At 38.4% G+C, this 104,035-nt stretch carries 90 protein-coding genes and 1 pseudogene; 46 read left to right on the plus strand and 45 right to left on the minus strand.

Going from position 1 to position 104,035, the window contains the following annotated elements; translation table 11 throughout:
- Positions 1–202: 202 nt before the first annotated feature.
- Entirely contained in the window at positions 203–1,138 is a 936-nt protein-coding gene (locus KCG35_RS06835) for a hypothetical protein (RefSeq protein WP_215818935.1), read from the minus strand.
- Positions 1,139–1,573: 435 nt separating this feature from the next.
- On the opposite strand from KCG35_RS06835, the gene KCG35_RS06840 reads away from it, so the two are divergent.
- A complete protein-coding gene (locus KCG35_RS06840) occupies positions 1,574–1,993 on the plus strand; it encodes a hypothetical protein (protein WP_215818936.1) in 420 nt (139 codons plus the stop codon).
- Between the two features lie 410 nt (positions 1,994–2,403).
- Here the strand turns inward: KCG35_RS06840 and KCG35_RS06845 are convergent, their stop codons facing one another.
- Positions 2,404–2,718, minus strand: coding sequence for a hypothetical protein (locus KCG35_RS06845; protein WP_215818937.1), 315 nt, complete (start codon positions 2,716–2,718; stop codon positions 2,404–2,406).
- Between the two features lie 348 nt (positions 2,719–3,066).
- On the opposite strand from KCG35_RS06845, the pseudogene KCG35_RS27235 reads away from it, so the two are divergent.
- Positions 3,067–3,579: pseudogene (locus KCG35_RS27235) on the plus strand (hypothetical protein).
- Positions 3,580–3,619: 40 nt separating this feature from the next.
- Here the strand turns inward: KCG35_RS27235 and KCG35_RS06855 are convergent.
- From KCG35_RS06855 to KCG35_RS06870, 4 genes are all read right to left on the minus strand, one after another.
- Positions 3,620–4,228 (minus strand): glutathione S-transferase family protein, encoded by a 609-nt coding sequence (locus KCG35_RS06855; RefSeq protein ID WP_215818939.1) that lies wholly within the window; start codon positions 4,226–4,228, stop codon positions 3,620–3,622.
- A 120-nt stretch (positions 4,229–4,348) separates the two neighbouring features.
- A complete protein-coding gene (curA, locus tag KCG35_RS06860) occupies positions 4,349–5,401 on the minus strand; it encodes an NADPH-dependent curcumin/dihydrocurcumin reductase (RefSeq protein ID WP_215818940.1) in 1,053 nt (350 codons plus the stop codon).
- A 17-nt stretch (positions 5,402–5,418) separates the two neighbouring features.
- Positions 5,419–6,576, minus strand: coding sequence for an iron-containing alcohol dehydrogenase (locus KCG35_RS06865; RefSeq protein WP_215818941.1), 1,158 nt, complete (start codon positions 6,574–6,576; stop codon positions 5,419–5,421).
- Positions 6,577–6,591: 15 nt separating this feature from the next.
- Positions 6,592–7,260: a type 1 glutamine amidotransferase domain-containing protein gene (locus KCG35_RS06870; protein WP_215819020.1), complete on the minus strand. Its 669-nt coding sequence runs from the start codon at positions 7,258–7,260 to the stop codon at positions 6,592–6,594.
- 138 nt (positions 7,261–7,398) lie between these two features.
- Between KCG35_RS06870 and KCG35_RS06875 the strand changes: the two genes are divergently transcribed.
- A complete protein-coding gene (locus KCG35_RS06875; protein WP_215818942.1) occupies positions 7,399–8,310 on the plus strand; it encodes a LysR family transcriptional regulator in 912 nt (303 codons plus the stop codon).
- Positions 8,311–8,566: 256 nt separating this feature from the next.
- Complete coding sequence (locus KCG35_RS06880; protein WP_215818943.1) at positions 8,567–8,971, plus strand: hypothetical protein; 405 nt, start codon at positions 8,567–8,569, stop codon at positions 8,969–8,971.
- A gap of 695 nt (positions 8,972–9,666) precedes the next feature.
- Here KCG35_RS06880 and KCG35_RS06885 read toward each other — a convergent pair.
- The gene (locus KCG35_RS06885) at positions 9,667–10,668 is read right to left on the minus strand and encodes a threonine/serine dehydratase (protein WP_215818944.1); all 1,002 of its coding nucleotides are present in this window, start codon (positions 10,666–10,668) and stop codon (positions 9,667–9,669) included.
- A 560-nt stretch (positions 10,669–11,228) separates the two neighbouring features.
- On the opposite strand from KCG35_RS06885, the gene KCG35_RS06890 reads away from it, so the two are divergent.
- On the plus strand, positions 11,229–11,369 hold the full coding sequence (locus KCG35_RS06890) for a hypothetical protein (protein WP_215818945.1): 141 nt from the start codon (positions 11,229–11,231) through the stop codon (positions 11,367–11,369).
- A gap of 358 nt (positions 11,370–11,727) precedes the next feature.
- Here KCG35_RS06890 and cra read toward each other — a convergent pair whose 3' ends face one another.
- Positions 11,728–12,720 carry a catabolite repressor/activator gene (cra, locus tag KCG35_RS06895; RefSeq protein WP_215818946.1) on the minus strand — a complete coding sequence of 331 codons (993 nt, stop codon included), beginning with the start codon at positions 12,718–12,720 and terminating at the stop codon, positions 11,728–11,730.
- 290 nt (positions 12,721–13,010) lie between these two features.
- Between cra and ptsP the strand changes: the two genes are divergently transcribed.
- From ptsP to KCG35_RS06910, 3 genes are read left to right on the plus strand one after another with little or no spacing between them, the layout of a single operon-like run.
- The gene (gene ptsP / locus KCG35_RS06900; RefSeq protein ID WP_215818947.1) at positions 13,011–15,917 is read left to right on the plus strand and encodes a phosphoenolpyruvate--protein phosphotransferase; all 2,907 of its coding nucleotides are present in this window, start codon (positions 13,011–13,013) and stop codon (positions 15,915–15,917) included.
- A complete protein-coding gene (gene pfkB, locus KCG35_RS06905; RefSeq protein WP_215818948.1) occupies positions 15,914–16,849 on the plus strand; it encodes a 1-phosphofructokinase in 936 nt (311 codons plus the stop codon). The genes ptsP and pfkB overlap by 4 nt, the downstream gene beginning before the upstream one ends.
- Before the next feature lie 19 nt (positions 16,850–16,868).
- Positions 16,869–18,659 (plus strand): PTS fructose-like transporter subunit IIB, encoded by a 1,791-nt coding sequence (locus KCG35_RS06910; protein WP_215818949.1) that lies wholly within the window; start codon positions 16,869–16,871, stop codon positions 18,657–18,659.
- A gap of 144 nt (positions 18,660–18,803) precedes the next feature.
- Here the strand turns inward: KCG35_RS06910 and KCG35_RS06915 are convergent, their stop codons facing one another.
- On the minus strand, positions 18,804–19,232 hold the full coding sequence (locus tag KCG35_RS06915; RefSeq protein WP_215818950.1) for a GNAT family N-acetyltransferase: 429 nt from the start codon (positions 19,230–19,232) through the stop codon (positions 18,804–18,806).
- Between the two features lie 388 nt (positions 19,233–19,620).
- On the opposite strand from KCG35_RS06915, the gene KCG35_RS06920 reads away from it, so the two are divergent.
- Positions 19,621–20,199, plus strand: coding sequence for a hypothetical protein (locus tag KCG35_RS06920; protein WP_215818951.1), 579 nt, complete (start codon positions 19,621–19,623; stop codon positions 20,197–20,199).
- Between the two features lie 74 nt (positions 20,200–20,273).
- Here the strand turns inward: KCG35_RS06920 and KCG35_RS06925 are convergent, their stop codons facing one another.
- Complete coding sequence (locus KCG35_RS06925; protein ID WP_215818952.1) at positions 20,274–22,172, minus strand: TIGR00341 family protein; 1,899 nt, start codon at positions 22,170–22,172, stop codon at positions 20,274–20,276.
- 333 nt (positions 22,173–22,505) lie between these two features.
- Between KCG35_RS06925 and KCG35_RS06930 the strand changes: the two genes are divergently transcribed.
- Positions 22,506–23,126 (plus strand): hypothetical protein, encoded by a 621-nt coding sequence (locus KCG35_RS06930; RefSeq protein WP_215818953.1) that lies wholly within the window; start codon positions 22,506–22,508, stop codon positions 23,124–23,126.
- A 953-nt stretch (positions 23,127–24,079) separates the two neighbouring features.
- Here KCG35_RS06930 and KCG35_RS06935 read toward each other — a convergent pair.
- On the minus strand, positions 24,080–24,637 hold the full coding sequence (locus KCG35_RS06935) for a class I SAM-dependent methyltransferase (RefSeq protein ID WP_215818954.1): 558 nt from the start codon (positions 24,635–24,637) through the stop codon (positions 24,080–24,082).
- Between the two features lie 68 nt (positions 24,638–24,705).
- Positions 24,706–25,803: a glycosyl hydrolase family 18 protein gene (locus KCG35_RS06940; protein WP_215818955.1), complete on the minus strand. Its 1,098-nt coding sequence runs from the start codon at positions 25,801–25,803 to the stop codon at positions 24,706–24,708.
- A 307-nt stretch (positions 25,804–26,110) separates the two neighbouring features.
- Between KCG35_RS06940 and recQ the strand changes: the two genes are divergently transcribed.
- Together recQ and KCG35_RS06950 are read left to right on the plus strand one after the other, a co-directional pair.
- On the plus strand, positions 26,111–28,276 hold the full coding sequence (recQ, locus tag KCG35_RS06945) for a DNA helicase RecQ (protein ID WP_215818956.1): 2,166 nt from the start codon (positions 26,111–26,113) through the stop codon (positions 28,274–28,276).
- 512 nt (positions 28,277–28,788) lie between these two features.
- A complete protein-coding gene (locus KCG35_RS06950; RefSeq protein ID WP_215818957.1) occupies positions 28,789–29,253 on the plus strand; it encodes a hypothetical protein in 465 nt (154 codons plus the stop codon).
- Between the two features lie 37 nt (positions 29,254–29,290).
- Here the strand turns inward: KCG35_RS06950 and KCG35_RS06955 are convergent, their stop codons facing one another.
- From KCG35_RS06955 to KCG35_RS06965, 3 genes are all read right to left on the minus strand, one after another.
- On the minus strand, positions 29,291–29,848 hold the full coding sequence (locus tag KCG35_RS06955) for a hypothetical protein (protein ID WP_215818958.1): 558 nt from the start codon (positions 29,846–29,848) through the stop codon (positions 29,291–29,293).
- 100 nt (positions 29,849–29,948) lie between these two features.
- Positions 29,949–30,200 carry a DUF1294 domain-containing protein gene (locus KCG35_RS06960; RefSeq protein WP_309227319.1) on the minus strand — a complete coding sequence of 84 codons (252 nt, stop codon included), beginning with the start codon at positions 30,198–30,200 and terminating at the stop codon, positions 29,949–29,951.
- Between the two features lie 252 nt (positions 30,201–30,452).
- Positions 30,453–30,842, minus strand: coding sequence for an MmcQ/YjbR family DNA-binding protein (locus KCG35_RS06965; RefSeq protein WP_215818960.1), 390 nt, complete (start codon positions 30,840–30,842; stop codon positions 30,453–30,455).
- Between the two features lie 143 nt (positions 30,843–30,985).
- On the opposite strand from KCG35_RS06965, the gene KCG35_RS06970 reads away from it, so the two are divergent.
- Entirely contained in the window at positions 30,986–31,522 is a 537-nt protein-coding gene (locus tag KCG35_RS06970; protein ID WP_215818961.1) for a GNAT family N-acetyltransferase, read from the plus strand.
- Positions 31,523–31,585: 63 nt separating this feature from the next.
- Here KCG35_RS06970 and KCG35_RS06975 read toward each other — a convergent pair whose 3' ends face one another.
- Positions 31,586–31,810, minus strand: coding sequence for a hypothetical protein (locus tag KCG35_RS06975; RefSeq protein WP_215818962.1), 225 nt, complete (start codon positions 31,808–31,810; stop codon positions 31,586–31,588).
- A gap of 413 nt (positions 31,811–32,223) precedes the next feature.
- Between KCG35_RS06975 and KCG35_RS06980 the strand changes: the two genes are divergently transcribed.
- Positions 32,224–32,541 (plus strand): hypothetical protein, encoded by a 318-nt coding sequence (locus tag KCG35_RS06980; RefSeq protein WP_215818963.1) that lies wholly within the window; start codon positions 32,224–32,226, stop codon positions 32,539–32,541.
- Between the two features lie 8 nt (positions 32,542–32,549).
- On the opposite strand, the gene KCG35_RS06985 is transcribed toward KCG35_RS06980, so the two are convergent.
- Complete coding sequence (locus KCG35_RS06985) at positions 32,550–33,818, minus strand: Y-family DNA polymerase (RefSeq protein WP_215818964.1); 1,269 nt, start codon at positions 33,816–33,818, stop codon at positions 32,550–32,552.
- 131 nt (positions 33,819–33,949) lie between these two features.
- On the opposite strand from KCG35_RS06985, the gene KCG35_RS06990 reads away from it, so the two are divergent.
- On the plus strand, positions 33,950–34,651 hold the full coding sequence (locus KCG35_RS06990) for a phosphohydrolase (protein ID WP_215818965.1): 702 nt from the start codon (positions 33,950–33,952) through the stop codon (positions 34,649–34,651).
- 85 nt (positions 34,652–34,736) lie between these two features.
- Here KCG35_RS06990 and KCG35_RS06995 read toward each other — a convergent pair whose 3' ends face one another.
- Positions 34,737–35,729: a polysaccharide deacetylase family protein gene (locus tag KCG35_RS06995; protein WP_215818966.1), complete on the minus strand. Its 993-nt coding sequence runs from the start codon at positions 35,727–35,729 to the stop codon at positions 34,737–34,739.
- A 232-nt stretch (positions 35,730–35,961) separates the two neighbouring features.
- Here KCG35_RS06995 and KCG35_RS07000 point away from each other — a divergent pair, with 232 nt between their 5' ends.
- Both KCG35_RS07000 and KCG35_RS07005 read left to right on the plus strand, forming a co-directional pair.
- Complete coding sequence (locus tag KCG35_RS07000; RefSeq protein ID WP_215818967.1) at positions 35,962–37,152, plus strand: phage tail protein; 1,191 nt, start codon at positions 35,962–35,964, stop codon at positions 37,150–37,152.
- Between the two features lie 2 nt (positions 37,153–37,154).
- A complete protein-coding gene (locus KCG35_RS07005; protein WP_215818968.1) occupies positions 37,155–37,637 on the plus strand; it encodes a hypothetical protein in 483 nt (160 codons plus the stop codon).
- Positions 37,638–37,773: 136 nt separating this feature from the next.
- Here the strand turns inward: KCG35_RS07005 and KCG35_RS07010 are convergent, their stop codons facing one another.
- On the minus strand, positions 37,774–38,241 hold the full coding sequence (locus tag KCG35_RS07010) for an Hsp20 family protein (RefSeq protein ID WP_215818969.1): 468 nt from the start codon (positions 38,239–38,241) through the stop codon (positions 37,774–37,776).
- A 180-nt stretch (positions 38,242–38,421) separates the two neighbouring features.
- Between KCG35_RS07010 and KCG35_RS07015 the strand changes: the two genes are divergently transcribed.
- Together KCG35_RS07015 and KCG35_RS07020 are read left to right on the plus strand one after the other, a co-directional pair.
- Complete coding sequence (locus KCG35_RS07015) at positions 38,422–39,180, plus strand: M15 family metallopeptidase (protein WP_215818970.1); 759 nt, start codon at positions 38,422–38,424, stop codon at positions 39,178–39,180.
- 4 nt (positions 39,181–39,184) lie between these two features.
- Positions 39,185–39,907, plus strand: a complete 723-nt coding sequence (locus tag KCG35_RS07020; protein ID WP_215818971.1) for a helix-turn-helix transcriptional regulator — start codon at positions 39,185–39,187, stop codon at positions 39,905–39,907.
- A 177-nt stretch (positions 39,908–40,084) separates the two neighbouring features.
- Here KCG35_RS07020 and KCG35_RS07025 read toward each other — a convergent pair whose 3' ends face one another.
- Together KCG35_RS07025 and KCG35_RS07030 are read right to left on the minus strand one after the other, a co-directional pair.
- A complete protein-coding gene (locus KCG35_RS07025; RefSeq protein ID WP_215818972.1) occupies positions 40,085–40,450 on the minus strand; it encodes a VOC family protein in 366 nt (121 codons plus the stop codon).
- 569 nt (positions 40,451–41,019) lie between these two features.
- A complete protein-coding gene (locus tag KCG35_RS07030; protein WP_215818973.1) occupies positions 41,020–41,796 on the minus strand; it encodes an EAL domain-containing protein in 777 nt (258 codons plus the stop codon).
- A 465-nt stretch (positions 41,797–42,261) separates the two neighbouring features.
- On the opposite strand from KCG35_RS07030, the gene KCG35_RS07035 reads away from it, so the two are divergent.
- From KCG35_RS07035 to KCG35_RS07045, 3 genes are all read left to right on the plus strand, one after another.
- Complete coding sequence (locus tag KCG35_RS07035) at positions 42,262–42,846, plus strand: adenylyltransferase/cytidyltransferase family protein (protein WP_215818974.1); 585 nt, start codon at positions 42,262–42,264, stop codon at positions 42,844–42,846.
- A 136-nt stretch (positions 42,847–42,982) separates the two neighbouring features.
- Entirely contained in the window at positions 42,983–43,597 is a 615-nt protein-coding gene (locus tag KCG35_RS07040) for an NUDIX domain-containing protein (protein ID WP_215818975.1), read from the plus strand.
- A 45-nt stretch (positions 43,598–43,642) separates the two neighbouring features.
- Positions 43,643–44,197, plus strand: a complete 555-nt coding sequence (locus KCG35_RS07045; RefSeq protein ID WP_215818976.1) for a hypothetical protein — start codon at positions 43,643–43,645, stop codon at positions 44,195–44,197.
- Position 44,198: 1 nt separating this feature from the next.
- On the opposite strand, the gene KCG35_RS07050 is transcribed toward KCG35_RS07045, so the two are convergent.
- The 3 genes from KCG35_RS07050 to KCG35_RS07060 all read right to left on the minus strand — a co-directional run bounded on the left by KCG35_RS07050 (position 44,199) and on the right by KCG35_RS07060 (position 47,889).
- Positions 44,199–46,052 carry a GGDEF domain-containing protein gene (locus KCG35_RS07050; protein ID WP_215818977.1) on the minus strand — a complete coding sequence of 618 codons (1,854 nt, stop codon included), beginning with the start codon at positions 46,050–46,052 and terminating at the stop codon, positions 44,199–44,201.
- A 171-nt stretch (positions 46,053–46,223) separates the two neighbouring features.
- On the minus strand, positions 46,224–47,099 hold the full coding sequence (locus KCG35_RS07055) for an endonuclease/exonuclease/phosphatase family protein (protein ID WP_230409067.1): 876 nt from the start codon (positions 47,097–47,099) through the stop codon (positions 46,224–46,226).
- Between the two features lie 76 nt (positions 47,100–47,175).
- Complete coding sequence (locus tag KCG35_RS07060) at positions 47,176–47,889, minus strand: thiol:disulfide interchange protein DsbA/DsbL (RefSeq protein WP_215818978.1); 714 nt, start codon at positions 47,887–47,889, stop codon at positions 47,176–47,178.
- 813 nt (positions 47,890–48,702) lie between these two features.
- On the opposite strand from KCG35_RS07060, the gene speD reads away from it, so the two are divergent.
- From speD to aguB, 4 genes are all read left to right on the plus strand, one after another.
- Positions 48,703–49,170, plus strand: coding sequence for an adenosylmethionine decarboxylase (gene speD / locus KCG35_RS07065; RefSeq protein WP_215818979.1), 468 nt, complete (start codon positions 48,703–48,705; stop codon positions 49,168–49,170).
- Between the two features lie 22 nt (positions 49,171–49,192).
- Positions 49,193–50,074: a polyamine aminopropyltransferase gene (speE, locus tag KCG35_RS07070; RefSeq protein WP_230409068.1), complete on the plus strand. Its 882-nt coding sequence runs from the start codon at positions 49,193–49,195 to the stop codon at positions 50,072–50,074.
- A 106-nt stretch (positions 50,075–50,180) separates the two neighbouring features.
- The gene (speA, locus tag KCG35_RS07075; RefSeq protein ID WP_215818980.1) at positions 50,181–52,085 is read left to right on the plus strand and encodes a biosynthetic arginine decarboxylase; all 1,905 of its coding nucleotides are present in this window, start codon (positions 50,181–50,183) and stop codon (positions 52,083–52,085) included.
- A gap of 7 nt (positions 52,086–52,092) precedes the next feature.
- Entirely contained in the window at positions 52,093–52,962 is an 870-nt protein-coding gene (aguB, locus tag KCG35_RS07080) for an N-carbamoylputrescine amidase (RefSeq protein ID WP_215818981.1), read from the plus strand.
- 100 nt (positions 52,963–53,062) lie between these two features.
- Here aguB and KCG35_RS07085 read toward each other — a convergent pair whose 3' ends face one another.
- Positions 53,063–53,674, minus strand: coding sequence for a c-type cytochrome (locus KCG35_RS07085; protein ID WP_215818982.1), 612 nt, complete (start codon positions 53,672–53,674; stop codon positions 53,063–53,065).
- 477 nt (positions 53,675–54,151) lie between these two features.
- Here KCG35_RS07085 and yihA point away from each other — a divergent pair, with 477 nt between their 5' ends.
- Entirely contained in the window at positions 54,152–54,793 is a 642-nt protein-coding gene (gene yihA / locus KCG35_RS07090) for a ribosome biogenesis GTP-binding protein YihA/YsxC (protein ID WP_215818983.1), read from the plus strand.
- Positions 54,794–55,039: 246 nt separating this feature from the next.
- On the opposite strand, the gene polA is transcribed toward yihA, so the two are convergent.
- Positions 55,040–57,766 (minus strand): DNA polymerase I, encoded by a 2,727-nt coding sequence (gene polA, locus KCG35_RS07095; protein ID WP_215818984.1) that lies wholly within the window; start codon positions 57,764–57,766, stop codon positions 55,040–55,042.
- A 667-nt stretch (positions 57,767–58,433) separates the two neighbouring features.
- On the opposite strand from polA, the gene KCG35_RS07100 reads away from it, so the two are divergent.
- Both KCG35_RS07100 and KCG35_RS07105 read left to right on the plus strand, forming a co-directional pair.
- Complete coding sequence (locus tag KCG35_RS07100) at positions 58,434–58,724, plus strand: DUF2782 domain-containing protein (RefSeq protein ID WP_215818985.1); 291 nt, start codon at positions 58,434–58,436, stop codon at positions 58,722–58,724.
- A 23-nt stretch (positions 58,725–58,747) separates the two neighbouring features.
- On the plus strand, positions 58,748–59,734 hold the full coding sequence (locus tag KCG35_RS07105) for a homoserine kinase (RefSeq protein ID WP_215818986.1): 987 nt from the start codon (positions 58,748–58,750) through the stop codon (positions 59,732–59,734).
- A 53-nt stretch (positions 59,735–59,787) separates the two neighbouring features.
- On the opposite strand, the gene KCG35_RS07110 is transcribed toward KCG35_RS07105, so the two are convergent.
- Positions 59,788–60,633 carry a substrate-binding periplasmic protein gene (locus KCG35_RS07110; protein WP_215818987.1) on the minus strand — a complete coding sequence of 282 codons (846 nt, stop codon included), beginning with the start codon at positions 60,631–60,633 and terminating at the stop codon, positions 59,788–59,790.
- 922 nt (positions 60,634–61,555) lie between these two features.
- Here KCG35_RS07110 and KCG35_RS07115 point away from each other — a divergent pair.
- Both KCG35_RS07115 and KCG35_RS07120 read left to right on the plus strand, forming a co-directional pair.
- Entirely contained in the window at positions 61,556–62,416 is an 861-nt protein-coding gene (locus KCG35_RS07115) for a VPLPA-CTERM sorting domain-containing protein (protein ID WP_215818988.1), read from the plus strand.
- A gap of 531 nt (positions 62,417–62,947) precedes the next feature.
- Positions 62,948–63,853 carry an IS630 family transposase gene (locus tag KCG35_RS07120; protein WP_215819023.1) on the plus strand — a complete coding sequence of 302 codons (906 nt, stop codon included), beginning with the start codon at positions 62,948–62,950 and terminating at the stop codon, positions 63,851–63,853.
- Between the two features lie 64 nt (positions 63,854–63,917).
- On the opposite strand, the gene KCG35_RS07125 is transcribed toward KCG35_RS07120, so the two are convergent.
- From KCG35_RS07125 to creD, 6 genes are all read right to left on the minus strand, one after another.
- Positions 63,918–64,709: a tetratricopeptide repeat protein gene (locus KCG35_RS07125; RefSeq protein WP_215818989.1), complete on the minus strand. Its 792-nt coding sequence runs from the start codon at positions 64,707–64,709 to the stop codon at positions 63,918–63,920.
- A 71-nt stretch (positions 64,710–64,780) separates the two neighbouring features.
- Complete coding sequence (locus tag KCG35_RS07130) at positions 64,781–65,527, minus strand: hypothetical protein (protein WP_215818990.1); 747 nt, start codon at positions 65,525–65,527, stop codon at positions 64,781–64,783.
- Positions 65,528–65,609: 82 nt separating this feature from the next.
- The gene (locus KCG35_RS07135; RefSeq protein ID WP_215818991.1) at positions 65,610–66,626 is read right to left on the minus strand and encodes a hypothetical protein; all 1,017 of its coding nucleotides are present in this window, start codon (positions 66,624–66,626) and stop codon (positions 65,610–65,612) included.
- A 27-nt stretch (positions 66,627–66,653) separates the two neighbouring features.
- On the minus strand, positions 66,654–67,637 hold the full coding sequence (locus tag KCG35_RS07140) for a hypothetical protein (RefSeq protein ID WP_215818992.1): 984 nt from the start codon (positions 67,635–67,637) through the stop codon (positions 66,654–66,656).
- 98 nt (positions 67,638–67,735) lie between these two features.
- Positions 67,736–70,357, minus strand: a complete 2,622-nt coding sequence (tssI, locus tag KCG35_RS07145; protein ID WP_215818993.1) for a type VI secretion system tip protein TssI/VgrG — start codon at positions 70,355–70,357, stop codon at positions 67,736–67,738.
- Positions 70,358–70,653: 296 nt separating this feature from the next.
- Positions 70,654–71,982: a cell envelope integrity protein CreD gene (gene creD / locus KCG35_RS07150; protein ID WP_215818994.1), complete on the minus strand. Its 1,329-nt coding sequence runs from the start codon at positions 71,980–71,982 to the stop codon at positions 70,654–70,656.
- Between the two features lie 344 nt (positions 71,983–72,326).
- Here creD and KCG35_RS07155 point away from each other — a divergent pair, with 344 nt between their 5' ends.
- Positions 72,327–72,809 carry a DUF2846 domain-containing protein gene (locus tag KCG35_RS07155; protein WP_215818995.1) on the plus strand — a complete coding sequence of 161 codons (483 nt, stop codon included), beginning with the start codon at positions 72,327–72,329 and terminating at the stop codon, positions 72,807–72,809.
- Between the two features lie 52 nt (positions 72,810–72,861).
- On the opposite strand, the gene KCG35_RS07160 is transcribed toward KCG35_RS07155, so the two are convergent.
- On the minus strand, positions 72,862–73,131 hold the full coding sequence (locus KCG35_RS07160) for a hypothetical protein (protein WP_215818996.1): 270 nt from the start codon (positions 73,129–73,131) through the stop codon (positions 72,862–72,864).
- 4 nt (positions 73,132–73,135) lie between these two features.
- A complete protein-coding gene (locus KCG35_RS07165) occupies positions 73,136–73,360 on the minus strand; it encodes a hypothetical protein (RefSeq protein WP_215818997.1) in 225 nt (74 codons plus the stop codon).
- Positions 73,361–73,575: 215 nt separating this feature from the next.
- Between KCG35_RS07165 and KCG35_RS07170 the strand changes: the two genes are divergently transcribed.
- Both KCG35_RS07170 and KCG35_RS07175 read left to right on the plus strand, forming a co-directional pair.
- Positions 73,576–73,725: a hypothetical protein gene (locus tag KCG35_RS07170; protein WP_215818998.1), complete on the plus strand. Its 150-nt coding sequence runs from the start codon at positions 73,576–73,578 to the stop codon at positions 73,723–73,725.
- A gap of 277 nt (positions 73,726–74,002) precedes the next feature.
- Positions 74,003–75,283 (plus strand): aminotransferase class I/II-fold pyridoxal phosphate-dependent enzyme, encoded by a 1,281-nt coding sequence (locus KCG35_RS07175; RefSeq protein ID WP_215818999.1) that lies wholly within the window; start codon positions 74,003–74,005, stop codon positions 75,281–75,283.
- Positions 75,284–75,414: 131 nt separating this feature from the next.
- Here the strand turns inward: KCG35_RS07175 and KCG35_RS07180 are convergent, their stop codons facing one another.
- A complete protein-coding gene (locus tag KCG35_RS07180) occupies positions 75,415–76,251 on the minus strand; it encodes an SDR family NAD(P)-dependent oxidoreductase (RefSeq protein ID WP_215819000.1) in 837 nt (278 codons plus the stop codon).
- 725 nt (positions 76,252–76,976) lie between these two features.
- Here KCG35_RS07180 and KCG35_RS07185 point away from each other — a divergent pair.
- Positions 76,977–78,182, plus strand: coding sequence for an aminotransferase class I/II-fold pyridoxal phosphate-dependent enzyme (locus tag KCG35_RS07185; RefSeq protein WP_215819001.1), 1,206 nt, complete (start codon positions 76,977–76,979; stop codon positions 78,180–78,182).
- 89 nt (positions 78,183–78,271) lie between these two features.
- Here the strand turns inward: KCG35_RS07185 and KCG35_RS07190 are convergent, their stop codons facing one another.
- From KCG35_RS07190 to KCG35_RS07200, 3 genes are all read right to left on the minus strand, one after another.
- Positions 78,272–79,516, minus strand: coding sequence for an ABC transporter substrate-binding protein (locus KCG35_RS07190; RefSeq protein WP_230409071.1), 1,245 nt, complete (start codon positions 79,514–79,516; stop codon positions 78,272–78,274).
- A 241-nt stretch (positions 79,517–79,757) separates the two neighbouring features.
- Positions 79,758–80,624: a universal stress protein gene (locus KCG35_RS07195; protein WP_215819003.1), complete on the minus strand. Its 867-nt coding sequence runs from the start codon at positions 80,622–80,624 to the stop codon at positions 79,758–79,760.
- A gap of 3 nt (positions 80,625–80,627) precedes the next feature.
- Entirely contained in the window at positions 80,628–82,112 is a 1,485-nt protein-coding gene (locus KCG35_RS07200) for a SulP family inorganic anion transporter (RefSeq protein ID WP_215819004.1), read from the minus strand.
- Positions 82,113–82,412: 300 nt separating this feature from the next.
- On the opposite strand from KCG35_RS07200, the gene KCG35_RS07205 reads away from it, so the two are divergent.
- Positions 82,413–83,258, plus strand: a complete 846-nt coding sequence (locus KCG35_RS07205) for a substrate-binding periplasmic protein (protein WP_215819005.1) — start codon at positions 82,413–82,415, stop codon at positions 83,256–83,258.
- Between the two features lie 23 nt (positions 83,259–83,281).
- Here KCG35_RS07205 and KCG35_RS07210 read toward each other — a convergent pair whose 3' ends face one another.
- On the minus strand, positions 83,282–84,451 hold the full coding sequence (locus KCG35_RS07210) for an AAA family ATPase (protein WP_215819006.1): 1,170 nt from the start codon (positions 84,449–84,451) through the stop codon (positions 83,282–83,284).
- Between the two features lie 396 nt (positions 84,452–84,847).
- On the opposite strand from KCG35_RS07210, the gene KCG35_RS07215 reads away from it, so the two are divergent.
- The 3 genes from KCG35_RS07215 to KCG35_RS07225 all read left to right on the plus strand — a co-directional run bounded on the left by KCG35_RS07215 (position 84,848) and on the right by KCG35_RS07225 (position 88,998).
- Positions 84,848–86,875, plus strand: coding sequence for a methyl-accepting chemotaxis protein (locus KCG35_RS07215; protein ID WP_215819007.1), 2,028 nt, complete (start codon positions 84,848–84,850; stop codon positions 86,873–86,875).
- Between the two features lie 260 nt (positions 86,876–87,135).
- Positions 87,136–87,747, plus strand: coding sequence for a TetR/AcrR family transcriptional regulator (locus KCG35_RS07220; protein WP_215819008.1), 612 nt, complete (start codon positions 87,136–87,138; stop codon positions 87,745–87,747).
- Between the two features lie 138 nt (positions 87,748–87,885).
- Positions 87,886–88,998 (plus strand): alkene reductase, encoded by a 1,113-nt coding sequence (locus tag KCG35_RS07225; RefSeq protein ID WP_309227322.1) that lies wholly within the window; start codon positions 87,886–87,888, stop codon positions 88,996–88,998.
- Between the two features lie 222 nt (positions 88,999–89,220).
- Here KCG35_RS07225 and KCG35_RS07230 read toward each other — a convergent pair whose 3' ends face one another.
- The 3 genes from KCG35_RS07230 to KCG35_RS07240 form a co-directional block, all read right to left on the minus strand.
- Positions 89,221–89,622, minus strand: a complete 402-nt coding sequence (locus KCG35_RS07230) for a hypothetical protein (protein ID WP_215819009.1) — start codon at positions 89,620–89,622, stop codon at positions 89,221–89,223.
- Between the two features lie 813 nt (positions 89,623–90,435).
- Positions 90,436–90,876, minus strand: coding sequence for a BLUF domain-containing protein (locus KCG35_RS07235; RefSeq protein ID WP_255561876.1), 441 nt, complete (start codon positions 90,874–90,876; stop codon positions 90,436–90,438).
- 192 nt (positions 90,877–91,068) lie between these two features.
- Positions 91,069–92,121: a methyltransferase domain-containing protein gene (locus KCG35_RS07240; protein WP_215819011.1), complete on the minus strand. Its 1,053-nt coding sequence runs from the start codon at positions 92,119–92,121 to the stop codon at positions 91,069–91,071.
- A 162-nt stretch (positions 92,122–92,283) separates the two neighbouring features.
- Here KCG35_RS07240 and KCG35_RS07245 point away from each other — a divergent pair, with 162 nt between their 5' ends.
- Positions 92,284–93,441, plus strand: a complete 1,158-nt coding sequence (locus KCG35_RS07245) for a retropepsin-like aspartic protease (RefSeq protein WP_215819012.1) — start codon at positions 92,284–92,286, stop codon at positions 93,439–93,441.
- Positions 93,442–93,505: 64 nt separating this feature from the next.
- On the opposite strand, the gene KCG35_RS07250 is transcribed toward KCG35_RS07245, so the two are convergent.
- Both KCG35_RS07250 and KCG35_RS07255 read right to left on the minus strand, forming a co-directional pair.
- Positions 93,506–94,891 (minus strand): TRAP transporter large permease, encoded by a 1,386-nt coding sequence (locus KCG35_RS07250; RefSeq protein ID WP_215819013.1) that lies wholly within the window; start codon positions 94,889–94,891, stop codon positions 93,506–93,508.
- Positions 94,891–95,505, minus strand: a complete 615-nt coding sequence (locus KCG35_RS07255; RefSeq protein WP_215819014.1) for a TRAP transporter small permease subunit — start codon at positions 95,503–95,505, stop codon at positions 94,891–94,893. Before KCG35_RS07255 ends, KCG35_RS07250 begins: the two co-directional genes overlap by 1 nt.
- Positions 95,506–96,084: 579 nt before the next feature.
- On the opposite strand from KCG35_RS07255, the gene KCG35_RS07260 reads away from it, so the two are divergent.
- The 6 genes from KCG35_RS07260 to KCG35_RS07285 all read left to right on the plus strand — a co-directional run.
- Positions 96,085–97,065 carry a PstS family phosphate ABC transporter substrate-binding protein gene (locus KCG35_RS07260; RefSeq protein ID WP_215819015.1) on the plus strand — a complete coding sequence of 327 codons (981 nt, stop codon included), beginning with the start codon at positions 96,085–96,087 and terminating at the stop codon, positions 97,063–97,065.
- Positions 97,066–97,333: 268 nt separating this feature from the next.
- On the plus strand, positions 97,334–99,610 hold the full coding sequence (locus KCG35_RS07265; protein ID WP_215819016.1) for an ABC transporter permease subunit: 2,277 nt from the start codon (positions 97,334–97,336) through the stop codon (positions 99,608–99,610).
- 34 nt (positions 99,611–99,644) lie between these two features.
- A complete protein-coding gene (gene pstA, locus KCG35_RS07270) occupies positions 99,645–101,312 on the plus strand; it encodes a phosphate ABC transporter permease PstA (RefSeq protein WP_215819017.1) in 1,668 nt (555 codons plus the stop codon).
- A gap of 108 nt (positions 101,313–101,420) precedes the next feature.
- A complete protein-coding gene (gene pstB, locus KCG35_RS07275) occupies positions 101,421–102,221 on the plus strand; it encodes a phosphate ABC transporter ATP-binding protein PstB (protein ID WP_215819025.1) in 801 nt (266 codons plus the stop codon).
- Between the two features lie 235 nt (positions 102,222–102,456).
- On the plus strand, positions 102,457–103,182 hold the full coding sequence (gene phoU / locus KCG35_RS07280; protein ID WP_215819018.1) for a phosphate signaling complex protein PhoU: 726 nt from the start codon (positions 102,457–102,459) through the stop codon (positions 103,180–103,182).
- Between the two features lie 300 nt (positions 103,183–103,482).
- Positions 103,483–104,035: substrate-binding periplasmic protein (locus KCG35_RS07285; RefSeq protein ID WP_215819019.1), on the plus strand; the 553-nt coding region annotated here is incomplete at its 3' end.

The raw sequence follows: 104,035 nt of genomic DNA on the forward strand, positions 1-104,035 counted from the left end.
CATTCCGATCTAACAGGATCTCTTCAATATCACGGTAACTCAGAGCAAACCGAAGGTAATAGTAGACAGCTTGTAGTACGACACATTTGGGAAAGTGACACCCTTTGAAGCGTTGATCATAACTCATAGTGACTACAAAATAACCAGAGTGTTAGCAGGAGAGGGAAAGGCTATCACGACGGATCAAACTTTGCGACAGAACCTAAATTTCTACTTGTCGTTTAAACTTTTCTCTTTGATTTATCATACCTTCAATTTCTAATATATACCCTTTTTGATATGAAATACTTTCAGTTAGTCTAAGGTGAATAAAAAGTTTCTCTGATAAACCTTCTTTTGATGAAATGTCTTGGCATGCAAAAGCTTTTTTAGGAAATTTTTGGGGGTCAATAAGAATAATAAATAATTCTTCTCTTGATTTTACAGCTGAATCACATAGAGGAAGAGTAGATTCAACAATAGTTTTGGTGTCATTTTTATTTGATTTTAATAAGCGTACTTTATTAGCTTCTAGTTTAATATTATCATTATATATTTCAAATTCACCCGATATTGAGTAAAAAGGGTCTCCTATTTTTTGGGGCTCTTTTCCAAAGCTATGTCTTCCTTTTGGGTCAAGGATATATGCTTCTGCTTCTAGTTCAACGGTGCTCTTGATATAAACTTGCAAGCTCTTAGCATTACCTGATATTTTCCACAAGCCATGGGATACATCATCTTGATAGTAATTACACCCACTGGTCTCAGTCGTTTCAGTAATAATTTTATTTTCAATATCAGGAACTGAAATAGCCACTTGGTCTTTAACTCCACTTACTTTAATAAATAACTCGTCAATAAGAGAGTCTACGAAAAATTCGGTGCCTAAATCTACATTGAGGTTAATACTATGCCATAAGGCAAAACTTTCTTTAATATCGTCTTTTTTTTCAAGATAGAAAACCTTGTCTGCGTAAGCCTCAGGGTTTGATGAATCCATTTTTATGGTGGTTATATTGTACTGATCGTCGGTTTTAACTTCTAAATCAAATTTTATCTGTTTTGAACTATTTGAAAGACACTCGATGGGATAACAATAGTTACAATAGAATAAATTGAATAGTATAATATACACATATCGAGCTAAATAGTATTTCATTAATAGTTATCCTTTAAATATATTGAAAATTGTATTACTAACCTAACCTCTTTTTCTATCGAATCATTTATCATCTATATACCGATGTTGTTTTCGTTGTTTTGTTCGATCTATTTACAAGCCAGGTTTATAGCTCGGCAATGAGAGACATATTTTATTCTATGGTACATAAGTAAATTATAGTAGGTTTACCAGGACTTAACTAATTTAGCCTAGTCCTGGCAGGTCTGTAATGGTGTGGATTTTATTTGTATATGTTGTAATAAACTTAACCTCCTATACTTTTATATTGATCACCATTTATTATAGGATTTTTGTATGAAAGCTCATTATTTAGGGATGTTAGGGCTAATTCATGCAGGGCTATTTTCTTTGATTATTACTTACCATGAAGTAACTAATGCTAAAGTATAAAATTATTTAGTTGATTCTGACTTGATATTTGATGAGATACACGAAGCGTTTAGTTCTTTGTTAGCTAAATTTCAGAAAGAGTTGTCTATAGAGCTGTTTGAATATCATATAAGAACAGGAAGATTTCCGGACGTTAACTCTAAAGAAAATCAAGCTGAATCTGAGCTCATAAATAGTGCCCAACAAAAAATGCTAAATCATAAACTAGTTAAGGATGTAGTGATCACCAATGTTGGAGATAAGCTTAGTTTAGATATAACACTTACGGCTGATATAATAAAACCATCAGTGCACCTCTCGAATAAGTGGAAAATTGCCATTCAAAATAAGCATATAAAACTTCTTCTAGAACCAATAAATCACGGTTTCAACAGGTATTGTGTAAATATTAATGTAACGGATGTAAGATTATTACTTAATGTTTGTAAAGAGGATAACTAATAAGGAAGTCTGCGTTAACGATTTTTAATTTATAATACAAAAAAGGTTGTGAGTAAAAACTAGTGAGCAGTGTCACACGCTATTTTTTTAGATTGTGCTAATGCAGAGCATGAATTAATTTGCTCCTACCGCAGTAGAAGACCATCCCTGGTCACTACAGCTCACGGTGCTCCCAGCACCTGTTTCACAAACTAACTCAAGCACGGTAAACCCACTTTTGCTATACCTCAAACAATATTAAATGAACACCTGTGGTATTTCGATGTCCGTCAGTGGTAGACAAAGGCTGGATAATGCACATCGACCTGTTTGCCGCAAGGATGCGGCAAACAGGCCTCCAGGGATGAGGTTACAGGCAACGAGAACAGATATCGCCTACCCAACAAACGCCCTGCTTAGATACCTTGTTATTAAAGTGTTGAACAGCATGTTGCTACAGCTCTAACATAACGCTTACGATCACTTGTTACACATAACCAACTACTAAGAGTTCGAGGACGGTTAGTCGTTAAATCTTGATCTCCAGGCCCTCCTCCCCCTGCTATTTGGCATCCTCCATTTAACATAATGGGAGCAACACTGGGACAAGTTACTATGGCTTTTTGAGTATTGTTAAATACTTCATATAAAAAGCAATTACGAATAGTTGCATTTATACTAATTGAATCACTAATAACTTCTGAATTATCTATGGATATTTCATCTGCATTAGAGAATACTGCCACAAATAATACTCCATATAATATTTTTGGAATGTTCATTATTCTATTCCTTTAGACATAATATTTAATTTATGGATATAACAATAAACGCAACACGGTTGTAAGATAAAGGTCACGCTAATAATCAATCCAACAACAAAAATAATAGAATAAAAAAACAATATAAGGGAACTAGAAAAAAGAAGAGCTAAGCGTAAAAATTACCTTTATTTAACAATATAAACGAATAAGTTCGCACCGTCTCACTGCAAAATAAACTTTTAATAACGCGATGCTTGACTTTTATTAGTTTGAAATGACAACCCCTGCCCCAACCTTTGTTTTGCTGAAACAAGTTCAAGGGGATAGGGGATGTCAGTAGAAGAGTTTATCATAGCAGTTTTTTATTACTGAGTTGATGATACCTTTAATGATTTACTTAAAGGCCAGCGATTACGTGAACGAGGGACTATGCCCTCCCTATCTGATCCAGAAGCGATTGCAATGGAGCTCATCGGCGTATTTTTAGCATGGATGAAGATACTCATATCTGGCGGTATTTTGTTAGGTGATAAAGGTTATTTAGGTGTAGATTTTAAGGTGGAATTACTTCAGCTCAAAGCAGTACAGTTAGAAACACCTGTCAAAGAAAAAATGGTGGATCAACTCCTAGAGAAATGGAGGGGATAGTTAAACTGGCTTCGACGATAGGTTGAGACAACGATTGGTCAGCTAATGAAAACGTTTGATATCTAACAAACAAAAGGTAGAACCTTATGAAGCCTGACTAACTGAATAAGTCGTAAACTGTTATCGCACATATGCGTGTTACTCAATAGAAACGAAGGCAATGCTCCGCTTCAATTGGCCCAATTAATAGGTTAAAAAGTCGAGCATCGCGTTAATCTATATAAGTTAGGTCATCTTATCCGTAACTTAATGCTTTCTGATAAGCATGACGCTGCCTTATTTTGGTAAGATAGGCTAAAGTATTTTCGCGGCCTTCCAGTAAGCCACTTCTATTTGCAATCTCCAACATAATGGTCATCATAATATCTGCCGCGGTAAACTCATTACCAGCAAAGTACGCACGCTGGCTCAACGTAGATTCAATATAAGCAAAATCTACGTTAATTTCCTTGGCAATGTAGTTATCCATAGGCTGGTCACCATTGCGCTTTTCTCTCTGCATAAACAGGTGAGTAATAACGGGCAAACCCAAGGAACCCTCAGCAAAATGGGACCACTCAAGATATTGATAATATTCTGGTGTTTCTTGGGCTGGCCTAAAACGCTTTTGCTCATCTTTATCGAGGATGTAATCTATCACTGCACTGGACTCGCATAAAACCACATCCGCATCAACTACAATCGGGGCTTTACCTAACGGATGAACCTTTTTTAAGCTAGCTGGCGCCAGATGAGTTGTTTTATCGCGCTGGTGGTCAACACGCTGATAAGGCATGGCAAGCTCTTCCAATAACCATAGTACCCGTGTGGAACGGGATTGATTTAAATGATGTACTGTCAACATAGATAATGTATTCCTAGGGGACTTTTCAATAAGGGGTTTGTAAATAAGGAACCTTCAAATAATGCCTACACTAAAAAAGCATTTTCGATAGGTTCCTCTACGATGGGATTTCAGGCGTTTTTATAGCTCGTCTGGGCCAACTTTGATGACAAGCTTTCCAAAGTTTTTGCCATCCAATAATCCAATAAATGATTCAACAGCGTTTTCAAGTCCTTCTACAAGATCCTCACGATAAGTGATTTTTCCTTCCTGCAGCCACTGCATCATGTCCTGGCTGAACTCGTTGTAACGATGGCCATAGTCATCAAAGACAATAAAACCTTGCATTTTAATACGCTTCACTAGCAGGGTGCCCATCAGCATTGGCATACGATCAGGCCCTTTAGGTAACTCTGTTGCGTTGTACTGTGAAATCAGGCCACATAATGGCACGCGTGCACTTGGGTTGAGTAGTGGCAATACCGCATCGAAGACTTTACCGCCTACATTCTCGAAATACACATCAATGCCTTTGTCACACGTTTTGGCTAGTTGTTCAGCTAAATCAGGGGATTTATGATCGATACAGGCATCAAAACCTAAATCCTCAACAGCTGAGCGGCATTTTTCTTCGCCACCAGCGATACCAATAACTTTACAGCCTTTCAATTTAGCAATTTGCCCTACCAGACTACCAACAGCCCCAGTAGCCGCAGCGACAACAACCGTTTCACCTGCCTGCGGCTGCCCAATATCCAGCAACCCCATATAAGCAGTTAAGCCAGGCATTCCCATTACTCCCAATGCATAAGACGGTTTAGCGGGTGCTTTACCCAGCTTCAATAGGCCACTGCCATCGGAAATCGAGTAGTCTTGCCAACCAGAGTATGCAACCACCCACTCACCAATTTCATAATCTGGATGATGTGATGCTTCCACACGGCACACCGTACCACCAACCATAACCTCATTGATTCCAACAGGTTCAGCGTATGACTTGGCATCGCTCATACGGCCACGCATGTAGGGGTCAAGCGATAAATACACCGTCCGTAATAGAACCTCTCCTTGCTTAGGCGTTGGCTTTTCGCTTTCTAAAAAGTTGAAGTTACTAAGTGCTGGTGCACCTACAGGTCGAGATGCTAATACCCATTGACGGTTGATGGTTCCATTTTGTGGATTGAACGTTGTCATTTGCTGTTTTCCTATCATTACAAGGCGGCGGTTAAAATGTTACGGCTAACTTCAGGTGTAATTGCGCCGTGTTCACCTAACTGCGTCATTCCATGCAGGGTTAGTTGTTCGACGAGAGTGTCAATATCTGTTTCAGAGATGTCGATTTGCGATAAACGCACAGGCACTTGCATGGTTTCGAAAAACTGCTCTGTTAACTCGATGGCTCTGTTGATGCGGATATCATCATCGCCCTCTGTCAGATTCCATATGCGTTCAGCGTACTGCAATAGCTTTTCACGTTTAGAGTCTCTACAGATTTTCATTACAGCGGGTAAAACAATCGACAGGGTTCGTGCATGATCAACACCATATGTACTGGTGATTTCATGACCAATCATATGTGTTGACCAGTCTTGAGGTACTCCTGCACCTATCAAACCATTAAGTGCCATGGTGGCAGCCCACATAATGTTGCCACGGACTTCAAGATTATTTTTTGCCTCCGATGCCAAAGCTTTTGGCCCTTCTTCGATAAGGGTAAGCAATAGTCCCTCAGAAAAACGGTCCTGTACTTTTCCATTTACGCTGTAGGTTAAATATTGCTCCATCGTATGCACAAATGCATCGACGACGCCGTTGCTAATTTGTCGATCAGAAAGTGACAAAGTCACAGATGGGTCTAGTACTGCAAATAACGGACGTACTAAGGGGCTATGGAACGCTAGCTTAGCACCATCCCGCGTCACTACTGCGCCAACATTGGTTTCTGAACCTGTGGCTGGTAGAGTCAGTACACACCCTATTGGCAGAGCCTGCTCAATAACCTGCCCTTTGGCGACAAAATCCCAGGGGTCGTCACCTTTATACAACGCAGCACCCGCAATAAATTTGGTACCATCAATAACTGATCCTCCGCCAACGGCCAGCAGGAAGTCAATGTCATGCTGGCGGATTAAATCCAGCGCTTTCATCAGGGTGTCGTAACTTGGGTTTGGTTCAATACCAGAGAACTCGAACCAGGTATGTTCACTCAGTGCTTCAGCCACCTGCTCATAAACACCGTTTGTTTTGATCGAGCCGCCACCAAAAGTAACCAAAACTCTTGCTGACGTTGGTATTGCTTGTCCTATGGTCTTGATTTGACCTTCACCAAAATGGATTTGAGTCGTATTTTGAAAACTAAAATTCAACATCACGGGTTTCCCTGTTTATAAAGCAAGTGCGGTAAGTAATTTATCTGCCACGAGTTCCGAACTTGCTGGATTCTGACCGGTGATCAGCAAACCGTCTTGTACGGCAAAGGCATTCCAGTCAGCTACTTTTTGAAAATCGGCACCACGATTATTTAATTCGTCTTCCAGTAAAAAGGGAACAACAGTCGTTAATTGCACAGCTTCTTCTTCACTATTGGTAAAACCTGTCACCGCTTTTCCTTTAAGCACATAGCTACCTTGAGTATCCTTAACGTGCAAAAGTACTGCAGGTGCATGACATACGGCTGCGACAGGTTTTTTGGAGATTAAAAAGCCCTCTATTAATGCAATGGAATCGCTATCTTCAGTCAAGTCCCATAGAGGTCCGTGCCCTCCTGGATAAAACACAGCGTCATAATCACCTGATTTGGCATCGGCCAGTCTTATAGTGTTTGCTAGCAAAGCTTGTGTTTTCGTATCGTCGTTAAAGCGTTGTGTCGAAACTGTTTGGAAATCTGGTTGCTCACTCTTGGGGTCAATTGGAGGTTGTCCTCCTGCAGGAGACGCAAGGGTAACTTGTACTCCAGTATCAACCAAGGCGTAGTATGGTGCGGCAAACTCTTCCACCCAGAAGCCTGTTTTTTGGCCGGTATTTCCCAAGTCAGAATGAGAAGTTAGAACCATTAATACTTTTTTTACGTTTGAGTCAGTCACGCTTCTTTTCCCTCAATCAACAATTGAGGCTAGTGTATGAGTCCTATCTATTTCTAACAATATGAAAAAAATAGACTTCATTAGTCAAAAAATTGATACAATAAAACGATGACATTATCTTTCGAACAACTCAAAAGCATGGTGGTTTTTGCTCAAGTTGTTGAGCAGGGCAGCCTGACTGCGGCGGCTAAGCACATTGGCCTATCGCGAGCCGTTGTTAGTTATCACATCAAAAAACTGGAATCTCAGTTGGGTGTTAAGTTACTCAATCGTTCTACCCGCTCCATTGCATTGACTGAAGCAGGAAATGAGTATTATCAGTCCTGCCGAATCATTGCTGAACAGGCGGCCACTGCAAATCAGCAGATCGAGAACTTGAAAAATGAACCAGTAGGTTTATTGAAAATAACCTGTCCCGTGAATGTCGGATTACAGATGATCGTGCCAGCATTGAATGAATTTCGTCGTCTTTACCCCAAAATTGAACTGGATGTCATGCTGACGGATGAAGTTGTAAATATCATGCAAGAAGGCATCGATCTCGCTATTCGTGGGGCACCATTACCTGACTCAGGGCTTCAAGCAAGCAAGCTTTCTACATTAGCGACTTGTTTATGTGGGTCTCCCGACTACTTAAAAAAACGCGGACGACCAAGCACGCCTGCTGAATTGGAACAACATGATTGGGTAATCTACAAACTTACTTCCGGCGCAATTAAATTAAGCAAAGGCTGTAGGTCATACAGTATCGCAGTGAAAGGCAGTATTACCACTAATAATGCTGCAGCTCGTACTGCTTTTATTGAAGGTGGTCATGGATTAGGGCGTATTCCCGTTTATGATGCTTGGCCAAAAATCAAGGCAGGCTCACTAGAACTAGTGTTAGAGGACTATCAATTGAGTGATATTAATGTTTATGGCGTTTTTCCACCTGGCAGTGCCAAATCAAAAAAACTACGGCTTTTGATTGATTATCTAAAGGATTACTTTGTAAAGGTTGATCGACAGGTTTCGTTTTAACAGACAAAAAAACTCTCTGAAAGTCTTAATTTTGAAGGTGGTGTCGAAAAAATTAATTATTATAGATAGTACTATAGATTTTTCTTTTACTGGAATCTTATAAGTGTCTTATTTTTGCTTACAAGAGTTATAGGCTGAATGAAGTGCTTGAACTTCTTATTGTATCAGGACAAATCCTCTCATTCGTCAACTATATACATTTTTTGCTGTATATTAAAATCTAATAATCGATCATTGAGTTTAGGTGTTGTAAGTTATGAAAAAAGTACTGGCTACAGCCTTGTTGTTGCTTTCAATTCAGGGGTTCGCTGGGGGGATAAGCTATGAAGTTAAGTTGCTATCTTTAACTGAAACCAAAAAAGCTGAATACACTTTAAAATACAAAAGTATTAAGTCAGGTGAAACTTATACCATATATTTATCTTACAACAAATGGGGCTATATTTTTGACTCAATGTTTTCGCAAGATAAATATAATTCAGCAATAAATTTACTAAAAAAACAAATGAAACAAAAAACTTCTGTAAGATTTGGTTGGTGGGGGCCTTGTGCAATAGACAAGAGCAAAAATATATACCGCAGTGATGCACTTGTTATATTCAATGAAGGGGAATCTGATAAAAGATTAGAGGTTGTTTATCCTTTTTGTGAGTACGGCTAACAACCGTGTCCACTATCTTGGAAAGCGCAGTATGTAGCTACTAAATATATTTTTACTCATTACGCATTTCCCTAGGGTATATGATGATTGGAAAAAGCCCATAGGCTTTACACTTAAGCATGGTTATCGGCTATTTTGGTGGAGTGATTGATCATTCAAGTTTCAAGCAACACTTTGTTATGTGTAATGCATAGTGACAACCTTTGAAGTATTAATTTATGTTCATAATAATTACAAAATAATCAACAAGTTAGTAGTGCAGTAAAAGGCTATCGCTATAGGTATAAGTTTACGGTAGAGCAAAAAAACTACATTGAAATTAGCGTAATACAGAACATGGTATCTAAAAGACGCCGACAACTTTAGGCTAACTTGTATAATAATAAGCCTGATTTTTAATTAAAATTAAATTTTTGAAATAAAAATTATATGGGGGAATATAGCCCAGTTTATTTGTTAACTGAGTGTCGACTAGACTTAATATCACTTAAACCTAAATCATATGCAATGTGTTTGTTTTCTAGGTTTATTGCGTTATTCATATTTTTTTTGATTTTTTTGAGTATATATTTAATCGTTATAAATACTGCAAAAAACACCAATAGATACAACATTTTATTACCCTGATAAATATCAATAGTGTAGGTCAATAATGCTATCAAATCATCTGTAACTTTCTTTATAATCTTCTCCTATTATTTTACGCAATAATTTATTTTAATTTTTTTGTTAAAATGGTAAGGTTCGATAACCTCAATCCATTTATCGAATGAGATATTGTTTCCGCACAATACAACTACAACATCTTTTTTATGGTATTTTTTAGCTTGTTGTAAGATTGCTGCCAATGCAACACCGGCAGACCCTTCGACAATTTCACGCTCATAGGCTGCTAGTTTATGCATTGCATGGCTAATTTCTGACTCTACAACAGTGTAATACTGATCAATAACCTTTTGTGCTATAGGAAAAGTTATGCTATCTGCTTCAATGCCTCCTGCTGTTGAATCAGAAAGTGTAGGATACTCAGATACATCGTTTATTTTTCCTTGTTCAATACACTTCAAAAGTGCAGGTGCATTTACTGGCCAACAACCAACAATTTCTGTATCAATTCTATTTTCCTTATAAAAAGAGCCAATTCCACTTATTAATCCACCGCCTCCTACACTCATAAATACAGCTTTAGCTGAAGGTAATTGTTGGTGAATTTCTATCCCCAAAGTTGATTGACCTGCAATGACTAATGGATCATTGTATGGTGAAATATAATAGGAACCTGTTTCTTTCGCTAGAGATGATCCTGTAAGCTCGGCTGTTAAAACATCACCATCAACAAATTCAAGTTTTGCACCAAGGTTTTTGATTGCTTCCACTTTTATCTCGGAGGTGGTTTTTGGCACAAAAACAGTAACTTTTGTTCCTGTAATTTTACCTGCCATTGCCACACCCAAACCATGATTACCTGAGGAAGCAGTAATTACACCTAGTTGCTTTTGTTCATTGCTGAGATGACTAATACAATTTAGTGCTCCTCTTAATTTGAACGACCCTGTATATTGTTGATGTTCTTTTTTTAACCATATATTAACCCCAGTTATTTCACTTAAACCAATACTTAAGTCCAATGGAGTTGTTCTAATAAAAGGCTGTATAGCTTTATACGCTGAATCAATCATTGCTTGAGTTACTGGCATTTTTTGTACTCCAATTTTATTTTGGTCTATAACAAAATGATTTATAGATATTTTTAAAATAATTAAATAAGCGTTCGTCTAAAAATCAATAAGCTATTTTTGCACTTCTGTTCGATTTTATGGGTATATGAAATATACTAATAAATCTAATTTAGATTGTAAAGTATAAATATTGGTGTTAGATAAATGGTCAAAAACCAGTAGAGGCATAGCCTTGATATGGAGTTATGGATCTCTAAGATGTAGTGGGGGCATTTGAACAGTTTTTTACAGTTTCACAAACGAGGGTTTATGACACACTTTATTTATGCTGAAAAAAAGCCTATTTTCTGTTTCGTAAGGCTTTGTTGAATCGCTCATTAATCAATCAATATCAGGCGCTCACAATCTGCTAAAGTAGCTAGCTTTTCCTGGTTCAGCGATCGTCCCTATGCCGTATAAACTCAACAAATCCAAACGTCATCACATACCTAAGCAACGATATAAGCTGAGCAATTGGTCTGAGTATAACCAAGCCCTGAGAAACCGCGGTCGAATCGATTTGTGGATCCGAGACAGCTATGCAACGCTACAAGCGGACGTTTGGCAATCAGTTGCATGCTCGAGAAATGAGCAATCAGGAAATAGAAGTGATGATTGCCTGTGGCGTATTAAATCGTTTTACAGCACTAGGGATGCCTCAAAGCCATCAATCTGTCTAAACAATCTCAAAAGACCTGATGATTGAGTACTGCAACAAAGCCCTCCATCCCCCCAAATACCAAATCACCCCTCGAAAAAATTGCTGATAATCGCTGTTATTGGCTATTTTTATATCAAAAAATAATATAATACCAGATTTGGTAATACGTAATATGTGGTAGGTTGCTATATTGAAAACCAAGAGTAAGGATTTGTCAGTCTGTAGTGTTGGTGACTCTTGCCGTACAAATGAATGATATAGCTAAGGATAGTCGAAAGACGTTGTATATGCTTTAAATGTGTAATATTTGAAATGTTTTAAAGGCAATAAAACTTAAATATCTGCAGTTTCATTACCTTAAAATTTTATAATAACCACTAGCGTCGTACAATAAGTGAGCGAGGGATTACTTCACGTTGTGGTGCATATTCTCCATTGATTGCTTGCATGGCAAGTTGCCATGACTGTTCAGCAATCAAATCGTATTGCTGAGGTAGAGAATTAATTTTAATAGGTAATAGGTCCAAGGCTCTGCTGTTGCCAAAAGTGGCTAACTGACAGTGCTGACACTTTTCAAACCAAGTGCTATCAGCCAGTACAGCCAAAATACCTTCCATTAAGGTGTAAGAGGTGGTGATGATGGCGTCTGGGATACAGCCTAAGTTATCCACAGCTTGATGAAATAGTGACTTACCAACAGAACGGCTGTAGTGATCGCCATAAAAACAGTGAGGGGTAATATTTGGATAAGCCATCAGGGCTTTGCGAAAACCGGCTTCTCGCTGCTTGCTAATCGTTAATTCTGGCATTGCGCTTAGCATGACCACATTTTTGGCCTGGCTTAAGTCGAGTGAGCTTACCAGGGTTTCTGCGCCATGTTGGTCATCACTGATCACACTAATAAAGTCTGAGGAGGGGAGGGGACGGTCTAAGCCGATAATTAATAGCCCTTGCTTATTTAGCCTTTGGTAATAATCAACATCATCCCCCAGGCAAGATGACACCATCAATAAGTCGATATTGCGAGATGAAAGCATTTTGGCGACTTCAAGTTCAGTGGCGGGGTCATCATCTGAGCTTGCAATAATCAACTGGTAGCCAGCTGTTCTTGCTAACTGTTCAAGGCGCTTGGCAATGCGTAAATAACTTCGGTTTTCAAAATCGGGTGTGATAAAACCAAAGGTATTACTTTTGCCACGTCTTAATGCAGCTGCAGTATCATTCGGTCGAAAACCATATTGGTTAACGATTGAGAGTACTTTTTCCTGGGTGCGTTGACTTATCCGGTACTTATCTGCTTTGCCATTAATGACGTAGCTGACTGTGGATTTGGATACACCCGCGAGTTTGGCTATTTCTTCCAGTCGCATGAACCGGTTATCCTCACTAAAAATTGCGCTTGATCATACCATAATCAAATCAATTTACTAAGAGACTTGATTTTTTGACTGAATCGTTTAAGCATAGTAGCTGAAACGATAAAGCAAAAACAAGTTTACGATAACCGATGACTAAAACTTAGAGATTGTGAACCGATTCTATGACACTTATACAGGCTTATTAACAGTATACGCTTATAAACAAAGCATCAGTATAAATAGAGTCTTAGTAGCAAACTCATTAAGCGTGAAAATAATACGCTATAAATAGGATGGCTTCTATGTTGACCTTAACTTCGCAGGATATCACGTTACGTGCCTCCGCCAGTAGTAAGGAGCAAGCTTTACAGCTTGTTGCAGAAAAAATGGTTGACGGTGGTTTGGTTAAAGCGGGGTATTTAGCTGCGCTTTTGGCCCGAGAAAAGCAAATATCAACGTATTTAGGTCAAGGTATAGCCATACCTCATGGCACTGCTGGTAGTAAATCTGACGTATTAAATACAGGAATTTGTGTTGTTCAATTTCCCCAAGGAGTGGATTGGGGGGACGGGCAAATAGCCAACATTGTGGTAGGTATTGCTGCTAAATCAGAAGAGCACCTGACCATTTTACAACGATTAACCCATGTGATTAGTGATGAACAAGCAGCAGCTGAGCTGAAAGATACCACTGACGCTGGTTTAATAGCTGCCATTCTAAATGGACAACAGCCGAGCAAAAAACTGCAGTTTGATCGTGCTTTTGTGCACTTACAACAGCCACTCTCATCTGTAAAAAGTGCAGCCAGTATAGCTATGGCTAAACTGCTTGATACTGAGGTTATATCCTGGGAGTTTGCGAACCACTTGCCTGAGTTGCAACCTCGTTATTTGGCTGAAGGCGTTTGGCTCATGGGGGGATCGGCAGGTGTGAACCGTTCAGCGGTAGCGGCTGTTCAGCTTGCAGAGTCCAACACACTAAAGCAACAGCCCTTTAAATTTTTAGTTCTGTTTGCGGCGGTTGACCGTCAACATGAGCAAGTCATTCAGCGGTTATTGAAGTTACAGCAAAAAGGTGCATTGTCGCAGCTGACTAATGCTGTTGATACTCAGGAAGTAGTGCGTTTACTTAGTTGTGATGTGGTTGATGGTAAACATATAACAGTCACCGTATTAAATGCTGATGGATTACATGCTCGCCCTGCTGCTCAGCTCGTTAAATCACTGGAAAATTTTGATTGCCAGATATCGGTTGAGCCTGCTAACCATTCAGTATTACCCATCAATGCCAGAAGCTTAACTCAGTTATTAAGTTTAGGTGTCGTACACGGACAGGAACTGGTATTTACTGCGCAGGGGCCTCAAGCGGATGAAGCTTTAAAGACAGTTGAACAAGGCTTTAGAGAAGGTCTAGGGGAGCCTACTGTACCTGTTGTAGATAAAATAACTGAACAACCAAAAACACAGCATGAAGAAAAAACGGTACTAACAACAGGTATTTTACAAGGCGTGGGTGCAGCACAGGGCATTGCAATTGCCCCCATGCAATTACATATCCATCAACTTGCATCATCAGCCATTGATGATGCACAGCACTTTTCTCCAACGGAAGAAATACCTCGTTTACAGTATGCCATTGATGCAGCTAGGCAGCAGCTTGGTAAGCAGCTAGAACGATTAACACAAGAAGATCTGGTGGCCATACTGTCAGTGCACCGAGATATGCTTGAAGATCCTGAGCTGTCAGATCGAGCGGAGCAATTAATGAGAATGGGACATCAGGCAGAGTGGAGCTGGCAACAAAGCTTTACCAAACTTGCTGATGTTCAGGCCGCATTAGCAAACCCGCTATTGGCCCAACGGGCAGCTGATATTCGTGATGTAGGTGAACGTGTCTTACAGCTTTTGATTAAGCGTGGGGAAGCCTCTTCTTCTCAACAAGAGCCTCATATCTGGGTGACAGATGAGCTACTGCCATCAACACTAGTAGAAATGGATCCTACGCTAGTGAAAGGTATAGCGACAGCCTTTGGTGGGACAAACTCTCATGCAGCAATATTAGCCCGCAGTTTAGGTATTCCTTTGGTGGTTGGCTTAGGGGAGGCGCTGTTGACATTGGAAACTCCATGGATGGCAATTTTAGATGGTGATAAAGGTCTTTTAGAAATTGCCCCAGAAGAGTCGCGTATTCAACACGCTAGGCAATCAGCTGACTTACAAAAGAAATTAGAAGCTAAAGCGTTAGCATCATGTCAACAACAGGCTATTACGCAAGACCAACATATAATTGAGGTGGCAGGGAATATTGCTAACTTAGCTGAAGCAGAAAAAACCGTTGAAATGGGGGGGGAAGCGGTTGGGCTGCTGCGTACTGAATTTGTTTTTATGCATTACGCAACGGAACCCACAGAAGCACAACAGCAGCAGTATTATCAGCAGATTATACAAGCATTAGCGGGACGGCCACTGGTTGCACGTTGTCTTGATGTGGGAGGTGATAAGCCTTTGCCATTTTTACCCCAACCAAAAGAAGAAAACCCATTCTTAGGGGTTCGTGGTATTCGTTTAACTTTGCAATATCCACATATCTTAGAAAAGCAGCTAAGTGCATTAATGGCTGCAGCCGGAGATCAGCCATTACGTATAATGTTTCCGATGGTCACAGATATTGCAGAATGGTATGAAATCAAAGCGATCGCTAAGCGTATTCAGGCCAAATATAACTGCGCTGACCTGCAATTAGGTATTATGATTGAGGTTCCCGCTGCTGCATTACTTGCAGAGCACTTTGCATCAGAAGTGGACTTCTTTTCTATTGGCACCAATGATCTTTCACAATACACATTAGCCATGGATCGTGGACACCCTAAATTATCTGCACGTGTTGATCCACTTCATCCTGCCGTTTTACAGCTGATTAAACGTACCGTTGAGGGCGCTCGACACGGTAAGGCTTGGGTTGGGGTTTGTGGTGAAATGGCCGCTGACACTGCGGGTCTGGCACTTTTGCTTGGGCTTGGAGTGGATGAAGTTAGTGTGTCATCTAAAGCAATTCCTCGCACTAAATTATATCTACGACATATGTCCTTTAAAGATTGCCAGCAACTGGTTGAAAGAGCACTCAGCCAGTCAGACGCGAAGCAAGTTAGAAAGATTGCAGGTGACTATGTTGAATCTGTCATGGCAGTATTGAGTGGAGAGCAGAAATGATGAAGCAGGGTATTGCAACGATTACAATGAATCCTGCATTGGATTTAACAGGACAGTTGTCGAGTGTTCAACTAGGTGAGGTTAACTGTATTCGTGAAGCATCCTTACGTCCAGCAGGTAAAGGAGTCAATGTTAGTTGTGTACTAGCGGATATGAAGGTACCTGTAGCCGCAACGGGTATTTTAGGCGATGAAAATGCACAAGCATTTAATACGCTTTGTGCCAATCGCACTATTCAGGATGAATTTTTGGTCGCACCAGGAAGTACACGTATTAATGTAAAAATATCAGCTGATCAGGTAACAGAGTTTAATTTTCCTGGGCTGGAATTTAATCAGTCTGTGATTAGTCAGCTTGAAAGCACAATAGAACGGTTATTGCCTGATTTTTCTTTATGGGTAATGGCGGGTAGTCTACCTGCGTGTTTACCACGAGACTATTATTTTAAATTAATTAGTCATTTAAATGCGCATGGCAAAAAAGTGTTATTTGACAGTAGTGGAGTGCCATTTGCGGAAGGTATTAAGGCCAAACCGTGGCTAATAAAACCTAATGCCTCAGAACTTTCTGATTGGGCTGGTTTGACATTAGAATCACCTGAGTCACAAATGAAGGTAGCCAGAGAATTAATTCAAGATGGAATAACACATGTGGTTATCTCTAATGGTGCACAAGGCGTTTTGTGGGTTACAGCAACAGAATGTTGGCAGGCACAACCACCTAAAGTTGAAGTTATTAGTACTGTGGGGGCGGGAGATACGTTGGTAGCAGGTATTGCCTACGGTTTGATGAAGCAGGAAACACCTGAACAAATTTTAAGAAGAGCAACTGCATTATCTGCATGTGCGGTGACTCAAGTAGGTGTTGGTGTAAAGGACTATCAACAAGTAGAACAAATAAGCCATCTCATACAAATAAAACAGCACATCTAGCTGGCTGAGGAGTATAACGATGAAAATAGCAGTAATAACGTATTGCCCGGGTGGCGTTATTAATACCTTTCTAGCTGCAGATGCTATTCAGCAGGCCGCTAATAAATTAGGTTGGGAAGTATTACTGGAAAGTAGAAGTCATTTACGTCCATTTGAGCCATTACCTTTAGAGCAATTACAACAAGTAGATTGTGTTATTGTTGCTGGGACGGGTGAAATAGACTTGTCGTACTTGGAGGGTTTACCAGTTTATCAAGGGTCTATTGAGGGGGTGTTAGCCGCCCCAGATGCTTGGTTGAAGAATGCAGTGAAACAAGCTACCACTCAACAGAAATCCTCCATTGTTAATGAACAGCATCCTGATAGCAGTACAGTAGCTACTAGCAAAAAAACGAGCCAAAATAATTCTGCAGCCGCATCGGCACCGCTTAAAATCGTAGGTATAACGGCTTGTCCTACAGGTGTTGCCCATACTTTTATGGCGGCGGAAGCACTTACCAGTACAGGTAAATCTCTTGGTTATGAAGTAAAAATTGAAACAAGAGGTTCAGTCGGGGCGAAAAATACACTGACTGATGATGAAATTGCTGCTGCTGATTTAGTGATATTAGCCACTGACATTGAAGTCGATACCCAACGTTTTGCAGGAAAACGCGTTTACCACACTTCAACTGGTTTAGCGTTAAAACAGAGCAAGCAAGTTTTTGAAAAAGCACAAAAAGAAGCAACCATCTTAGGTGGTGAAGCAGCTGGTGGTAGTGAAGGCTCCATACCTCAAAAAGAAGATAAAAAGTCAGCTAAAGGTTTATATAAACACCTAATGACAGGTGTATCCTTTATGTTACCTGTGGTGGTCGCAGGTGGTTTAATTATCGCTCTGTCATTTGTATTTGGTATTGAAGCATTTAAAGAAGAAGGCACTTTAGCCGCTGCGCTGATGCAAATTGGTGGTGGTTCTGCTTTTGCCCTGATGATTCCCGTTCTTGCAGCTTATATTGCCTTTTCCATAGCCGATCGACCTGGGCTTGCACCTGGCTTGGTGGGAGGTATGTTGGCAAGCTCGTTAAATTCTGGATTTTTAGGCGGTATCGTTGCCGGTTTTATTGCTGGTTATCTTGCGCGTTGGATTAATGAAAAAGTAAAATTGCCCGATACATTATCTGCTTTAAAACCTATCTTGATAATTCCATTTTTAGCAACGCTAGCCACTGGATTAATTATGATCTATGTGGTGGGTACGCCTGTTGCGAGCATTATGGCTTTTATGACAGAGTTTCTGGCGAATATGGAAGCGGGTAATGCTGTATTATTAGGCGCGCTTTTAGGTGCCATGATGTGCTTTGATTTAGGTGGCCCGGTAAATAAAGCAGCATACACATTTGGTGTAGGTTTGTTAGCCAGTAAAACGTATTTACCCATGGCTGCAATAATGGCTGCAGGAATGGTGCCTGCTATTGGTATGGGTTTGGCCACCTTTATTTTCCGCAAACGTTTTTCTGATACTGAGCACGAAGCGGGTAAGGCTTCATTTGTTTTAGGACTCTGTTTTATATCCGAAGGTGCGATTCCATTTGCAGCGAAAGATCCACTGCGTGTTATTCCTAGTTGTATAGCGGGTGGTGTCGTTACAGGTGCCCTTTCAATGTGGATAGGGGCAACCCTTATGGCACCACATGGCGGTATCTTTGTGTTCTTTATTCCAAATGCTGTTAATAGTGTTTTAATGTACTCTGCGATAATTGGTCTTGGTTCATTAATTACTGCGTGTACCTATGGAATCTGGCTAATGAAGAAGCCAGTAAAAGCATAATTTTAGTCGTTAACCCTTACTGCCATAAACCATTATGGTAATTTGCCCTATCAATGATGGGGCTTTTTTATATCTGTATTTACAGTATTTTTATGGTTTTTAGTAGATAGAATAACAAGTAATAAATAAAAAATTGTAAATGATTTACTTGTTAGCCAAACTGGTAACTGTCTGATGGCGATCAAGTGTCCAACAATATTCATTCTGTGTGAAGCCAATGTGTTTGTAATACTCTCGGGCAGCCGGTGCCGCTAATAGAGTGATTTTACAGCGTGGTCCTAATTGTGCCTGTGTTAATGTGATAAGTTGTTTACCCATTCCAAATCGTTGATATTTTTCATCTATGGCTAAATCGGACAAATAACAAGCATAGTTAAAATCTGTCACTGAGCGAGCAATACCAACTAATTGATCCTGAACCCAGGCAGAGATAATTAAGTTACTGTTTTTAAGCATGCCCTGTATGCAATTATAATCATTGACAGGTCTTCTTTCGCCTAATGTTGTATTATTCAATAGGTTAATGAATTGTTCTACATCCACTATTTCATTTATTTTGTAAGTAATATTCATTGTTTTACCATAATTTATAAATATTAGTATGGCTCTATATATGTTGATTATTAGTAGAATATCTACGTTATGAATTTTGGTTTTTTGAGCACCCAAAAGAAATCTGCATGGTATGGTATCACACAAAATTGATTCACGAAGGGTGTATATTAGGTGGTACCTTTGTCCATACTAACTAAGTAAACTGAAGTAATACATATCTAACTACTTTCTGCAATGAATATAATTCGAATAGAGTATAAAAAATGTTCATAAGGTATTGAGCTGAAAGTTGCCTATTGATTTTTTTTATAAATACATTTCTAATAGTGACGTTTTGGTCATTCAGGATGAATCTGTTCAATAACGTTTCAATACTTAGTGAACGATATAAAAAAGGAATAATTTAATGTTCAAAAAATTAGCCACACTAACACTTTCAACTGCATTAGGTTTTTCTTCAGTAGTTTCTGCTGATAACAACCCGTTTTCACAATACTGTATAGCTGATGCACCTAGCACTATGTCTGCATGGCAAGCGAATCCTCTTTCAGTAATGATGGCCCTTGAACATGCTAATATTGCATTCATTGGTACAGTGAAATCTACTGAATTAGTTAAAGAAGGATATGACGATTCAGGTGTTTTTCGGAGGGAACAGAAGGTTCAATTTTTGGTAGAAAATACGCTCTATAATAATACCTCATTTGAAACGCAAATGGGTAAAAAGACAGGAAATTTAACCTTTACGTTAAAGTCCGAGTTTGGGGGAGACTTGTTTAAAAGTCAGTATCCTTTTGAAAAAGGTAAAACGTATATTGTGCATGCCAAAGTTGAGCAAACAGAAGCATTTGACAAGTATGTTGCCTCAGTATTTCCCTGTGGACCAACAACGTCTCTTAGCGAAGAAAAATCTCTCGAACATATACAAATCTTAGATGACTTAATGGCAGGTATCCTTATCGTTGAACCTCCAATGCCTCACTAATTATTAGTTAACTTCTGCACTCAGCTTTTGTTGTGCTTGCTGAGTGCAGTCAACATATGAAAAACTTTAATAAACTAGAATTTAATGACCACCGTCATTTCTATTTGTAATGGCTGCTGTATTTTTTCTTCCATTAATTTTTTTATTGATGCAAGCATTTCTTTTTTGGGAGGTTGATTGGTAACTAATTCAAAGTGTACTGATAAAGGTTCACTTCGATGTATAACTATATTTCGCACATCTGCATTACTAAGAGGAATTGTTGATAGCTCTATTTCCCATTGGTTTTTTTGAACAATCTTATAGAAACTTGTGGCGAGTGGAATAGCAACAAAACATGTTAATAAAATTGAAAAAAGCAATCCCTTTTTTGCCCGAGTGAAAGGTGAGAAGCCTAGCCAGAAAAAAGTAGCTGCTGCCGCAAGTACAATACCTGCAAGGTTGGTCATAAAAAGTAAAAATGATCCAGAAACGATAGTCCAATCGAGCCAGCCAATACCAATGCCTGTTGTGGAGATTGGTGGAATAAGTGCGACAGCGATAGCGACACCTGCAAGGCTTTTGGCAACTTCAGCCCTGGCATGTGCATAAGCACCTGCAATACCTGAAATAATTGCAACACCTAAGTCTAAAAGGGTCGGCGAAGTTCTAGCTGCCATTTCCGTGGTAATAAATTGCAATGGAATTATGAGTGTTAATAAAACACTGAAAAAAAGGGCAAGGGATAAACCTGCTAGCAAAGCCTTACAGCTGAGTGAAATTAAGCTAAAATCTTGGCGTACAACACCCATTGCGGCTGAAATAATAGGACCCATTAATGGTGCAAGCAACATGGCACCTATTAGTACTGCAGCTGCGTTTGCAAATAAACCCACCGTAGCAAGTAAAGTTGACAGAACCATTAGGGTTAAATAGTTAGCAGATAAAGTAGCATTGTCCTTAAGTGCACTATAAATATCGCGAAACTCATCTGTTCCGGCATGTAAATGCCAGGGGAGGTGTTTGGCTACTAACTCATTAACGGTATCGCCAGTAGGTAAGTGTTGAACTCGATAACTTTCTTTTTGGGTTGCAGATGAGTTATCAATTGTTAAGTATTTACCAGGAATCAGTTTGATGGCTCGCGGAATAATACCCAGTTGCAGAGCCTCGGCTTGAGCTGTTTGATTATCGATTCTGTAATTAATGTGACCATCACAGGTAATATTGAGTGCACCTGCTTTAATATGACCGATAAATTCAGGTAATTTACTGGAAGGCTTGATCGCTATACAGAACATGCCAAATATAAGTTCTTTTATACTGCGCGGTGAAAAAAGAAATGTGTGAAATAAACCATCATTGATATTTGTTTCACCTATCAGTTCTTGAATGTAACGAGTATTACGTGCATGTTCAACGATTGATATTGCTAATACAGCCGTGGAAATTGTTTTTTCTTTTTGTGTTACCAGTGTCACTTTGAAAGGTTGCTTAATTAAAAGCTTTCTCCACTGCTGGAAAAAAACTTTTAGACGATCAAAGAGTGAACCACTTCCAATATTAACAGGCTTGAGGCCTAAGAAGTCACCAATTTCAACAGAGTTGAGTACAACCTCATTATTACATATTAGTAAGTCTATGTGGTGTGGGTCTTGGTTAAAGATATCATGTACAGCATCTGCCATTTTACTTGATAAACCGTAGCCAACCACTGCATTCGCTGAGTCTGGATGAGGCAAGATACTAATAGTACAGTTGTTGCCATTTACCTGGGTAATCATTTGCTTTAATAGACTATCCGGTAAATATAATATTAATAGAGTATGAGCAGGACACTGTCCAAGCCATTCTTGATTTATATCTTGTGCATGAAGAATTTGAATTGTTGATTGAGGAGCATATGAAGCAATAAGCTTGACCACATCGTCAGGCGTTGTGTCCTCTGTTAATAGATATAACGTTTCTGGTATCTCTTGGGTATTGGTATCCATTACATTGACTCATCTTAGGGGAAAGCCGTCTCAATTTTCATCCTAGTATATATCTACAAAGGTAGTTGATGAGAGGTCTAGCAAGTGTGACGAAACTTCAATTGATACCCTGATTGTTTCATAAAATTATTTGGTTAAGTGATTAGTTTTAATGTAGGTCTAATAAAGACTGTAAGTCGTGTCGCGCAAATCCAAAAAAATTGCCTTAGAATGCACTTTCTCACCATGTTTGTACTCTAACAACTAGTTTTAATGTTTAAAGCAGTGTCATTATGTGGGGGGAGCTGTACATTGTACAGAAATAGCACGATGTTAAGATCTTTTGGTATAGTAATGGGTTTTATTCTGCACTGTTATGCATTGAGTGCAAAAGCAGGAGCATGTCCGGGATCAGACTTACACAAAGCAGGAATAGAGCCTTTTTTACAAGTAAATGCTTATATATTTTGTGGCAAAGGTACTGAAGTATCTTCTAAAGAGTATCGTGGTTCTAATTATGACGTTATAGACATTCAATCGAAAAAAAAGGTACTATCGTTTTCAAAACAGCAAACGACACATATCACATTGAATGATGAACAACTCAGAGTTGAAACATTCTTCCCGCTTCCCACTGACGAAAACTGGGGCCTGAAACAATACCCTCATTACCGATACACATTTGAAAATAATAAATTTAAAAAAAGTTACATATTTCAAATGCCCACGATTCCTAAGGAGTCACTACAAGCTGCGATTGATATGACCAAAGAAGTAGATAAAAGAGCTGATAGGGTACAACAATTATCATCAGTATTGCTCTTAGCTGCACTGAATAAATCAACTGAAGCGGAAGAAGCACTTCTTTCCTTAAATAAAAAAATTAATATGGATGTTTATCATTTGGCTGTGCATAAACAAAATGTTGATTTTTTAAAGGAATATAACTCTGAAAAACACACTGATGCCAAGTAAGAAAACTAATGGTATTGCTGATGCGTATTTTAATTGCTCATCACTCAATATATATTTTTTAACAATTGAATAGCTGTAAGTTTTTACCTAATTGTAGGTATTGTAATCTTATAAAATAAATTATTGTAAATGATGTTTGTGAGTCGATGGGCCTTGTAGAGAATGAAATCAAAAACGATTACCTTAAAATTTGGTGTTTTTAAAGCCTTGATTGATTGCCCATGTTTGAAAGTTTAACAGAAAAGATATTTCGCTAAGTGATTGATTTTTTGATTAATGAATGAGTGGGTTATTATTTCGTGTTATTTATGTGTATGTATTTCAAGTGAAAAATAATAATTTATATTCTTTGTGGTTTTAATTGTATTTTATGTTGAGTGCACGATATTTAATGATAATTTAAGATAAGGCTATTTTTATAAATTTGTTATGTTGGTAGAACATACATCGGATTAGCTATTTTAAAAATAATTTAACCCTTTTAAAGAGATTTAGCGTGTGGAATGGAATATGCACTCAGGGCAATTGCATATAACTTTACTTTTATAAAGGCCATTTTCTAAAGCGCCTTTGCCTAAAGTCTGCATAACGTCCTTCGAACACGCCGTGAATCCTTCCCTGGAGGCTTGGCTGCCACATCCTTGTGGCAAGCAGTTCGATGCGCATTATCCAGACTTTGTTTACTGGTTGTGTACATCGAAATACCACAGATATTCATTTAATCATGATTGAGGTATATCAAGATGTGGGTTTGCTGTGCTTGAGTTGGTTTGTGAAACAGGTGCTGGGAGCACCGTGAGCAGTAGAGACCATGGATGGTGGGAATGCAGTTTACGCAGGAGCATTTAACTGTTACCCCTAAAAACCCTTCGCTATGGGTTATGCTATTAAATAAAGCCGATAGCTATATATCGGCTTTTTATGTTTAGTATGGTTTAATTATTTAATGTCAATTATTCCTTTTCATATATCCACAAAGTGAATGATACTTCATCATCCTCAAGGGTTTGCTCTTCAACTATTTTAAATGCTGAACTTGCCAAAGTTTCTAAAAACGATTGCCGTGCTTCAGTACCATTAGGCAAACCCCCATCTTTTACCACAATAAAGCAGCCTTCAGGTTTAAGAACTCGATGGATTTCTTTTAAGCCTTGCTGTTGGTTCTCCCAATGATCAAAAGAATCAAATGCCAATATAAAGTCTGCTGAATTATTCTCTATAGGTATGTCTTCAGCGCTACCTACTTTAAATATAATGTTATTAGCCGTTGAGTCGCTTGTTGTTTTTTCGCGGGCAATCTCAATCATGCGAGGGACTGGATCAATGCCAATTAGTACGCCTTGAGTAACTTGTTTAGCGGCATGCCTTAAGGCGCAGCCGGTGCCACATCCGATATCAATCACAATTGAATTATCTGGTAGTTTTAGTGCTTCAATACCTAGTTTATTTGTAGGGTATTCACCATATTTGTGGGCATACCACTCAGCCGTTTCTGCGTTCCAATCACTCATAAGTTTTTAAACCTTTACTTCATGGTATTTGTTAAATAGGGTTAATGGTATTAAATTGTGTGTGAAGACTATTGACTAAAGCATTGTTGATCTGCTTTCACATTAGGCCAAATAGCTTGTAAGAATGTTTCAGAATTTCTATTAACATTGAAAACCATCATTCCACCGCCAAGTTGCCGAGCTTTTAAGCAAGCTGAGATTTGTTTAGCTGTTGATGAAGGTGTTATTACAGTAGAAACTCCGATACCAAGCTTTTGTTTTGACATACCTGAATTTAGATAGCCATCAACCCTATTACAGCCAGAAGACCAGTAACTCATTTCCCAACCATAAGACAGCTGTTCATGAAGTTTTTTATTTTGCCATTGTGCATTAAAATAGCTTTGATCATGAAAAAGCGCTTTAGAAATAATTTTGTTTGGCATAATTTCACGCAGTGCGCTGGTCACTTTTATTAGGGAGTTATCATACTCACGATTACACTTCGAGTATTCATCATCAATATCAATCCCATCTAGTTTATACTTATCAACAGCATTTTTAAGAACCTTGGCAAATGCACGTGCTTGCTGGATATTAGCGAAACAAGACCAACCAGCATTTTGGTGATTACCAAGTACATCCAATACTACTTTGATTCCTTTCGCTTGAAGTTCTCGGACTTGGTTAATATTGTTTTCTAATAAATCAGTCACCTGTGGATTAAGATTTAGTGAGGCTTTGTCTCCGTCGTAGTTAATATTGGCGGCAAAAATCACTGCTATATCAAATAGAGGTTTACCATTATCTTTGATGAAGCATCCTGCATCACGAACTGGATAATCATTTACCTCTACATAGGCGACTTTTAACATATCGTCTTTAGGTGATTGTGGCCCATCATGATCAATACGCTTACACAGCGAGGTTCCTAGGTGTCGAGAGTCATTTTTTATGACCTTACAGCCATAACCTGGGCCTGATAATGAAGCATGTTCATTCAAACGAGCAATATCCCAGTCATTAAGTAGAAGGCAATACTTTTCTCTTTCAATTGCTACATCTTGCAAGGAGATATGGGTATAGTTATTTGGGCAGTATTGGCTATCAATACGGGTAATATCTGATGCCATCGATAAAGCCGTCTGAGTGATTAGGTATGCTAATGGGATTAGTTTTTTTATCATGTCGCTATTCCATTTTTTTGTTATGTCCTTTATTTGCAGATATAGAAAATAGACAAGAAGATAATTTGTCAAGTCAAACCTTAAAAGAAAGTCAGAAGTATTAGTCGGGTTATTGATTGCTCGTCTAAGGCTAGAGTGGTATATCCCGAGAATTAGCTCTAAAACAGAGGTTGTATAAAAAATAATCACTTTGGCTTGATTAGAAAGGGGTGGCATAATAGTCAAATGAAAACGCTGCGTTGTGAGAAGATCTTCTACGTAGCCTGTGTAGCAATGTGTGCAATGAAGGATTTCTGTTGACAGTCTTATGATTGAGCAAGCCCAACATGTTTTGAAGCATGTATTCGGTTACGATAACTTTCGTCCATTACAACAGGAAGTGATTACCAATATCGTATCTGGTAAGGACACACTTGTTATCATGCCTACAGGGGGAGGTAAGTCTCTCTGTTATCAAATCCCTGCGTTGTTGTTTTCTGGCATTACGATTGTCGTATCCCCTTTGATCTCTTTGATGAAGGATCAGGTTGAGCAGTTAACACAACTGGGTGTAAGTGCTGTCTTTTTGAATAGTAGCTTGAGTGTTCAAGAGTATCAGCACAATATTGATATGATCTTGCGTAAGGAAGTGAAGCTCATTTACTTAGCGCCAGAAACACTCTTGCAAAGTAAAATTTTATCGCTGCTTTCTACTATTGAGATTGCTTGCGTCACGATTGATGAAGCGCATTGTATTTCCGAGTGGGGACATGAGTTTAGGCCTGAATATCGTCAGCTCCTTCAGTTAAGAAGCATATTCTCTCATGCGGTCTATGTTGCACTGACAGCTACCGCTACTCCTCAGGTTCAGAAAGATATATGTAATAACCTGAACTTAGATGACCAAAATACATTCATTGCTAGTTTCAATCGAACGAACCTATTTCTTCAAGTGTTACCTAAAAAAAATCCTTTGCAACAAACATCACAGTTTCTGCAAAATTTTAAGCAACAATCTGGCATTATTTACTGCTTAACCCGACGGCAAGTTGATGAACTAACAGCTCATCTACACTATCAAGGCTACTCTGTGTTGCCTTATCACGCAGGTCTTAGTGATGAAGAGCGAGCAAAAAACCAAGATAGATTTATTCGGGATGATGTCAGTATTATCGTTGCAACTGTAGCATTTGGCATGGGTATAAATAAGCCTAATATTCGCTTTATTTTGCATTATGACTTACCAAAGAACATAGAAGGCTATTATCAGCAGATTGGGCGAGCTGGGCGAGATGGTTTACCGGCCCAATGTTTGTTGTTATTTGGTTATAGTGATATTCAAAAACTCAGGTACTTTATTGAACGGATGACAGAGCATGAACAAACCCATGCAATTACACACCTTCAAGCAATCATAGGGTATGCTGAGACGGAAAACTGTAGACGCGAAATACTCATTAATTATTTTGGTGAAGATTATTCCACTGATAATTGTAAGCTATGTGATAACTGTCTTTCTGAAAAAACACCGAAGACTGATGTTACTGTGGCTGCTCAGAAGTTTTTATCTTGCGTAAAGCGAACAGGCGAAATTTTTGGTGCATCTTATATTGTGGATGTGCTTAGAGGTTCGAATTCAGCTAAAGTTATCAGCAATAACCACCATCAGTTATCGACTTACAACATTGGGCTAGAGTACAGCAAAGATACGTGGATGTTACTTGCGAGACAATTTATTCAGCAGGGTGTTCTTGTCCAAGACCTACGGCTAGGTGGTCTGAAGCTTAACGCCAACTCCTGGTTGGTTATGCGAGGACAGAAGGTTGTACGAGCACGGTTTACGTCTTCTGCTAATCGCAGTAATAAACTATTAGATGAGCTTAATTATGATCAGCTTCTTTTTAGCCAACTAAGACAATACCGAAAAGAATTAGCGGATAAAATGGATGTACCGCCATACACAATATTTTCTGATAAATCACTTCAGGAAATGTGTATATATTATCCACAAAACGAAACAAGTATGCTAGCAATCCATGGAGTTGGTGATGCTAAGTTTGAAAAATATGGTGAAGAATTTTTAGAAATTATTATCCATTACTGTGCTCAAAATAATATTCAAGAAAAGCAAAAAAATATATCGAAGTTAAGTAAAATAAAGAAGCGTAAAATAGACACTCGTAAGTATATTGTAGTGAGTGAGCGATATAATAACGGAGAGACAATTGACCAGTTGAAGAGTGAGTTAAATGTGACTCGAAATACTATTTTGAGTCACCTATATCACTTTATTATGGATGGTGGTAAATTGCGCCAGGATAACGAGTTACTTGCACTTTCTGGGCTTTCTAAAGCGCAAAAAGAGCAAGTAATCTCACTATTTGATGAATTAGGGTTTGAACGATTAAAGCCTATTTATCAAGCTTGTAGTGAAGACGTTAGTTACGATGAATTGCATATATTGCGTATTTACTACCTGATACAGGCTTCATGATTGTTAGTCAATATTTTGGACTAACTACAAACTCTAGAAATGATTCATGAAGGGTATAAAATCCATTTTCTAAAGTACCTTTGTTCTATGTCTGCATAACGCCCCTCGAACACGAAGTGAATCTTTCCTTGGAGGCCGCTGTTTGTAAAGATAGTGATTGCGACAAACCGTTCGATGCGCATTATCCAGACTTTGTCTACCCATTGCGCACATCGAAATACCACAGATGTTCATTCAATTGTGATTGAGGTATAGCAAGATGAGGGTTTGCAGTGCTTGAGTTGATTTGTGGAACAGGTGCTGGGAGCACAGTGAGTAGTAGAGACCAGGGATGGTCTTCTGCTGCGGGAGGAATAAATTAATTCATGCGCTGCATTGGCACAAATTCATCACGAATTATTTTTATATGCAATTGCCTTGGGTATACATCGAAGTATCACGGCTGTTCATTTAATAATGACTGAGGTATAGTAAAATTTTTTTACTTATATAAACTAACTAATGGATAGAGTATGAAAATTTATAAATTATTTTTAATAAGTACTGCCTTGTTGTCACAGATTGTATCAGCAGATGTATTGAGGTTTTATCAGGTCAATGAGAGTAGCGAAAAGCTTTGTGAAGAAGCTTTATTAGGTGATACTAATTTAATTGATCAAAAAATAAAAAATAACTTGGTGAGTATTGTTAATGTTGATCCTGATAAAAGTTTTAATGTTGATTCGACAACTAAAGATGAGAATAAATTGGTTATTACAGGGAAACTTTTTGCTGAACCTGAAGATCCTAATCAAAAATTATTAGGTGTTACATTGCATGCAATAAAGAAAAATTCAAGTGAAACACTGATTAAAACTGAAGTTAATTTAAAATATAATACTCCACAGTTAATTGCGGCGCTTTGTAATAGTAAGAATAGTGAATCGAAGGAAATGGAATCATCTGAGCTATGGTTTGCTACGTTAACTAAAAATTAAATATAGTGGGTCTTATGGCAAACTAGGGAAAGTGCGTTTAGCACTTTCCCTGAGTGTGGCAGGCAAGCTCGTAGTAGTCATTGTTGTTATAGGTAAATTCTTGAACAACATCAAGCCCAAGTTTTCTAGTATGAGCTTCGAAGGATCGAGTGTTGATTTTATTAATAAATGTGACCAGTATAGGATAACGTTTGGACATTTCCTTTTTGGCGAAATGAAATATATTTTCTAATGTACCACTGCCTCGAAGGTGTTTATCAATACATACAGGACCGTATTGGTATGAGTTTTCGATGCTAAGTGTTTGTCCAAAGTAGGTTAAATTTGGTAAATCCTTAATCATGTGTGCGAACATTGGCCAACTTGACCAAAATTTCCAAGATGCAGCCATCACGTAAGCAACCACTGTTTCTCCATCTTTTGCAATAAATAGCCCTTGCTCTTCTTGAATTAAGCTTGTTAACTGTTCCTTGGTAAAAGCTGTTGTCACAAATCCACTTTCTTTATCCTTTTCATTAATAGAATCAATTTGGTATTTATAATGAAGTGCTAAGGTACTATCAATATCTTCGGGCTTGGCTATCTTTAACTGCATATGTAATTCGCTTGATTAGTCTTAAGGTTTAGCTGCAGTATATCATAGTATATAAATCGTATACCATAATAGATAGAGTAAACTTTGCTCCGTTATTGTGTTAATAAAGTTGATTCAGCACGGAAGAAGCATAAATTCCAAGAAAAGTTAGTGTACCTATATTGAGTAATACGGAAAGCCAAAAGATGACCTGAAAGGATGTCTTTTTCGTCTTATGATTAAATACCTGCTGACCTAACATGGCGCCAGGCCAACCTCCAAGAACAGAAAGCAGGTGTAAAGTGTTTTCACTGATTCGCCAACGACCTTTTTCTGCTGCAGATTTATCTACTTTATAGATAAAGAAGGTCACTAAACTTATAATACCGTATAGTATACTAATGTAATAAGGAACTTTATTGGTAAGTGTTAGATATCCAATAAGTATACTAAATATAAAAATGCTAATGATTGAATGTCTGTATTTCTTCATGGTGCTGATAGATTATATTTTACTGCGTATTAAAACTATTTTATGAGCATAGTGTGGATAATACAGAGAATTCTCTGTTACTGCTGTCTATTAGAGCTCATAATGAAACGCAGTATACAAGTTATGATATTATCAAGTCTTATAAATGACTGCTTTGCCATGTCTGAGTTCCAGGCCTGTACGTGTTGTTTTATTTAGCCCTTTAACAACTAAACTGTACGAGTTATCAATCATTCTTTCTATTTCACCTTTTGGCAGTGAACCATCAATGATTATTGTATTCCAATGCTTCTTATTCATATGGTAACCAGGTTTAACGGCTTCAAAGAGATCTCGAAGTTGACTTGCTTCAATGGGATCGCATTTTAAATTAAGGTTAGTGATACCATCCTTCGATGAAAGGAGTGCGAACATTTTTCCTAATACTTTGAAAACGGCTACGTCAGATCCAAAAGGGTAATCTTCTACAGTTTCTGGTTTTGTTAAGATGTACTGTTTGAGTTTTGATGTCGTAAGCGTCATTTATTTTACCCCTAATTGTTAGTCTGTTCACTAAGTTGATCTATCATTTAAATTAGTTTTTAGCTGATGATGGTATCAGATAGAAGCGTTAATCTTTTAATAATATAATCTGTCCATGTTAATGTTCAAAGGACTTCAATAAGATGTATATTAGAGAGTCAAAAAATGAAGACATAGAAGACATTATACATATTCATACGGTGGCTTTTGGTCATGATAAAGAAGCTGAACTTGTTGTTAACTTACTTAATGATCAAAGTGCTCAACCTATCTTATCACTATTAGCCTTCGTTGAAGATTTAGTTGTTGGCCATATTTTATTTACGAACTGCTACTTACCTGGCACAGAGCGAGATGTGTCTTCTGTATTACTTGCTCCTCTTGCGGTAATTCCTTCACACCAAAAGCAAGGCGTTGGGGGACGGTTAATAAAGCAAGGGCTTGATACACTCAAGGGTAGAAAGACTGAGCTTGTATTTGTGCTAGGGCATCCAAGCTATTATCCACGTTATGGGTTTTCCCCTGCAGGCTGTCAAGGTCTCCAAGCTCCTTATCCACTACCTGACCAGCATGCTGATGCATGGATGGTTCAGTCATTGGTGCCTGAAGCTATAAACTCACTTGAAGCTAAAGTTGTATGTGCTGATGCGCTTGATAGACCTGAGTATTGGCGTGAGTAAAAGCTTACTTTAGCTTTTACCAAAAGTGTTAAGTAGATGCCATCCTGGCATCTGCTACATTGATTAGCTTAAGGGTTTGAATGTGGCTGCATCAATAATGCACCAGATGTGTAATGGGATAGCAATAACTAAAGGAATAAGTAGAAATGATAAGCCATAAGCGCCACCCGTAAAAATGAAGAATAAAAGGGCAGCTAACAAACGGCCTTGAACCAGCTGACCCAAGCCGGGAATGAAAAAGCTACATAATGCGGCTATGACATTACCGCCAGAACCCTGTCCTGACATACTTATACCTCTGTAAAAAGCAATTTACGTTATTTGTTTATTCTATCATGAAGGATTTACTTATAAAGTATGGTCTTTGTATATATTTGTATATTTCAGAATAGTTAATGATAGTCTATAGCCTTATGTTTTTCTTGTACTCGACCCTGTAAAGCTTGAACTTTGTTACAAAAACGATGAGAAATGTTTCTTGGTTGTCCGTTAATTGAAAGTAATCGGCAGAACGACTCATGATGTTTATTCTACTATTAATAGGATAAGGTTTTTGTAATTATTTCTATGGTTCTCTAATGTATGGACTTATCCTAATGAAAAAATTAACAGGTAATTGCTAGGTAATAAAAAATTGGAAAGTACTTTTAATGTTAAGAAATACCAGTAAGTACTATAAAACTATAGTTTATAGGTGATACATGATGAAATATTTATTAACAGGGTTGCTGGTGGTTTGTTTAAATTTAATGACTAGTTTAGCTACGGCTAAAAATGATAAGCATCATGATAACTATAATAGTTTACCTCCAGGGTTACAAAAGAATGTAAACCGTGGGAAGCCATTACCACCAGGGTGGCAAAAAAAATTCGCAAAAGGTGATACTTTAGATGATTCAATCTATATTCGAGGAAAAGTGGTTGTACCTTTAGGTAGAGATGGTGCGATTACTATTAATGTGGATGGCACATTTATTAAATTGTATGAACATACCCGAGAAATCATTGATATTTTTTAGGTTCGTATTTATTTAACTTGCACTCGTTTAATTTGGTTCCAGTTACTTAAATAGTTTGGTGATAATTGTGTGCGTGACATTCGCCACGCTTGTTGAATACCATTGCTTGCTAAAAAAAGGCCATTGGTAAATTGGTGATTAATCGCATCAACGGTATTCATAAGTTGTAATGCTGACGTGCTATCATATTGTGTTGAAAAAAAATCGTGCTGAACCAAACGCGAATCACTCAAATCGCAAAGCATGACACCTGCTTTAGCATAAGCAAACCCTGGTTGATAAATTGCCTTTAAGCCTTTTAGTGCGTTTTGGACCAGCAAGCGAGAGTCCATAGTGGGATAAGGTAATGGTATAAATACACTGCGTCTGTATTGGCCTTGACGATCAAAAGGACTGGTTCTGATGAAAATCATGATGGTTTTTGCTGTAGACCTTTGACTACGGAGCTTTTCAGCTGCTCGTGATGTGTAGCTGCTGATAGCCTCCTGAAGGTCTTCTAGGCTAAAAACACGCTTAGAAAATGATCTACTACAGATGATTTGTTGTTTATCGGGGGCTTGATGTATGAGCTCGATACAAGGCTCGCCATTGAGTTCTCTAACGGTGCGTTCTAATAGCACATTAAAACGTTTACGAATTTCTTTTGGTGGAATACACGCTAAGTCATAAGCGGTAGATAGGCCCATTGCTTGTAGTTTATGGCTTAATTGACGACCAACTCCCCATACCTCTCCCAAAGGCATTGCCTTGAGTAGCATGGTCTCCTGGCCAGGCTGGACTTCATACACGCCGTTATACTCAGGATGCTGTTTAGCATAATGATTGGCCAGCTTAGCCAGGGTTTTAGTAGGCGCGATGCCAATGCTCATGGGGAGGCCACAATATTGTGCTAAAGTGACTCGAATTTGTTGACCATAAAGTATGGCACTTGATGAACCTGCATAGAGGTTAGTTAAGTCCAGAAAGGCCTCATCAATGGAATAAACTTCTACATAAGGTATGAAGCTTTCCAATATACTCATCAGCCGTTGAGACATTGCTCCGTATAGACTGTAATTGGATGAGAATACAGCAACATTATGTTGCTGAATGATGTCACGAGCTTTGAATACAGGAACACCCATACCAATACTTAAAGCTTTAGCCTCTGCAGAGCGAGCGACAATACAGCCATCATTGTTGCTGAGAATAACAATAGGGTGATCTGCTAAATCAGGTCTGAATACCCGTTCACAACTGGCATAAAAATTATTAGCATCACAGAGTGCAATAGTCATAAGGGAGTTAGTTGTACTGTATGTAAGTACAGTATAGCTAGTATGGAAATATAGAACAATATTTGCGCATTGTTATGGTACTTTGATAACAAAGAGTTAAACACAGGATTGATTAGTAACAGGTAGCTCACTTGAATATTACAGATTGGGAAAACCGGTTCACCGCATACCTACAAAAACAGTTAAATGACGCTGAAGATAAGTCTCATGACCTGTGTCATGTAAAGCGGGTGTGGAACACAGCGAAAGGTATTATGAGTGAAGAAGGTGGGAATAAACTGGTAGTTATTGCGGCTTGTTATTTCCATGATATTGTTAATTTGCCTAAGAATAGTCCTGACAGGCATTTGTCATCAGCTTTAGCTGCCCAAAAAACACTTTCCATTTTAGTTGAAAGCTTTAGTGACTTTCCTAAAGCTTATTATGATGATGTTGAGCATGCAATTTGTGCCCATAGTTTTAGTGCGGGAATAAAACCAACAACGCTGGAAGCAAAGATTGTACAGGATGCTGATCGAATAGAGGCTTTAGGGGCCATTGGTTTGGCAAGAGTATTCTATGTTGGGGGGCTAATGGGGCAAGCATTATTCGATGGAAATGATTTATTTGCAGATACCCGTGAACTCAATGATCGTCAGTATGCGCTTGATCATTTTCAACAGAAACTATTGAAATTGCCTGAAACAATGCAAACAACAACAGGTCGGAAAATAGCGATTCATAATGCAAACTATTTAATTGATTTTATGGCGAAACTGTCCAGTGAAATTAAAGGAGAGCATCATACAAAAGATCCTGAGGTGATTACTCGCTTTGGATCGATGTTTCTGTAATTGAGATTAATTAAAAAACGCTAGCCTGATCAGAGAAAAAATGGCTAGCGAATTTTAAGTTTTATTGTAAAAGTGAGTGAGATGTTTAGAACGTGGCTGAACTTAGTGGGAGTTGAATCCACTCAAAAGGCACTTGCTGTTCTTCAGTATAATTTTCGAACAAATCGACTGCATCACGGATACGGTGTAAATATTTATCTGCAGTTTCCTGATGAAAGCCAATTGAAACATAAATAGTTTGTTGGGGATTTTTCCGCCATTTTTCAATATTTTGTTTCAATACCGCTAACATTTCTGGTCCAGTAATATAATCCGCCAGGATACCATTATCAGGGATTTCCCATAATGGTGAATACGCAGGGCCTATAAGATAGGGTTGTGAGACAGGCGTAATCGTAGTCCATAAGCCATTAAGCCAGTTATATAATCGATTCGACCAACGTCTTCCTTTTAATAATGCAGGTGCTGTAGCGGAGGAATCAAATAAAAAGCCTTCGGCTGATAGTGCAGTGATTACATTAGGTTCTGCCATCCATCCACCAGCACGGAAGCTGACAGGCTGCTTAAATCCATTATTGATCAAAATTTGTTTGCTGACACTGATAATATCTTTCAACTCATCTGTGGTATAAGCACTAATGGGGACATTAGCACCACAGTCTCCACTGGTATAACAGCTATTGAGTGATATTGGACCAGGATAGGACCAGTTAGGGGAGCGTCTGAACGTAACATTTGCATACTCAACAAGAGAGCGCCAGGCGTGAATATGTAGACCATGTTCATCATTATTGCGCAGCACCTGCTTGATTTTCCTGGTAACCTTATAAGGATTAGCATTAGTCTTAGTGTAATACGCTGCATTTAAAAAGTGGAGCAGCCCAATATGTGGATAATCTTCCCGAAAGGCTTCCATTGCCTCTAAATTTTTTTCATCTAATATTCTACCCTCCCAATCAACACTGATGATACCAATTACCTTGCCTTGGGCATGAACTTGGCTAATTAATGTAAATATCAGGAATGCGGATACGAAAATAAAATGTATAACAGACTGATGCTGTTTGCATACTCTCATGACAAGTTCCTTTGTACAGAATTCCATTACAACGCACGACAGTTTACCCACAAAGTATAAAGCTTGGAAGCTTGGATTTTACTAAATAATGCATAAGCTGTTTATTGTCTTTAAACAGTGTTGGCTGCTGTGAAATTTGTGAAATATTTCACCTGATCATCAGCGTCATTAGCAGGGATAATAAGACCCATCAAGACGCAAGGCAGAGTGATGTCTCTTTGAGGTAACATATATGGAACAACAGTTTTATAGCCTGCTGACTCAGGTAGGTAAGGCTAAATTGGTCAATTATCATGTACTTGGAAAAACGCTAAATTTATCCAAAATACAAGTAGGTGATGGTGGCGATAAAAAAGGAAAAGAGGTTTTTCCTACAGAAGATGATACGCAGCTTGTAAATCTACGCTGGGAAGGGAGTATCAACCGTATTTACGCAGACAGTAAAAATGAAAATTATTTAGCGGTTGAAGCCATTATTCCTGAAGATATTGGTGGCTGGTATATCACAGAATTTGGTATTGTTGATGATGAAGGTGATTTAGTCGTTATTGGTGGATATCCTAAAACGTATAAACCAAAACTTACCCAGGGATCTGGTAGTAGCCTTTATTTGAAAGTACTTTTTGAGGTATCTAACGCAGAAAACGTTCAGTTAAAGGTTGATCCATCCGTTGTTTTAGCATCACAGGGCTTTGTTTCTGATAAATTTAATGAACATTTATACGATAGCAATCCTCACAAACAGTACTTAAAGAAGGACGAGTATAGTTCAAGTCAAAAGCAAATATTGTCAGAGTTATCGAGACTGCCAATTTATCCAGAGGTATTAAATAAAGATAACCGCTTAACGATTACCAAAAATGGGAATGGCACAGTTACAATAGATAAAGGTCAGATAATTAGATGGCGTGGGCATAAGGATTTCCCTACAGACAATTATACAGAAGCGCAACGGACTTTTAATATCGATAATAATAAAATGTATCATTTAAGATGGAGTCCCGAAAAAGGATTTTCATTAAATGACTTGGAAGATAATAAATATAATCCTGAAAAATTAGATGAAAAAGATAAGTCATTTGATACTCAGTATGATGATATGCTGGTTGCTAAAATTGACAGAAGTAGTACTACAAGTTTGATTAACTCTATTCATCTAATGACTGATGGTATATTTATAAATATAGTGGATGGTAAGAGCTTAGAAACGAAAATTAATTGGTCTAGAACCCCTCGAGGCTATGTGGTGGGAATGCATGATCCAGATGATAATGTGAAAACAGATTATGGCATTGTTCCAGATGCATTTGGAGAAATTGGAATAGAAAATACGCGATATAATGCTTATTTGAAAATGGTTTCCTGGAATCAGACAAATGGAACTAGTGGTTATTTATCTGCAAGAGTCCGTTGGGAAGCATAAAAATGAAAGCAATCCTTGATAGAGATTTAATTATTGGTACGGTTACAGGGCATTGCAACGGTATTGAAATACCTGTTTATTTGCATAATCATAAACTATATACTCTACGCTTTAATGGAGAAGACATAGTAAGTATATCTCAATATAAAAAATTCTACATTGATAAAACGGGTATAAAACATATCATCCAACATAACTCAGCATGGCAGCCATTAGTATGTGATTTCGATGATGAGTTGATCTTAGAAAATGGAATTTGGCGTATTAAAAATAATAATGATAAATATAATGAAACGATAAACAGTGTGAGCGCTAAACGAAGAAGTGACTATATAAAAGAAGCTGACCCTCTAAAAAATGAATATGATTATGATCTTATCGTTAATCCTGGTAATGCTGATGCTAAGAAACACCAGTGGATTGCTAAAGTGAAAGAGATAAAAGCGCGTTATCCTTTTCCATCAAAAGCCACATTTAATCTTTAGTAAGCTTATTTGAATAACTTCTGATTACAAGGAAATTATTAATGTTTTTTAGATAAAAAGATGTGTGGCCGTGACAATAGTGTCACGGCCAAATAAAAGTACTAAAACCCTTCGTTATGGGTACAAAACCTATAAATTAAGCTACCTTTTCTTTACTTGTTTTGTGTTCCAGGACATTCTCGGAAGCATTAATAGCAATGGTTTTAGGCTTCATTGCTTCAGGTATTTCCCTAACCAAATTAATGGTCAGCAGGCCATTATTTAACTCAGCGCCAGTGACTTCAACATGATCTGCCAGGTTGAAACGGCGTTCAAATGACCGACTAGCAATACCTTGATAGAGGTATTTCCTTTCTGTTTTATCTTCAGCATTTTTACCTTTAATTGTTAATATGCCTTGTTCCATTTTAATATCGAGGTCTTCCCGACTGAAGCCTGCTACTGCAAGGGAGATGGTGTAGCGGTTATCATCAATGACCTCGATATTGTAGGGCGGGTAAGTACTGCTGGTATGGTCATTACGTAAAGCTGAGTCTAGCAGAGACGCTAGTCGATCAAACCCTACAGAACTGCGATACAGGGGAGTAAAATCAATTGAATTCATTACATATCCTCCTTTAGAAGCGATACGAAATAAAGCCAATAAACACGGACTTCATTACTCTGAAAAGACGTAGTGAGCTGCGCTCAAAACTTAATATAGAGCTTTTAATTTGTTTTTCAAGGGCGCTAAATGACGATAATATGGAATTGTTTGTTTAAGGATATTAATTGAGTAGCATTTATGGATGATAAGCTGTCTATACTGATGAAAACGCCAATAGAGCATGATTATTCTGAAGTATCTACTGATCAGTTACTTGAGTTACAGCAGAACGATCAAGCTGTTGAATTGACCCCATTATCCCGGCTAAAGTTAGCAAACAGCTACTTTCTTGAAGGTCACTATGGCTGTATTGAACGCATGTATTGTCGGGAGGTGGTTGCAAAGCGATTACAGTTATTATTAGCTGTTTTACCTGAGACATTGGGTGTTATCGTTTTTGATGCATTTCGTTCTATTGCAACACAACATTCACTCTTTGAGTCTATTTCAAAGGATATACGATGTCGTTATCCTGATTTAACTGCAGGTGAATTACATACAGAGGTCAGGAAGTTTGTCGCCCATCCTGATGAACCATCTCGTTTCGCTATCCCTCCTCATAACTCGGGCGGTGCTATTGATTTAGCACTGTTTAATGTAAATACAGGGAATCTGTTAAATTTTGGATCAGGGTTTGATGAGCAGACACCGCTAGCTGTTACGGATTATTTTGAGCAGCCTTATGATCATAGCCAAACCTTGTTTAATGAGACACAATGGTTAACTATACGCAACAATCGTCGTCTATTATTTGGCTTAATGAAGTCATATGGGTTTGTTAATTTTTCTTGTGAATGGTGGCATTTTGACTTAGGTGATTGCTTATGGGCAAATGAACTAGGTATTGATTGGTATTACCCATCAATGGAACAAGATGTGCGAACATTAAAGGAGTAAAGTTATGCAAAAGGTTGATCCTAAGTTAGCGCGTTTTTTTGATCAATTGCCTGGTGCTTGGGGATGCAAGGACGCTGAGTCTAACTTTATGTATGCCAATGAGGATTATGCGAGACTGATTGGTCTTAATCATCACTTTGATATCATCGGTCGAACGGACTTTGATATGCCTTGTGAAACGGTTAATTGTGCAGAGCAGTTTCGTCGTCAAGACCAGCAAGTAATAGGGGCTAATAAAAAGCTAAGAATATTAGATATTCATCCGTTTGCTGGTGGTGAATGGAAAGCCTATATTTTTACTAAAACCCCGTTACTCGATGATAATGACTATATAATGGGTACTATTTTCCACGGTGCAGATATTACATCTGCATCGACCGTTGAGCTTGGTTCGCTGTTGGGACGAATCCAAATGGGCGCTGCCCAAGGGGACAGTCTTGTCAGCCAATCAAGCTATATTTTGGATAAATCCTATGGGGCTGTTAAGTTAACTGAACGACAGTCAGAGTGTTTGTTTTACTTAATAAGAGGTAAAACGGCAAAAGAAATTGCGCAAATATTGGGTTTATCTATGCGAACAATAGAAATCTATATAAATCAACTGAAAACCAAGTTTAATGCCCAAAGTAAAGCTGACCTTATTGATCAGTCAATAAGTATGGGCTACCTAGCACTAATCCCTGAACGTTTATTTTGTCAGCAGCTATCCATAACCTTGAGGGATTAAGTTAATGGTTTTGATAAAGGGGGTTGAGACTTAACGAAGCAGCTTCAGTGGCAAAGAAACTTATGGCTACTTCGTTAATGTGTTTCACTCTCTATAAGTATTGGAGTGAAGAATCCTTTTGGCGAGTTGTGAAGTGGCTAGCTTGAACGCACTGTTATGTTATTCACTTTAACCATATCAGTGCGGTGAAACTAAAGTCAGAATATTTTGGTCAGGGTCATACACATGGATTAGTTTCATACCATCTTCTAACTTTTCAGGTGAGCTGTACAGTTTGACATGCTTTCGCTTTAAACGGCGTAATGTTTTACGCATATCTTTGACAAGTAAAGAAATACCTGTGAAGCGACCAATAAACTGGCTTTTATCCAGACCATCAGTAGAAATGGTTTCGAGAACTAGTTTGGTTTCGCCAGTATTAAAAACAGCGAATTGTGCCTCCATATTTACATTTTCAACTGGCAGGCCTAGCTGATGCTTGTAGAAGTCCAGAGCTCGGCTGAAGTTGTAGGTAAAAATTCTGACAGCATTCAAGGTATACATTCGCTGCTTATCTCCACATCATGTTTCCTCAAAGAGACATACTGCATCACGTAAGGTTGCAATTTACTTACGGCCCAAGTGTCATCAAGCATACAAGGCATTAAATGAAATGAAAGGGGTTTTTTCATTGGAAGTGTACTGTATTTGGTGGATGTTATTAGTGGTGTTGTGCTAATACCAAAGACATCACACCTAAAACAGATACTAGATCAGTTTATTAAGCCTTCATTGAAGAATAACAATAATAATTGGCTTATACCCTTCGTTACGGGTATTTATTGGCCACGTTAACGTCACTCACTGAAGGTATGATGGCATAAGATTCAAATAAAAAAAAACCCTGACCTTAGTTGGGGAAGTGTCAGGGTATATTACTTAACTTTGCCTTAGACAAAAAGGGGTAAACTTCAATACGTGTAACTAGACTAGCTAGATATTTGCCAAAATCCGTAGATTTACTCAACACGCTGTGCTATTTACCTACATCTAAGCGACAGGTGTGGACTAACGTTTACTATAGCAGTTGCGAAAGCAATGTAATTTTTACTGGATTGTATAATATTTAGCCGCTACAAAATATATTGTTGTAACTGTTGTATATGTTGGTGGAGTGTAGTGCTTCCAGCATATAAACTGGATGACGGTAATGAAAATAAGTTGCCCTGTAGCAAATCGATACCACTACTCAGGGCCAATACGGCCTGTTTCTCTGTTTCTACTGCCCTGATTACACTTAGGCAACCTACCTCATTTGCAACTGCAACAAGTTTCGTGAATAGATGACTTGTATGATGCTGGTTCTCTGTTCTGTGTAAATCTCGCAAATCACACTTGATGATGTCAGGTCTTATACTTTCAATGTGATAAGCAGTCGTTTTGCTAAGTTCAATGTCATCAAGTGCAACAAGTAGCCCAATTGCCTTATAGGTGTTGGCGACCTCTTTAAGTAATCCTTTGTCTTTGAAGGCTTTTTCGCTCAACTCAATAATCAACTGACAGGGTGAAAGAAGGCTTTGCTTTAAGAGATGGTCGAGTAAATACGAGTGACTGAAATCTTGTCTAGCTAACGCTTCAGTTTGTTTGAAGAACAGCCAATTACCAGATAGATCCTGAGCTGAGAAAGACTGGCAATGTGATATACGGCAAAGTTGATCAAGTAATACCAATTGATCCAGTCTTGTTGCTAAGCTAAATAGTGCTGCAGGGTTAGCTTTACTTTGCTGATGATTAGACGGAGGTTTGCTGCGGATAAACGCTTCATATCCAATCACTTGCTGATGGCGAATATTAATAATTGGCTGGAAGCTGCTACTAAGTGTAAAGCCTTGGTATATCAAGGGTGACATGATAATTCATCATATTCTGCCAAAGGGATAGGTGTTAGTAAGGTGCTCAGCTAAATAAGAGAGGCGCCTAATCTTAAGTTAGATAAAGGCCTAGGCATTGTAAAAAAAATGCCATATATTTTTTAAGAATAAAAAAAAGCCCTAACTATTGGGGGTGTTAGGGCGTTTGAAGAAATTCCATAAAGTTAAGGAGTGTCTTAACAGCGCAAATCCTACCAAAATACTAGTTACCACATATTAGTAGTTATACCCAAGTTGATTCGGTATACACCTAGCAAAATGAACTTAATTCCTTTATATAATACTAAGATGAGCTTAGTGCTTAGTAACCTTTTCTTACTCAGCACAGGCGAGTATAGATAGACATACAGCTTATTTGGCAGGATTTGGGCATAAATAATCTGATATGTATAAGTGATAACCAAGTTACTTAAAAAGGTTACTTAAATAGAAAAGGTTGTAGGAATGACTTTGGATAGTATTGGTGTATTTGGTTCCGCATTTAACCCGCCAACGTGTGGTCATTTAGATGCAATCAGACAAGCAGCCCCTCACTTTACAACTATTTTGTTACTACCAGCAGCAGCACATGCCTTCAACAAACAGATGCTGGATTTTCGCACTCGCTTAGAACTATTGCAGTGTTTTATAGGTGATTTACCCAAACTGAGCTGTAAAGTGGAAGTATGCACTATTGAACAGGATATCTTGAATAAGCAACCACAACAGCCAGTCTATACCTATGATGTACTAAAATTACTGTCAGACCAGTACTCACCTGGAACCAAAATTCGCTTTATTCTTGGCCCAGATAATGCGCAACCTGAGGTGTGGAAGAAATTTTATAAGGCCGATGAAATAAAGCAGCAATGGGGTACATTTGTTGTAAAAGAACTGGAAGCAGTACGAAGCACTTTAGTTCGTGAACAGCTTCAAAATTTCTATAAAAATGACGGTGAGGCACACACACATTTACATCAACAGCTTTGTAAAATGCTGACCCCCAGCGTGTTAATGTACATTCAACAACACCAGTTATACCTGTCTTAATTAAGTATTAATAAAACTATTTATAAACAGAGGTTGTGTGGACTATCTCCCTTTACAGGCCCGCGTAAAGCAACCGTCACTTAAGGTATATATCCCTATCTCTGTTGTAGCCATAGTTTAAACAGTGGATTTAGTTATGATTGCGCAACCTAAATTTGATCAGTCTAGTGTTGAAGTGGTTAAACAAGAGCGTGTTTTTTCAGGTTTTTTTAAAGTTGATCGTTATCAGCTTCGTCACCAGTTGTTTGCAGGTGGTTGGAGTCAGGTTATACAGCGTGAACTTTTTGTAAGGCCTGAAGCCGTAGGCGTGCTTTTGTTGGATCTTCAGAGGGAAACAGTTGTATTGGTTGAACAGTTTCGTGTCGGTGCATTGGCCGCTGATAAACAGCCCTGGTTGATGGAAGTTGTTGCCGGACTTGTAGCTCCTGGCGAGTCACTGGAAGATGTTGCACGTCGTGAATCAAAAGAAGAAGCAAACTGTGATATACAACAGCTCATCCCAATTTGTGAGTATTTATCGAGTCCAGGGGGGACTTCGGAAAAACTCACATTATTTTGTGGCTTGGTTGACAGTTCAAACCTGGGAGGAATTCACGGTCTCGAAGAAGAAGGGGAAGATATTCGTGTTCAGGTGGTTAAAATAGAGGAGGCGTTTACCCTGTTAGGTAAAGGGGTCATTAACAACGCAGCAGCAATTATTGCTCTACAATGGTTACAGATCAATTTGCCTAATTTACGCCACAAACTCTGAAGACTTGATATACCCTGAAGTCAACTGTCAGTATGAGAGTGAGTGATGGTTTATTCTACTTTGCGCTTTATGGTGTGTACCGTTTTGATAAGCATGCTTTCTGGATGCACACTATCAAAACTTTCATTGCCAAGTTTATTTGGACCTAATGAACCAACCGCTGACTCTCAGTGGGCATTGTTGCCTTTTGTTAATTATACCCAACAGGGCGATGCTGATGAGCAAGTGGAGCGAATGATCACTGTTTTGTTGCCTTCTCATGGTATAAGGCAGGTGAGGCATTATGCAAAGCCTGCTACGAATAAAGAATTGACGTTTGTTAATGAGGCTGCACGCTTACAACGTGCTAAAGCATGGGCACATAAAAAAGCGTTTGATTTTTATTTAAGTGGTGAAATTACAGAGTGGCAACATGGAGAGGATAATTCTCAACCTGTTGTTACTTTATCACTCACAATAACGTCTCTAGAAGATGGCGAAGAAGAAGTGATCTGGACGGTATCAGGTACTGGAACAGGTAAGCCGGGTGATACAGTTTATGATACGGCGAGAGGCTTACTAAGTACGCTTATGGCTAGTATGCCTAAAGTGGAAGACTAAATCATCCAATACAACATTGGTTTCGCCCACTTTGTTTGGCCTTATAAAGGGCTTCATCTGCTCTAGCAAATGCACTATGAGGATCATCACCTTTTTTGAGTGCGGTTAAACCAAAAGACGCAGTGACAGCCACTTCTTGCTGCTGAAAGTGAAAAGGCGTTGTTTCAATAAGCTTACGTACTTCTTCAATGACTTGCTGAGCATCTTCAATAGGGGTATTTGACATTAAAATTACAAACTCTTCACCCCCATATCTAGCCACAAAATCTACTTCACGTAACCGCCTGGTTAATAATTGTGCAAAAATCTTAAGTAACTTATCCCCAGCAAGATGGCCATATTGATCATTAATACGCTTAAAAAAATCAATATCAGCAATGCAAATAACTAAAGGCGCTTGATAGCGTTTCCAGCGAGCAAACTCAAGTTGGACTCTTTCTTCATAGGCTCCTCTGTTAGCAAGTGTGGTGAGTGGATCTCGTGTTGCTCTGTCACGCTCTTTGACCAAATCGGCTTGTAGCTCTTTCGTATGCTGCTCCATGCTGGCAATTCGCTCTACCAGCACGTTGAGTTGATCTGCAACTTGTGTGCGGTCTTTTGCTTGCTGGTGGTATTGCTCCATTGAAGAGAGAATATTATCTAAGCGATTCTCTACTGTATGTTTTAGGCTTTGTAAGTCTGCTGCTGATGAAATAGATTCGCGAATACTGCCCACATTGTTTTGAACCGAATTCTGCAAAGCACTGATATCAACCAGTGTGGCGTTCATACCTGCTTGAGCCTGCACTAAACGTTGCTGGAAATCACTGAGCCGGTTGTTCAGTTCTTGCAAGAAGTGTTGGAAATCTTCCCTATTTTGATTTATGACTGCAACAGCTACTGCTGTCAGACTTTCGAGTGTTGGTAGGAGCTCATACCACGTTAGAGGCTGATTTAGCAGTGTTTTTAGCAGGTCAATATCCTCTGAGAGGGCATCAACAGAGGGGAGCCTGTTAATAAACTCTTTAAGCAAAGACTCTATGCGCTTGAAGACCATTTGCTCTTGTTTATCAGAACTCTCTGCAGATTCTACTGGTAGGATGTTGTTGCTCTGCTCAGTTAATTCTGTTGGAGACTGAGGGGCTGTGTCGCTAGGTAAGCTGGTTTTACTGGAAGGTTTAAACAGCTTCTTCCAAAAAGAAGGTTTTTCTGAGGGAGCTTTTTCAAGCTCACTGACAAAACTTTCTTCAGTATCAAGGTGCTCACTAATTTGTGAGGGTTCTGGCTCAGCCTCGAGAAGCTCTCTTGCTAGCGAAGCATTATCCTCTCTTCCTTCTTCCAAGGGGGTATTCAGGTATTTTGAGCCAGGTTGTTTTGTCTCGGACTCATTTAACTGCATGACCAGTGTTTTTAGCGATTGAATATAGCCAGGAAACTCTGCCAGAAAGAGTGATTGCTTTTGGAGCAGTTTAATATTCTGTTTGATGGTTTTATTTTCACTGGCTAAAGCGGGGTGATCCCGAAGAAGCCTGAAGATGGATTCCAGCCCCTCAGATGATTTTGCGAGTGGTTGCTGTTGAATAATACGATCAGCTTGTTGTTGAAAACTTTCCACATGCTGGCTGATATTAAGTTGCAGGGTTTCTCCCCTAAGGCTTTGTTTGAGTGTTTGTAACTGCTCATCCAAAGGCTGGGCCATGCCCTCACACAGCACAATAGTGACTAAAAGGGTTTTACGCAGCTGGTCAATACTGCCCGTAGCTTGCTGCTCTAGGCTATCAAGCTGCTCCAGAGCATCTAAGTACTTAACACGTAAACGATCATCATCAGCTGAAGAATTATCACTAGAGTGGTCAGAGTTATTGCGTTGTTTCATGCCAGAGCTCTATGGCTTCTTAATTTCATTTTATAGAGACAAAACGAAAATACCCTTACAAGCATGGCACATTTAGTCTGGCTCGTTCGGAAATCTATTTAGAAAATATGTTAAAAGCCCACGGTAGCAATGTATGCCAAGGTAAGTGAATGAAATAATGTTGTTAAGGCGTTAGTTAGGAAAAGCCAGTTGAAAAGGAAGTTCGATATCGACTGCAACAGGTAGGTGGTCAGATAACCGTTTATTGAGAACATTCACTTCTTTAATTTTTATTTCATCACTGACGAGTATGTGGTCTATGGAGCGGGAAGGGCGCCAGCTTGGGAAAGTAAACTCTCCATTATGGACAGGGCGCAGATGGCCATAACGTAGTGGCGTTTTTTCTAATAACTGTTCTGCATGCGTATTCATATCCCCCATTAAGACGATATGTTTGTGTTCGGCAATCAGCTCATAAATATAAGAAAGTTGTCGATTTCGGCTACGCTGACTTAATGAGAGGTGCATCATGACAATAATAATATGGTCATCTTCATTCCCCAGGCGAACCACAATGGCACCTCTACCTGGTAGTCGTCCTGGCAGTTTATGGTCTTCAACTTGTAGGGGATTAGCACGACAAAGGAAACCATTACTGTGTTGCGCGAATCGACCCAAGTCTCGGTTTAGCTGGTGGTACCAGTAAGGGAAGTGTCCTTTTCGAGCCAAGTACTCAGTTTGGTTTATATAGCCACTACGAATACTTCCACCATCAACCTCTTGTAGCGCGACAAGGTCAAACCCTCTTAGTAAATGCGCTATTTGATCCAGGTTTTCATTACGGCGTTGAGAAGGTAAGACATGTTGCCAGCTGCGTGTCACGTAATGCCGATAGTGTTGAGTATTAATGCCTACCTGAATATTAAAACTCAACATTCTAAGTCGGTTGCTTAATATCACAGCAGGTGGCTGTAAGGTATTTTCAGACATCACATTCGCTAATGCAGGCTGGGCTTGTTCTCGAGAAGTGACCAGTTGCTTTAACGTTCTGACGGATGTCTGGAGCATAAAAACCTCATTCCAGGCGCTACCTACTGCGCATATTAAATAGCCTTTGTAATAAGCAGGTCTATTGTGCCATTGGTTAGTCTTCTTTGGCTGCTGAAGACTTCACGTTTGCTTCATTGTTACCTTCTTCTTTTGTTTCTACTTTAGCTGTTGTGGCAGGAGCCGCTTTTTCTTTAAGCAACGCCCTTTCTTTTTCAATTAAGAAATCAGCAACAGCAGTCACTTTGTTCTTAGGTGCGTTGACCCGATATTTGCCATTTACAATAACAGCTGGAACTCCTGTCAGGCGATAGCCACGGAATTTAGCTGCGGCTAAGTTCATTTGGCTGCTTACGCCAAAAGAGTTAAATGTTTGTTCGAATGACTCTTTTTTAACATCATATTTTGTTAAGAACTTCGCCATAGCCTCTGGTGCAGCCAGCTTATTACGCTCTTTATGAAATGCGTTAAAAATATCTGAATGCACTTTCTTATCTAATTTTAGAGCATTAATGGTAAAAAAGAGACGTGCATGCTGTCCCCATAACCCTTTGGTTACAGCTGGGATTTTTTGGAACTTTACGTCTTCAGGCAGTGTCTCCGCCCACTTATTGATGTATGGCTCTAGGTTGTAGCAGTGAGGGCAGCTATAGGAAAAAACTTCAGTCACGTTAACTTTGTTAGCATCAGCTGTTTTTACGGGCTGGGACAAGACGATATAGTCTTTTCCTTCCTGAAATGTTTCTGCCGCAATTGCCATAACTGGCATGACTGCTAAAGGAAGCAATAAACGGGACAAGTTTTTAATCATTCTTAGTTCACTCCTGGTAGTTGAGTTCAGTTTGCCTAAGGTTGAGTTGGACCACAAATCTTTACAAAAGCTCACTCACTATCCCCTCGACAAAGGGTATTTCATTGTTATTGTGGTGCTGTGAGTTAAAACACTCTTAATCCTGAGGTTGTTTTATTTGCGAAGATTGAAACTGGCTGCAGTAAAAGGCTAAATTAACGCCTTTCACGTCGTAAAGCCTGACACAATAACAAAGTCTGACATAGTAGCAGGGAAGCGTTAAAGGAGCAGGTCCATTTTTCTCCTTCCTTGTGTCACTTATCGATTAGTAAGCTGTTTGTGGTGGAAGAAGGTATGGTTTTTACGTTCACTATAAAACACTTGTCGTTTTAACAGAGTGTCGCAATTAAGCAAGTTTATCATGAAAAAATCACTCGCATTTTATAATGATTATGCTTAGAATCCGCGAAAAATCTTTTAACATATACGCTTTAGGGATGGCTCCACCGCATACAGAGTGACTTCACAGTACTACTCTGATCCTGGTTTTAAATGCTTCCCTAATATCGTTAAAACAAACCAACAAGTATTTTGCCTGAGTTTGAAAAAAGATTTTATTTGAATATAAGTGTTTTCGTTAAGTATTAATCTATCTTTATGAAGTAGCCTGCAGTCGAGTTAAACTCGGCAAGTTGACTGGTGGGGTAGATACTCAAGATTGCTTTAACTGAAAACTGAAATTCACATAAGAAGGTACCTATGGTTCTAAAGGTTTAATGGTGCACAGTTAGCCGCTTAATGCTCTGTGCACATAACTGACTGGAGTTTGTTTAAATGCGAAACACGCTTACTCATGCTCAAGTTGTACCTGTTACAACTGATAGCTGGCCCACCCACGAAAATCTTCACCCAGAATCCATTCTCTCTCAAGACCATTTTATTACGCGAGATGGTGTTACATTTGCGGGTTCTCATCTAATTATCGACTTATGGCAGGCTACCAAGCTTGACGATCTTCAGCTCATGGAGAAAACACTACGTGATGCTGTTGAAGTCGCAGGTGCAACACTGCTTCATATACATCTTCATCACTTTACTCCTAATGGGGGTATCTCTGGTGTTGCTGTCCTGGCAGAGTCACATATCAGTGTTCATACATGGCCTGAGCGCAATTTTGCTGCGTTTGATGTATTTATGTGTGGAGATGCTGAGCCCCACAAAGCAATTCCCATACTAGAGCAGGCTTTTAGCCCTTCACGAACAGATATTAATGATTTGATGCGTGGCAAAGTCTCTAAGTAACGCAATGCGCTAGGAATTCGAAATGTTGACCAAAATAGACCAGAGAGAGACTTATCTGGAGACTCTGCACAACCATTATTTGCAGGGATTTGTTGTAGATAAGGTTTTATTTGAAAACAAAACAGATCACCAACACCTTATTATTTTTGAAAACAAGGTGTTTGGTCGAGTCATGGCATTAGATGGAATTATTCAGACCACAGAAGCGGATGAATTTATTTACCATGAAATGCTGGCACATGTACCCATTTTGGCCCATGGTGATGCAAAACGTGTATTGATCATTGGTGGCGGTGATGGAGGGATGTTGCGTGAGGTGTTAAAGCATCCTCAGGTTGAACATGTCACCATGGTTGAAATAGACCAGCAAGTAGTTGATATGTGTCGAGAGTATTTACCTAATCACTCAAAGGGTGCGTTTGATGATTCACGTACACATTTAGTGATTGCAGATGGCGTTGACTTCGTAAATACGACACAAGAGCAGTTTGATGTCATTATCTCCGACTCAACTGATCCCGTTGGGCCAGGTGAGGTTTTATTCAGTTCGCGTTTTTACGATGGCTGTAAGCGATGCTTGAAGGATGGCGGTATTTTAGTCACGCAAAATGGTGTGTCATATATGCAGCTAAGCGAAGTGACCACTACCTATCAGCGTTTAACACCTTATTTCAAGGACGTAAGCTTCTATAGTGCAGCAGTGCCTACTTATATTGGTGGGATTATGACCTTCGCGTGGGCTACAAATAATACTCAGCTACGTGCACAGTCATCGGCCGATATCGCAAAACATTTTAAGGCCAGTGCTATACAAACGCGCTATTACAACCCTGAAATACACTGTGGGTCGTTTGCATTACCGCAGTATATCCATCAGGCGTTGGATGCAATAGCTGTAAAATAAAAGAGCTAGGGTCTTTACCCAAGAACCAAGAGTGAGTGCGCTTCAAAAACGATTGTGCGTTCTGCGTACTCAACCCCATTCGCCTTTTTTTATTAAGGGGCTTGCAGTGAACAATGATTGGACTGTGTCTGATGCACTAGACACGTATAATGTACAATTTTGGGGTAATGGTTATTTTTCGGTGAGTGAACAAGGAGACGTTGTTGTTCACCCGACTAAGGAAAGTTCAGTTAATTTAGCCGAACTCACCACTAACCTTCAGCAGCAAAATACCCGCCTACCAGTGCTTGTGCGCTTTCCTGATATTTTACAAAACCAAGTACATAAGTTGTGTAATGCATTTAATAATGCAATAACACAGTATGATTACGGTGGCGATTATGTTGCCGTTTATCCTATTAAGGTTAACCAACACCGCCAGGTTGTTGAAGGATTGCTGGCCAGTCAGGCAGAAACCAGTGTCAAACAGCTGGGCTTAGAGGCAGGAAGTAAAGCTGAGTTATTAACCGTCCTGGGTTTTGCGGCAGAAAGTAACTCTGTCATTATCTGTAATGGCTATAAAGATCGGGAATACATCCGACTGGCGCTGATTGGTGAGCGCATTGGTCATCAAGTTTATATTGTCATTGAAAAGATTTCAGAGTTAGACCTTATATTATCAGAAGCCGCTGAACTGAATGTCACACCACGTATTGGTGTTCGGGCAAAATTGGCATCACAGGGTAAAGGTAAATGGGAGACCTCCTGTGGTGAAAAGTCAAAGTTTGGTTTATCTGCAGCTCAGGTGCTTGATGTCGTAGAACGACTTAAAACTCATGATGCCCTTCATTATCTTCAGTTATTGCACTTCCATATGGGCAGTCAAATAGCGCATATTCGTGATATCCAGTCTGGATTACGGGAATGTTCACGCTTTTTTATGGCCCTTCATCAGTTGGGCGCGGCGATTCAAATAGTGGATGTTGGGGGTGGATTAAGCATTGATTACGAGGGAACACGCTCACAAAGTAACTGCTCCAGTAATTATAATATGCAGGAATATGCGAATAATGTGGTCTATGCGTTCAGCACAATTTGTCGTGAACATGACATACCACACCCGCGTTTAATTTCTGAATCTGGCCGGTCACTTACTGCTCATCATGCGTTATTAATCACTAATGTGATTGGGGTTGAAGCACCTAAAATTACCCAGCCGACAGAGCCTGAATCCGATGCCCATCAACTCTTGCATAATATGTGGCATGACTTTTCAACACTCAGTCAGCGACGAAATGATCGTGCTTTGGTTGAAATTTACCACGACACGCAAGATGACATGGCTGAGGTTAATTCGCTCTTTACTCATGGTGTAACAACGTTGCAAGAGCGGGCATTGGCAGAAGAAATACACTTCGCGACGTGTGCACAGTTGTTAAGGTATTTAAATCATCGAAACCGTGCTCACCGTACGATCATTGATGAGCTCAATGAAAAACTGATGCATAAGTTTTTCGTTAACTTTTCACTCTTTCAGTCTTTGCCTGATGCCTGGGGGATCGGACAAATATTTCCTATTTTGCCACTTTCAGGACTTGAGCAGGCGCCTTCTGTACGTGCAGTTATTCAGGATATTACCTGCGACTCTGATGGTGTAATAAAACAATATGTGGATGGCCAAGGCCTAGAATCTACATTGCCACTTCCTAATTACCAGGCAGATAAACCTTATTTACTGGGTTTTTTTCTGGTGGGGGCATATCAAGAAATTCTGGGTGATATGCATAACCTGTTTGGCGATACTGACTCGGTCTCTGTGCATATAGATAAACAGGGTAATTATCAGGTTGATCAGGTTAAGCACGGTGATACGGTTGAAAACATGTTGAAGTATGTTGATCAGCTGCCTGATGCGTTAATGGCTTCATATCAAAGGCAGTTGGAGCAATCTAACCTTGATGCTGAAGAGCAGGCGCGGTTATTAACCGAACTGTGTCAGGGAATAACGGGTTACACTTATTTAGAAGAGTGATTAAGCCATGAGTCGCTTGGTGACATTTGCTGCCATTCAAATGGCATGCAGTAATGAATACTCTGAAAACGTTGAGCATGCTTCAACTTTGGTGAAAGCTGCAGCACAGCAGGATGCGCAAGTTATTCTGCTACCTGAACTTTTTGTTGGCCACTATTTTTGTAAAGAGCAAAAACCTGAGTTTTTTAAGCAAGCTCAATCAGCTCAGAATAGTGACTTACTTAAACACATGTCTAAGTTGGCTAAGCAACATAAGGTTGTTTTGCCTATCAGTTTTTTTGAGCGTGCAGGGCAGAGTTATTTTAATTCGTTAGTAATGATTGATGCCTCGGGTGAGATCATGGGGATCTATCGTAAAAGCCATATACCGGATGGACCTGGCTATCAAGAGAAGTTCTATTTTTCACCTGGTGATACTGGGTTTAAAGTTTGGGCTACTCAATATGGATCCTTAGGTGTGGGTATTTGCTGGGATCAGTGGTTCCCTGAAGCTGCTCGTGTGATGGTATTACAAGGTGCTGAGGTACTACTTTACCCAACTGCGATTGGTGATGAACCACAAGATCCAACACTAGACTCTCAAGCCCATTGGCAACGTACTATGCAAGGGCATAGTGCGGCTAATATGGTCCCCGTTATTGCGGCTAACCGAGTAGGCCAAGAACCTGCCACATCGTTTAGTTCTACTTATTATGGAAGCTCTTTTATCACGGGGTATACAGGAGAAGTGTTAGCTCAGGCAGATCGAGTGCAGGAGCATACGGTTATCACAACCGTAGATTTAGATGAGGCGGCTTTAGCAAGACAAAGCTGGGGATTGTTTCGTGACCGTCGTCCAGAGCTGTATGGTGCAATCAATAGCTTTGATGGACACTAAAAGACAATCACTGTATTGATCTCCTAAAAAATAAACCCGGCATTAGCCGGGTTTATGCTTATTAAGATTGATGTGTGATCTGAAGTGCTAGTAAAAACAGTTATCTTAAACCTTGTACATAACTAGCGACGGCATCAACCTCTTTATTACTAAGCTTTTCTGCAATAGTGCGCATGATCTTAGAATCACCATCATTGGTGCGCTCACCTTCACGAAAAGCTCTAAGTTGTTTGGCTGTATAATCTGCAAATTGACCCGATAAATGTGGAAAGCCCGCTAGCTCGTTACCTTTACCTGTGGGTGAGTGGCAAGCTGTACAGGCAGGAATGCCTTTATCTTTATGGCCTGCACGATAAATGCGTTCACCTAAGGCAACTTTATCTGCCTTTGTTGCTCCAACAGGAGGTTTTTGTGAAGCGTAGAAAGCTGCAATGTCCGCCATATCCTGCTCAGATAAACTAGCTACAAAGCCAGTCATTTCAGGAATATCGCGTGCACCTGACTTAACATCCACAAGCTGTTTAAGCAGGTAGCGTTGTCCTTGTCCAGCAAGGTGAGGAAAGGTTGGGGCAGCACTGATGCCTGTGGCACCATGGCAAGCAGAACATACCGCTGATTTTGCTTTTCCTGCCGTGACATCACCTTCAGTTGCGTGAACTAGACCCGTTACCCCCATCATCAATATGCAGCTAAAAAAAAGTACTCTTTTCATCAGCTAATCCAGTACCAGCAAGTCGTAGTGTTTATTTATCCCTATAATGCAATTACATTACAGGTCACCTTGTTTTATTGATCTCACCTGCTCTGTATGACTATGGCTGTATGGCGTGTTAAAAAACTCACACAACAGCTGAATTGTACCCCTTGCGGTGAGGTGTTAAGCGGAATTGTCTGTATTTGACAATCTTACCAAACGACCATATTGCTGAGGGCATAGCTTGCAGGAAGTCGAATAATACGCGTAAATTACATTATTTTATAGTGGCTTACGCCTTGGCGAGTGGATTATACACTAATCTGCAACCTAACGGGAACGTACATACAACAATGGTCTACTAATAAGCATTATATTTCAGGATATTATTCAGCTATGGAGTAGTAATTATGCTTAGGATAAGATCAATAGAATATGCTATACCCTTCGCTGTGGGTATATAAGCTTTAAATTTTGTTATCAACTGAGAAAAGCATGAGTTCAGAACAACCTCAACAAACCCTGAATTTTGAGCAAGTCACTTTTATCAAAAGTGCAGCTAAGCTATCACAATGCCCTGAGGATAAAGGTCGTGAGGTTGCGTTTGCTGGACGGTCCAACGCAGGAAAGTCCAGTGCATTAAATGCACTCACTGGCTCAAAAAAGTTGGCGCGTACCAGTAAAACACCTGGTCGTACTCAGCTAATCAATTTTTTTGCGCTTTCAGAAACGTATCGCTTGGTGGATTTACCTGGTTATGGCTACGCCAAGGTACCTGAGGCAGTTAAAGCCGAATGGCAGAAGCATCTTGAGGATTATTTACAAAACCGTGACTCACTGATTGGCATAATACTGCTGATGGATATTCGTCATCCATTAAAAGAGTTTGACCAAATAATGCTGGAATGGGCTGAGTACTACCAAAAACCGGTCCATATTCTGTTAACGAAAAGTGATAAGCTAAAATTTGGTGCTGCCAAACAAGCTGCGTTGAAGATTCAGCGTGAGTTAAAGCCTTTTGGTAACCTCGTTTCGCTACAGTTGTTTTCTTCTTTAAATAAGATGGGCGTTGACGAGCTAAAAAAGCAGCTGTCTACTTGGCTGTTAGATGAAAAAATAATTAATGTAGAACAATAAAAAATACTCCAGTTACTTGGGGGAGATCAGTAACTGGAGCTTTCATAGACTCCGCTAACTTGGGGGCTTAACGGAGGAAGTGCCAACACTAAACACATAAGGAGTAGTTAAGTCAGTCATCACGACCGCTTAATTGTTAAGACTGAGCGTGTTGGTAGAAGTTCCTAGTTTTTGTAAAAAAATATTTCCCCTGATAAACGGTATAAAAATGCACCAAATTCGATGCTTTCTACAAAGAAATGCCCTTTAGTGTGCTTCATCCCAGTTATTACCAACCCCAACATCGACCAGTAATGGAACATCCAACAATGTGGTTTTTTCCATAAGAGACTTAATGTTCTCAGTGAGAAATGCCACTTGCTCTTCTTGAACTTCAAATACAAGTTCATCGTGAACTTGCATAATCATTTTGGCATTGACTTTTTGCTCAGACAGCCACTGATCAACAGCAATCATCGCTTGTTTGATGATATCTGCTGCTGTGCCTTGCATAGGTGCATTAATCGCGGTGCGTTCTGCTGCTTTACGTTGCAAAGCATTGCGTGAACGTATTTCAGGCAGATACAAACGGCGGCCCAATATCGTTTCAACATAACCTTGCTCTGCAGCCTGCTCGCGTATTGACTCCATATAATTCAGTACGCCAGGATAGCGCTCAAAATACAAATCAATATATTCTTGGGCTGACTGCCGAGAAATACCTAACTGCTTTGCCAGCCCAAAGGCTGACATGCCGTAGATCAGACCAAAGTTAATTGCTTTAGCATTACGCCGTTGGTTATCGGTGACTTCTTTATGAGGCACACCAAAGACTTCTGCTGCAGTCGCTTTATGTACATCCATACCATGAGCAAACGCACTTTTTAAACCGCTGTCAGCAGAAAGATGAGCCATGATACGTAACTCAATCTGCGAGTAGTCTGCTGAAACAATTTTGTAGCCTTTAGGGGCAATAAATGCTTGGCGAATCCGTCGGCCTTCTGCAGAACGAATAGGAATATTTTGTAAGTTAGGGTCAGAAGATGAAAGACGTCCTGTTGCAGTGACGGCCTGATGGAATGATGTGTGAACACGGTCAGTATGTGGGTTAACCTGCTCTGGAAGTCGATCAGTATAGGTTGATTTTAACTTACTGAGACCACGATACTCTAAGATAAGCTTGGGCAGAGGGTAATCCAGAGCAAGCTCCTGTAATACAGGTTCTGCTGTAGAGGGTTGGCCTTTAGGTGTCTTTTTAATAACAGGTAACTTGAGCTTTTCAAAGAATATTTCTTGTAACTGTTTTGGTGAGCCCAGGTTGAATGTTTGACCCGCAGCATCATAGGCTTGTTGCTCTAACTCAGCAAGTCGTTTAGCAAGCTCTTTTGACTGTTTATTCAGCAGAGCACTATCAATGAGGGCACCATTACGTTCCATTCGTGAAAGCACTGGGATCAGCGGCTTTTCTACAGAATCACATAACGAAGCCAATTTGGACTCGGCCTCTAACTTGGGCCACAGTGTATGATACAGTTGCAGCGTAATATCAGCATCTTCTGCTGCATAAGGTGCAGCTTGCTCAATACCAACCTGGTCAAAGGTAATTTGTTTTGCACCTTTACCAGCAACATCTTCATAATGAGTGGTTTTGTAGCCTAGATATTTTAACGCCAAGCTATCCATATCATGTCGTGTTGCGGTGGAATTCAATACATAGGATTCCAGCATAGTGTCAGCCGCAATACCTTTTAGCTCGATATCATAACGCGCTAAGACACTCATATCGTATTTAAGGTTTTGCCCAATTTTTCCTGGTTTTTCAGCTTCTAGCAAAGGCTTTAATTGGGTAAGTACCCAATCACGATCTAACTGATCAGGGCAACCTGGGTAGGTATGAGCAACGGGGACATAGGCAGCTTCACCAACCTGCACCGCAAAGGACACACCGACAATTTCTGCCTCCATATAGTTTAAGCTGGTGGTCTCAGTATCAAATGCAATGATCGGTGCTTTTTTCAACCGATCTAACCAGTTTTGAAAATCTTTTTGGGTGAAAATAGTGTGGTAGTCAGCAGGAGCCTGCTTGTTTTCTGGCAGAGTTTCTTGTTGATTACCAAGAAGTTCTTCCAGCCAGCCTTTAAACTCCAGCTGGGTGAAAAGTGTTACCAGCTCCTCGTTATTAATATCATCTACTTTAAGTTTTTCCAGGGAGAAGGGAAGGTCAACATCCGTTTTGATCGTTGCTAAGGTTCGTGATAAATAGGCTTGCTCTTTATGCTCTTCAAGCTTTTTTGCCATACTTTTTGAGCCACGAAAACTTAATTCAGCAATGCGTTCTAACTGTTGATAAATGTTATCCAGACTACCAAGTCCCTGTAATAAAGCGAGTGCAGTCTTTTCACCTACACCTGGTACGCCTGGTATGTTATCAACTTTATCTCCCATCAATGCAAGGTAATCTACAAACAGTTCAGGACCAAAACCATACTTTTCCTGAAGGCTTTCGATCGTTGTTGTACGATCATTCATGGTGTTAATCAATGTAACATGTTTGCTGACTAGCTGGGCAAGATCTTTATCCCCAGTTGAAACAATGACCTCAATACCTTTTGTTGTTGCTTCGTTAGCAAGCGTGCCAATAACATCATCAGCTTCGACGCCATCAATAACCAATAAAGGTAGCCCCATTGCTTTTATAATGCGGTGAATTGGTTCAATTTGCACTCTAAGCTCGTCTGGCATTGGCGGGCGATGGGCTTTGTAGTCAGCATAAATATCATTGCGGAATGTAGGGCCTTTTGCGTCAAAAATGACCACTACTGAGCTACTTGGATAGTCCTTTTGTAAGCGGCGAATCATGCTGATGACACCGCGAACAGCACCTGTTGGCTCTCCTGATGAGTTGGTCAATGCAGGCATGGCATGATAAGCCCTAAATAAATAGGAAGAGCCATCAACGAGAACAAGTGGTTTTTTGGGCGTTTTTGTGGTCATTGATTCAATTAGCTATCTCTAAAAATGGATAAGGAGAGTACAATAAAATGCATCGATGAAGTGTATATACTCTTCGCAATAGGGACATATTGTGGCATACACTGAATGAACTGCAAAAGAGCTCTAGTTTACGGAAGTAGAGGAAATATAATAGACACACAGTGTGTTATAAGGCATTTCATGGGGTCATAACTCATGTTGCTTTCCATTAACATGGGATTATATCTTTCTCACCACATGTGTAATATCAAAAATAATATCATTGGCATAAATTAATCTTTGCTGAAGTGTTTTTCATTTCTGAGATATACCCTTCGCTATAGGTATATTATTTGTGATAATGAGTTATACCCATGGCTTTGGGTATAACTCATTGAGTGCAGAATGTGATAAGTACTTACGTGCTTTAATTTTGAGTTGATAATATTTGTATTCAAACGTTGATGTAGTCAATGATCGTCGTATTATTTAAGAGCTTGTTAACAGTACAGCGTTGAACAGTCAGTGACTTAGTCTACAGTAGGTGACGTTTATAAAGTGATGCGCTTATACTCATAGCTTGTCCTTGTTTATTCGTTGAAAAATGAGGTAGGAAAGGAAGCTAGTGGTTTGTGGATGACATTCATGTCACCCTACAGGAACATCAATGCAACTTCTGGGGTAACCTATGAAACGTTTACTCATTAAAGCTTTACTTGCGCTGTGTTTTACTGGGGCAGTGAATACTTCGGTCATCGCTGAAGATGAAGCGATAAGACCTGATAATGATGTTGTTATTCGTGAAAGTAAGGATAAAATTATTCATGAATACCGTCACAATGGCTTTGTGTACGCAATCAAGGTTGTACCTAAGGTAGGCAAGCCTTATTTTCTAGTAGCCGCTGATGGTGAAGGTAATTTTATTCGAACTGATCGCCCTGAGATGCTTATTCCTTCATGGAAAATCTTAGAGTGGTAAGCAAAAAAAATTGAGCAGTAGTTATGTCTGTCTATACACACCTGAGCCAAGCTGAAGTTGAACATTTTATTAGTAAATACTCATTAGGGGAATTAGTACATTATGAGGGCATAGCTGCTGGGGTTGAAAATACCAACTATTTTGTTGACTTAAAAAGCAATGGAAATATAACGCGTTATGTTTTGACTATTTTTGAGTATTTACCACATAACGTAATGCCGTTTTTTGTCAGCTTGACGGATCTGTTGGCTGATAAAAATCTGCCTATTCCAAAGTCATTGCGAGATGCTTCAGGTCAAGCACTGCATGATTTACATGGTAAGCCCTCGTTATTACAGGTGTGTCTTGCAGGAAAACATAGCCCTATTCCAACTAATGAGCAGTGTCATGCCATTGGTGAAATGCTGGGTAAGATCCATCAGGCGGTATCTGGCAGTTCGCTTAAGCAAGAAAATCAACGAGGAATGGCGTGGATAGTGACTCAAATTGAGCGCTTGACACCATTGGTTTCGTCTAATGATGCTGAGTTACTGAATAAGCAGTTAAAACGCTTTCAACAGTTTTTTGATACAGTGAATATTCCACAAGGTATTATTCATGGTGACTTATTTCATGATAATGCACTATTCACTGGAGATTGTATTACAGGCATCATCGATTTTTATAATGCGTGTTATGACTATTGGTTGTACGATATTGCGGTAACAGTTAATGACTGGTGTCGACAAGATAGTTTAGTACTTGATGAAGTTAAAACGATTTCTTTATTAAGAGCTTACCATGACGTGCGGTCATTTACTGATGAAGAGCGAATGGCCTGGCCAGTGATTTTGCAGTTTGCTGCATTTCGATTTTGGGTTTCACGGTTAATCACTTTTGCTCATCCTGAGGAAGATTCTTCTCACAGTACGGCAGATAACGCCGTGGTCATCAATAAAAACCCAGATGAAATGCGCGACCTCATGCTGAGTCATTGTGATAATGCTCATTTGCTCGTCTTGCCAAGTTAAGTGACTTTCATTGCTGTGGGCAAATGCTGCCCACAGTTATTGAATAGCGAATATTATTTCACATACCGCTCTAGAATAGTTTGCATTCTTCCAGATCGGCGTAAGTCAGTGAAACCCTCATCTAAAATACCCTTTAACTCATAAGCATATTCGAATTTTCGGGATATCAATAAGTAAAAGGGATCTGAGTGTCCATGAGGAATAGGCATAGCTTTAATATCGCCTCTGCTTAGAAAGTCTTCACCTATGCTGGTAAAGCCAGACAAAATTTCATAGCGAGCTAAAAAAAGATCGCACCGGTTTTTTAAGGTTAAAGAGATGACCTGATCAAATTTTTTAGCAATCATATTAATATCTTCATTACGAATGCCTTCCGCGAAACCGGTATAGTTATAAGAATGTAAACCACATACTTTATAGCTCAAAAGTTCCTTCACTGAGCTTATATCTGGTGGACCATCTGGATACCTTTTTGTTGAATAGAAAAATTTTGGTGTTATTGAATAGTAAGATTGAGTGAACAGAAAACGGATCTTCCTTTCATCACTATAAGAAGAGCTTAAAGCCACTTGATAGTTAGTGTTTTTTTCCGCTTCAAGTAGGCAGCGTTTCCAGGGAGGGAGAAAAAATAGAGCTTTAATTTTATGCTTGGATAAAATTTCAGTAATGATATCTACATCATAACCTGTCACTTCCTTGGTCTTTTCTCCATCTACTCGTTTCCAGAAAGAATAAGGAGGCCACTCTGCACCGTCTCCACAGAAATGTATTGTTTTTCCTGTTAAGTGCGTTTCTTGAGCGATTGCACTTATTGAGGCTGTTGAGGCAATTAAAAACAATGTTCTTAAGAAAATCATCTTTTGAGAACTACCTCCAGAACCTCTTTTCAAAATGCCCAAAAGCGTTGTATACCTATATCTCAGGATATATACAGTGCTATTAATGTATAAAGCAGAAGACCGCTGTATTTAAACAAATAGTCATTCCATAACCCATTCTTTTTATTGTTGAAATGAGTTACTTATAAATTTTAAACCATAGATGACACCATTGCGTATTATTAATAAAAAATGTCACCATTTGTTCCTTGATTTCATCTTTAATCCGTACCACCTACATGTATGATCAATAGTTTATCCGATCTAAGCTTTTATATTGATAACCATAGTGAAATATATATACCCATAACGAAGGGTTTTTAGGGGCGGCTGTCGAGCGATGAAGCCTCAGGGGTTTATGTGTAATAAATAACTGGGGTGGCAGTTAAATGCTTCTGCATTAACTGCATTCCCACCATCCTTGGTGGTCAAGAATGCTGACAACAAACTCTAAAAATGATTCGTGAAGGGTGTACATAAAAATATGCTGGTTTTGTGATAACGTATTTTTTGGTAAGTGTTAATGCTTAAAAAATAGCTTTAGGTGGCAGTTGAATTAAGTGTGGTTAAGCTATACCAATCGTGATTCATTTTCAGGAGTAATAAAATATTATTCTGTCAGTTATTTTGTCGGTATAGATGTTAATTTATTATAAACAGCCACCAATTTTGTTGTTTATATTCCTGGCATAAAGTATGCCTTCCTATATTTTGAAATAAGATTGTTTTCCTGTATATCGCTACTTTACTATTGCCTGCATTATCTATTCAGATTGTTATTAAGAAAATGTGTGGGGAAGAAGTTGTTGATTTATTTTGTGGATAAACCACTAATATTAACAATTTGATACGTTTGATGGGAATTAAATTTAAAGTTTTTAACAGGAAATCAAATCATTGTGTATAAGAAATATGATAAAAATTCTGAAATTAGGTTTTAATTATGAAAAAAGCGTTATTGAATATCGCAATTACTATTACATCTGTTAGCTTTCCTTTAATTGTTAATGCAGTTCCCATCGAATCTAAAGATGTATTTTGTGATGGAGTAAAATGTGGAACAATGGAAATAGATAAATATGATCCTTATAAAACGATGTGGTTAAGTGGCGTTGAAATTGATGGTCAGTTTGTGGCAACAAAAACTAATAGAGAATATCATTACCTTCAATCACTTAATGTGTATGATGACCCTACTCCCAAAAAATACCATGATGGGTCAAACCTTCCTGTTCCGCTTGTTGATGCTCCTCCAGGAGGTTATCAAGGTGATCCTTTTGACTATCGTCCTTATTATGATGAGTCTGAATTCCCCACTTTTTATGACAAACCCAGCACGTTTATGCTTGATGCAAAGGCAGAAGCAGATAAAAAACTAGAGTTAGAGTTTGAAACTTGGTTAATATGTTTGATTAGTGAAAGTTTGGGGGATAATGCAACGACTGCAAAGGATGACACATACCAAGTTGCGCCATTACTTGGGTGGTTGTGGGGATATGAAATTATTTATGATGATATAGGTATGATAGGGGTTGATGAGTTAGTAGATTTTACTGTCACAAAAACAAATTTTGCTTGGAAAATGCCAGATCCTTCGGATGATTGGAAGACAGCACTCACTCAAAAGTATGGGAACGTACCTAACCAGGACTGGTTTAATGTAGCAACTGCAGAATGTAGTGACTGCTTAGATCCAACACCTGTGCCTACACCGAGTTCATTTTTACTCATTTTATTAGGGTTAGGGTGGTTTGGTGCTGTTATGGCTCGTAAACGTAGGGATAATATTTTATTTGAAGTTTAATTGAACATAAACAAAAGGGCACCGCTAAAAATACATTTTTTCTGTGGAATCTTTGTCAGCGTTGTACTCATGGCTCTGCTAGCACTGATAAATACTTGAGGCTGCTATCGCTAAACATGCAGTAGCTGTTTAGCCCTCATGTATTCTTTATACACCTTGCTCTCACAAAAAAATCACTATTTTCAGAGGTGACCATATGAAGATATCGTTATAACTAAACTTTTTTGTGTCTTGAATGCTGAAAATAGCGGTTATTGTAAAATTTAAAAAGATTAATTTTTTACTAAGTGAGTGCTGTAAACTTTTACAAAGAACAAAGCACTGACATTTTGTTATATATACCCGTAGCGTTTGAGAATTAGGTTTAATCTTTTGATTTAACGATGAAAATTGTATATCCTTTGTGACCATGAAAGGATTTTGGCTAACCGAAGAAGAATTAAAGGAGTTACGCATAGCTCACAGGGCTGAGCGCAATCGTAATGCAGCGTATAAAATCAACTCAGTAATTTTCTCGGTAGCGGATGGAAACTGAAACAAGTCAAAGATGCATTACTCATCGATGACGAAACCTTGCGTTCTTACGTAGAAAAATATAGATCAGGTGGCGTTAAAAAACTGCTTGAAACAAACTATCAGGGCCGCCTCAGTCATCTTAATAAATCTCAATGCGAACAATTAAAAGAAGAATTGGAACGTAAGATTTATCTTACGACATATGCCGTTATTGAATTCATAAAAGAGGCTTTCGAAGTTCAATATTCACCAAGCGGGATGAGAGATTTGCTCCATCGCTTAGGTTATGAATTCAAGAAACCCAAACTGGTTCCAGGCAACCCTGACGTAGAGGCACAGGAGACGTTTGCGGAGCAGTATGAAGCATTTATGAGTACTAAGCCAGTGGATATAGAAGTTCTATTTCTTGATGCGGTTCACCCTGAGCATAACACGATGGCGGCATACGGCTGGATTAAAAGAGGACAAAAGCGGCCATTACCAACAAATAGTGGTCGCCAACGACTCAATCTTCATGGAGCAGTGAATGCAGAGACGATGGAGATGACGGTGATTGAATCAAACACCATCAATAAAGAGTCCACTGTTCAATTGCTTTCCATGTTGGATAAGAAATACGAAAGTGCTAAACAAATTGTTGTCATCTTGGATAATGCTCGATATCACTATTCAAAAGAAGTGAAACAACTCGAAGAAGAAAGCCCAAGGTTGAAACTGGTTTATTTGCCTCCTTATTCACCCGAACTGAATTTAATTGAACGGGTTTGGAAGTCTTTTAAAAAACAAGTGCTCTACAACAAATACTACAAAAACGTTTGTGAATTTAGAAAAGCAGCGATCAATTTTTTTAGCAATATCGATCAACACGCCCGTGCGTTAAAGTCACTACTTGATGGTGGTTTTGAGAATATTTACACCTAAAACTCAAACGCTTTGGGGATATATCACTGGTTTTCACAGTTAACACCTTTAGTATATAAAATGATTATGCATTACAATCATCTTGATATCCTTTAAAAATGCCAAATTTATCAGTAGAGATTTCTATGTCAAGTAAAACATTTTTTTTGATAATGAATCTAATTTCTCCACTCAGTGAGTCCAGCTTATTATTTTTAAATTCTATGCTTAATGTATTACCATCAATAGAGTATATAGCTGGTATTCCCTTTGACCAAACAGAAGTTTGACTTAAAGCATCAAATTTATAAGTCTTTAATAATACATTGCTTTCATTTTCAAAAATAAGTTTTGCCACAGGAAAAACACCTATAGTTTGCGCATGCCATGTGCCAACTTTGTAAAATAAATCAGATATTTTTTCTAGCTTGATATCGAAAGTAACATATTTATAAAAATAGCTATCCCTTATGTTATCAAAATCGCTGTCATTTTTCAGACGTTTCCTTCGACCAGGGTCAAGTTGAATTGATCGAACTAGGTGCTTTTCCATGTTTTCTAAAGTATGATTATAACAAGGGTCAGAAACAGTCTTTTGGTCGAGTAAGGCAAGAGTGGATGCGTAGTTGTAATGAGCAAGAGCATAGTTGGGTGAAAGTAGTTGAGCGCAGTAGAAATAATTTCTAGCTTTTTTTAAATGACCTTTTTTATACTCCCTCAAACCTCGGGTATTCAATGCTTTAGAAGCATTATAAGTATCATGTAGAAATTTATTTTTACTTGCTAACGCTTTACATTGCGCTATGGATAAATCATTTGTTAAGCCTTGAGTACTGACAGCGATAAACAACAGCGCTAGGATTTTGTACTTAAACATAATATTAGGTTATATTATCAGAGGTAAATTAGTCATTAAAAATTAGTATCCATATTGATATATTAAATGGATTACCATACAGGAGTAGCTGAACCTATTTTAAGTATTTTTAGTTTTTGTTCGTTTCCTTCTATTTCGCTAAACCATATTTCTCCATTACTTAGCGATATTCCATCACTATTACAAAATAAGAAAAAAGTTCTCGCTGGTTTTAAATTAGAAATTAATTCATTTGTTATGATCAGTTTAGCATTATTGATAAACTCAACCTTGTTTTTAATGTGTATATCCAAATTCTTTATTTGAATAGGATATCTTAAATTATTGGAAAGCCAGTTATAGTCTTGATGGATAACTGCATTCTTGATGTCATTGGCAAACGACTCAATTTGTTCGTCAGATAAGGTGGATGAATATCTTTTTTTGTTAATGGCGCTTGTTGAACTAATATGACGTAACTTGAACGCTAACTTGCTGTTAGTTTTTAAATTATGCCAATAACCAACTATTACTCCAGAATTGTCGTTAAAATCTGAAGAAATAAACTTTGCACTGATGGAACTTTTATAGAGTTCATTTATTTGAATATGTTGATCATTCCAGTTTCCACTTAGCTTTATTTTTTTGCCGATTTTATCATAAACATAATCTCCTGTAAGGGTTCCATTCTTCATAGGTAATATAGATAAAGTGATTTTATATTTATTATCAATAAGACCCTCATAATTGTTATACATAGCAACATCAGGATTGTAACCAAATGTATATGAGGATAAAGTAACCCAAAAAATAATGACTAGTTTATATTGAAAACGCATATTTTGAAATCCACTTAAGTCTTGCTATGTTTAAAATTTAATCAGGGGTTGATTCTATGAATTGTTATCATCTGTTTTAAATTTATTCGATAAAATGATGTTTATTCCAATATAGTTTTTTGATAATTGTAGTTTTATCAACTTCTATATCGTATTCATCATATTCATTAACTTTATAAGCATAAACGTTAAGTGTTGTTCCATATCTAGGTAATTCGTAATAATATTTGTTTTTATCAAAACCATTAATTAAATCTTGACTTATATCTTTCCATTTGCCATTAATTCTTGTCAGGAACATAACATCAGTAATACCCATTGTAAATTCTTGTTCAATCGCAAGAATTGGAGATGAATTACTACGATTGAATTTTACAAATTTAATATAACACAAAGTTGCATCCCAACCACCGTTAATTTCTAGATAACCATTTTTAGGGTCGAAGATGTTAGTATATTCGCTATGTGGGGAGATTAATTCCCATAACTGATGTTTATCAAATCTAACTGCTTCTAGATAGTTCTCTGGTAAATTTAGAATCATTTCGTAAAGAGAGTTATATTTAAAACTAGGTAAATTAACCATATAACGTTTAACTATTTTCTTTGCTTCTTGAAAGTCTTCGATATTTCTTAATTTTTTATTGACCTCATGCCAATAACATCTTGTAGATAAGGGTGATCCTCTTAATGCAATAACTCGTTTTTTAGGGTATGTATTATTGCTTGGTAAGTGTAACGTTAATCGAATTAATAATATATTATCAATATGGTCAACTTCTGTGTTTGTGAAAGTGAATTTATTAAAAAAAGTATTATCTAAATTTGAAACATAGTACTTCCCATCTTTACTCGCTTTGAATTCAAACCATGCATAGTTTTTCTCATTAAATTTAAAGAAGACTAATGTCCCTTTGGCTTCTCCTAATGAAACATTTTTATGAATATTTATTATTTTTGCATTGCAAGGTAGAAGTGTTACTAATGAAGTTTGGTTGTTTCTATATAGTTGTATTGGAAGGTCATGTGCATAGTTAGTACATGCGGCATGACTAACTATGCTAATCGAAACAAAGATTAATAATATAAATATTTTCATCGTGTAAGATAAATATCTAAATTTTATTTATAGCTTAATAAATATATTGCTTTTCCACTTGTATTTGTCGTGGTTGTTGAGATTTATTATATTTCCATTGCTATCAATTTCGTATTCGCTATTTCCAGACAGACCTATGGTTTCAAGATTTATTCTGAGTAATATAGGCATTTTTTTGTCTATTATAAATGCGTTTAAACTGAATAAATCTTCAGTTATTACTAAATTATTGTTTTTAAGTTTATATGTGGCATATTTTATTGCGTCGTTTTTTATGTTTAAAGTTGATAATTTATCGGTTTTTATTTGGTTTTGTTCTAGTTTGGTAATGTCACTAAAAGCCGAATCATCCTGACAAAAAATAATGTTGTTTGCTATGGATTTAACTATTTTTAAACTCAACGTGTCATTTGGTTTGAAATTTGTTATTTTTAAACAAGAAGTATCGAACGTCTCCCAGGATTCATGTGGTATATCAACAACTGATTTGGACAACGTTTGTTGAGGAGTTATTTTAACTTCAATATTTTTTGTTTGAACTCTACCAGAAAGTATTTTTTCATATCCATTGCGAAGAAAAAATGCTATTATTTTTTCTTCGTCGTTTATTGAATACCCAATCGGATGTTGATAAAATTTTGTATACTGTAAACCTGGCTTTATAAAATCATTAATATGAATACTGGGTTTTCCAATAGGTTTGTTTGTCGATTCATTGATGCAGTAAAGTCGACTATTAGCGCCTGTTATCGAGTTAATACAAATAACTCCATGTTTTCTCAGAATGTTATAAGAGTCACCAGAGTACTTGTTATTTATTTTGTATAAGCGATCACTAACCTTAATGAGTTTCCATGAGTCTGTTTCTAGTTTATTTGCTAGTTGCTTTTGTTCTATGATCCCCATTCCTTCTGAATCAAGTTGGAAGTACTTATTAGGTATTGTTTCTATATTAAATGAACTTGCATAGGAGAAAAATGGTGCAATTATAAGTAATAAAATAGCTCTCATTAATAATTCCTTAAGCGAGAAGTTCTAGCGGTAAAACTAGTTTAAAGTATACTAAAACTATACTTATAAATTTATTAAATTTTGAATTGTCAAAAATCCTACATTTTACATTTTACTTCATTCTTATATTTTACCCATTCTTGTGGGTTATCTACAAAATATTTATGACATGGTTTTCCTGTTACATCTTGATGTAGGTATAAGTCACTATCTGTCAAGTTGTATTTCTTGAGTAAAGAGGATGCTAGAGAAACAAGAGAATCCCAAGTAGCCTGAGTCATTTTCCCGCTATTATCTATGTGACAGCATTCTATTCCTAAAGTATGTGCATTTGGATAACTACCTAACTTGGCTTGAATTCCTTTTTGGTATCTTTTAGCTCCAACATGATAGGCGACTTCATTGTCAGGAATAGCCTTTATTATTTCACCTTCTAAGCCGACAACGAAATGCGCTGAAGCAAATCTCTTTTCTTTTTCTATGTTATTAAAATAATCTCTAATTCTTTTCGCTGTTGCTTTGGGGGCTGCAACCCAGTGTATGACAATTCCTTTTACATCTTTAAGTTTAGTTCCTGGCCTTGAGTAGCGGTTTAAATGGATAATGTCTTCTATAATATTAACATCACCTATTCTACTATGTGTGGTTTTTTGTTTGTGATATGAACTATTTTGGCCAACTTTATTAGTTTTAGCATTTGAACTTTTTCCTGAACCTTTAGGCTGTTGATTTGGTTTGTGTTTCCCTTTCTTTTTACCTTGACCAGCAGGAGCAATAACAACTTTGTCATTTGCTTCATCAGCTTGTTCTGGCGCTTTTTCTTTAGAAGTTGTGGTTTTAGTGGCACTACCTCCGGTATTCATACGCACTGTTGGTCCGTTAATTTTCACGCCAGAGGGATCGAGTGTGAAGTAGCTAGTTGAACCAGATACTGATATTCGCATCCCAGCATCAAATACAATTTTACCTGCTGATTTTATATGAATTTCTTTTCCGGCTTCTCGGTTATAATTATTTGCTGCTTTTTCCGTATAATTCTGTTTTACGGTAATGTACTGATCATTCCACAAGTCTTCTTTCCAGGTTCCATTTATACTCTCGCTGAGAAGTTGTTTTATATGAATATGGTTTTGTTTATCCACAACCAGATGTCTATCTCGCAATACTCTGAGATCTTTATCGTTTTCAATTTTTATATCCTGGTCGCGTTCACCATGAATAAAAATTTGTTCTTTTGATTTTTTATCTTCAAAACGTAACTCATTAAAGCCCTGACCACCTGGCGTACTGCATGTTTTCACTACGGTTTTAGTTTTTTGATCAGGTAGTTTATAGGGTGGTTTGTTACGACCGTTGTACAGTACACCTTTAATTAAAGGACGGTCTGGGTCTCCATTGACGAAGCTTATTAGAATTTCCTGGCCAATTCGAGGAATCTGAATGGCTCCCCATGAGGTGCCAGTCCAGGGTTGTGCTACGCGTATCCAACAGGATGATTTCTCGTTAGATTTACCATCTTTGTCCCAATTAAACTGTACTTTAATACGGCTGTATTGGTCAGTGTAAATTTCTTCACCTGCGGGTCCCGTTACAGTGGCGGTTTGTATGCCATGAAAACGATTACGTTTGTTGATGGTTGGCTTGGGGGGACGTGCTTTGAACTCAACATTGTTGGGAATACATATAAAGTTTGATGAGTAACCACTTGGGCCACCATTTGCGCCTTCTTCTAACGATTGGGGTTGAGCACCAGAATGGTTGACTGCATAGATTAAGTATTCTTGATTGAATACGGGGTTATTGTGCTCAGTGAGTTTAAAAAGCTTACCTGCAGTTAAATAAACACAGTTGCTTTGTCCTTCCCCAGTTTCCTTTAGTGCTTGAAAAGCTTTAAGTTGTGTTTGTGCTTGTTTTTGTCCTAAATCGGGTTTTTGGAATAAACCACCATGGTGATAAACCTCGAAATCACCTTCATTTGTTTGTTCACTGATTTCAAGTTTAAGGCTCGGTTTCGTAAAATTATAATCACGAACAGTAATTTTATTGGGTTGAACTTTGCTGCTAAGGCTGAAATCATAAATTGTGTAATCGCGTTTAATTAACCCTGTATGTCGAATATAAGGTATTTCAGGTGTAATAGGGAGGCGTTTAAAAATATATTGTGTATCACTGATGATTAATACATGTCGGTCTTGCTCGAATGTAAAGTGATAATGAAGTCCGTCTTCAGCCAAAATTCGGTTGAAAAACTCAAGATCAGTTTCAATGTACTGTGTTGTGTACGTACGCTGTGGTAGAGAACCAGAAATTTCTATTTTAAAATCATTGCCTTCTTGTAACCCAGCATCGGTTAACAACGTTTTTATGATCTGTGAAGCATCCTGTTGTTGAAATATCTTCATTTGAGAACGTTGTTCCAGCCACCAGAGTTTAGGCGCCAGCGTTATGCTATAGCTGGCAAAGCGACGTCCAGTATTAATAAGTTCAATATTGACAATTAAACCGTGTACATACCGGGGAGCTTCTTCTGCACTGAAGGTGAGGCAGGCAGGCTTGTTTACCAAGGAACTCGTCGATAATTCAAAATTTGGACAGGCTACCGCCACCGTAAAATAAAACGGAGATGAAATTTGCTCTCTTCCTTTAAACTCAACGACGCGAAACTCATCATTACAGCCTTCGACTGCAAACATAAACAGACTTGAGTTTCCAAGACCCATGCTACTCCCTTACTGTAAAAAACCGACAGGAACGCTATTATGCGAATAGAATGATCAATACCAAAGCGGCAACTGTGGTAGATATGCAATCGCAAGTTATTTTTATGTAATTATGAGAAAACCTTCATGTTGGAATGGGAAATTTGAACGGCAATGGTGATGAACTCATGAGGGAAGGCATCAATAAAACGAGAGAAGTATCTCTAAGTGATATCCATGTAAACTCAACAAAATAAAAAGGAAATGGCAAACATGTAAAGAAAACTTTAGATGTTTGCCGTTGTTTAGTTTAAGTGCTATTTCTGTATTTTACTGTTAAGTAATTCGTTGCCTTTGTTATTCCAGTCTATTTTTCTAGTACAGTACATCACTGTTGATAATGCGAGAAATAAGCCGACTGACCCAAGTAATAGGGAGTAATCACGTTCTTGTAGCAGTGTATATAAGAAACCGTAGAGACAAACAAGAATAACACCCAATAAGAGCGCCCGGAATGGGGTTTTTAATACAGACCAGGCATAGCTGGTAATCATCAAAATAACACTACTACTGGCGAGTATGTAAGCAGCGATAAAGCCAATATGTTCGGCAAGTGCGAGTGTTAACAGATAAAACATACATAAACCGGCACCAATGAGTAAGTACTGAATATAGTGGACGGTTAAACGACCCATTGCTTCCCATAACCAAATAACGATGAAGGTGAGTGCAATGAAAAGTAAGTCATATTTGATGGCACGATGAATTTGACGATACACGTCTGTTGGGGTCGTTAGTTTCACACCCACAATACTATTGGCAAGCGCTTCAGTGAAATCATTAGCATCATTCCAATATTGAGGAATGTTTCGACTTAAGAAGGGTACCTGCCATTGTGATTGGAACTCAGTATCAATGATATTACGTTGTTGAGGTAGCCAGTTTCCTTGAAAACTTGGATCAGCCCAATTACCACCAATCGATATGGTTGATTCATTCCCTACAGGCGCAATGAAAAGCTCATTGGTTCCGTTGAATTTAAGTTGAATATTATACGTATAGTTTGTAGCTGCATTCTCAAGTTGTAGTGAGCTGTGTAAATATTGAATATCCCCAGGAATATGTGGACTACCAGGCTGTAAATCTATTGAGTGGTTATTCCACTGTAATTTGCCTGAGATAAGTGCTTTACTGTCATTGAGTTTAAGAGCAACAATTGCTTTATCCCACTGTAAGCCATCAGGTGTTGTTTCAGGAAGTTGAAAATGCCCCTTTATAGATACATCGGCTTGATAAACAGGAATTTCATATAAACTTCTATATCGCTTTTCTATTGATAAATTAGCTATTGTAGACATAGATTGGGGCAATATGACATACCAATGATGTTCACTGATTACTTTGCCATTCTCATTATTAACATGGTGTGTGGTATAAGGCACATAAATGCTTGGACCAAATAAAATCTGGCTATTTCCCCATTTACTTGCAATTTCTGCTGCTGTTTGAGCTTTTCTAGTCTCGCGTTCATAGACCAAATCACTGATTTGAAATAACGGAATCTGCAAAAGCAGAACTAAAATACTGAGGATAAATATTCTTAAGAGCTGGGACTGTTTTAACCACTGTTGAAAGGTTGTTGGCATAAGAGAATTATTCCATTAAAACATGTATAAAATGTGCATTAAGTGTTTATATTAAAGGGGGACTAATAGTACTTAATGCTTGATAATTGTATTTTGTAAAAGTGAAAATTTACGTTAAAAATATGCAAAAATGAAGATGAAAAGTGTCATTTTAGTGGCAGGTAGAAACTGTTAATTAATGAAGTATGTTTCTAAGTATGCAATAGAATAATTAGGACGATTGTATTTGCTAGGTGCTACACGCTAGTAGTGTGAAACTGGTTGAATATTGATGTGAGTTGTGTCATATATCTGCTTGTGGTTTTGATTCATTAAATCCAATCTGGCTGATTCAAGCGGAATATATGATGAAGTGTGTGATTAAAGGTTTGCTTTGTAGTGTTTTATTCTTATCAGGATGTACAACCATTTTTCATGATTCTACCCATCGTCATGATGAGCCAGCGATGGTTGTATTATATCGTCCAATAACGGATGCCATGCCAGAGCGTTCTGCAATGTTTATGTGGGACGATAAGCCAGTCGCTGAGCTTGCTGCAGGACATTACACTGTGTTCACTACAAAACCTGGGCAGCATACGGTCAGTCATCGTTGGCCTCATTGGTTTATGGATAGTCCAGATATGCAAGATGAATTGTCAATGACCGTGAGTGTTGAAGCAAACCAAGTGAATTATATCCGTATGGACAATAGCACATTCTTAGATGGCAACTGGCTTACTTTAAAGACAGAAATTAATCGTCAAGTAGCTTCGGAAGCTAAACCTGCTATGGCAAACTGCCAATATCAGGTCGCTTCACAATATGTATCCCAAAAGCAAATTTAGTGTTAACTTTTTTTACATTAACGTTTTAGATTACGATAAATGATGTTTGTTATTATCCACGGTTGGGGGCTATCAAAGCTCCTAGTGCTCCTGCACAGGCTGAAGCGACGGCAACGAGCATTTGTGGAATATCTTTATCATTTGAGGCTAGCCAGATTCCCCCAAGTAAACTGATCAAAATTCCACCAGTGAGTGCATACACAGCTGTTCTGTATACATGTCTATCGTTTTCAAGGGGTTCTGGCAATGGCCTAAGTGGAAGGTTCCTTTCATCTCCTGAGTCCGTTTCTCCCCAGTCTTCAAAATCCTTGTTCTCATCCATCCTGTTAGCTTACATTAGATAAAACTAGTTTATGTGTTTCTCCATGAGCATCTTTAATAAGAATCTCAGAGCCTTTCTCTATCATTTCAGCTAATTGGGCTGATAGTGCTAACGAGTATGATACTGCACTTGCTTTGGTACGTGCATGTGTGAAGCGCTGAATCTCTTCTACATTACGTATATCAAACTCTGACAGTCCCATAGTGACTTTACGAATACTCTGACTCATTAGTATGCCTCATAGCTTAGTTCCCAATACTATTCATATTTATGTGGATTGACTGTTTTTTTGTCAAGCTACATGATTTATTTACTTAAAGAAAGATACAATTGTCTTACAAAAAAAGAGTGTTTGTATGCTTTTTATTAATAGAGTCGCTGGTTATAAATTAATCTGGTTTATATTTTGCATAACATGTATATGATATTGGATAGGTAAAAGTTATGTATTCTTATCGTCGGCGTTATATTAAATATCACGGCTTTTTTCGTTGGCTGTTAAAAGTAGTGAGTGATGTTATTCTCGTTATAGCCGTTCCACTGCTTGTTGCGTGGTTGATCATTTTATTATTAAGCCAACATGCTATCGCTTAAATGAAGTTGGTTGATAAGTAAATAGTATAAAAGTATTTACTTTTATCCATATCTCCTTTATCAGGATAATCCACTCAATAATAAAAATACGTATTTTTATGTAATTGTTTGCCTGTCTGACAACTATTGCGCATAAGTTTTTTTAAAAGTCAATAATACATATGTCTATTAAAAATTACTGTGCATATAAAAAAATAAAAACAAAACTGTCATTTTGTAGGTTTAATCTTTATCAAACTAATTCATGCGCTTAATTATTATATGGCAGGCAAATATTATGAATGAACTTTTAAAAGAAAGTTTACTGGATTATGCAGATAAAGTAATCAGTGCACAAATATGTTATTTATCTGTCGATGACAGTGGTGGAGAGGGAACAGTTATTCGTAAAGATGATCGACAGCTTATTAATATGGGAAACTGTGGATATCTTGGGCTTGAGCATGAAAAGAGTGTTAAAGAAGGTTCTATAAATGCAATTAATAATCATGGTTTACATTTAAGTAGTTCAAGAGCATACATCTCTTCAAACCTATATCAATCACTGGAAGAAAAATTAACACAGATCTTTGATCGTCCCGTTGTTTTGGCACAGTCAACCCACCTAATTCATTTAGCCGTACTTCCACTCATTATAGACACAAAGGATTTACTAATTGTTGATCAGCAAGTGCACAGAAGTGTGCAAGTCATTGGAGAATACTTAAGTGGTCGAGGCGTTACAACTGAATATATTTTACACAGCCATTTAGATCAATTATCAGCCTTACTTGATGAGCATAAACATAAATATCAGAAGGTATGGTATCTTGCTGATGGTATTTATAGCATGTTTGGTGATCGTTCACCTAACGAACAGTTGTTACAGTTACTGAAGGATAATGAACAATTACATATATATTTTGATGATGCACATGGTATGTCATGTTTTGGAGAAAAAGGTGAAGGGTGGAGTCTATCTGGCTGTTTGAAAGGTCACCCTCGAGTATATGTTGCGACATCATTGCGTAAGGGTTTTGGTGCAGAAGGTGCCGTGTTTACTTGCCAAGATGAAGCGGTTTGTAAGCTTGTTAGACATATGGGAGGCCCCGTTATTTTTGGTGGACCTATTTCTAATGGAGGATTGGGTGCTGCCAATGTATCTGCAGATATCCACTTATCAGGTCAACTAGCCTATTTTCAAAATAAGCTGAATGAAAACATTAAATACTGTCAAAATCTATTAGAGCTAAATAATTTGCCAGTATACTCTGATCCTGAAACACCTATATTTTTCATTGGGGTAGGCGATCCTGATGATGGTGTGAAACTGGTTCGAAACATGATGGATTGTGGGTTTTATTGTAATATTGCCATATTTCCTGCTGTATCTAAAAAGCATACAGGTTTGCGTTTTACACTAACAGCACGACATACAACAACACAAATTGAAAATTTTGTAGAAACATTAAAAGATGAATTAATTAATATATTAACATTAAGCAATAAGAGCATACATGATGTTGACTCAGCATTTGAACGAGTTGCTTTTTATAAAAGAAAGGCAGTAAAACAGTAGAAAGTTTTAAGATGAAGTTTATTAAAACAGAATAAACTAAGTATATTTTTCAGTTTAATATTGAAGTGGCCAGCTTTTGAGCTGGCCAGTTGTTTATTCATAGTGTGTGTGGAGTATATTTCTGATGTGAGCTATGAGACCTGCTCACGCGTTTTGGCAACTTCCACCAAGGTTTTAAATAGGTTAAGTTTTTTACTAACAGTTTCAAAACCTTTAGGAAAGAAAAGCTGAAGTGTTTTCGCTACTTTAGGTATACCTGGTACTAGTACTTGTTCAGGTATATCTTTTTCAATCGCATTAATGACAGCCGTTGCGACTTTATGAATTGGTATGCTTCCAACATACCAGGGTGCTTCTCCACCTAAAGACTTACCATTTTCGTACATCCCTTCGCCATCAACAAAACCTGGTGTAATGGCTGATGAACTTACATGAGAATTTTGTTGTTTTAAGCTCATTCGCAGTGAGTGGGTGAATGCGATGAGTCCTGCTTTGCTTGCGGCATAAGGTTCTGAAAACGGTGGAGGGAACATTCCTGCAGCCGAAGCAATATTCACAATGTGCCCAGAATTTTGGTGTTGCATATGGTTTAAGAATAACTGGCTTAACAGCATAGGGGCTGTTAAGTTAACGGAAATTATTTGTTCAATTAATTTTCCAGATAAACTATCATAGTTTTGTATGGCTTCAATGCCTGCGTTATTAACGAGTATGTCAATTGAGCCGTAAGCAGCAATGCTTTTATCATATAAGTTGTGTAAGTCGTTTTTATTAAGCACATCAGTTTTAATGACATAGACTGGGTTGTTATAGACGGAAAGCTCTTGTTTTATATCATTTAAGTCTTGTTCATTTCTTGCGGCTAAAACTAATTTTACTTGACGACTTGCGAGTTGATGAGCAATATGACGACCAATACCACGTGACGCCCCCGTAATAACTGCTGAACACTCCAGATTTAGTTTCATTATATATCCTTATATATCTGAGCAGAAAAAGATGAGTTATGTTTTTAGATATACCTTTCGCGAATCAACTTTAAGCTTTGTTATGAGTTATAAATACTTTCACTTAATATGATTTAACTTTATACAAAGTGTATTTTATACAGGAAATGTTAATCTTTGTCACGATATGTTTGCTTGTGAATAAGCTTACGCCATGGTAACAATGACATCTCCATCATTGCGTAAATATAAAGCAAAAAATATATTCTCATATCGAATTTAACGAAATTCTAAGAGTGGTGTTTTTTTATACTCACAGTAAAGGGTATACACATTACTTCAATGTTAATAACGCGAGCCAATATCTCAGAGTTATTTGTTTTTGTTGTAATAAAGACGTATTTATTACAGGTTAAAAAATGAAACCTAGTAGTCATTAAAGATGGTGTATATGTTGCTTTTGACTTGATATGGATATTTTTTTATTGGTTATTCAGTGTTGATTTTTAAAGGAAAACTTAGGTAACTGAGAACTTAGATAAAACGTTATCAGTTAGAGTGTAAAGAATATTGAAAACTTATACCTTGTATTAAGACTTTAATTATATTGCGGGCTGGTTTGATGCTAAATAAGTATTAGCTAAAATATTTGATGCTTTGACTAAGGATAATATGGTTTTCACCAGTTAAATGATTTTAAGGATAAGGAGTCCATAAATGGATAACTCAGACTAAGGTAACGCGCCATGAATGAGAATTTACGAGAAAGCTTGCTTAATTATACTGATAAAGTAATCAGTGCTGATATTTGCTACTTAACTGTAGATGACGGCGAAGGTGAAGGTGTAATTATTTACAAAGATAATAAACCTTTAGTTAATATGGGAAACTGTGGTTATTTAGGATTGGAGCATGAAGCTAAAGTGAAAGAAGCATCTATTAATGCTATTAATAGACATGGTTTACACTTATCAAGTTCACGAGCCTATATTTCATCAGAACTATATCAATCTCTAGAAGAGAAACTTTCGAAAATATTTAATCGATCTGTTGTTTTGGCCCAAAGTACACATTTAATGCACATTGCTGTACTACCTTTGTTAATAAATAGAAAGGATTTATTAATTACAGACCAGCAAGTTCATCGAAGTGTTCAGTTTGTTATTGAATATCTTACAGGGCAAGGTATAAAGAATAAACATATTTTACATAGTCGGTTAGACCAACTAACCAACTTGTTGGATAAACATAAAAACAGTTATTCTAAGGTTTGGTATTTTGCTGATGGTATTTATAGTATGTTTGGTGATCGAGCACCAAACCATCAGCTGCTGGAGTTATTAAATAACTACGAACAGCTACATATTTACTTTGATGATGCCCATGGTATGTCGTGTTTCGGAGATAAAGGAGAAGGATGGAGTTTATCAGGTTGTTTAAAAAATCATCCGAGAGTGTATGTTGCAACCTCCTTAAGAAAAGGTTTTGGAGCTGAAGGTGCAGTATTTACATGCCAAGATGAAAAAACATGTAAGTTAATTCGACTAATGGGAGGGCCTATTGTATTTGGTGGACCCATTTCCAATGCAGGATTAGGAGCTGGTATTGTATGTGCAGATATGCACTTGTCGAATGAACTAGCTGTTTTTCAAGATAAATTGAACTCAAATATACAACATTGTCAGGCATTGTTAGAACAACATGGACTGCCAGTTTATTCTGATCCGTTAACACCCATATTTTTTGTGGGGGTCGGAGATCCTGATAATGGTGTGAGGCTTTCAAGAAAAATAATGGAACGGGGTTTTTACTGTAATGTAGCCATGTTTCCTGTCGTACCAAAACGACATACAGGGTTACGATTTACGCTCACAGCACGCCATACCCATGCTCAAATTAGTGAGTTTGTGAGTATATTAAATGAAGTTTTGAATTCGGAATCAGATAGTTAGTAGCACTGTATAAGCCAGGGAATGGCGTAATAGTCTTCAAGAGTCCTTTTCTTTTTATATATCAACCGCGAATGGTATATAGTGAAAAGCTAATTAGGTAAAAATGTTCTCACTCTAAAATCTTCTAACTCAGAAGTGATTTTATTAATATCTCTATGCTCAAGAAAGCTATTGATTGCTGGTAAGACAAGGTCTACAAACTCTTTTTTAGAGTCACGGTCAAAATACTGGGTGATTCCTTCTGCATTATCAAGTTGCTTCTTTCCTTGCTGTATGAGGCTCATAGGCTCGATTGGTGATGCCAAATGGGGCGGAATATTCTTCATTATACGATTAAAGTGATGTTGAACATTAGGTGAACCTAGCATCTCCAGAAAGTGTTTGGCATGAATCAGGTTTTTGGTGTTTTTGGGAATAAAAAACAGGTCAGTTGGTGCTTCTTCATAAATAGGAATGTTAGGATTAATAATGGGAAAGTGAAATAATTTTAGTTTTTTTGTGAGTGCGCCTGCTCTAGAAACAATAAAGTGGCCAATGAGTATCATTGCTGCGTTTTTTCGTGTTATTTCGGGTAAAATATCAAACCACTCTTCGTCAATATAATCTGTAGTTAGACAGTTATGGTCTAATAATTCTTTCCAGTAAGTAAAGACTGATTTTACCTTTGGTTGTAGAAAAGATTCTTTTCCTTGTAATAATCTATTATGAAAATTTATTCCGTTAATTCTTAGGTTTAAGTAATCAAACCAGGCCATTGCTGGCCATAAACCTTTGTTACCTAATATAATTGGTTTTTTACCTGATTTTGATAATGTATCGCATACTTTTATGAGCGCTTGCCAATTATTGGGAGGAGATAAATGATAGTCTCTAAAAATGTCTTCGTTATAGTATATTCCCCAATGATAGTAACTGATGGGGATTGCATAATAGCTACCATTGAAGTTAACCAGGTTTTTGATACCTTGAGAAAAGCCTTTTTCCCACTGTTGTTGTTGCCAAAGATCATCTATTGATAAAATATGATCTTGTCGTACTAGGTTAAAAAGTCGTTCTCCTCCTTGCCAGAACATAACATCAGGACCTTCTTTCGCCGTCAGCCAAGTCATCAGTTTTGCTTTATAATTTGTATCATTTTCAGGCAAAATTCGCACTTTTACAGAGGGATAGCGTTGCTCAAATTCTCTGGCTAAATATCGAAATGCTTTACCTTGTTCTATACCAACAGTGAGGATTGTAACATCTAAAAAATTCTGTTGTGTCCCATAAATCTGAAAACTTTGGATGGCTAATACAAAAAAGACAGTTAGCTGTTTTCTTAGCATTTTAATCATCGTGAGCAAGAACATTTCCAACTATGTTTACCCTTTGGACTGGTGAATTATTTATGCATAGTTTTCGCGTATGATTAATGTATTTTACGAGAGACATATATCCATAACGATGAGCAAAGAAAGCTGTCTTTCTAAGAGTAGATGATTTTGAGGATAAAATTATTAGGAGAAAGGTGAGAATAGGGTAAGTGGGCTAAATCACTGTTAATCAGAATCTTGCCCACTTATATACCATGATGGTTTAACGAAGTAAAAGTAGGGGTTTTTGAGTGGACGCTAACATTTTGGCGGTAAAGCTACCCAGTAATAGCTCTCTGATACGTGTATGACCAAATGCACCCATAACGGTTAAGTCTATTTGGTGTTCTGTTTGATAGGCACAGATAACGTCTTCAGGTTTTCCTTCTAGGGCAGCGGTTATGACTTCAATGCCTGCTTCTTCTAATTTACGGGCAGCATTTGGTAAACAGTCACTTGTGTGCTTTTCCGGATTAGGGTTAGCATGAACGACATGACATGGTAGCCCTTTAAATAAAGGCCTGTTAGCGATCATATCCAAAGCTTTTTGTGCGGCTTCACTACCGTCATAAGCCAACATGATGCGCTTTGGTTCGGTAAACTCCTTGTTTACGACAAGTATAGGTTTATGTAATGAGCGAATGATGGTTTCTAAGTGAGCACCAATTTGTTTTCCATCATCTTCATGGCCTTCACCTCTAATGCCTAGTACCAAGACTCGAATCTCATCTTCTAGCTCAATTAAAGACTCCGTCAGGCTACCATGACGTTGTTTTGCGATAATATCTTCAATACCTGCTTGCTCTGCTCTTGATTTAGCAGCATCAAGCATGATTTTGCCCTGCTGAACTAATAACTTGCTGCGTTGTTGCTCTAGCGTTGTTAATTCATCAAGTAACTTTTCTTGGCTACCCAGACCAATACTACCTGACAAATCAACCATGCCTGGTATCTGGTGGTGCTCAATATTATGGAGTAGTTTCAAAGGAGCATTAATGCGTTGGCTGGCCCATACTGAGTAATCACATACTGCAGTGCTGTAGCGAGAGCCATCAATACAAGCAAGCACCTTGGATATTGTTGTTTTCATTTATTAGTGACCTCCAAGTACTTTTTCGATTTCTTCAGGTTTATCATGTACCCCAAATCTGTCCACAATCGTAGCACTTGCTTCATTCAGGCCGATTAATTCTACTTCTGCACCTTCACGACGAAACTTAATAACAATTTTATCCAAAGCATTGACGGCTGTAATGTCCCAAAAGTGTGCTCGATGTAAATCAATGACTACCTTATCAAGCGCTTCTTTAAAGTCAAAAGCAGCCACAAATTTATCTGCTGAGCTAAAAAAGACCTGTCCTATAATGTGATAGGTTCGTGTTTCTGAGGCCTCATCCAACTCGGACTCAATATACATAAAGTGGCTTACTTTGTTGGCAAAGAAAAGCGAGGCCAATAATACACCAGCTAACACGCCATAAGCTAAATTATGCGTCCATACCACCACAATAACAGTGGTTAGCATGACGATATTGGTTGAGAGTGGATAATGTTTTAGATTACGAATTGATTTCCAATTAAAGGTACCAATGGACACCATGATCATGACAGAAACCAATGCAGCCATTGGTATTTGGGCAACCCACTGACTAAAGAAAACGACTAAGATTAGCAACATTACACCCGCAACCAGGGTTGATAAGCGGCCTCTGCCTCCGGACTTTACGTTAATGACTGATTGACCAATCATTGCACAGCCTGCCATGCCACCAATACAGCCTGTTACAATGTTAGCGATACCCTGACCTTTACATTCGCGATTTTTGTCGCTGGGTGTATCAGTTAAATCATCTACGATTGTAGCCGTCATGAGTGATTCAAGTAAGCCAACAACAGCTAAGGCTGCTGAGTAAGGAAAGATGATTGAAAGGGTTTCAAGGTTTAAGGGGACATCAGGCCACAAAAATAGAGGTAGGGTATCTGGTAGTTCACCCATATCACCCACAGTTCGAATATCGAGTCCTAACCATAGTGAAAGTGCTGTTAAGGTCAGTATGCATACCAGAGGGGAAGGAATCGTTTTATTCAGTAATGGAAATAAGTAAATAATGGCCAGGCCACCTGCAGTCACTGCATAAACATGCCAGGTTACATTGGTGAGCTCGGGAAGTTGTGCCATAAAAATTAAAATGGCTAAAGCATTAACAAACCCTGTGACAACAGACTGGGATACAAAACGCATCAGTTCGCCAAGTTTTAAGTATCCAGCAATGATTTGTAGTGCCCCAGTTAATAACGTAGCGGCGAGTAGGTACTGCAGACCATGCTCTTTTACCAAGGTGACCATCAATAATGCCATTGCGCCGGTTGCCGCAGAAATCATACCTGGGCGTCCACCGACAAAGGCTGTGACAACAGCGATGCTGAATGAAGCATAAAGACCCACTTTAGGGTCAACACCTGCAATGATCGAAAAAGCAATCGCTTCTGGAATAAGCGCTAGCGCAACAACTAGTCCAGCAAGCATATCTGCTCTAATATTGCCAAGCCAGTCATATTTTTTTGAGTAAAACAGCATAATAACCCTGATAATGATAAATAAACCTTAAAGGCAACTATAGTTAACCTTTAAAAAGACGACTTGCCTCTAACACCACTTGCAGATTATCCCAAAGGAGATTTGACCATCTCAGTAAGGTCGCTACTGTGATCAGGCAAAAAAGGAGCGGATTATAAGAGTTTTTGACTGGGTTTGCTACCTGTAAAACGGACGATAAATTTAAAAGCATGTGTTTGGAGAAGGCTTCTCTTAATCGGTCTTGCATAGTCTATGCTTTCACTAGAAAAGAGATATTTAATATTTAGTGAATAGGGCTTTATGATAGCGTGTATTTTTAAGCAAGGGCTAAAAAAAGGATTTAGAGTATTTATACAGTTATTGATGATGACTGCTATAAGTATTTATGCTCCTATATTAAGTGCCGTTGATAATTCTAAATTAAGCGCTGTTGATAAGGCAAAGTTCGACTATATTTTTGCTACAGAATCATGGCCGCCATACTATGGACATGCCATGGTTGATGAAGGCTTTATGGCTGAAGTAATTTATAAATCATATGCTCGAGTGGGTAAGAAAGTGCATATCCTTTATACTTCCTGGAATCGCGCGTTTGAACGAACAAAGAATGGGTTATATGATGGCGTCGTTGGCATTTATTATGTGCCAGAAAGAGAAGCATACATTAAGTTTTCATCACCCATTACATTTTCCAGGCAAGCGTTGTTTAGTATAAAATCAAAAGGTATTAATGGAGATACAATTAAAGATTTGCTGGGTTATAAAGTGAGTGTTGTCAGAGGTTATTATTATTCGAGTGAGTTTAATGATGCCCCTTTTATTGCAAAGCATGAAGAAGTTAGTACAGAAAAAAACCTAACGATGTTTTTAGGTGGACGAGTCGATTTAATAGCGGCTGATGAACGTGTGTTAAAATATTTTTTACATCGTAATCACCCCGAAGTGGCTTGGAGTGACTTGAAGCGAAATGTTGATCTTGCTGTGCCAACAGTTCATTTAGGATTTCCAAAAAAACTAAAGTATTGCATGACTATGTATAATGAATTTGAGCAAGGATATAGTCTTTTAAAAAAAGAAAATAAGATAAAAGAATTAAGAAAAAAACATAATTTTTATGATTTTCCTGAAAGAATAGAAAAGCAATAGTTTGGCATGAAGCATATTACCCTTTACCCTCGCTTATCAGGCCAATGCCAGGCAGGTACTGATAACCAATGTTGACCTACTATTTCAGTTTGACCAAGCTGTTTTTCTAAAGCAATTTGGTTGCAGTCAGGGTGTTCACTTAACGCAGCAATTAATCGGTTCGAGTGTGTTACCACCCAAATTTGTGTTTTATTGGAAGCTTTAAGAATTAATCTTGCCAATGCGGGTAGTAAATCAGGATGTAAACTGGTTTCAGGTTCATTTAATACCATCAGTAATGGTGGACGTGGAGTCAGTAGAGCGGCAATCCAAAGAATGTATCGTAATGTGCCATCAGATAGTTCTGCGCCTGACAAAGGTCGGAGTAGGCCTTCTTGTGAGAACTGCAATGAGAAACGGCCATCATGATGTTGAATTATACTCAGTTGTGCGCCAGGAAAAGCATCACTTACAGCTTCATCTAGTGCAACATGATCTCCAATCTCACGAATAGTCTGAAGTGCTGCTGCCAAGTCTCGACCATCATGGTGTAACACGGGGGTTCGTGTACCAAGCTGAGGTTGGCGTATTGGTGAGTTTTGATCAGTCCGAAAATGGTCATAAAATCGCCAGCTTCTTATAGACTCTCGCATGGAATAAAGTTCTGGCATTGAGCTGGGATCAATAATCTCATCAAACATACTGTTGAAAAGACTGAGTGTCTGAGTCGCAATTTCCCACTTGCTACGGGGGCGTACTTTAACAACGGCTCCTTGTCTATCAACCAGTAAATTAGCAGGGCGGTACGTGGGTCCTGCCCAAATACATTCGCGTTTGATTTCGGGGTCGAGTGAAAAAAATGAGTTGGATGGTTTGGGAAGTCCTAGTGAAATGGCGTAACTTAATATTTCTGTGGAAAACCCCAAACGTAGACGGACTGATTCCTTACGAACAGTGCCTTGGATAGGTACTTCTCCGTTACGCATTTTAGGCGTGATACTGGCAGGGCCAGCCCAAAAAGTGGAGTCAAGACCGCCTTCAGCGGCTAGAGAATTAATGACGCCTCCTTGTGCTGTTTCTGCTAATAAACGTAATGCTTTGTACAGGTTTGACTTTCCACTGCCATTAGGCCCTGTAATTACATTTAAAGCGCCGAGAGGCGTCGTGATTTGTAGAATAGAGCGGTAATTATTAATGGCTAATGTTGTAATCATGGACAAATGAACAAAAGAAGATTAATTGAGGCGTAATGTATTAATGGTTAGTACTAGCAATTAACAAACAACGTGTTTTATTAAGACACTTCACGGTCATATTAATTCAATAATCCAGTATGCTTACGACAAATAAAGAGCATCATGTGTTGAGCTTAATATACATTATTATGGATTTAAATTTTAAACACCTGTGAGCATGGAAATGATTAGCAAAAGAGTTGTAGCGCTATGCTATTATGAAACGAAAGTACAATAAGTTGGCGCGCATAATAAATGGATTGCTAATGTTCTGGTTATATAGCTCTAGAGAGAGGTATGCTTCAAGTGTGCACTGTAAGTGGACATTGGTAGTAATGTAAAAACCTAAATACCAGACTGACAAGGATGCCTCCCATGATTAATTTTTGGTATTTTGGACGGAAGCTCGTTGGTAACCTGCGTTTGACACAAAAATTTCTTCTCATTTTAAGTTTACTACTTTTGCCTATTTTGTATGCGTTATGGCAAATTGTGACAACTCATAATCAGGATATTCATGTTTGGGAAAAAGAGCTTGCTGGTCAGCAACTTATTGCTATCGTTCATCCGCTTCGAATTCTAGCGGCTCAACATCGAGGTAAAACAGCTGCGTGGTTAGGTGGAAGTCAGTCTGCGTATAATGATCTCCCAGAGATTAGGGCAAAACTGGAACAGGCATTTAGTAAAGCGACTAATACTGCAAATCAAATGGGCTTTGCAGATGTGGCGAAGTCAATTCATACAGTGGCTGATGAGTGGCAGTCAATGACTGATAAGTTATCAACAGATATTCAAATTAATACTGCATTTTCATTACATACAGAATGGATCAATCGTATATCCATAATTGTTGACACTATCGCGACTAACACTGGGCTAATTCTTGATCCCAAACTAAATACTTTCTTAGCAATGAATATGTTTGTTTACCAGTTACCTTTATTATCAGAAACAACAGGGAAACTTCGTGGTAAAGGTAGCTTGGTTGCAGCCCAGGGTCAATTTACCCCTGAGTTATTTATTGAGGTGACCAGATTAACCGAAATAGTTGAAGAGGTGCTGGCCAAAGTCGAAACTCAAATTACTGCATTAAATAATTATTCTGTGGATTATCGTAGTCAAATAGCCCCTTATGCTAAGAAACTAACTCAAATGGTTAACGAGTTGGTCACAACAAGTAAGCGTGATTTACTGGAGGTACAAACGTTATCCGTATCAGCTGAACAGTTTTTTGAAAAAGGGAGTACAGCGATAAATGCCCAAATGGATTTTTACCACTTTATTGAAAATCTATTTATTGAGGGGGCAAAAAAACATTTAAATGAAACCATACATAAACGGAATATTGTTGTTGCTGTTTTTTCGCTAACTATGTTATCGGCGTTATATTTATTGGTTTGCTATCAGATTAATACCCGGTTGGCGATAAATAGTTTACTTTATGCTGCACAATCACTTGAGGCTGGCCACTTAAATATACAGCTTGAGACAAAAGGGCAAGATGAATTATCCGAAGCAATAAACGCGACAGGTCGTGCTATGAATTTGCTTCGACAAAAAGTAAAAATGCTGGCCCAAGAAGCCATTGCACTTAATCAGACTGCTCAGGAGCTTGATAGTGAGTCAAAAACGAATCAACAGTCTGGTAATGATCAAAAACAACAGATCAGCCATATTGTTGAGCTTGTTCGCAATAGTACAGACTCTGCTCAATCAATGCTTGAGCTTTCTGAAGAGACCTCTTTGCATGTTCAGGAGGTATACACCTCAGCACAGGAGAGTTCGCAACAGTCGATTAAGACAGCTGATTCCAGTCATCAATTAGCGGAGCAAATTAATGATGCTGCACAGCAAATTACAAAACTAGCTGAGAGTGCGAATAATATAAGCAATGTGATTGATGTTATTAAAGCGGTTGCTGAACAGACCAATCTGCTGGCATTAAATGCAGCAATCGAAGCGGCAAGAGCTGGAGAGCAGGGAAGAGGCTTTGCAGTCGTTGCTGATGAAGTCCGTACACTAGCCACTCGAACACAAGAGGCTACCAATGAAATCAGTGACTCAATATTAAATTTGCAGCAGATAGCAGAAGAAGCCGTTAAGGTAATGGAAGAATCATCACGAGAAGCAGTAACCAGTGAAGAAAGAACACGTAGTACAGGAGAAGCGCTACAAAAAGTCACTGAAGCTACAAACCAAGTCGCAGAAGCATTTCAGAAAGTATCTGAAGCTGCCAATATACAGGCATCAACCGCAGGCGATATTAATTCTCGAATAGATTCTGTGGATAACTCAGCCTCTGATTTAGTTTCCAGTGCTGAACGTGTTGCTGAAAATGCCAATTCGGTGCATACACGAAGTAAAAGTATAGAAAATATCGTTTCTGGTTTTAAGTTTGACTGATGGCGTTTCGTTGAATTGCCAGCCAATCCTCTTTAAATATTACTACAACTACTGTTGTCTACCTCAATTGACCACTAATGATGGTACTTTAGCCTTATATACCCTTCGCTATGGGTACAGTTAAATTAGCCTTAGCCAAAGGTCCTAGCTGTGCCGACGCTATGATATAGCTAAACTTAATTAGTATGTTGAATATTGTTATAATAAGCCACAAATAAACCACTAGACGACCGGTCTAATTAGCTGCTAGTATTAACATCATGAATCGTAGTGAGCATCAAGATACCCGAGAAACCATCCTGTGTGCAGGTGAGCAGTTGATTCTCAGTAAAGGGTTTTCAGCTGTGGGGTTAGCCCAGATATTAGCGCAGGCAAAAGTGCCAAAGGGTTCTTTTTACCATTATTTTAAGTCAAAAGAGCTGTTTGGCGTGGAGTTGCTCCGAAGGTATTTTTGCCACTATGAGCAAGTTCTCGATGAGCTATTCAATCAGCCTAAAAGTGGCAAAGATAAACTGATGTCGTATTGGCAGTACTGGTTTGAAAAACAAACAGATAAGTGCTGTGATAAGCAATGTCTAGCGGTGAAGTTATCTGCTGAGGTATCTGACTTATCTGATGATATGCGGTTAATGCTGAAGTCTGGTATAGAAGCGATTATTAGTCGAATAGAAGAATGTGTAAAGCTTGGAATAAATGATGGTTCTTTACCCACTACGTTAGATGCGAGACTTACATCAGTTGTACTGTATCAACAATGGATGGGTGCAAGTCTGATGACTAAAGTACGTCGAGATGATTCTGCTATACAGACTGCTATGATGATGACAGAGTTATTGTTGACATCTGATTGCATGCTTAAAAAAGAAGCTTAGTGTAAAACGGGTTTTGCGTTAAATAGAGATTTATTTGAATGTGTGACCTCAATGAGGCCATTAGTTTACTCAAAATGGCCTCATTTTTTTAATATATTATAGACGACTGGTCTACTAAATGGTTTGCAAAGGGAGTGTATGATGACAGAAAGAACCTTACTAACACCATTTCAGTTAGCTGATATGACTTTACCTAACCGAGTCATAATGGCCCCTTTAACTCGTTCGAGAGCCTCACAACCAGGAGATGTTCCGAATCAGTTGATGGTTGAATACTATTGTCAACGGGCATCATCAGGCTTAATTATCACTGAGGCCAGTCAAATATCATCTCAAGGTAAGGGGTATGCGTGTACGCCTGGAATTTATTCTGATGAGCAGGTAGAAGGTTGGAAAACTGTGACGGAGGCTGTGCATCAGGCAGGAGGTAGAATAGCCCTACAGCTTTGGCATGTTGGCCGTATTTCTAACCGCGAATTACAGCCTGGAAAGCAAGCGCCAGTCGCACCATCTGCAATCAAAGCTGAAGGTGCACGAAGCTACAATCTTATAAACGGTAAATTGACGCGCATAAGTGCTGACTTACCTAAAGCATTAACTGTAGAAGAAATAAAAGTCATCCAGACTGATTATGTAAATGCGGCAAAAAATGCGTTGAAAGCTGGATTTGATATGATTGAAGTTCATGCCGCTAATGGTTATTTACCTGATCAGTTCTTAGCAAATAATAGTAATCAACGTACAGATGAGTACGGTGGCCCTATCGAAAATCGTGCTCGCTTTCTTTTAGAAACTGTGGATAAACTTATTGATCTGCTTGACCCAAGTAAAATTGGGGTTCGACTTTCACCACTTGGATCATTTAATGACATTGCTGATGATGAAGCGGAGGAAGTTGCTTTATACGTACTTAATGAGCTAAACAAGCGAAATATTGCGTATATTCATTTAAATGAACCAACTTGGATGAATGGTCAGCCTTATACAAATACTTTTAGAGAAAGAGTAAGGCAGAGCTTTAAAGGTGCAATTATTGTTTGCGGAGCCTATGACAAAGCGCTTGCAGAACAGGTCATCAATGCTGGCTGGGCTGACTTGGTTGCTTTTGGCAGACCCTATATTGCAAATCCAGACTTGGTAGAACGTTTTAAATCGAATTCTGAATTAAATGAACCTGATTCAGATACGTTCTATGGTGGCGGCGCTAAAGGTTATATTGATTATCCTAAACTGCAAGCAGCTCTAGCGTAAGCGATGAAGTATACCCATAACAAAGCCTAAAAATGATTTGTGAAGGGTATAGTTTTGAAAATCACATCATTATTACTTTAGTGAAGGTATTGTAAATAAAATAAGTGATGGTTCATCAATGTTAAATCTAAGCTGCCGCCTTTATACGGTAGCCTAGATTTAAGGAATGAATATATTGACCCTAAAAAAATAATTGATTCACTAAAAGAGTAGGCTCTTTACTTAGTGAACAATAACTTCATATTCTTCTCCAGAACCAAATAGAAAAACACGTCCTGGGCAACCTTGTTCATCAAAGTCATACCACTTTGCATGTTGTTGGCCATCAATTGATTCAGTATAACCACAGCCTCTGGTTTTATCTGGTACATTTTGATTCCAAAAAATATCGCAGCCGTTATTTGCGACAAAACCAGTTGCAGTCGCTGATGTATCACAGCCGTTTGGCCAAATACAGGTAACAGTCCATATAGTTGCACAATCAACTTCAACGTTAGTTTGTAGCGTATCATGCAACTTTTTCGTTACTAACTGATTATTTTCGACAGTGGTAAATCCTTGGCTAAATGCTAAAGCTGATAACCCAGCTGTAACTAAAATTATAAATCCCTTTAAAAAAACCATAACAAATCTCCCTATAAATTTCTTACATAGTTTTATCTTTATTAGTAGCGTTGTTACATTTAAGTACTATAGCTGGCTTACAAGGTTGTACGCTCTATAGTGGTGTGAATTTTGAACTACTGAGAGAAACTACTGATTATCAATAGTGCGCTAATCACTGGTAAAACTCAATGCTGGTTTACTAAGGGAAAGGGTATTTATTTCTGGAGACATATCAGTCAGTGGGTAAGAAGTTTTGAAGGATAGATTTATAGATATACCCTTCATGAATTATTTTTAGGGTTTGTTGTCGGCGTTCTTGACCAATAAGGATGTTGGGAATGCAGTTCATGCAGGAACTTTTAACTGCCACCCAAGTCACTTATTATTATAACCGCCCAGCAGCGCTGTTATATCAATTAAAGTCGCTACCGCAAGTTTCACAGTAGTAAACTTGCCCTGGGGCTTCCTCGCTTGACGGCTGCCCCTAAAAACCCTTCGTTATGGGTATACCTGATTGTTTCATAGCCAATAGGTTTTGATTGAATAAATCTTTTAATTTTTCATGAGTAAATGCTGATACCTTTATTTTAGATTTTCGAAGGTTAAAATCCATGGAGGTATTGTACATTGGTACAAATTTTATTTTATAGTTCCATTTTTTAAATATGTAAGTGAATATGTCATAAAGTATGCTTTTATGATTAAAGGCATAAGGAGGTTTATTATTGGTAATGCTAACTTAAATATAGTCCGCATAGAAAATATTAAACCTGAAAAAAACAGATAAAATGACCAGTTTTTTATGAAGGGTGTTTGTTGCCATTTTGTGGCTTATATTTTTTCGGTGCTTGCAGAAAAACTAAAGTTTTTAATGAAAAGTTGTATTTCTGTTGATATATTTTTAAACTCACTTGAGGATAACTTTTCGATCTCAGCGAGCTGATTAAAGCCAGGAATTGTACATTCTAAGGTGTTCTTAGTCATACGTTTAAATCCCATGCTCCAGTCAGGAAAATCCCTGTGATTGGTTAACTCTGTATGAATAAGTATAATGCTGTAGTGTCTTTTATCCTGGTTTATGGTCGCAAATAGTTTTTCAACAATGCTTTTATCACCCTCTAGATACTGAATAATGGTGCAGTCACAGTATAGCAATAACCCTGTTATATTTAGTTTAATGTTATTTTCTCTAGAACTTTTTAGTAAGGTAATGAGCTCTTGCTCTGACATTGGAGCTGTAGCGGAGCTAATGTAAATAAGTTTAAAGATCATTTTTCTTAAAGGATTCCATTCAGTACAGGGAGCACCATTTTTCTAAAATGCATTTTTAGATATACCCTAAAGTATATTGAATGATTTTCATTGTGTATAGTTAAAATGTTTTTTAATAAAAACCAAATGAAAGTTTATCAAATGCAATTTTGACAAAGATTTTTCCATTTTTCTCACGAGCGTAAGGGAAATTTAGCAGCATGCTTGATGACTATTATTGGTGGTAGTTATAATCTTATCGAAAGGTATATCAATACCGCAGTCCGAAAATGGACCAAAGTGATGGGTAAAGTTACCCATAAACTCAAAATGTGGTTTCAAACGAGTTTCGTTTAGCATTCGCCAAGTGTTTCCGCAAACAGAGTATATTTTTCCTTTTTCAAACGAATGGTGTTTATCTAGTGTCATTTCTTTTTCAAAGTAAGGGATGGTTCCTTTATATACAATGGCCTGGCCATAATCTTCACAGTTATCGTCCAGATTGGCTAATTTGAAAAGTCGGTGAGTTGCTGAGTAAAATTCGAGATTGTTTAGTTTCAGTTGTATTTCAGGATTTTTAATAAAAATAGGACGGTCACTCACTAAACGAGGGTCTTTGAAGCCTGTTTTTTTGGCTATAGATAAGAAATCTTGCCAATATAAGGCACCGCTGAGGCATTCTCCGTAAAGCTCAGTATCACTCTGTAATTCAGATGGTACTCGACGACTAGCGTATACATCGGAGAAGTAAAGTTCACCACCGTTTTTAAGCAGCTTATAAGCTTGTTCAAATACCTTCTCTTTAGAGGGTGACAAATTAATTACACAGTTAGAAACAATAATATCGAAACTATTTGGCTTCAGTTCTAGCGAAAGTAGATCTTCAATATAACCCTGGTAAAATGTAACATTATTTTTGTCATACCCAAATTGTTTTTGATGATAGTCTTTGTATTCGTTAGCAACAGCAATTTGCTCATCTGTCATATCAACACCATGTACCTGGCCTCCCTCTCCTACTAGATGAGCTAATACATAGCAATCACGCCCACTCCCGCAGCCAAGATCTAGAACATGACAGTCATTTAATAAAGCGGGTACCACAAAGCCACAGCCAAAATATCGACTTTTTACTGATTCATGAACTAACGCCATGGCTTGCAGAATATCGGGCGTAGGTCGATCAGTAGTAGTACACGCGTCGGTTTGAAGGTCCTGCGAACGTTTTAAGACTTTACCATAGTAGTTTTTGATATGATCTTGCATAATGTCTCTTTCTAGTGGCTTGTAGTCATAATAAATTTGCCTGTCTTATGCATTACAGGTGTGGCTGTTATTGAAAGTATACTTTAACTGAAACATTGCAATTGGATGTATGTGTAATCATTATAGCGTTAATTACTGCTGTAGATCAGTATGAGCAACATAATGAATAAAATACTAAACTTTCTCGTTGTGCTAAGTGCGGGTATTACAATTGGTTGGTATGGACATGTTTTATGGCAAGAACTCAATGAATATGATAGACAACAGTTGATATCTGCATTTGATATAAGTCAGGTCATTGAGTCAGAGCCTATTCAGGTTCCTTCTCCCCAGACACCCTATTGGCAAGCGTTACAAGATGCTTTATTAGCAAAAGATAATCAGTTAATTATTACCTCATATCATGCATTAGTACAGAGTAACCCAGTCATGCAGCAGGATGCTGACATACTTTTGCGAGAGTATTTTCAAGGTGAGCTTGATGCCAAGCGATTTGTATATCTTATACCATTACTGGAAAATCTTTTACAGATTTATCCACAAGATATTACCACTTGGAATATTCTTATTGAGAGTTATCTACAGTCTGCAGATATACGCCAAGCAATTTTCACGCTATATAAGCTTGAGAGTAACCTTGATGATTATGAGGATATTGAGAAGGTAAAATCTAGAATAAAACTTTTAGTACAAGCTTATGATCAACAGTTACTTGAAGATAATCAAGTCACTCAATTACTGAAGTTTTATGAAGAACTATCGTTTATTGATGAAAGTAATTATAGTTATTTATTCAGAAGAGCAGAGCTTTTTGCTCAGTTAAAAGATTACACACAGGCACTAAGTTTGTTAGATTATTTGCAAAGTGACTTAAAATGGGGAGCAGCGGCAAAGCGTTTAAAAGATATAATTCTGGAAAAAATGAGAGCTAAAGAAGGTATTTTGCTGACTAGGCATGGTGAGCATTTTATCGTACCTGTTGAATTGAATGGTCAGTATAAGCTAAATTTATTGATCGACACTGGGGCAAGCTTATCTGTTATTTCAAGAGGATTTTTCCAAAACGTTATTGGAAATAATGTAGCTCATTATCAAAGCCAAGTTAGAATGAATACCGCCAATGGGCAAGTTATTGCACCTGTTTATCGATTTAAAAACATATCCATTGCAGGAAGAAAAGTTAATGATATTGATGTTGCAGTGGTCGACATGCCTGAATCAAGTGTTTATCAAGGATTATTAGGAATGAATTTCCTCAAGTTTTTCCAATTTGAAATGAATCAGGAACAAAGCTTACTGTTTCTTGACCCTAAGCACTAGGGCACCGCTAAAAATGCACTTTTTTAGCGAAGCCCTTATGTCAATATTCAATTCAAAAGAAAATTTATTGAACCCCATAAATTAGTTCAGGTAGCCATGTAACAATTTTTGGCCAACACGCTAAAATAATCAATACGAGTAACTGAATGAGAATATAAGGTACAACCCCCTTATATATCTGTGTTGTTCGCACGTGGTTAGGTGCGACTCCACGCAAATAAAATAATGCAAACCCAAAAGGTGGCGTGAGAAAGGAAGTTTGTAAATTTACTGCAATCATTACTCCTAACCAGATAGGGTGTAGACCCATCGCCAATAAAACAGGACCCACTATAGGCACGACAACAAATGTTATCTCTATGAAATCAAGAATAAAACCAAGTAAAAAAATGACAACCATGACAATGAGTGTTGCTGTGAAAACGCCTCCTGGCATTGTTTGAAAAAAGTGATGAATGACATCGTCTCCACCATATGCTCTAAAGACAAGTGAAAAAATAGATGCACCAATTAGAATCATGAAAACCATACAGGTTACTTTCGTTGTTGATTGTACAACTTCAGAAAGCTGTTTTATGTTTAATTGTTTCTTGATAAATGCTAATAGTGTTGCACCTAATGCACCAACTCCTGCTGCTTCTGTTGGTGTGGCTATTCCTGCCAATATAGAGCCTAGTACTGCAGCAATTAAAAATAATGGGGGTAATAAGTTAGATAAAAGAGATGTTTTGCCATTTGCTCGCCGATAAAGCTCTTGACGATCAATGGCTGGTGATGTTTCTGGCTTTATTAAAGCTAAAATAAATTGAAATATTACGTAAAAAAAGACCAGTAACAGACCAGGTATGAGTGCGCCAACAAATAAATCACCCACTGAAACTGTTTTTAACGAGTATAAACCTAAATTTAATTGCGCCTGTTGATATGCACTTGATAATACATCGCCTAAGAGCACTAGCGCAATGGAGGGAGGGATAATTTGACCGAGTGTACCTGTGGCACAAATTGTTCCTGTTGATAAAGAGGGGCTGTAGCCTTGTTTAAGCATGGTTGGTAATGAAATTAAGCCCATAGTCACTACTGTCGCGCCAACGATTCCTGTGCTTGCCGCTAGCAACATACCAACAATTGTTACAGAAATGCTTAAACCACCAGGAAAACGACCAAATATTAATGCCATTCCTTCTAAGAGATTTTCTGCAATTTTAGATTTTTCCAACATGACGCCCATGAGTACAAAAAGTGGTACTGCCATGAGTGTATCATTAGTCATTGTGCCATAAAGTCTGCTTGGTAGTGCTGTTAAAAAAGAGGTATCAAATATACCTATTAATATACCACCACTGACAAATAGTAAGGCAGTGCCCGCAAGTGAAAATGCTACTGGGTAACCTAGCAGTAATACCAAGCAAACGACTACGAACATTAGAAGTGGAATGAGTGCATCCATTACACATTCACTCCTGTTTTATGTTGGTAATTCCAGGCATCCGCTAAAATTAGAATTGAGCGGAATAACTCAGCAAAACCCTGTAAAATGAATACAAAACACATTGCAAGTATTAAACTTTTTAATAAAAAAACGCCAGGGATGCCACCAGGCTCATTAGAGCCCTCTAAAACTTGCCAGGAATTTCCGACATAGTCCCAGCTCATTATGGCAATAAAAAAGCAGACGGGTAATAATAAAAAGAGTGAGCCTAGGGCATCAATAAGCGCTTGGCGTTTTTTGGACATTTTTCGGTACAAAATGTCCACTCGAACGTGAGCATTATGTTTAAGCGCATAACCGCTTGCCGTCAGAAAAATAAAAGAATGTATATAGTGGGCGGATTCTTGCAATGCGATTGAGCCAATATTAAAGATGTATCGAAGCAAAACAACTAAAAATATAGACAACATAAGTAGCAAGGAAAACCAAGAGACAAATCGACCGATGTGTTCTGTGAGAAGGTCTATTTTAGTAGTTGCTTTAAAAATAATAGAGAGTATTTGATTAGATTGAACGTTGTGCGATGGTTGGTTTGGTGGAGTATTATTAGAATGGTTGTTGTCTTTAGTCATTATTATTATCCCTGGTTACAACACGTTATATGCCTTTTGGTTATGACTTTAGAAAATGCTTTTTCAGGTCTTTACTTACACTATACTTTAAACATTATGAATACTTGGTACATTGTTATGTTGAAAAGTACAGTCCTGGCCTCAATTACCCTCAGAGCCAAATAAAGAAGTTAATCCATTTAATTTCTTCGTATTTAATATTCCAGCATTTACTAATATTTTTATTTTCTAGTTCTGTTTTAAGATCCATATACTATAGAAAAATGTTCATCTCATCATGTTCAATAGCCACAACCTATCTGTTTTGTTTCGTAAAGAACCTCCAATGCGAGTACTGTGAGAGATCTTGAATTCTTATTATTGTGACCAATTATACTTGAAATAACTATAAAAATGCCAAAAACCTTTAATACGTCTGGTATTCACTAATCATGGGGTGTTCAAATTTGGATCAGTTCTCTTTTTGCCCGAAATGAAGTGAATGTTTAATTAGCTTAACATAAATGTAATATTGCATTCATATAGTTTGCGCATAGTCAACGCATATCATCGCTACTAAAAAAATTTCAGGAGACTCAAATGAAACTGAAAGCGTTTATGGGTGCACTGTCAGTTGCCTCCCTGGGTATTACAGGCAACTATGCTATGGCAGCTTCACAAGTGGATACTAATTTACCTGAATACAAGAAAGCGAGTGGTGTATCAGGAAATTTATCAAGTGTTGGTTCTGATACATTAGCAAATTTAATGACATTATGGGCTGAGGACTTTAAAAAGACTTATCCAAACGTCAACATTCAGATACAAGCCGCTGGCTCTTCAACTGCACCACCTGCGCTAACTGAAGGGACTTCAAATTTAGGTCCTATGAGCCGCAAAATGAAGGATAAAGAGCTCGAAGCATTTGAGAAAAAATATGGTTATAAACCAACCGCTATTCCTGTTGCTATTGATGCATTAGCTGTTTTTGTTAATAAAGATAACCCCATTAAAGGTCTGACGATTGCTGACGTTGATGCCATTTTCTCTTCAACTCGCAAATGTGGTGCAAATGGCGCAATAGAAGCCTGGGGAGATGCAGGGTTAGAAGGCCCTTGGGCTAAGAAAAGTATTCAACTTTATGGTCGTAATTCCGTTTCAGGTACCTATGGTTACTTTAAAGAAAAAGCACTTTGCAAGGGCGATTTTAGGAACAATGTGAATGAGCAACCTGGATCAGCTTCTGTTGTTCAAGCAGTCAGCGCTTCTGTGAATGGTGTAGGATATTCTGGGATTGGTTATAAGACATCAAGTGTAAGAACAGTACCATTAGCGCGTAAGCATGGTGGTAAATTTATAGATGCAACACCTGAAAATGCCATAAAAGGTGCGTATCCCTTATCACGCTTTTTATATGTTTATGTGAATAAGGCACCAAATAAGCCTTTAGCACCTCTGGAACGAGAGTTTATTAAGCTCGTTTTATCGAAGAAAGGACAAGGTGTTGTTGTTAAAGATGGATATATTCCCTTGCCTTCACTGGTTGTTATGAAAGAGCTTAAAAAGCTTGGTATTAATTAATACAGTGTATATCTCTTTAACTAACTCACTGATAGCAAAGAGTAATGGGGATAGTTATTACGGGAATGGCATAAAGGCAGTTAACACTGCCTTTATGCTTTCTAGCGAAAAATCAATATCATGCACAGCTTTTTATTCATTTGATCCTGGTGTTTTATAGCATGGTTAGTGGAGAGCTGAATTTGCCTTAGAAAACCGCGTAACAGTTCAACTTAAGGTCAATTAATTGTAACAAATATGTCATATACCACCGGTATGGTACTGCTCCATGAAACCATATACATCTAAGTATAGCTCAATTGTAGACTTCTCAAGTCCAGCGCTTAAGCGTCATAATATGCTGCGCCACTTTAAAGACAAACTAGCCAGATGGGGTGTAGCTGTTGGTGGTGTTGGTGTTATCGTAGCAATTTTGCTGATTTTTCTTTACTTGCTATATGAAGTTGTACCTTTGTTTCGTTCTGCAAGTATTGATTCTGTTGCGACTTATTCTTTGCCTGCATCATCAGCAGAAAAAAATCTATATTTTGCTATGGAAGAGCAGGCTGAAATTGGTCTGAAACTGGATAGTAATGGACAGGCAACGTTCTTTAAAACGAATACTGGGAGTGTTATTCACACAGAGACAATTCCTATTCCTGAAGGTGCATCTATTACCAGTTTGGCGGAGGCTGATCCTGCAACACATGTTCTTGCTTTAGCATTTTCTAATGGTCAGGTTGTAGTTTTTAAGCATGAGTATGACATTCAGTTTGCTGACGATAATCAGCGGACAATCAGCCCAAAAATAAGTTATCCCTATGGCAAAGAATATATATCTTTAGCAGAAGGTGCGTCTTTTTCACACCTGGCATTAAGGGATACTGATGAGGCGTTAATTATCGCCGGATCAGGAAAAGATGCTTTTGTTGTAAAAGCTATAAATAAAGAAGAAAACTTTTTATCTGGCGAAGTAACTTTAACAGAGCAGTTACTGTCTGTGCCTAAATTACCAGGAAAAATTAATGGTTTATTAATCGATCCTGAACAGCGCTGGATTTTTGCAGCCTTAGAAAATGACCATTTGGCGATTTTAGACATTAAGGATAAAGATAAGCCTATCATCAATGCTGTTCTCGATGTGACTGAAGATGGGTCCAGTTTGACTTCTATGCATTTTTTACTAGGTGGTATCTCTTTATTACTGGGAGACTCTTCAGGCCACATAAATCAGTGGTTTTTTGTCAGAAGCGAAACAAATGAATGGCAGTTGAAAAAAATTCGTGGCTTTCAATTGGGCCAAAGTGCGATTGTGAGTATTGCTCCTGAACATAGGCGAAAAGGTTTTGTTGCTGCTGACGCTCAAGGCAATATAGGGATTTTTTATACCACAGCACAACGTACGTTAATCAAACAATCTATTACTGATAAATCAGTAGCTGGTATTGCTATTTCTCCTAGAGCAAACGCGTTACTGGTGGAAAATCAACAAGGAGAAGTAAGTTACTGGGATGTTAATAATACGCATCCGGAGGTTTCTTGGTCCGCCCTTTGGGACAAGGTATGGTACGAAAGCTACTCTGAGCCAAAATATATCTGGCAGTCTTCGGCAGCAACCAATGACTTTGAACCCAAGCTCAGTTTAATGCCATTATCGTTTGGCACACTAAAAGCTGCTTTTTATGCAATGCTATTGGCGGCACCATTAGCGATATGTGGAGCTATTTATACGGCGTATTTCATGGCACCCGTAATGCGCCGTAAAGTTAAACCTGTTATTGAGTTAATGGAAGCACTACCCACAGTAATTCTAGGTTTCCTGGCAGGATTGTGGTTAGCACCGTTCATTGAAAATACATTAGCAGGTATATTTGTACTGCTACTCTTTATGCCAATAGGTATGCTGTTATTTGCTTATATTTGGGCACAGTTACCTGGCAGTATTCGTCATAGAGTTCCTGATGGTTGGCAGGCTGCTATTTTGATTCCAGTTGTATTGTTTATCAGCTGGATTAGTTTGCAATTAAGTGTGCCGATTGAGAACTTATTGTTTGATGGCGACATTCGTCACTGGATAAATGAAGCCACAGGTCTGGACTACGATCAGCGTAATGCACTGGTGGTTGGTTTGGCTATGGGCTTTGCTGTAATACCCACCATTTTTTCCATTGCTGAAGATGCAATTTTTAGTGTTCCTAAACATCTCACCTATGGCTCACTGGCACTTGGTGCAACGCCATGGCAAACCTTGACTAGAGTGGTGTTACTAACTGCTAGCCCAGGGATTTTCTCGGCACTCATGATTGGTTTAGGGCGAGCAGTAGGCGAAACAATGATTGTGTTAATGGCTACGGGTAATACGCCCATCATGGACGCCAATATTTTTGAGGGAATGAGGACTTTGGCGGCTAATATTGCAGTTGAAATGCCAGAGTCTGAAGTGGGCAGTTCGCATTATCGTGTTTTGTTTTTAGCAGCCTTAGTGCTTTTCTTATTTACGTTTATCGTGAATACCTTAGCAGAACTGATTAGGCATCGATTACGTAAACGTTACAGCTCTCTCTAATTAATTGACTCTCTAATGATGGAAAGCGTGTCTTATGCGCATAGGATTAAAAAACTGGTATAAAAGTGGAGAGCCTTGGGTTTGGCTAAATGCCGGGGCTGTTGCCATTAGCATAATTATGGTTGTTGGCTTACTTACGTTAATAGCCATTCGAGGTTTAGGACACTTTTGGCCTGCTGATGTTATTCAGGCAAACTACATAGTGCCTGGCCAAGAGAGCAAAGTGATTGCTGGTGAAGTCGTTGAATCAGAAGAGGTTGCTGTTCAACGTTTACTTGATGCGGGTTTACCTGTTTCTGCTGAACAAAGTGAATTTCTTGAGCGCCAACTTATTAAGGTGGGTAACCGCGATGTGTATGGCAGTGATTTCCAGTGGATTTTGCCTGCTTTCTTACAAGGTCCTGAACTTCCAAAAAATATTATGGTTGTAGAGCGTCGTGAGTGGGGAAATTTCTATGGCTTTTTAAAAGAAGTCAGAGAGGGCGACCAGGCTATCTTAGTTGATAAACCGTTGTGGGATACTTTTCAACAACGCATTGCCAGGGCTGAAGGAATACACGACGCCATTTATGAAATTGAAAAGCATCAAATTGGTCGAATTAATGCGTCACTTGAGCGTTTACGGCTTAAAGAACGTCGACTTGAATTGGAGTCTACGTTGACGAATGCTGCTCAAGCTGAGCTACAGCTAGAACGTGCTGAGTTACAACAAGAATACAAGCAGCTCGAACAACGCTTAGGTGAATTGTACCAGCAATTTAATCAAGACCACTTTGTTGCAGAAACAGTTGATGGACGGCAGGTGACGCTTTCTATTGGCAGTGTGGTAAGAGCTTATCAGCCAAACGCAATGTCACTGCTTGGTAAAATTGCACATTATGGTGACAAAGTCTGGGAGTTTGTTGCTGATGATCCACGTGAGGCAAATACTGAAGGGGGAATTTTTCCTGCTATCTTTGGAACTGTGATGATGGTCATTCTAATGTCCGTCATTGTGACGCCTTTTGGTGTTATTGCTGCTGTGTACTTGCGGGAGTACGCACACCAAGGCGTAGTGACACGAATGATCCGCATAGCTGTGAATAATCTTGCAGGTGTTCCTTCCATTGTTTATGGCGTATTTGGCTTAGGATTTTTTGTCTACTTTATGGGATCTGCGGTTGATGAGGCATTTTTTCCTGAGGCGTTGCCTGCTCCTACATTGGGTACACCAGGTCTGTTATGGGCTTCAATTACACTAGCCTTACTAACGTTACCCGTTGTTATTGTGGCGACAGAGGAAGGATTATCGCGTATCCCTCGTTCTGTCCGTGAAGGTAGTTTGGCGTTAGGTGCTACTAAGGCTGAAACGCTATGGCGTGTGGTATTACCAATGGCCAGTCCAGCGATGATGACAGGTTTGATCCTCGCAGTGGCTAGAGCAGCAGGGGAGGTTGCTCCGTTGATGTTGGTGGGTGTAGTTAAATTAGCCCCATCTTTGCCACTGGACGGTAATTATCCCTATTTACACTTAGATCAGAAGTTCATGCATCTGGGCTTTCATATTTACGATGTTGGCTTCCAGAGTCCCAATGTAGAGGCTGCCAGGCCACTGGTTTATGCCACTGCATTATTACTGGTTGTTGTTATTGCCATATTGAATCTATCCGCTGTGGCAATACGAAACCATTTACGAGAGAAATATAAGGCTTTGGAAGTCTAACTAACGGGTTTCCATTATAATGTTAGCAAGAGTGCAGTTATGTCTGAGGCAACGGTAGATTTAAGTACTGATCAGCAACAGGCTGATAAAAAGGCGCATGCAATTAATATGCAGTCTCTTGGTCGAGTAAAACAAGATTTAGACATTGGTTCTGAAACAACCTGTTTGGATATCAATGGTCTCAACCTTTTTTATGATGAAAAGCAAGCGCTGTATGATGTTTCAATGAGCATTCCACAAAAGCGTGTCACATCATTCATTGGCCCATCGGGCTGTGGTAAGTCCACTTTATTACGCACACTTAATCGTATGAATGATTTAGTGGATGGGTGTCGAGTTAATGGAAACATTTTGCTAGATGGTCAAGACATTTATGCAAAAGGTGTGAATGTTGCTGATCTTCGTCGTCGAGTTGGCATGGTGTTTCAAAAGCCAAACCCTTTTCCCAAGAGTATCTATGAAAATGTTGCCTATGGATTGCGTATTCAAGGTATCAATAAAAAACGTATTCTTGATGAAGTTGTGGAATGGGCCCTTAAGGGCGCTGCGCTTTGGGAAGAAGTGAAAGATCGTTTACACGAAAGTGCATTAGGTATGTCTGGCGGTCAGCAACAACGTTTGGTGATAGCCCGGACTATTGCTGTAGAGCCTGAGGTTTTGTTATTGGACGAGCCTGCTTCAGCATTAGACCCTATATCTACATTGAAAATTGAAGAATTGATTAATGAATTGAAATCAAAATATACCATTGTCATTGTTACACATAATATGCAACAAGCTGCCCGAGTATCAGACTACACTGCTTTTATGTATATGGGTAAATTAGTGGAATTTGGTGATACAGACAGCTTATTCACAAATCCTAAAGAAAAACAAACTGAAGACTATATTACTGGACGCTATGGATAAGGTTAGTTGAAGTTTGATACATTTTTTAATTTTAGCGTTTGCGAATATCAGTATTCTGTGCTTACAGATGGTTTAAATAGTTTGAAGTAATAAGTAGTTAAGCGTACACCCTAAACAAATGATACATAATGCTATGTAATTAATTCGATGTCATTGTTTGGACATGCAAAAAATTCATTTGTGTTAACATTAAAGGGTATGCTATTTCGAAATACCATCCTTTTTGAGGCTTACCATGGATAAAAACTCAGACATGTATTCGCAGCATATTTCTCAACAGTTTAACAATGAACTGGAAGAGATAAAAAATCAACTGTTGTCTATGGGAGGCTTAGTCGAAAAGCAGGTCAGTGATGCAATGCGTGCATTAATTGATGCTGATAGTGGCTTAGCAAAAGAAGTACGACGAAAGGATGATGATATCAATCAGATGGAGTTGCATATTGATGAAGAGTGCACTCGTATTCTGGCTCGACGGCAGCCTGCAGCAATTGATTTGCGCTTAGTTTTAGCCTGTAGTAAAGCCGCTACTGATCTTGAGCGAGTTGGCGATGAGGCTGCGAAAATTGCACGTCATGCTATCAAGCTTACTGAGGAAGGTGAAGCTCCACGAGGTTATATTGAAACACGACATATTGGCTCGAGAGTGCGTCGAATGATTCAGGATGCATTGACTGCCTTTGCACGTTTTGATCCAGAGCTTGCTTTTCGTGTTGCACAGGAAGACAAGTCAGTAGACCTGGAATATAAAACAGCAATGCGTGAACTTGTGACTTTTATGATGGAAGATCCAAGGAGTATTACCCGTGTGCTAAATATTATTTGGGTTTTACGTTCGCTTGAACGTATTGGTGACCATGCACGCAATATTGCTGAACATGTTATTTATTTAGTTAAAGGTCAGGATGTGCGTTATATTGGCTTGAAGCGAATGAAAGAGGAAGTGCTTAAGGATAGCTGACATTACGTAGAAACAGTTTGAGTTATGTTGAGCCGTCATGAAACATATTCCTTTTGATCCCCGTTTATACCCTTCGTAAATCAATTTTATACTCTTAGGACAAGGGTTGTTGTCTGCGTTTGATCACCAAGGAAGGTGGGAATGTATTACGCAGGAGCATTTAACTGCTGTCATTCGCACATTCTTCCGCATATGCTTTCACCATTGGAGGTTAGTTAACTCATTTACCCTGTGGGTCTATATTGTCGTTTTCAGCTAGTATTTATAAAGTGAGTTGAGCTGGGGGTGACAACGCAAGAAATGGTTATAGTCAAATATCTGGTACTCATCGTTTGCTTGTTGCAGATATCTAACAGTCGTGCAGAACAAACGATACGACTGACAAATGGTGAATGGGAGCCTTTTTTATCAGAAAAATTACCACACTTTGGTCCATCTTCTCAAATTGTTACTGAGGCATTTGCGAGGTTAGGAATAACTGTTCGCTATGATTTTTTCCCGTGGCCTAGAGCTTATGAGAATGCCCGAATTGGACATTGGGAAGGTTCTGTTATATGGATAAAAAGTGAAGAGCGAGCAAAATATTTTTATTTTTCGGATCCTATTCTTTCGTTACCCCGTTATTTCTATCACTTAGTTGACCGGAAATATGAATGGTCATCAATTAAAGACCTTAAAGGTTTAGTTATTGGTGTTACTTATTCTTATACCTATGGCCCAGAATTGGATAAAGCATTAGAAAACGGGTTTGTGCAAGCATCTTGGTCTACATCAGACCTTCTCAATATTAAAAAGCTTATTGCACGAAGAATTGATTTACTAACTTTAGAGCCTCATGTGCTCAATAGTTTAT

Source organism: Zooshikella harenae (genome assembly GCF_018837975.1).
Taxonomy (GTDB): domain Bacteria; phylum Pseudomonadota; class Gammaproteobacteria; order Pseudomonadales; family Zooshikellaceae; genus Zooshikella; species Zooshikella harenae.

Bases quoted from the DNA above. Each gene is read 5' to 3' on its own strand.
- KCG35_RS06835 (WP_215818935.1), bottom strand. From the start codon at position 1,138: ATGAAATACTATTTAGCTCGATATGTGTATATTATACTATTCAATTTA.
- KCG35_RS06855 (WP_215818939.1), bottom strand. From the start codon at position 4,228: ATGTTGACAGTACATCATTTAAATCAATCCCGTTCCACACGGGTACTA.
- curA (WP_215818940.1), bottom strand. From the start codon at position 5,401: ATGACAACGTTCAATCCACAAAATGGAACCATCAACCGTCAATGGGTA.
- KCG35_RS06865 (WP_215818941.1), bottom strand. From the start codon at position 6,576: ATGTTGAATTTTAGTTTTCAAAATACGACTCAAATCCATTTTGGTGAA.
- KCG35_RS06870 (WP_215819020.1), bottom strand. From the start codon at position 7,260: ATGGTTCTAACTTCTCATTCTGACTTGGGAAATACCGGCCAAAAAACA.
- KCG35_RS06875 (WP_215818942.1), top strand. From the start codon at position 7,399: ATGACATTATCTTTCGAACAACTCAAAAGCATGGTGGTTTTTGCTCAA.
- KCG35_RS06880 (WP_215818943.1), top strand. From the start codon at position 8,567: ATGAAAAAAGTACTGGCTACAGCCTTGTTGTTGCTTTCAATTCAGGGG.
- KCG35_RS06885 (WP_215818944.1), bottom strand. From the start codon at position 10,668: ATGCCAGTAACTCAAGCAATGATTGATTCAGCGTATAAAGCTATACAG.
- KCG35_RS06890 (WP_215818945.1), top strand. From the start codon at position 11,229: ATGCAACGCTACAAGCGGACGTTTGGCAATCAGTTGCATGCTCGAGAA.
- cra (WP_215818946.1), bottom strand. From the start codon at position 12,720: ATGCGACTGGAAGAAATAGCCAAACTCGCGGGTGTATCCAAATCCACA.
- ptsP (WP_215818947.1), top strand. From the start codon at position 13,011: ATGTTGACCTTAACTTCGCAGGATATCACGTTACGTGCCTCCGCCAGT.
- pfkB (WP_215818948.1), top strand. From the start codon at position 15,914: ATGATGAAGCAGGGTATTGCAACGATTACAATGAATCCTGCATTGGAT.
- KCG35_RS06910 (WP_215818949.1), top strand. From the start codon at position 16,869: ATGAAAATAGCAGTAATAACGTATTGCCCGGGTGGCGTTATTAATACC.
- KCG35_RS06915 (WP_215818950.1), bottom strand. From the start codon at position 19,232: ATGAATATTACTTACAAAATAAATGAAATAGTGGATGTAGAACAATTC.
- KCG35_RS06920 (WP_215818951.1), top strand. From the start codon at position 19,621: ATGTTCAAAAAATTAGCCACACTAACACTTTCAACTGCATTAGGTTTT.
- KCG35_RS06925 (WP_215818952.1), bottom strand. From the start codon at position 22,172: ATGGATACCAATACCCAAGAGATACCAGAAACGTTATATCTATTAACA.
- KCG35_RS06930 (WP_215818953.1), top strand. From the start codon at position 22,506: ATGGGTTTTATTCTGCACTGTTATGCATTGAGTGCAAAAGCAGGAGCA.
- KCG35_RS06935 (WP_215818954.1), bottom strand. From the start codon at position 24,637: ATGAGTGATTGGAACGCAGAAACGGCTGAGTGGTATGCCCACAAATAT.
- KCG35_RS06940 (WP_215818955.1), bottom strand. From the start codon at position 25,803: ATGATAAAAAAACTAATCCCATTAGCATACCTAATCACTCAGACGGCT.
- recQ (WP_215818956.1), top strand. From the start codon at position 26,111: ATGATTGAGCAAGCCCAACATGTTTTGAAGCATGTATTCGGTTACGAT.
- KCG35_RS06950 (WP_215818957.1), top strand. From the start codon at position 28,789: ATGAAAATTTATAAATTATTTTTAATAAGTACTGCCTTGTTGTCACAG.
- KCG35_RS06955 (WP_215818958.1), bottom strand. From the start codon at position 29,848: ATGCAGTTAAAGATAGCCAAGCCCGAAGATATTGATAGTACCTTAGCA.
- KCG35_RS06965 (WP_215818960.1), bottom strand. From the start codon at position 30,842: ATGACGCTTACGACATCAAAACTCAAACAGTACATCTTAACAAAACCA.
- KCG35_RS06970 (WP_215818961.1), top strand. From the start codon at position 30,986: ATGTATATTAGAGAGTCAAAAAATGAAGACATAGAAGACATTATACAT.
- KCG35_RS06975 (WP_215818962.1), bottom strand. From the start codon at position 31,810: ATGTCAGGACAGGGTTCTGGCGGTAATGTCATAGCCGCATTATGTAGC.
- KCG35_RS06980 (WP_215818963.1), top strand. From the start codon at position 32,224: ATGATGAAATATTTATTAACAGGGTTGCTGGTGGTTTGTTTAAATTTA.
- KCG35_RS06985 (WP_215818964.1), bottom strand. From the start codon at position 33,818: ATGACTATTGCACTCTGTGATGCTAATAATTTTTATGCCAGTTGTGAA.
- KCG35_RS06995 (WP_215818966.1), bottom strand. From the start codon at position 35,729: ATGAGAGTATGCAAACAGCATCAGTCTGTTATACATTTTATTTTCGTA.
- KCG35_RS07000 (WP_215818967.1), top strand. From the start codon at position 35,962: ATGGAACAACAGTTTTATAGCCTGCTGACTCAGGTAGGTAAGGCTAAA.
- KCG35_RS07005 (WP_215818968.1), top strand. From the start codon at position 37,155: ATGAAAGCAATCCTTGATAGAGATTTAATTATTGGTACGGTTACAGGG.
- KCG35_RS07010 (WP_215818969.1), bottom strand. From the start codon at position 38,241: ATGAATTCAATTGATTTTACTCCCCTGTATCGCAGTTCTGTAGGGTTT.
- KCG35_RS07015 (WP_215818970.1), top strand. From the start codon at position 38,422: ATGGATGATAAGCTGTCTATACTGATGAAAACGCCAATAGAGCATGAT.
- KCG35_RS07020 (WP_215818971.1), top strand. From the start codon at position 39,185: ATGCAAAAGGTTGATCCTAAGTTAGCGCGTTTTTTTGATCAATTGCCT.
- KCG35_RS07025 (WP_215818972.1), bottom strand. From the start codon at position 40,450: ATGTATACCTTGAATGCTGTCAGAATTTTTACCTACAACTTCAGCCGA.
- KCG35_RS07030 (WP_215818973.1), bottom strand. From the start codon at position 41,796: ATGTCACCCTTGATATACCAAGGCTTTACACTTAGTAGCAGCTTCCAG.
- KCG35_RS07035 (WP_215818974.1), top strand. From the start codon at position 42,262: ATGACTTTGGATAGTATTGGTGTATTTGGTTCCGCATTTAACCCGCCA.
- KCG35_RS07040 (WP_215818975.1), top strand. From the start codon at position 42,983: ATGATTGCGCAACCTAAATTTGATCAGTCTAGTGTTGAAGTGGTTAAA.
- KCG35_RS07045 (WP_215818976.1), top strand. From the start codon at position 43,643: ATGGTTTATTCTACTTTGCGCTTTATGGTGTGTACCGTTTTGATAAGC.
- KCG35_RS07050 (WP_215818977.1), bottom strand. From the start codon at position 46,052: ATGAAACAACGCAATAACTCTGACCACTCTAGTGATAATTCTTCAGCT.
- KCG35_RS07055 (WP_230409067.1), bottom strand. From the start codon at position 47,099: ATGCTCCAGACATCCGTCAGAACGTTAAAGCAACTGGTCACTTCTCGA.
- KCG35_RS07060 (WP_215818978.1), bottom strand. From the start codon at position 47,889: ATGATTAAAAACTTGTCCCGTTTATTGCTTCCTTTAGCAGTCATGCCA.
- speD (WP_215818979.1), top strand. From the start codon at position 48,703: ATGCGAAACACGCTTACTCATGCTCAAGTTGTACCTGTTACAACTGAT.
- speE (WP_230409068.1), top strand. From the start codon at position 49,193: ATGTTGACCAAAATAGACCAGAGAGAGACTTATCTGGAGACTCTGCAC.
- aguB (WP_215818981.1), top strand. From the start codon at position 52,093: ATGAGTCGCTTGGTGACATTTGCTGCCATTCAAATGGCATGCAGTAAT.
- KCG35_RS07085 (WP_215818982.1), bottom strand. From the start codon at position 53,674: ATGAAAAGAGTACTTTTTTTTAGCTGCATATTGATGATGGGGGTAACG.
- yihA (WP_215818983.1), top strand. From the start codon at position 54,152: ATGAGTTCAGAACAACCTCAACAAACCCTGAATTTTGAGCAAGTCACT.
- polA (WP_215818984.1), bottom strand. From the start codon at position 57,766: ATGACCACAAAAACGCCCAAAAAACCACTTGTTCTCGTTGATGGCTCT.
- KCG35_RS07100 (WP_215818985.1), top strand. From the start codon at position 58,434: ATGAAACGTTTACTCATTAAAGCTTTACTTGCGCTGTGTTTTACTGGG.
- KCG35_RS07105 (WP_215818986.1), top strand. From the start codon at position 58,748: ATGTCTGTCTATACACACCTGAGCCAAGCTGAAGTTGAACATTTTATT.
- KCG35_RS07115 (WP_215818988.1), top strand. From the start codon at position 61,556: ATGAAAAAAGCGTTATTGAATATCGCAATTACTATTACATCTGTTAGC.
- KCG35_RS07125 (WP_215818989.1), bottom strand. From the start codon at position 64,709: ATGTTTAAGTACAAAATCCTAGCGCTGTTGTTTATCGCTGTCAGTACT.
- KCG35_RS07130 (WP_215818990.1), bottom strand. From the start codon at position 65,527: ATGCGTTTTCAATATAAACTAGTCATTATTTTTTGGGTTACTTTATCC.
- KCG35_RS07135 (WP_215818991.1), bottom strand. From the start codon at position 66,626: ATGAAAATATTTATATTATTAATCTTTGTTTCGATTAGCATAGTTAGT.
- KCG35_RS07140 (WP_215818992.1), bottom strand. From the start codon at position 67,637: ATGAGAGCTATTTTATTACTTATAATTGCACCATTTTTCTCCTATGCA.
- tssI (WP_215818993.1), bottom strand. From the start codon at position 70,357: ATGGGTCTTGGAAACTCAAGTCTGTTTATGTTTGCAGTCGAAGGCTGT.
- creD (WP_215818994.1), bottom strand. From the start codon at position 71,982: ATGCCAACAACCTTTCAACAGTGGTTAAAACAGTCCCAGCTCTTAAGA.
- KCG35_RS07155 (WP_215818995.1), top strand. From the start codon at position 72,327: ATGATGAAGTGTGTGATTAAAGGTTTGCTTTGTAGTGTTTTATTCTTA.
- KCG35_RS07160 (WP_215818996.1), bottom strand. From the start codon at position 73,131: ATGGATGAGAACAAGGATTTTGAAGACTGGGGAGAAACGGACTCAGGA.
- KCG35_RS07165 (WP_215818997.1), bottom strand. From the start codon at position 73,360: ATGAGTCAGAGTATTCGTAAAGTCACTATGGGACTGTCAGAGTTTGAT.
- KCG35_RS07170 (WP_215818998.1), top strand. From the start codon at position 73,576: ATGTATTCTTATCGTCGGCGTTATATTAAATATCACGGCTTTTTTCGT.
- KCG35_RS07175 (WP_215818999.1), top strand. From the start codon at position 74,003: ATGAATGAACTTTTAAAAGAAAGTTTACTGGATTATGCAGATAAAGTA.
- KCG35_RS07180 (WP_215819000.1), bottom strand. From the start codon at position 76,251: ATGAAACTAAATCTGGAGTGTTCAGCAGTTATTACGGGGGCGTCACGT.
- KCG35_RS07185 (WP_215819001.1), top strand. From the start codon at position 76,977: ATGAATGAGAATTTACGAGAAAGCTTGCTTAATTATACTGATAAAGTA.
- KCG35_RS07190 (WP_230409071.1), bottom strand. From the start codon at position 79,516: ATGATTAAAATGCTAAGAAAACAGCTAACTGTCTTTTTTGTATTAGCC.
- KCG35_RS07195 (WP_215819003.1), bottom strand. From the start codon at position 80,624: ATGAAAACAACAATATCCAAGGTGCTTGCTTGTATTGATGGCTCTCGC.
- KCG35_RS07200 (WP_215819004.1), bottom strand. From the start codon at position 82,112: ATGCTGTTTTACTCAAAAAAATATGACTGGCTTGGCAATATTAGAGCA.
- KCG35_RS07205 (WP_215819005.1), top strand. From the start codon at position 82,413: ATGATAGCGTGTATTTTTAAGCAAGGGCTAAAAAAAGGATTTAGAGTA.
- KCG35_RS07210 (WP_215819006.1), bottom strand. From the start codon at position 84,451: ATGATTACAACATTAGCCATTAATAATTACCGCTCTATTCTACAAATC.
- KCG35_RS07215 (WP_215819007.1), top strand. From the start codon at position 84,848: ATGATTAATTTTTGGTATTTTGGACGGAAGCTCGTTGGTAACCTGCGT.
- KCG35_RS07220 (WP_215819008.1), top strand. From the start codon at position 87,136: ATGAATCGTAGTGAGCATCAAGATACCCGAGAAACCATCCTGTGTGCA.
- KCG35_RS07225 (WP_309227322.1), top strand. From the start codon at position 87,886: ATGATGACAGAAAGAACCTTACTAACACCATTTCAGTTAGCTGATATG.
- KCG35_RS07230 (WP_215819009.1), bottom strand. From the start codon at position 89,622: ATGGTTTTTTTAAAGGGATTTATAATTTTAGTTACAGCTGGGTTATCA.
- KCG35_RS07235 (WP_255561876.1), bottom strand. From the start codon at position 90,876: ATGATCTTTAAACTTATTTACATTAGCTCCGCTACAGCTCCAATGTCA.
- KCG35_RS07240 (WP_215819011.1), bottom strand. From the start codon at position 92,121: ATGCAAGATCATATCAAAAACTACTATGGTAAAGTCTTAAAACGTTCG.
- KCG35_RS07245 (WP_215819012.1), top strand. From the start codon at position 92,284: ATGAATAAAATACTAAACTTTCTCGTTGTGCTAAGTGCGGGTATTACA.
- KCG35_RS07250 (WP_215819013.1), bottom strand. From the start codon at position 94,891: ATGGATGCACTCATTCCACTTCTAATGTTCGTAGTCGTTTGCTTGGTA.
- KCG35_RS07255 (WP_215819014.1), bottom strand. From the start codon at position 95,505: ATGACTAAAGACAACAACCATTCTAATAATACTCCACCAAACCAACCA.
- KCG35_RS07260 (WP_215819015.1), top strand. From the start codon at position 96,085: ATGAAACTGAAAGCGTTTATGGGTGCACTGTCAGTTGCCTCCCTGGGT.
- KCG35_RS07265 (WP_215819016.1), top strand. From the start codon at position 97,334: ATGAAACCATATACATCTAAGTATAGCTCAATTGTAGACTTCTCAAGT.
- pstA (WP_215819017.1), top strand. From the start codon at position 99,645: ATGCGCATAGGATTAAAAAACTGGTATAAAAGTGGAGAGCCTTGGGTT.
- pstB (WP_215819025.1), top strand. From the start codon at position 101,421: ATGCAGTCTCTTGGTCGAGTAAAACAAGATTTAGACATTGGTTCTGAA.
- phoU (WP_215819018.1), top strand. From the start codon at position 102,457: ATGGATAAAAACTCAGACATGTATTCGCAGCATATTTCTCAACAGTTT.